The organism is Streptomyces sp. CS113 (assembly GCF_002188365.1).
GTDB lineage: Bacteria > Actinomycetota > Actinomycetes > Streptomycetales > Streptomycetaceae > Streptomyces > Streptomyces tendae.
Genome location: NZ_KZ195574.1, coordinates 458415 through 571974, shown reverse-complemented (window position 1 = coordinate 571974; position 113560 = coordinate 458415). Strand labels below are relative to the sequence as shown.

At 72.9% G+C, this 113560-nt stretch carries 105 protein-coding genes (2 of these 105 only partly in view); 51 read left to right on the top strand and 54 right to left on the bottom strand.

Annotation, left to right across the window (positions count from 1 at the left end; genetic code table 11):
- The 6 genes from B9W62_RS02250 to B9W62_RS02225 all read right to left on the bottom strand — a co-directional run.
- Positions 1-624, bottom strand: the 5' portion of a protein-coding gene (locus tag B9W62_RS02250; RefSeq protein ID WP_087804646.1) for a DMT family transporter. 240 nt of this gene lie to the left of the window's left edge; only the first 624 of its 864 coding nucleotides appear in the window; it begins with the start codon at positions 622-624; its stop codon lies beyond the left edge, outside the window.
- Positions 625-690: 66 nt separating this feature from the next.
- On the bottom strand, positions 691-1581 hold the full coding sequence (locus tag B9W62_RS02245) for a hypothetical protein (protein WP_087804644.1): 891 nt from the start codon (positions 1579-1581) through the stop codon (positions 691-693).
- A 154-nt stretch (positions 1582-1735) separates the two neighbouring features.
- The gene (locus B9W62_RS02240) at positions 1736-2074 is read right to left on the bottom strand and encodes an SCO0607 family lipoprotein (RefSeq protein WP_087804642.1); all 339 of its coding nucleotides are present in this window, start codon (positions 2072-2074) and stop codon (positions 1736-1738) included.
- Between the two features lie 92 nt (positions 2075-2166).
- A complete protein-coding gene (locus B9W62_RS02235) occupies positions 2167-3120 on the bottom strand; it encodes a hypothetical protein (RefSeq protein ID WP_087804640.1) in 954 nt (317 codons plus the stop codon).
- 78 nt (positions 3121-3198) lie between these two features.
- A complete protein-coding gene (locus B9W62_RS02230) occupies positions 3199-3777 on the bottom strand; it encodes a DUF488 domain-containing protein (RefSeq protein WP_373433658.1) in 579 nt (192 codons plus the stop codon).
- 92 nt (positions 3778-3869) lie between these two features.
- Positions 3870-4808 carry a GlxA family transcriptional regulator gene (locus tag B9W62_RS02225; protein WP_087804638.1) on the bottom strand — a complete coding sequence of 313 codons (939 nt, stop codon included), beginning with the start codon at positions 4806-4808 and terminating at the stop codon, positions 3870-3872.
- A 193-nt stretch (positions 4809-5001) separates the two neighbouring features.
- On the opposite strand from B9W62_RS02225, the gene B9W62_RS02220 reads away from it, so the two are divergent.
- Positions 5002-6177: a GDSL-type esterase/lipase family protein gene (locus B9W62_RS02220; protein ID WP_087804637.1), complete on the top strand. Its 1176-nt coding sequence runs from the start codon at positions 5002-5004 to the stop codon at positions 6175-6177.
- Positions 6178-6227: 50 nt separating this feature from the next.
- Here B9W62_RS02220 and B9W62_RS02215 read toward each other — a convergent pair whose 3' ends face one another.
- Both B9W62_RS02215 and B9W62_RS02210 read right to left on the bottom strand, forming a co-directional pair.
- Positions 6228-6929 (bottom strand): type 1 glutamine amidotransferase, encoded by a 702-nt coding sequence (locus B9W62_RS02215; protein ID WP_087804635.1) that lies wholly within the window; start codon positions 6927-6929, stop codon positions 6228-6230.
- Between the two features lie 44 nt (positions 6930-6973).
- The gene (locus tag B9W62_RS02210) at positions 6974-8095 is read right to left on the bottom strand and encodes a lipid II:glycine glycyltransferase FemX (RefSeq protein ID WP_087804633.1); all 1122 of its coding nucleotides are present in this window, start codon (positions 8093-8095) and stop codon (positions 6974-6976) included.
- Positions 8096-8348: 253 nt separating this feature from the next.
- Here B9W62_RS02210 and B9W62_RS02205 point away from each other — a divergent pair, with 253 nt between their 5' ends.
- On the top strand, positions 8349-9431 hold the full coding sequence (locus B9W62_RS02205) for a non-homologous end joining protein Ku (RefSeq protein WP_087804631.1): 1083 nt from the start codon (positions 8349-8351) through the stop codon (positions 9429-9431).
- A 14-nt stretch (positions 9432-9445) separates the two neighbouring features.
- Here B9W62_RS02205 and B9W62_RS02200 read toward each other — a convergent pair whose 3' ends face one another.
- The 3 genes from B9W62_RS02200 to B9W62_RS02190 all read right to left on the bottom strand — a co-directional run bounded on the left by B9W62_RS02200 (position 9446) and on the right by B9W62_RS02190 (position 11705).
- Positions 9446-10291 (bottom strand): RNA polymerase sigma factor SigF, encoded by an 846-nt coding sequence (locus B9W62_RS02200; RefSeq protein WP_087804629.1) that lies wholly within the window; start codon positions 10289-10291, stop codon positions 9446-9448.
- 128 nt (positions 10292-10419) lie between these two features.
- The gene (locus B9W62_RS02195; protein ID WP_087804627.1) at positions 10420-11355 is read right to left on the bottom strand and encodes a sensor histidine kinase; all 936 of its coding nucleotides are present in this window, start codon (positions 11353-11355) and stop codon (positions 10420-10422) included.
- Positions 11352-11705 carry an STAS domain-containing protein gene (locus B9W62_RS02190; protein WP_107424183.1) on the bottom strand — a complete coding sequence of 118 codons (354 nt, stop codon included), beginning with the start codon at positions 11703-11705 and terminating at the stop codon, positions 11352-11354. The genes B9W62_RS02195 and B9W62_RS02190 overlap by 4 nt, the downstream gene beginning before the upstream one ends.
- Before the next feature lie 171 nt (positions 11706-11876).
- Here B9W62_RS02190 and B9W62_RS02185 point away from each other — a divergent pair, with 171 nt between their 5' ends.
- The gene (locus tag B9W62_RS02185) at positions 11877-12233 is read left to right on the top strand and encodes a PRC-barrel domain-containing protein (protein WP_003978264.1); all 357 of its coding nucleotides are present in this window, start codon (positions 11877-11879) and stop codon (positions 12231-12233) included.
- Between the two features lie 63 nt (positions 12234-12296).
- Here B9W62_RS02185 and B9W62_RS02180 read toward each other — a convergent pair whose 3' ends face one another.
- Positions 12297-12860 carry a Dps family protein gene (locus B9W62_RS02180; RefSeq protein WP_087804625.1) on the bottom strand — a complete coding sequence of 188 codons (564 nt, stop codon included), beginning with the start codon at positions 12858-12860 and terminating at the stop codon, positions 12297-12299.
- A gap of 95 nt (positions 12861-12955) precedes the next feature.
- Positions 12956-13561, bottom strand: a complete 606-nt coding sequence (locus B9W62_RS02175) for a flavodoxin family protein (protein ID WP_179235307.1) — start codon at positions 13559-13561, stop codon at positions 12956-12958.
- Positions 13562-13605: 44 nt separating this feature from the next.
- Between B9W62_RS02175 and B9W62_RS02170 the strand changes: the two genes are divergently transcribed.
- Positions 13606-14346 (top strand): class I SAM-dependent methyltransferase, encoded by a 741-nt coding sequence (locus tag B9W62_RS02170; protein WP_087804623.1) that lies wholly within the window; start codon positions 13606-13608, stop codon positions 14344-14346.
- 277 nt (positions 14347-14623) lie between these two features.
- A complete protein-coding gene (locus tag B9W62_RS02165; RefSeq protein ID WP_087804621.1) occupies positions 14624-15346 on the top strand; it encodes an FAD binding domain-containing protein in 723 nt (240 codons plus the stop codon).
- Positions 15347-15373: 27 nt separating this feature from the next.
- Here the strand turns inward: B9W62_RS02165 and B9W62_RS02160 are convergent, their stop codons facing one another.
- The gene (locus B9W62_RS02160) at positions 15374-16219 is read right to left on the bottom strand and encodes a lysozyme (protein WP_087811695.1); all 846 of its coding nucleotides are present in this window, start codon (positions 16217-16219) and stop codon (positions 15374-15376) included.
- A 361-nt stretch (positions 16220-16580) separates the two neighbouring features.
- Between B9W62_RS02160 and B9W62_RS02155 the strand changes: the two genes are divergently transcribed.
- The 5 genes from B9W62_RS02155 to B9W62_RS02135 all read left to right on the top strand — a co-directional run bounded on the left by B9W62_RS02155 (position 16581) and on the right by B9W62_RS02135 (position 21111).
- A complete protein-coding gene (locus B9W62_RS02155; RefSeq protein ID WP_087804619.1) occupies positions 16581-18329 on the top strand; it encodes an ATP-binding protein in 1749 nt (582 codons plus the stop codon).
- A 149-nt stretch (positions 18330-18478) separates the two neighbouring features.
- Positions 18479-18898 (top strand): roadblock/LC7 domain-containing protein, encoded by a 420-nt coding sequence (locus B9W62_RS02150; protein WP_179235923.1) that lies wholly within the window; start codon positions 18479-18481, stop codon positions 18896-18898.
- Positions 18895-19251 (top strand): DUF742 domain-containing protein, encoded by a 357-nt coding sequence (locus B9W62_RS02145; RefSeq protein ID WP_179235306.1) that lies wholly within the window; start codon positions 18895-18897, stop codon positions 19249-19251. The genes B9W62_RS02150 and B9W62_RS02145 overlap by 4 nt, the downstream gene beginning before the upstream one ends.
- Positions 19232-19852: a GTP-binding protein gene (locus B9W62_RS02140; RefSeq protein WP_107424182.1), complete on the top strand. Its 621-nt coding sequence runs from the start codon at positions 19232-19234 to the stop codon at positions 19850-19852. The genes B9W62_RS02145 and B9W62_RS02140 overlap by 20 nt, the downstream gene beginning before the upstream one ends.
- Positions 19849-21111 carry a cytochrome P450 gene (locus tag B9W62_RS02135; RefSeq protein WP_087804615.1) on the top strand — a complete coding sequence of 421 codons (1263 nt, stop codon included), beginning with the start codon at positions 19849-19851 and terminating at the stop codon, positions 21109-21111. The genes B9W62_RS02140 and B9W62_RS02135 overlap by 4 nt, the downstream gene beginning before the upstream one ends.
- A gap of 17 nt (positions 21112-21128) precedes the next feature.
- Here B9W62_RS02135 and B9W62_RS02130 read toward each other — a convergent pair whose 3' ends face one another.
- Entirely contained in the window at positions 21129-22352 is a 1224-nt protein-coding gene (locus B9W62_RS02130) for a cytochrome P450 (RefSeq protein ID WP_087804613.1), read from the bottom strand.
- 89 nt (positions 22353-22441) lie between these two features.
- On the bottom strand, positions 22442-23227 hold the full coding sequence (locus tag B9W62_RS02125) for a FadR/GntR family transcriptional regulator (RefSeq protein WP_087804609.1): 786 nt from the start codon (positions 23225-23227) through the stop codon (positions 22442-22444).
- Between the two features lie 236 nt (positions 23228-23463).
- Between B9W62_RS02125 and B9W62_RS02120 the strand changes: the two genes are divergently transcribed.
- From B9W62_RS02120 to B9W62_RS02095, 6 genes are read left to right on the top strand one after another with little or no spacing between them, the layout of a single operon-like run.
- Complete coding sequence (locus tag B9W62_RS02120; RefSeq protein ID WP_087804606.1) at positions 23464-24831, top strand: MFS transporter; 1368 nt, start codon at positions 23464-23466, stop codon at positions 24829-24831.
- The gene (locus tag B9W62_RS02115) at positions 24828-26591 is read left to right on the top strand and encodes a dihydroxyacetone kinase family protein (RefSeq protein WP_087804603.1); all 1764 of its coding nucleotides are present in this window, start codon (positions 24828-24830) and stop codon (positions 26589-26591) included. The genes B9W62_RS02120 and B9W62_RS02115 overlap by 4 nt, the downstream gene beginning before the upstream one ends.
- A gap of 11 nt (positions 26592-26602) precedes the next feature.
- A complete protein-coding gene (locus B9W62_RS02110) occupies positions 26603-27115 on the top strand; it encodes a ribose-5-phosphate isomerase (protein ID WP_087804600.1) in 513 nt (170 codons plus the stop codon).
- On the top strand, positions 27115-27900 hold the full coding sequence (locus B9W62_RS02105; protein WP_087804597.1) for a triose-phosphate isomerase family protein: 786 nt from the start codon (positions 27115-27117) through the stop codon (positions 27898-27900). Before B9W62_RS02110 ends, B9W62_RS02105 begins: the two co-directional genes overlap by 1 nt.
- Complete coding sequence (locus tag B9W62_RS02100; protein WP_087804594.1) at positions 27900-28709, top strand: sugar phosphate isomerase/epimerase family protein; 810 nt, start codon at positions 27900-27902, stop codon at positions 28707-28709. Before B9W62_RS02105 ends, B9W62_RS02100 begins: the two co-directional genes overlap by 1 nt.
- Positions 28709-29584, top strand: coding sequence for a phosphogluconate dehydrogenase C-terminal domain-containing protein (locus tag B9W62_RS02095; protein WP_087804590.1), 876 nt, complete (start codon positions 28709-28711; stop codon positions 29582-29584). Before B9W62_RS02100 ends, B9W62_RS02095 begins: the two co-directional genes overlap by 1 nt.
- 71 nt (positions 29585-29655) lie before the next feature.
- Here the strand turns inward: B9W62_RS02095 and pepE are convergent, their stop codons facing one another.
- Positions 29656-30387 (bottom strand): dipeptidase PepE, encoded by a 732-nt coding sequence (pepE, locus tag B9W62_RS02090; protein ID WP_087804588.1) that lies wholly within the window; start codon positions 30385-30387, stop codon positions 29656-29658.
- A 38-nt stretch (positions 30388-30425) separates the two neighbouring features.
- Positions 30426-31259: an IclR family transcriptional regulator gene (locus tag B9W62_RS02085; RefSeq protein ID WP_087804585.1), complete on the bottom strand. Its 834-nt coding sequence runs from the start codon at positions 31257-31259 to the stop codon at positions 30426-30428.
- Positions 31260-31403: 144 nt separating this feature from the next.
- Here B9W62_RS02085 and B9W62_RS02080 point away from each other — a divergent pair, with 144 nt between their 5' ends.
- From B9W62_RS02080 to B9W62_RS02035, 10 genes are all read left to right on the top strand, one after another.
- A complete protein-coding gene (locus tag B9W62_RS02080; protein WP_087804582.1) occupies positions 31404-32357 on the top strand; it encodes a DUF1177 domain-containing protein in 954 nt (317 codons plus the stop codon).
- Positions 32358-32359: 2 nt separating this feature from the next.
- Positions 32360-33760 (top strand): cytosine permease, encoded by a 1401-nt coding sequence (locus B9W62_RS02075; protein WP_087804579.1) that lies wholly within the window; start codon positions 32360-32362, stop codon positions 33758-33760.
- Positions 33757-35085, top strand: a complete 1329-nt coding sequence (locus tag B9W62_RS02070) for a M20/M25/M40 family metallo-hydrolase (protein WP_087804576.1) — start codon at positions 33757-33759, stop codon at positions 35083-35085. The genes B9W62_RS02075 and B9W62_RS02070 overlap by 4 nt, the downstream gene beginning before the upstream one ends.
- Positions 35086-35190: 105 nt before the next feature.
- A complete protein-coding gene (gene rpmG / locus B9W62_RS02065; protein WP_087804573.1) occupies positions 35191-35355 on the top strand; it encodes a 50S ribosomal protein L33 in 165 nt (54 codons plus the stop codon).
- Between the two features lie 49 nt (positions 35356-35404).
- Positions 35405-35527 (top strand): type B 50S ribosomal protein L36, encoded by a 123-nt coding sequence (ykgO, locus tag B9W62_RS02060; protein ID WP_087804570.1) that lies wholly within the window; start codon positions 35405-35407, stop codon positions 35525-35527.
- A gap of 227 nt (positions 35528-35754) precedes the next feature.
- Positions 35755-36828 carry a polyprenyl synthetase family protein gene (locus B9W62_RS02055; RefSeq protein ID WP_087804567.1) on the top strand — a complete coding sequence of 358 codons (1074 nt, stop codon included), beginning with the start codon at positions 35755-35757 and terminating at the stop codon, positions 36826-36828.
- Positions 36829-36954: 126 nt separating this feature from the next.
- Positions 36955-37239: a polyprenyl synthetase gene (locus tag B9W62_RS02050; protein ID WP_087804564.1), complete on the top strand. Its 285-nt coding sequence runs from the start codon at positions 36955-36957 to the stop codon at positions 37237-37239.
- A complete protein-coding gene (locus B9W62_RS02045) occupies positions 37232-38290 on the top strand; it encodes a polyprenyl synthetase family protein (RefSeq protein ID WP_087804561.1) in 1059 nt (352 codons plus the stop codon). Before B9W62_RS02050 ends, B9W62_RS02045 begins: the two co-directional genes overlap by 8 nt.
- A 13-nt stretch (positions 38291-38303) precedes the next feature.
- On the top strand, positions 38304-39464 hold the full coding sequence (locus B9W62_RS02040; protein ID WP_087804559.1) for an oxygenase MpaB family protein: 1161 nt from the start codon (positions 38304-38306) through the stop codon (positions 39462-39464).
- Between the two features lie 109 nt (positions 39465-39573).
- Positions 39574-41007, top strand: a complete 1434-nt coding sequence (locus B9W62_RS02035) for a WGR domain-containing protein (protein ID WP_087804557.1) — start codon at positions 39574-39576, stop codon at positions 41005-41007.
- Between the two features lie 72 nt (positions 41008-41079).
- On the opposite strand, the gene B9W62_RS02030 is transcribed toward B9W62_RS02035, so the two are convergent.
- Entirely contained in the window at positions 41080-42189 is a 1110-nt protein-coding gene (locus tag B9W62_RS02030; protein ID WP_087804555.1) for a DUF475 domain-containing protein, read from the bottom strand.
- Positions 42190-42334: 145 nt separating this feature from the next.
- Here B9W62_RS02030 and B9W62_RS02025 point away from each other — a divergent pair, with 145 nt between their 5' ends.
- The 4 genes from B9W62_RS02025 to B9W62_RS02010 all read left to right on the top strand — a co-directional run bounded on the left by B9W62_RS02025 (position 42335) and on the right by B9W62_RS02010 (position 46467).
- Positions 42335-42790: a Fur family transcriptional regulator gene (locus tag B9W62_RS02025; RefSeq protein WP_087804553.1), complete on the top strand. Its 456-nt coding sequence runs from the start codon at positions 42335-42337 to the stop codon at positions 42788-42790.
- A 24-nt stretch (positions 42791-42814) separates the two neighbouring features.
- A complete protein-coding gene (gene katG, locus B9W62_RS02020) occupies positions 42815-45037 on the top strand; it encodes a catalase/peroxidase HPI (protein ID WP_087804551.1) in 2223 nt (740 codons plus the stop codon).
- A gap of 91 nt (positions 45038-45128) precedes the next feature.
- Positions 45129-46130: an aminoglycoside phosphotransferase family protein gene (locus B9W62_RS02015; protein WP_087804549.1), complete on the top strand. Its 1002-nt coding sequence runs from the start codon at positions 45129-45131 to the stop codon at positions 46128-46130.
- Between the two features lie 70 nt (positions 46131-46200).
- Positions 46201-46467 carry a hypothetical protein gene (locus B9W62_RS02010; RefSeq protein WP_087804548.1) on the top strand — a complete coding sequence of 89 codons (267 nt, stop codon included), beginning with the start codon at positions 46201-46203 and terminating at the stop codon, positions 46465-46467.
- Here B9W62_RS02010 and B9W62_RS02005 read toward each other — a convergent pair.
- The gene (locus tag B9W62_RS02005; RefSeq protein WP_087804547.1) at positions 46410-47438 is read right to left on the bottom strand and encodes a helix-turn-helix domain-containing protein; all 1029 of its coding nucleotides are present in this window, start codon (positions 47436-47438) and stop codon (positions 46410-46412) included. The genes B9W62_RS02010 and B9W62_RS02005 overlap by 58 nt on opposite strands.
- A 93-nt stretch (positions 47439-47531) precedes the next feature.
- Here B9W62_RS02005 and B9W62_RS02000 point away from each other — a divergent pair, with 93 nt between their 5' ends.
- The 3 genes from B9W62_RS02000 to B9W62_RS01990 all read left to right on the top strand — a co-directional run bounded on the left by B9W62_RS02000 (position 47532) and on the right by B9W62_RS01990 (position 52708).
- A complete protein-coding gene (locus tag B9W62_RS02000) occupies positions 47532-49121 on the top strand; it encodes an alpha/beta hydrolase (protein WP_087804546.1) in 1590 nt (529 codons plus the stop codon).
- A gap of 54 nt (positions 49122-49175) precedes the next feature.
- Positions 49176-50774, top strand: coding sequence for a sulfite oxidase (locus tag B9W62_RS01995; RefSeq protein WP_087804545.1), 1599 nt, complete (start codon positions 49176-49178; stop codon positions 50772-50774).
- Between the two features lie 227 nt (positions 50775-51001).
- Positions 51002-52708, top strand: a complete 1707-nt coding sequence (locus tag B9W62_RS01990) for a cellulase family glycosylhydrolase (RefSeq protein WP_087804544.1) — start codon at positions 51002-51004, stop codon at positions 52706-52708.
- 3 nt (positions 52709-52711) lie between these two features.
- Here B9W62_RS01990 and B9W62_RS01985 read toward each other — a convergent pair whose 3' ends face one another.
- A complete protein-coding gene (locus B9W62_RS01985) occupies positions 52712-52933 on the bottom strand; it encodes a hypothetical protein (RefSeq protein ID WP_087804543.1) in 222 nt (73 codons plus the stop codon).
- A 58-nt stretch (positions 52934-52991) separates the two neighbouring features.
- Here B9W62_RS01985 and B9W62_RS40475 point away from each other — a divergent pair, with 58 nt between their 5' ends.
- Genes B9W62_RS40475 through B9W62_RS01970 form a run of 3 tightly spaced genes read left to right on the top strand, consistent with a single transcriptional unit; the run spans position 52992 to position 55338 of the window.
- Positions 52992-53270, top strand: a complete 279-nt coding sequence (locus B9W62_RS40475; protein WP_218782025.1) for a hypothetical protein — start codon at positions 52992-52994, stop codon at positions 53268-53270.
- 53 nt (positions 53271-53323) lie between these two features.
- Positions 53324-54013, top strand: coding sequence for a response regulator transcription factor (locus B9W62_RS01975; protein WP_179235305.1), 690 nt, complete (start codon positions 53324-53326; stop codon positions 54011-54013).
- Entirely contained in the window at positions 54010-55338 is a 1329-nt protein-coding gene (locus B9W62_RS01970; protein ID WP_087804540.1) for a sensor histidine kinase, read from the top strand. The genes B9W62_RS01975 and B9W62_RS01970 overlap by 4 nt, the downstream gene beginning before the upstream one ends.
- Before the next feature lie 24 nt (positions 55339-55362).
- Here the strand turns inward: B9W62_RS01970 and B9W62_RS01965 are convergent, their stop codons facing one another.
- Positions 55363-56247, bottom strand: coding sequence for a CAP domain-containing protein (locus B9W62_RS01965; RefSeq protein ID WP_087804539.1), 885 nt, complete (start codon positions 56245-56247; stop codon positions 55363-55365).
- Positions 56248-56781: 534 nt separating this feature from the next.
- Here B9W62_RS01965 and B9W62_RS01960 point away from each other — a divergent pair.
- The 4 genes from B9W62_RS01960 (at position 56782) to B9W62_RS01945 (ending at position 62848) form a co-directional block, all read left to right on the top strand.
- Positions 56782-57060, top strand: coding sequence for an acyl carrier protein (locus B9W62_RS01960; RefSeq protein WP_087804538.1), 279 nt, complete (start codon positions 56782-56784; stop codon positions 57058-57060).
- The gene (locus B9W62_RS01955) at positions 57057-58346 is read left to right on the top strand and encodes a beta-ketoacyl-[acyl-carrier-protein] synthase family protein (protein ID WP_087804536.1); all 1290 of its coding nucleotides are present in this window, start codon (positions 57057-57059) and stop codon (positions 58344-58346) included. The genes B9W62_RS01960 and B9W62_RS01955 overlap by 4 nt, the downstream gene beginning before the upstream one ends.
- Positions 58343-59344, top strand: coding sequence for an ACP S-malonyltransferase (locus tag B9W62_RS01950; RefSeq protein WP_087804534.1), 1002 nt, complete (start codon positions 58343-58345; stop codon positions 59342-59344). Before B9W62_RS01955 ends, B9W62_RS01950 begins: the two co-directional genes overlap by 4 nt.
- 129 nt (positions 59345-59473) lie before the next feature.
- Positions 59474-62848: a pyruvate carboxylase gene (locus tag B9W62_RS01945; RefSeq protein ID WP_087804532.1), complete on the top strand. Its 3375-nt coding sequence runs from the start codon at positions 59474-59476 to the stop codon at positions 62846-62848.
- A gap of 59 nt (positions 62849-62907) precedes the next feature.
- On the opposite strand, the gene B9W62_RS01940 is transcribed toward B9W62_RS01945, so the two are convergent.
- Positions 62908-65454: a discoidin domain-containing protein gene (locus B9W62_RS01940; RefSeq protein ID WP_087804530.1), complete on the bottom strand. Its 2547-nt coding sequence runs from the start codon at positions 65452-65454 to the stop codon at positions 62908-62910.
- A 210-nt stretch (positions 65455-65664) separates the two neighbouring features.
- Between B9W62_RS01940 and B9W62_RS01935 the strand changes: the two genes are divergently transcribed.
- On the top strand, positions 65665-66069 hold the full coding sequence (locus B9W62_RS01935) for a hypothetical protein (protein ID WP_256976164.1): 405 nt from the start codon (positions 65665-65667) through the stop codon (positions 66067-66069).
- 30 nt (positions 66070-66099) lie between these two features.
- On the opposite strand, the gene B9W62_RS01930 is transcribed toward B9W62_RS01935, so the two are convergent.
- The 8 genes from B9W62_RS01930 to B9W62_RS01895 form a co-directional block, all read right to left on the bottom strand.
- Entirely contained in the window at positions 66100-67623 is a 1524-nt protein-coding gene (locus B9W62_RS01930) for a CYTH and CHAD domain-containing protein (protein WP_087804528.1), read from the bottom strand.
- Between the two features lie 28 nt (positions 67624-67651).
- On the bottom strand, positions 67652-68785 hold the full coding sequence (locus tag B9W62_RS01925) for a peptidoglycan DD-metalloendopeptidase family protein (protein WP_087804526.1): 1134 nt from the start codon (positions 68783-68785) through the stop codon (positions 67652-67654).
- A gap of 127 nt (positions 68786-68912) precedes the next feature.
- A complete protein-coding gene (locus tag B9W62_RS01920; protein ID WP_087804524.1) occupies positions 68913-71576 on the bottom strand; it encodes a SpoIIE family protein phosphatase in 2664 nt (887 codons plus the stop codon).
- Positions 71577-71850: 274 nt separating this feature from the next.
- Positions 71851-73176, bottom strand: coding sequence for an alpha-glucosidase/alpha-galactosidase (locus B9W62_RS01915; RefSeq protein ID WP_087804522.1), 1326 nt, complete (start codon positions 73174-73176; stop codon positions 71851-71853).
- Positions 73177-73221: 45 nt separating this feature from the next.
- Positions 73222-74121 (bottom strand): carbohydrate ABC transporter permease, encoded by a 900-nt coding sequence (locus B9W62_RS01910; RefSeq protein WP_087804520.1) that lies wholly within the window; start codon positions 74119-74121, stop codon positions 73222-73224.
- Positions 74118-75068: a carbohydrate ABC transporter permease gene (locus tag B9W62_RS01905; RefSeq protein WP_003978324.1), complete on the bottom strand. Its 951-nt coding sequence runs from the start codon at positions 75066-75068 to the stop codon at positions 74118-74120. The genes B9W62_RS01910 and B9W62_RS01905 overlap by 4 nt, the downstream gene beginning before the upstream one ends.
- A gap of 14 nt (positions 75069-75082) precedes the next feature.
- Positions 75083-76411, bottom strand: coding sequence for an ABC transporter substrate-binding protein (locus tag B9W62_RS01900; protein WP_087804518.1), 1329 nt, complete (start codon positions 76409-76411; stop codon positions 75083-75085).
- Positions 76412-76448: 37 nt separating this feature from the next.
- Complete coding sequence (locus tag B9W62_RS01895) at positions 76449-77276, bottom strand: endo alpha-1,4 polygalactosaminidase (protein WP_087804516.1); 828 nt, start codon at positions 77274-77276, stop codon at positions 76449-76451.
- A 371-nt stretch (positions 77277-77647) separates the two neighbouring features.
- On the opposite strand from B9W62_RS01895, the gene B9W62_RS01890 reads away from it, so the two are divergent.
- The gene (locus B9W62_RS01890; RefSeq protein ID WP_087804514.1) at positions 77648-77869 is read left to right on the top strand and encodes a hypothetical protein; all 222 of its coding nucleotides are present in this window, start codon (positions 77648-77650) and stop codon (positions 77867-77869) included.
- Positions 77870-77885: 16 nt separating this feature from the next.
- On the opposite strand, the gene B9W62_RS01885 is transcribed toward B9W62_RS01890, so the two are convergent.
- The 5 genes from B9W62_RS01885 to B9W62_RS01865 all read right to left on the bottom strand — a co-directional run bounded on the left by B9W62_RS01885 (position 77886) and on the right by B9W62_RS01865 (position 84264).
- Positions 77886-79307 carry a cellulose binding domain-containing protein gene (locus tag B9W62_RS01885; RefSeq protein WP_087804512.1) on the bottom strand — a complete coding sequence of 474 codons (1422 nt, stop codon included), beginning with the start codon at positions 79305-79307 and terminating at the stop codon, positions 77886-77888.
- Positions 79304-80923, bottom strand: coding sequence for a beta-N-acetylhexosaminidase (locus tag B9W62_RS01880; protein ID WP_087804510.1), 1620 nt, complete (start codon positions 80921-80923; stop codon positions 79304-79306). Before B9W62_RS01880 ends, B9W62_RS01885 begins: the two co-directional genes overlap by 4 nt.
- Positions 80924-81130: 207 nt before the next feature.
- Positions 81131-81988, bottom strand: coding sequence for a carbohydrate ABC transporter permease (locus B9W62_RS01875; protein ID WP_087804508.1), 858 nt, complete (start codon positions 81986-81988; stop codon positions 81131-81133).
- Positions 81985-82956: a carbohydrate ABC transporter permease gene (locus B9W62_RS01870; protein ID WP_179235304.1), complete on the bottom strand. Its 972-nt coding sequence runs from the start codon at positions 82954-82956 to the stop codon at positions 81985-81987. Before B9W62_RS01870 ends, B9W62_RS01875 begins: the two co-directional genes overlap by 4 nt.
- A gap of 39 nt (positions 82957-82995) precedes the next feature.
- Positions 82996-84264: an extracellular solute-binding protein gene (locus B9W62_RS01865; protein WP_087804506.1), complete on the bottom strand. Its 1269-nt coding sequence runs from the start codon at positions 84262-84264 to the stop codon at positions 82996-82998.
- A gap of 228 nt (positions 84265-84492) precedes the next feature.
- Here B9W62_RS01865 and B9W62_RS01860 point away from each other — a divergent pair, with 228 nt between their 5' ends.
- Complete coding sequence (locus B9W62_RS01860; protein WP_087804504.1) at positions 84493-85338, top strand: GntR family transcriptional regulator; 846 nt, start codon at positions 84493-84495, stop codon at positions 85336-85338.
- Between the two features lie 168 nt (positions 85339-85506).
- On the top strand, positions 85507-86931 hold the full coding sequence (locus tag B9W62_RS01855; RefSeq protein ID WP_087804502.1) for a Gfo/Idh/MocA family protein: 1425 nt from the start codon (positions 85507-85509) through the stop codon (positions 86929-86931).
- Between the two features lie 72 nt (positions 86932-87003).
- Here B9W62_RS01855 and B9W62_RS01850 read toward each other — a convergent pair whose 3' ends face one another.
- Positions 87004-87759 carry a hypothetical protein gene (locus tag B9W62_RS01850; protein WP_087804500.1) on the bottom strand — a complete coding sequence of 252 codons (756 nt, stop codon included), beginning with the start codon at positions 87757-87759 and terminating at the stop codon, positions 87004-87006.
- A gap of 330 nt (positions 87760-88089) precedes the next feature.
- Here B9W62_RS01850 and B9W62_RS01845 point away from each other — a divergent pair, with 330 nt between their 5' ends.
- Positions 88090-88293: a cold-shock protein gene (locus B9W62_RS01845; RefSeq protein ID WP_003978336.1), complete on the top strand. Its 204-nt coding sequence runs from the start codon at positions 88090-88092 to the stop codon at positions 88291-88293.
- A 91-nt stretch (positions 88294-88384) separates the two neighbouring features.
- Here B9W62_RS01845 and B9W62_RS01840 read toward each other — a convergent pair whose 3' ends face one another.
- From B9W62_RS01840 to B9W62_RS01805, 8 genes are all read right to left on the bottom strand, one after another.
- Positions 88385-89218 (bottom strand): alpha/beta fold hydrolase, encoded by an 834-nt coding sequence (locus B9W62_RS01840; RefSeq protein WP_087804498.1) that lies wholly within the window; start codon positions 89216-89218, stop codon positions 88385-88387.
- A gap of 37 nt (positions 89219-89255) precedes the next feature.
- Positions 89256-90071, bottom strand: coding sequence for an SAM-dependent methyltransferase (locus B9W62_RS01835; protein ID WP_087804497.1), 816 nt, complete (start codon positions 90069-90071; stop codon positions 89256-89258).
- Between the two features lie 128 nt (positions 90072-90199).
- On the bottom strand, positions 90200-90934 hold the full coding sequence (locus B9W62_RS01830; RefSeq protein ID WP_087804495.1) for an SDR family oxidoreductase: 735 nt from the start codon (positions 90932-90934) through the stop codon (positions 90200-90202).
- Between the two features lie 189 nt (positions 90935-91123).
- Positions 91124-91705: a TetR/AcrR family transcriptional regulator gene (locus B9W62_RS01825; RefSeq protein WP_087804493.1), complete on the bottom strand. Its 582-nt coding sequence runs from the start codon at positions 91703-91705 to the stop codon at positions 91124-91126.
- 136 nt (positions 91706-91841) lie between these two features.
- Positions 91842-93017, bottom strand: coding sequence for a YncE family protein (locus B9W62_RS01820; protein WP_087804491.1), 1176 nt, complete (start codon positions 93015-93017; stop codon positions 91842-91844).
- Entirely contained in the window at positions 93014-93667 is a 654-nt protein-coding gene (locus B9W62_RS01815) for an ankyrin repeat domain-containing protein (protein WP_087804489.1), read from the bottom strand. Before B9W62_RS01815 ends, B9W62_RS01820 begins: the two co-directional genes overlap by 4 nt.
- A gap of 180 nt (positions 93668-93847) precedes the next feature.
- Positions 93848-94501, bottom strand: a complete 654-nt coding sequence (locus B9W62_RS01810) for a maleylpyruvate isomerase N-terminal domain-containing protein (protein ID WP_087804487.1) — start codon at positions 94499-94501, stop codon at positions 93848-93850.
- 67 nt (positions 94502-94568) lie between these two features.
- Positions 94569-95660 carry an AI-2E family transporter gene (locus tag B9W62_RS01805; protein WP_087804485.1) on the bottom strand — a complete coding sequence of 364 codons (1092 nt, stop codon included), beginning with the start codon at positions 95658-95660 and terminating at the stop codon, positions 94569-94571.
- 63 nt (positions 95661-95723) lie between these two features.
- Between B9W62_RS01805 and B9W62_RS01800 the strand changes: the two genes are divergently transcribed.
- Positions 95724-96332, top strand: a complete 609-nt coding sequence (locus B9W62_RS01800) for a TetR/AcrR family transcriptional regulator (protein WP_087804483.1) — start codon at positions 95724-95726, stop codon at positions 96330-96332.
- Positions 96333-96386: 54 nt separating this feature from the next.
- On the opposite strand, the gene B9W62_RS01795 is transcribed toward B9W62_RS01800, so the two are convergent.
- The 3 genes from B9W62_RS01795 to B9W62_RS01780 form a co-directional block, all read right to left on the bottom strand.
- A complete protein-coding gene (locus B9W62_RS01795) occupies positions 96387-97151 on the bottom strand; it encodes an SDR family NAD(P)-dependent oxidoreductase (RefSeq protein WP_179235303.1) in 765 nt (254 codons plus the stop codon).
- Between the two features lie 494 nt (positions 97152-97645).
- Positions 97646-99169, bottom strand: a complete 1524-nt coding sequence (gene glpK, locus B9W62_RS01785; protein WP_087804481.1) for a glycerol kinase GlpK — start codon at positions 99167-99169, stop codon at positions 97646-97648.
- 105 nt (positions 99170-99274) lie between these two features.
- Complete coding sequence (locus tag B9W62_RS01780) at positions 99275-99892, bottom strand: TetR family transcriptional regulator (protein WP_179235302.1); 618 nt, start codon at positions 99890-99892, stop codon at positions 99275-99277.
- An 81-nt stretch (positions 99893-99973) separates the two neighbouring features.
- Between B9W62_RS01780 and B9W62_RS01775 the strand changes: the two genes are divergently transcribed.
- Positions 99974-100912 carry an oxidoreductase gene (locus B9W62_RS01775; protein ID WP_087804479.1) on the top strand — a complete coding sequence of 313 codons (939 nt, stop codon included), beginning with the start codon at positions 99974-99976 and terminating at the stop codon, positions 100910-100912.
- Positions 100913-100930: 18 nt separating this feature from the next.
- Here B9W62_RS01775 and nadE read toward each other — a convergent pair whose 3' ends face one another.
- From nadE to B9W62_RS01750, 5 genes are all read right to left on the bottom strand, one after another.
- Positions 100931-101761, bottom strand: coding sequence for an ammonia-dependent NAD(+) synthetase (nadE, locus tag B9W62_RS01770; RefSeq protein WP_087804477.1), 831 nt, complete (start codon positions 101759-101761; stop codon positions 100931-100933).
- A gap of 137 nt (positions 101762-101898) precedes the next feature.
- Complete coding sequence (locus tag B9W62_RS01765; RefSeq protein ID WP_087804475.1) at positions 101899-104907, bottom strand: 3-keto-alpha-glucoside-1,2-lyase-like domain-containing protein; 3009 nt, start codon at positions 104905-104907, stop codon at positions 101899-101901.
- Positions 104908-105136: 229 nt separating this feature from the next.
- The gene (locus B9W62_RS01760) at positions 105137-106456 is read right to left on the bottom strand and encodes a DEAD/DEAH box helicase (RefSeq protein ID WP_087804473.1); all 1320 of its coding nucleotides are present in this window, start codon (positions 106454-106456) and stop codon (positions 105137-105139) included.
- A gap of 141 nt (positions 106457-106597) precedes the next feature.
- Complete coding sequence (locus B9W62_RS01755; protein WP_087804472.1) at positions 106598-107557, bottom strand: alpha/beta hydrolase family protein; 960 nt, start codon at positions 107555-107557, stop codon at positions 106598-106600.
- 123 nt (positions 107558-107680) lie between these two features.
- Entirely contained in the window at positions 107681-108115 is a 435-nt protein-coding gene (locus B9W62_RS01750) for a PGPGW domain-containing protein (RefSeq protein ID WP_087804470.1), read from the bottom strand.
- A gap of 299 nt (positions 108116-108414) precedes the next feature.
- Between B9W62_RS01750 and B9W62_RS01745 the strand changes: the two genes are divergently transcribed.
- Positions 108415-110280, top strand: coding sequence for a CocE/NonD family hydrolase (locus B9W62_RS01745; protein ID WP_087804468.1), 1866 nt, complete (start codon positions 108415-108417; stop codon positions 110278-110280).
- A 38-nt stretch (positions 110281-110318) separates the two neighbouring features.
- Positions 110319-110558, top strand: coding sequence for a DUF5302 domain-containing protein (locus tag B9W62_RS01740; protein ID WP_087804466.1), 240 nt, complete (start codon positions 110319-110321; stop codon positions 110556-110558).
- 81 nt (positions 110559-110639) lie between these two features.
- Here the strand turns inward: B9W62_RS01740 and B9W62_RS01735 are convergent, their stop codons facing one another.
- A complete protein-coding gene (locus B9W62_RS01735) occupies positions 110640-111587 on the bottom strand; it encodes a methionyl-tRNA formyltransferase (protein WP_087804464.1) in 948 nt (315 codons plus the stop codon).
- A 174-nt stretch (positions 111588-111761) separates the two neighbouring features.
- On the opposite strand from B9W62_RS01735, the gene B9W62_RS01730 reads away from it, so the two are divergent.
- Entirely contained in the window at positions 111762-113117 is a 1356-nt protein-coding gene (locus B9W62_RS01730; protein ID WP_087804462.1) for a lysine N(6)-hydroxylase/L-ornithine N(5)-oxygenase family protein, read from the top strand.
- Positions 113118-113128: 11 nt separating this feature from the next.
- Positions 113129-113560: the 5' portion of a FecCD family ABC transporter permease gene (locus B9W62_RS01725; RefSeq protein WP_087804460.1), read on the top strand. 633 nt of this gene lie beyond the right edge of the window; 432 of the gene's 1065 nt are visible here — the first part of the coding sequence; the start codon lies at positions 113129-113131; the stop codon falls past the right edge of the window.

Here is a 113560-nt window from a genome sequence, read left to right as displayed (position 1 = left end):
CACCGCGAAGCCGTAGGTCTGCCAGGCGGTGAAGAAGCCGACCACACCGTCGGCGTCCAGGACGCGCATGGAGTCCTTCATCAGACCGGCGGTCAGCGCGTAGCACACCGCGGTGGCCGCGCCGAGGCAACCGGCACGGGCCTTGCCGACGGGCCGCTTCAGGCCCGCGGCGGCCAGCAGTACGGCCGCCCCCGCGCAGGCCGCCAGCGCCGGCACCCACCGGTCCAGCGGCACATCGGACTCGCCGCCGTCCGGAGCGGCCGAGGCCAGCGCGACTCCCAGCCCCACGACCACTCCGCCGACGGCGAGCCACAGGACCTCGGGCAGCCGGTTGCCGGTCAGCAGCGAGGCCAGCAGCAGGGCCAGCGGAAGCTCCAGCACGAACAGGGGCTGTACGAGTGACAGCGGCCCCGTCGCCAGGGCCACCGCCTGCCCCACCCCGGCCACCACCACGGCCAGCATCCCGCCGAGCCACACGGGGCGCCGCAACAGGTCGAGGACGAGTCCGGGGCGGAACCCCTGGGACTGCGGCACGCTCAGCGCGGCGCGCCGCTGCAACACGGTGGCCAGCGCGTTGCTGAACGCGGCGAGGAGTGCGAAGAGCACCGGCAGGACGAAACCCATCCACCGATACTCACCCCGATCTCCCCCGGCCGCGCGCCGCGTCACGTCCGGGGTGCCGGGCGTCGCTCAGCTGCCGCTCTGCGCGGCGGGAGCCTCGGCCGCGGGGCGCTGCTCACGCCCGGGCGCGGCGGCCTCGGTGGCGGTGTAGTAGACCGAGGTGCCCTGCTTGGTGCGCTGGGCCTGGTTCTTGGCGACGAGTCCCTCGAGCGTGGTGCGCACGACCGTGGTCTTGACGGTGCGTCCGGAGTGGGCCTCGCCCAGCGCCGTGGTGACCTCGGCGGCGGAGCGCGGTTCCCGCTGCCCGGCGAGGTGCTCGCGCACCAGCTCCACCAGGGTGGGCCGGCCGGCGTCGCGCGCCGCCGCCTTCTTCGCCGCGGGCTTCCCCGCGGCCTTGTCGGCGGCCTTGTCGGCGGTCTTGGCGGGTGTCTTGGTGGCGGTCTTGGCGGGCGCCTTGTCGGCGGTCTTGGCGGGCGTCTTGGTGGCCGTCTTGGCGGCGGTCTTGGCAGGTGTCTTGTCGGCGGTCTTGGCGGCCGTCTCGGTGGTCGTCGTGGCTGCCGATCCGGTGGCCTTCTTCGCCGTCGGCTTCGATGCCGCCCCGGCACCCGGCTTCGTGGCCGCGGCGCGCTTGGACGCGGTGGTGGCCTTCCTGCTCCGCGTCGACTTGCCCGCGGCCGCACCGCCGCGCGGCGCCGGAACCGTGGCCGCCCCGGACGTGGCGGCGGACTCCGGCGCGGACGGGGACGGGGACGGGGACGGCGGCGAGGCGATGCCGAGGGCCTGCTGCATGTTCACCAGCAGGGCGTGATCGTGCTGGAGCGCGGCCAGTTGCTGCTGGAGAGCCGTGATCTCCGTGCTGACACGTTCCTGCTCCTTGACGTTGCGCTCCAGGTCGTCGGTCACCTGGACGCTGTACTGCGACGCCAGTTCCGTGGCGGACTGCATCGTGCTCTCGGACATGGTGTTGACTCTCCTTGGTTCGCGGCCGTGAAGGCTGACGCGCAGCCCCGGTTGTTGCCCTGTTCGCTGCCGAGTCGGTATACCACGTATGGCCGCCCTCGTGGTATGTGCCGCCGCAACCCCGTGCGTGTGTTCGGGCCGCGGAGAGCGGTGGTCACCCGCCCTCGGGCACCTCCACGATCTTGCCGTGCTCGTCGACGGTGTGCGTCTGCCAGTAGGTGTCCCACTCGTCGCCGACATGTTCCGGGACCTTGCCCTCGGGGTAGCGGGTGTAACCCTTGGGCGGCTCCTCGCCGTTGGGCACACACGCGCTGCCCGTGTCGCCGATGGCCATGACGGGGTACTCGCCGCCGCCGCAGCTGGCCTCCTCCATGGAACAGCCGGTCAGGACCGCCGCGGCGGCCACACAGGCCAGGACGAGACCTCTGACGGACCGCCCGGCGCGGGCGGCGGACGCGGCCGACGGTCGGTGAGAAAGGTGGGTGGTACGCACGGTTGACTCCCTGGGGGGTGACTGGTGCGCCAAGCGTCCCCCGGTGGGGGGAAGCACCTCATGAGTACGAGTACTCAATCGGACGAGCCGTATTACCTGCCCCGGCCGGTCAAACGGTCCACCCGGCGCGCGCTCGCCCGGGCGTCCCGCTCGGCACCGGCGAGAGCGTCCGCTGCCGTGCGGCCCCGCTCCTCGGCCTCCCGCCGTTCCCGTTCGGCCCGGTCGAGGTCCTCGTGTGCCGCGCGCAGCCGCTCCTCGGCGGTGGCCACCGCCTCGCGGACCCGGCCCAGTTCGTCGTCGGACCGGCGCAGTGACTCCTGCGCGTCGGCCTGTTCGGCGCGTGCGTCCCGCAGATGCCGTGCGGCCCGCTCGGCCTCCTGCTCGGCCCGCTCCAGTTCCGCTTGCCGTGTGCGGCGCCGCTCGGCGAGTTCGTCCTTCGCCCGGGTGCCGGCGGCGGTGCCGCGGGACTTCGGCCGTGGCCGCGGCGCGGGTTCGGACCGGACGGGTTCCGCCGGAGCGGTACCCGAGGGAAAGGCCGAGGGCGGGGTCAGGGACACCTCCAGGCGTCCTTCGGCCCACCGGTCGGCCGCCTCGGGGTCCGCGAGGACGGCGCGCAGGGTCGACTCGACCTCCCGCTGCGCCGCCGGGGAGAGCCGCTGCCCGGCCTCGCCGGCGAGCTGGGCGGCCTGCCGGGACAGGGCGCTGACGATGCGCCGGCGCTGGGCCGAGAGCTCCTTGAGTCCGGCGGCGTCCAGGGTGCGGTGTGCCTCGCGCAGTGCCTGCCCCAGCTCCAGGAAGCGCCGGGTCTCCTCCGGCTGGGAGCGCGTCAGCAGATTGGCCGCCCACGCGGCGAGCGTGGGCCTGCGGGCGGCGTGGACGCGGCGGGCGTCCTCCTTGCGGCCGGCCGTCCGGGCGGCCGCGGCGCGTTCCTCACGGCGGGAGACGAAGGCGGACGGAGGCGTGGCGTAGAGCTCGTCCAGCACCTGCTCGACCGCTTCCGCTTCCTGGCCGTCCGTGTCCCGGCGACGCCCGCCCTTGCGCTGCATGGTCTCCGGCCTCCGTCCTTCGCCGTCCGTCTTCGTCCCGCCCGTCGCCCGCCGGCACCGCCCAATCGTCGGTGCGGCCTACTTCGTGGCCGCCTCCACGTCGTCGTAGACGAGCAGGCCGTCCGTCCGCAGCCGGGCACCCGGGGTGGGGGAGTGGGCCGTGAGACGGCCGTCGTGCATGAGATGGTCCGCGGGGATGCCACGGGCCACCACGGCGAAGTCGGCGATGAGGCGCCGGTGGCACCGCCACCACACCGCCTCGCTACACATGACCGCGGTGCGCTCCTGTGCCGCCCCGGCCAGCAACTCGTCCATGGCGGCGACGAACTCCGGCGACCGGGTGTGTCCCGCGTACGCCCGGAAGGAGGCGTTGCGCCAGACGACGTCGGGCGAGTCGGGCACCGGCCCCCGGAAACCGCCCAGACGCCGCTCCCACCGGTAGGCGAGGCCCTCCTCGGGCATCCACCGGGCCAGTCGGTCCCGCAGCAGGTCGGGGTCGCGGCGGCTGCCGGGGGCGGTCCTGACGTCGACCACGCAGGTGACACCGGCACCGCGCAGCAGTCCGGCCAGCTCCGCGCGACCCGCGGTGCCGTGTCCGAACGTGACCAGATGAGGCCGCGACATGTCGTCGCCGGTTCCCTCGCTGGCTGCGCCCATGCCTTCTGTCTACGGTCACCCGGGCGGCCCCGCGACCCGAACCGGGCCCACCCGGGGGACGGCGCCGGGGCACGGCGCCGGGGCGTCGGCCGTCAGCCGAAGGTGCGCCGGTAGGCGTGGGGGCTGACTCCGGTGGTGCGCTTGAAGCGGTCGCGGAAGGACGTCGGCGAGCCGAAGCCGACCTGGGCGGCGATGCGCTCCACGGAGTGCTCCGTCGTCTCCAGCAGGTGCTGCGCCTGCCGGACCCGGGCACGGTGCAGCCACTGCAACGGGGTGCTGCCGGTCTGCTCCCGGAAGCGGCGGATCAGCGTCCGCGTGCTCATCCCGGCGTGGGCGGCGATGTCGGCGAGGGACAGGTCGCGGGCCAGGTTCTCCCGCAGCCAGGTGAGCAGGGGTTCGAGGGCGGAACCGCGGGGCACGGGCGGACAGTCGTGCACGATGAACTGGGCCTGGCCGCCCTCGCGTTCCAGCGGCATCACCGACAGCCGGGCGGCGTGTGCGGCGACCGCCGAGCCGTAGTCGCGCCGGATCATGTGCAGGCACAGGTCCAGGCCCGCGGCGGCACCGGCCGAGGTGAGGATTTGGCCGTTGTCGACGTACAGGACGTCCGCGTCGACTTCGATGTCCGGATGGGCGCCGGCCAGGGCCTCCGCGGCGGCCCAGTGGGTGGTGGCACGCAGCCCGTCCAGCAGTCCGGTGGCGGCCAGCACGAAGGTGCCCGAGCAGATGGAGGCGATCCGTGTGCCGTTGCGGGCGGCCGCGCGCAGCGCGTCGTGGACGGCGGGGGAGAGCGGGTCGGCCGGGCTCGCCGTGCCCGGCACGATGACGGTGTCCGCGCCCCGCAGCCCGTCCAGTCCCCAGGGCGCCCGCAACGTGAACGCGCCGGCGTCGATCTCGGGGTGCTCGGCGCACACCCGGATCCGGTAGCCGGGACGGCCGTCGGGGAGCCGGGTACGGGTGAAGACCTCGATCGGCGTGGACAGGTCGAACGGGATCACCCGGTCCAGCGCGAGAACGGCGACGGTGTGCATGGCCGGAACGTACCTCCCCAGGTGCGGGTGACCGGCCGCTGTGGCGCTTTCCCGTTGAAACCCGTCACTCCTGCCACCGGACGCCGTGCGAGGTTTCCTGCCATGGTAAGCAATTTGCCTAATTGAATTAGGGAGCTGCATAATGCATGCAGGAAGAAGCCGCACAGGCAGCCGCACCACCGCCGGAGGCGACATGCACACCACGGACGACTGGATCACCACGCCCATCACCCGGGACCTGCTGCGGGGCGCCCTCGACCTGGAGCGCACCGAGCACGGCCTGCTGCCCCACCGGCTCCCCGCCACGGCCCGCGCGCAGAACACCGACGGACAGCTGGCCATGGCCGAGTCCCAGCCCTCCGGCGTACGCCTGGCGCTGCGCACTCGCGCCACCGCCCTCGAACTGGACACCCTGCCCACCAAGCGGGCCTACGTCGGTGCCCCGCCGCGCCCGGACGGCGTGTACGACCTGCTCGTCGACGGCCGTCCGGCGGGCCGGGGCACCGTCGCGGGCGGCAACACCCTCACCATCGACATGACCGCCGGCACGGCGGGCGTCGAGCCCGGTCCGGTCGGCACCCTCCGCTTCGCGGACCTGCCCGAGGGCGACAAGGACATCGAGATCTGGCTGCCGCACAACGAGACCACCGAACTCGTCGCCCTGCGCACCGACGCCCCCGTCGAGCCCGCCCCGGACCCCGGCCGCCGGGTCTGGCTGCACCACGGCAGCTCGATCAGCCACGGCTCCGACGCGGCGAGCCCCACCACCACCTGGCCCGCCCTCGCCGCCTCCCTGGGCGGCGTCGAACTGGTCAACCTGGGCCTGGGCGGCGGCGCCCTGCTCGACCCGTTCACCGCACGGGCCATGCGCGACACCCCCGCCGACCTGATCAGCGTCAAGATCGGCATCAACGTGGTCAACGCCGACCTCATGCGCCTGCGCGCCTTCGGCCCCGCCGTGCACGGCTTCCTGGACACCATCCGGGAGGGCCATCCCACCGCGCCGCTGCTGGTCGTCTCGCCCATCCTGTGCCCCGTGCACGAGGACACCCCGGGCCCGCTGGCCCCCGACTTCACGCAGGGCCGCGTGCGCTTCGTCGCCACCGGCGACCCGGCGGAACGCGCGAGCGGGAAGCTGACCCTGAACGTCGTCCGGGACGAGCTGTCGCGGATCGTCGCCCAGCGGGCCGCCGACGACGAGAACCTGCACTACCTCGACGGCCGCGAACTCTACGGACAGGCCGACGCGGCGGACCTCCCCCTGCCGGACGACATCCACCCGGACGCGGCCACCCACCGCCTCATCGGCGAACGCTTCGCCAAGCTGGCCTTCGCCGACCGGGGAGCCTTCGAGGGCCGGAACACATGAGCCGAAACACATGAGCCGGTCCTCGTGAGCCGGTCCTCGTGAGCCGGGGCTCAGGACCCGAGGACGACCGCCGCGAAACGCCCGGCCACCTCGCGCCAGACCGCCTCGGCCGCGGGCTCGTCGAGTTCCGCCCGGCGGGAGAGCTCCACCGGGTCGAGCCCCCGGGCCCGGAGCCGGTCGGCGTCCCACGACCTGACCCGGTCCGCCCCCGCTTCGGGGTGGAACTGCACGCCCCACGCCCGCTCACCGACCCGGAACGCCTGGTACGGGCACCGCTCGCTCGCCATGAGCCACACCGCGCCGGGCGGCAGGGCGGTCACGGCGTCCTGGTGGTGCTCGATCGCCGTCACCCGCTCCGGGAGCCCTTCGAGGAGCGGATCGTCACCGGCCTCGGGCCGCAGCGTCAACGGGGTGCTGCCGACCTCCGGTTCGCCGTGCCGGCCACGTACGGTGCCACCGGCGACCTGGGCGAGGAGCTGCCCGCCGAGGCAGATCCCGAAGACCGGGGCACCCCGCTCCACCGCCTCGGCGACCAGGGCCCGGGTGGGCGCGAGCCAGGGAGCGCGCACGTCGTCATCGGGCAGGAAGCCACCGCCGAGCACCAGCACGCCCTCGTGCGCCGGACGCCGGGGCAGAGCCGCACCGGCGTAGGCGTGCACCACGTCCAGCGACACCCCGCCCGCGACCAGCCGGTCGCCGAACCGGCCCGGGCCGCCACCTCGATGGTTCTGCACCACCAGGAGCCGTGCCATCTCCCACCCCCTCGCCGCACGCCCGTCAGCGGCGTGCCGTGTACTCAGCGGCGTGCCATGTACAGGGACACAGCCTTGTGCAGCACCCTGTTCAGTGCATAGTCCCACTCGCCCAGGTACTCGACGGCCTGTCCGCCCGCGCCGACCTTGAACCGGAGCAGTCCCAGCAGGTGGTTGTCCTCGTCCAGGGTGTCGGTGATGCCGCGGAAGTCGTAGACGGCCGCGCCCAGTTCCCGGGCGTCGCACATCATCCGCCACTGGAGGGCGTTGTTGGGCTGCACCTCGCGCCGGCGGCTGGTGGACGCGCCGTACGAGTACCAGACGTGGTCGCCGACCGTCAGCATCGTGGCCGCGGCGAGCACCTCCCCGTCGTGGTGGGCGAGGTACAGGCGCATGCGGTCCGGGTCCTCGGCCGTCAGCGCCTGCCACATACGCTGGAAGTAGGCCAGGGGCCGCGGCACGAACCGGTCCCGTCGCGCGGTCTCCACGTACAGCTCGTAGAAGGCGGGCAGATCCTCCGCGTCGCCCCGGACGACCTTGACGCCGGCTTTCTCGGCCTTCTTGATGTTGCGCCGCCACTGCTGGTTGAAGCCGTTCTGCACCTGCTCCAGCGACCGCCCGGCGAGCGGTACCTGGCACACGTGGCGCGGCTGGCCCGCGGCGAAGCCGTCCTCGCCGCCCGGCTCGGTGCGCCGCCAGCCCATCCGGCGCAGCCGCTCGGCGATGTCCTCGGCCCCGGGCTCGCGCACCGTCGCCTCGACGTCGCCCAGCCGCCGGACCCCCGGGTCGGCGATCGCCGCCTTGACCGCGTCGGCGCTCCAGCGCCGGGCCACCACCGGCGGCCCCATCCGCACCGTGAACGCGCCGCGTTCCCTCAGGTGCGCGAGCATCGGCTCCAGCCACCCCTCCAGACCGTCCGCCGCCCAGTCGACGACCGGCCCCTCGGGCAGATAGGCCAGGTAGCGCCTCATCCTCGGCAGCGGGCGCAGCAGCACCAGCCCGGTGCCCACCAGCTCACCGCCCTCGTCGAACCAGCCCAGGCTCTCCGCCCGCCAGTCCGGCTTCACGTCGCCCCAGGAGGGGACCTGAAGGTGACTCACGGAAGGCCGGGCCGTGACGAAGCGCAGATGCTCCTCGCGGGTGATCGGCTTCAGACGAAAGCTCATGGGACGTCCCTCTGTTCGGCTTCGTTCGACGGTGGCGCGGCCGTCGGCGGAGACGACCGGACCCGCGGGCGGAATTCTGCCGTCCCGCACACCTCACAGGGAACAACGGCCGCCGCCGATCCGCGCGCTGTCGCCCGGCCGCCCCCCGTGTGCTCCGTCCGGCGCGCGGGGCCGCGGGCCGGATGGCAGCGTGGCAGGACCGGCCGTGCGAGCGGGACGGACGGAGCGGGCGGAGTGGACGGAGCGGACGGTCATGGCGCGGGCGATCTGGACTGGCGTGATCACCTTCGGGCTGGTCTCGGTGCCCGTCGGCCTGTTCACGGCCACCGAGGACCACACGGTCCACTTCCACCAGCTGGAGCGCGGCACCTCCGACCGGATCCGCAACCGCCGGGTGAACGAGCGCACCGGCAAGGAGGTCGACGCCGACGACATCGTCAAGGGGTACGAGGTGAGCGAGGGCGAATACGTCGTCGTGGAGCCCGGGGAGCTCGACGAGATCGCGCCGGGACGCTCCCGCACCCTGGAGATCACCGACTTCGTGGACCTGGACCGGATCGAGCCGGTCTACTTCGGCCGCACCTACTACCTGGCCCCGCGCGGCAAGGAGTACCTCAAGGTCTACGAACTCCTGCGCACCGCCCTCGCCGAGACCGGCAAGGCGGGCGTCGCCACCTTCGTCATGCGCAACCGGCAGTACCTGACCGCGCTGCGTGCCGAGGACCGGGTTCTGCTGCTCCAGACGCTGCACTGGGCCGACGAGGTCCGCGACCCCGTCGAGGAGCTGCCGGAACTGCCGTCGGACCGGGTGGGCCGGGGCAAGGAGCTGGACATGGCGCTGCGTCTCGTCGACGCCCTCAGCGGCGACTGGGAGCCCGCCCGCTACCGCGACACCTACCAGGAGAAGGTGCGCGAGCTGGTCCGGGCCAAGGCCGAGGGCGAGGAGGTCGCCGTCGCCGAGGAGGCGCCCGGGGCCACCAACGTCGTCGACCTGATGGAGGTCCTGCGCGGCAGCCTGGAACAGGCCAAGGGCGCGCGCTCCACGGGCGTCGGGGGCACGGGCCGGGGCGGCACGGGCGAGGACTCGGGCGGCAAGAAGCCGTCCGCCCGGCGGAAGAAGGCCACCGGGCCGCGGCGCAAGGCCACCGGGTCCGCCCGCCGGACCGCCCCCACGCGGGGCGAGCTGCGGGAGCTGAGCAAGGCCGAGCTCTACCGGCGGGCCACCGAACAGGACATCGCCGGCCGCTCGAAGATGAGCCGCCAGCAACTGGTCGACGCCCTCGGCGCAGGCACGAGCGACAGCCGCGGTCGCCGGAAGAAGACGACCGCGGCCTGAGGCCGGACCACCGCTCAGGCGGTGCTGAGCATGCCCTCGCGCAGTCGGGCCAGCAGCCGCGAGATCAGCCGGGACACGTGCATCTGGGAGACACCGAGGCGCTCGCCGATGTCCTTCTGGGTGAGCTCCTCCACGAACCGCCAGTGGATGATCTGCCGGTCGCGTTCGTCCAGCTCGGCGATCATCGGGGCCAGGGCGTGGAAGTCGTCCACCAGCGCAAGGGCGGCGTCGTCGGCACCGATGAAGTCCGCGAGCGCCGACTCGCCGTCCTCACTGCCGTTGATGGCCGCGTCCAGGGAGGCGGAGTTGTAGCCGTTGGCCGCCAGCCGGGCCTCGACGACCTCGTCCTCCGGCAGGCTCATCAGCTCCGACAGCTCCTGGGTGGTGGGGTTGCGGCCCAGCCGGCTGCGCAGCTCCTCGGTGGCCCGGGCCAGCTGGACGCGGGCCTCCTGAAGACGCCGGGGCACGTGCACCGCCCACGAGGTGTCCCGGAAGAACCGCTTGATCTCCCCGACGATGTACGGCACGGCGAAGGAGGTGAACTCGACCTCGCGGGTCAGCTCGAACCGGTCGATGGCCTTGATCAGACCGATCATGCCGACCTGGACGATGTCCTCCATCTCCTCCGGGCCGCGGCTGCGGAACCGGCCGGCCGCGAAGCGGACCAGGGACATGTTCATCTCGATCAGGGTGTTGCGGGCGTACTGGTGCTCGGGAGTGCCCTCCTCCAGCACCGACAGCTGCTCGAAGAACAGCTTCGACAACTCCCGCGCGTCCTTGGGCGCCACCTTGGACGGGTCCGCGATCTCCGGCATCTCCGTCGTGGCGTGCTCGGTGGCCTGTGCGGTCGTCGTCGTCATGATGTGCCCTCCCGGTGGATCGGTCGTCGTTGTCACCTTGTCGGCCGACGACCGATCGCCTACCCCGGGTCAGGCCTCGCACACATGCCGAAGTGCCACGACATTGGCGAGAGGGTCCGCACCGTGTGTCACAAGCCCAGGTAGAAGCGGACGGCGGTGCCCTCGTCGGCCGTGTGGACCCGCACCAGATCGGCGACGTAGTGGACGAGCAGGAGACCGCGGCCGCCGAGCTGCCCGTGCTCCGGGGGCCGCTTGCCGGCGAGCGGATCCGTGAGCCGGCCCGCGTCGCGGACCTCGCACACCACCTGTCCCGCCTCGGACCAGACCGCGACCGTGCCGTTGCCGCCGCCGTGGACCACGCTGTTGGTGGTCAGCTCGGCCACCGCCAGTTCCGCGTCCTGGAGCCGCCGGCCGGTCAGCCCGAGCGACGCGGCCCGGTCGACCGCGAAGCGGCGCGCCTCGGGCAGCTCCGCGGGCCCGAAGGCCAGCACGTCGGCGTCGGGAGCGCGCCCGAGCGGCTCGTTGTAGCGGGCGACGACCGCGCGCCAGTCGTACCCCTCGCTGACCCGCTCACTGCCCGCCGTGATGACCGTCGGGTGGGTGACCAGGGCGTCGGCGAGCACGTCCGCGGCCAGCCGGACCTCGTCGTACGGGCACAGGATCGTCGCAGGGCGGCCCGCGAAGGCCGCGTTGATCAGCGCCTCGTGCTGGGCGCACGCCGGGTACTCCGCGGCGCTGCGCCCCGCCCAGACCGGCTCACCGATGATCCGCACCCGCACCCGGGACCGCTCGTGCGCGTCGGCGAACGCCCTCAGTACGCCCGGGATGATCCGCCCCGGGTTGCGCCCGGCCTCGGCCATGTCCAGGAAGGTGACGTCCCGGGCGTCCGTGCCGAGTCCGCCCCGGATCAGCTCCAGGTTGGGTCCGGGCACGGCCACCGCCACCGGTTCGCCCGCGGCCAGGCCCTCCCGTACGAACGCCACCGTCCGGTCGGTGTACTCGGCATCGGAGCGGTAGAACAGCGCCGGATGGGTGAAGGTCGCGTCGGTGGTCGCCGTACTCATCGTGGCGCCACCTCGATCCGGTGCAGGGACGGCCAGAACAGGTCCAGTACCCGGGGCAGCTGCGGCGGCGGCCGTTCCACCACGAACCGGCCGACGGGCAGGTTCATGGCCGTGACGGCCAGTGCCGTCACGCCGGCCACGTCGACGAACCGCACCCCCGACAGCTCCACGTAGGACACGTCGGTGTGCCGCCGGGACAGTTCGGTCAGGGCGTTCTCCCAGGAGAGCCGGGTGCTCACGTTGATCTCACCACTGGCCCGGATGCCGGGCCGGCCGGGCAGTGGGCCCACGTCCAGCAGGGCACCGCTCCGGATGCGGGGCGGGCCGCCCGTGGCGCCTGTGCCATCCACACTCGATCCCCTTCGGATTTCCGCCGGGCACCTGCCGGGCCCGGGCGCTTCTCCCGGCCAGGCAGCCTATCCCGGATCGGGCGTCCTACGCCGGTGAGGGGACAAACAGGCGACAGTCGGGCGAAGCGGGGAACAAGACAGTGAGCGCGTCCTCGGAAGGGAAGACTGGGCATGTTTGAAGCCGAAAACATTCGTGACTGGCGTGGCCTCGACGTCGTGGACTACGACGGCCGCAAGATCGGAACCCTGGAGTCCATCTACTTCGACACCCTCACCGACCGGCCCGCGTTCGCCACGGTCACGATCGGTCTGCCGACCCGTCGGCGGCTCGTCTTCGTGCCGGTGGACAAGGCCACCGTCGGACCGTCCTACCTGAAGGTGACCTACGACAAGTCGCTGGTCAAGGACGCGCCGGGGATCGACCCGGACGGTGAGCTGGCCGCCGAGGACGAGGGCGCGGTCTTCGCCCACTACCACCTGCCCCACGAGCCGGGCAGCCGCGGCGAACGGCGCCTCGGCCGGCGCTGAACCCGCGGGACGGTGTCCGGCCGCGCGGGCCGGACACCGCCCTCGTACGCCCGTACCGGCCGGCTACGCGACTTCCGCGCCGCGGGCCGCCGCCTCCGTCTCGGACGTCGCGCTCCCCGTGGCAAGGGTGCCGCCGGCGCTCTCCAGGTGCGCCCGCACGAACCACTGGAACTGCTCCAGGTCCCTCAGCTGGCCGATCAGCAGGTCCTCCGTGGCCGGGTCGATCTTGCCGGCCTCCTCGACCGCCGCGCGCATGCCCTCGACCACGCCGGTGTAGACCACGTCGAGCGCGCCGAGATGGGCGATGGCGTCCGCCCGGCCGATGGAGTAGTCGTCCCACTTGCGCTCGGCCACCAGCGCGCCGGGCGTGCCCTGGGCGACCCCGCCGAGCGCGGCGATGCGCTCCGCGACGTCGTCGGCCATCTCGCGCACCTGGTCGACCTGGGGGTCGATCATCTCGTGGACCGCGATGAAGTGCGGACCCACCACGTTCCAGTGCACGTGCTTGAGGGTCAGGTGCAGGTCGTTGAGGGCGTGCAGGCGCAGCCGCAGCACACCGATCAGCCGTCCGGCGGCCTCGCGCTCGATGCCGGGGACCGTGTACTTCGGGGTCAGGTCGTGCGTCATGGCGGACCTCAGCTCCTCATGCGTTTCGTACGTCGTTGCCTCGTGCACGAATGCCCCGTATCGGCTCCGGCAGACATGCGCGGGAGTCCTGTCGATCAGGACGGCGGGGCGGGCAGCGGCATCGCGTCGAGCGCACGCGCCGCGTGCACCAGGTTGGACGCCATGGCCCGGCCGGTGGAGACCGACCAGTCGTGGCCGCGCTCGTCGTCGAGGAAGTCCGGACCCGGCCCGGGACCGAGGTGCCAGTAGGTCCAGGCCTGGCCGGGGATGGTGTAGCCGATGTCCGCGAGCCCGCCGCTGATCTCGCTGATGACGTGGTGGGCGCCGTCCTCGTTCCCGGTGACCAGGACACCGGCGACCCGGTTGTAGGCGACCGGGCGGTCCTCGTCGTCGGTCTCGGAGAGCATGGCGTCCATGCGTTCCAGGACCCGCTGGGCGACGGAGGAGGGGCGGCCGAGCCAGGTCGGCGAAGCGACGACCAGGATCTGGGCGGCCAGCAGCTTCTCGTGCACGCCCGGCCAGTCGTCCCCGTCGCCCATGTCGGTCTCGACCCCCGGTTTCAGGTTCAGGTCGACGGCCCGCACGACGTCCACCTCCGCCCCGTGGCCCTTGAGCGCCGCGATGACCGTGGCGGCGAGCGCCTCGGTGTTCGACGGCTGGGGGGAGGGTTTGAGAGTGCAGTTGATCACGAGTGCGCGCATGCCTACCCGTGTTCCCCGGCAGGCCTGACGCTATCGTCGGCCGTATGGCTGACGAGTGCTTCCGGCATCCGCGGCTCGCCGCGCTCTACGACGTGCTCGACACCGACCGCGGCGACCTGGTCCCGTATCTGCGCATGGCCGACGAGTTCGGCGCGCGGAGCGTGCTGGACATCGGCTGCGGAACCGGGGTGTTCGCCCTGCTGCTGGCCGACCGCGGCCTCGAGGTCGTCGGCGTCGACCCCGCCGGGGCGAGTCTCGACGTCGCCCGCGCGAGGACGGGCGCCGACCGGGTGCGCTGGATCGAGGGCGACGCCACCTCGCTCCCCGCGCTGCGCGTGGACCTCGCGACCATGACGGCGAACGTCGCCCAGGCGATCACCGGCCGGCGCTCCTGGCAGGGGACGCTGCGCGGCGCCCACGAGGCACTGCGGCCCGGCGGGCACCTGGTGTTCGAGACCCGGGACCCGGCCCGGCGCGCCTGGCAGGAGTGGACCCGCGAGCACACGCACCGGGTCGTGGAGGTCCCCGGCACGGGCACCGTCGAGAGCTGGTGCCGGCTGCTGGACGTGAGCGGACCGCTGGTCACCTTCCGGTGGACCTACGTCTTCGGCGCGGACGGCGACGTGCTGACCTCCGACTCGACGCTGCGCTTCCGCGAGCGCGACGAGGTGGCGGCCGACCTGGTCGAACAGGGTTACCAGGTACGGGAGGTGCGCGGCGCACCCGACCGCGAGGGACGGGAGTTCGTCTTCGTCGCGCGGCGTCCGGAGGAGGACGGCCGCTGACGCCGCCCGCACCGCGGGATCTCCGGGAACCTGAGACCAACAAGGAAGGCGAACGACTGGGCGCCGAACTCGCCGCCGCGCTCCTCGGGCCGTGAGACGGCAGCCGATCCGCCGCGGGCCCACCGGCGCGCGGTGGGCGCATTCGGAAGACGAGTGAGCCCTGTACGCGCCCCCTTGGGGGTGCGGACAATCCCAGTGACATCCCAGTGACTGTGATGACCCGGCGGAAGACGCGGTGTCGTCCGACCGCCGACTCCCGGGAAGCAGGTCGATCGCCATGCTGTTGCGTCAGCCGAGGACCGTGACCGAAGCGCAGGAGTGCATGGCGCAGGGCGCGGTGCCCATCGGCGGGGCCACTCTCGTGTGGGCCACCTGGCAACGCGACGGCTTTCCGGAACTGGCCATGTCACTGCGCGAACTGCCGGAGGCGACCGCCGTCGAACCCGAGTCGCTGGGAGCGGCCGTGGTGCTGCACCGCATCGACGACCGGGTGCCGGAGGTACTGCGCCGGGCGGCGGGCTCGGTCGGCACCGGAGCCGTGCGCCGGACGGCCACGGTCGGCGGCAACCTCGTCGGCAGCAGCCTGCGCTGCCTGCTGCCCGCGGCCCTGGTGCTGGACGCCCGCGCCAAGGTGCTGGGCCCGGACCGCCCCTACGAGACCGATCTGGCCGAGGTGATGGCGAAGCGTCACCTGCTGCTCGGCCTGCGCTGGCGCACGCCGGTGGCCAGCGGCTACCGCAAGCAGCCCGCCGAAGCCGGCGGCCCGCCGCCCCTGGTGGTCGCCACCGCCGTGCACGCCGACGGTGAGGGCCGGCACCTGCTGCGCGTCGCCGTGCGCGACGGCTACGACGTGCTCAGCGAGACCGCCGGCTGCGACGCGGGCCCCGACGAGACCCTCGACGCCCTGGAGCGGACGGACATCGGCGGGCTGCCGGCCGGGGCCCGGGACGTGGTGCGCGAGCAGGTCGCCGACATCCTGGACCCCCTCGCCGGCCGCTGAACCGGCGAGAGGGCCCGGCGGTCCGCGTCAGCCCTTGGCCAGGGCCTTGACGCGGTCCAGCGACCCGTTGAACTTGTCGTGGTCCCCGACGGTCGGCCCGGACGAGGTGTACTGCCACATCGTGTGGAAGTCCCAGCCGGCCGGGAGCGTCCCCACGGACGAGGCGTACCGGGCGACCCACAGCGGGTTGTCCGCGCCGAAACCGCTGTAGTTCCCGGTGCACTGCGTCCACCAGTTGGTGGAGGTGTAGACGGCGGCGTGACGGCCGGTGCGCTGTTCGTACCGGTCCAGGAAGGCCCGGATCCAGCTCACCATCTGACTGTGCGTCCGTCCGTAGCAGGTCGCCCCGTACGGGTTGTACTCGATGTCGAGGACACCGGGCAGCGTCTTGCCGTCCTTGGACCAGGCACCGCCGTGGTCGACGAAGTAGTCGGCCTGGGCGGCACCCCCGGAGGTGTCCGGGGTCGCGAAGTGGTACGCGCCGCGGATCATGCCGACGTCGTACGAACCGCCGTACTGCTGGGCGAAGTACGGGTTCCGGTAGGAGGTCCCCTCGGTGGCCTTCACATAGGCCCACTTCACGCCGCTCTTCCAGAGGGTCGACCAGGCGACGTTGCCCTGGTGGCTGGAGACGTCCACCCCCTCGGTCTGGGCGACGCGGGTCTCGACGGGGCGGCCCTGGACCCCTTCGTGGGCCAGGACGCCCCGGCCCATGTAGGCCGAACCGCGCGCGGGCGTCGCGGTGCCGTCGGCCGGTGCGGAGGCCGAGGCCGGGACCGCGGCGAGGGTCAGGAGGAGTGACTGGGCGGCGAGGATGACGCCTGACGTGAGCAGGCGGGAGTGGCGAGCTGCCACGGCTATGGGTCTGCGCATGGCACCCATCCGAACCGGTGTCGGGCCCCACCGCATCCCACGCTCGCCCAGACGGTGTCGCCCGCCGTCTCCGGCCGAGGCGCCGGGGGCGCGCCCGGCCCGGCCCGTGACCCGCGGGCGCCGCATCCGTCACAGGCAGAACGCCTGTACCACACGGGTGAGTTCCTTTGGCGAGATGTCGGCGAAGTTCGCTCCTCGGTGGGGTCTGGCGCCGGTCCGGCCTGCGCGGTCGAACCGGTGACTAGCATGAGCCGCAAGCCCGCCGGAGTGATCACCACGTGCCGGTGGCACGGCTCCGGCCCGCGGCCGACCCAGGTCGACCGGCCCTTTCCCCGCTCTCAAGGACCCGAGGGACCGCGGAATGTCAGTGTCTGCACCCCCCACCCCGCCCCGGACGCAGAAACCTCACCGCTCCACCCCAGCCGTCCCCCTGCTCGTACTGCCGGCCGCCGCAGCGGCCGCCGGTGCCGCCTGGGCCGCCGCTCCCGACACCGCCCGGAGCTGGACCGCCACCCTCGCCGTGACGTCCTGGCTGTGCGTCGCCGTGTCCGTCGTCCTCGGCTCCCACCTGGTCGGCCGGGCCCGCCGGACCGCGGCGGTCCGGCGGACGGAGATCGGCTCCCTCAAGGCCCAGCTCGCGCAGGAGAACGCCGGCCTCGTCCACCTGGTCAACGTCGCGCTGCCGGGGATCGCGCAGCAGGTGCGCGACGGCACCGCCGCGGACGAGGCCGTCGCCAACACGGCGCCCGCCTCAGGGCCTCACCTGCGGCAGGTCGTGCAGAGCTTCGCCGTCCTGGTGGAGGACGCCGTACGGCACGCCGCGGACGCCGAGGCACGGCGGCAGCAGGCGGTGCAGGAGACCCGCCGGGGCACCGCCGAACTGGAACACCTGACGCACAGCACCCTGCCCGCCGCGGTGGAGAAACTGCGGGACGGCACCTCGGCGGAGATCGTCCTCGCCGAGCTGGAATGGCCGCGGGGAGCACCGGCACGGGCCTGCGCCGAACTGTTCGTCCGGGAACTGGCCCACAGCGAACGGCGCACCGCCGCCGCGCAGGCCGCCTCCGCCAAGTCGCTCAGCCGCGTCCAGGCCAAGGCCGTCAGCATGCTCGCCGACCTGAGGGACATGCAGGATCGTCACGGCGAGGAGGTCCTCGGTGATCTGCTGCGCCTGGACCACAGCACCTCGCAGCTCGGCCTCATCACCGACCGGCTGGCCCTCCTGATGGGCGGGCGCTCCAGCCGGGCCTGGAACAGACCCATCGTGATGGAGAGCATCCTGCGCGGCGCGGTCGGCCGGATCGCCGCCTACCAGCGGGTGCGGATGCACTGCTCCACCGGCGCCGCCATCTCCGGCTACGCCGCCGAGGGAGTCATGCACCTGCTGGCCGAACTCATGGACAACGCCGCCAACTTCTCGCCGCCCATCGACGAGGTGCACGTCTACGTGGAGGAACGTACCGCCGGAATCGTCATCACCATCGAGGACAGCGGACTGAAGATGGCCGACGCCGCCATGCGCCACGCCGAACAGGCGGTGTCGGGGCGGACGAACGACCTCGCCTCGTTGCAGGGCACCCGCCTCGGCCTCGCCGTGGTGGGGCGGCTGGCCGCCAAGTACGGCGTCGGCGTGAGCTACCGGCCCTCGTCGCGCGGCGGCACGGGCGTCGTCGTCCTGGTGCCGCCCCAACTGCTCGCCCAGCAGCGGGACCCGGGGCCCGCGCTCACCGGCCGTACCTTCGGGGGTGGCGGCAGCCCCACGGTCCCCGGTCCCGCACCGGCGGCGGAGGCGGCGTACCCCCGCCGCGTCCCGGACGTCCGGCCCCCGCAGCGGACCGGCCCGCCCGAACAGGCGGCGCCGCCCGGACCACTGCCCGCCACGCCGGGCGGCCTGCCCATGCGCTCCCCGGGCCGCACGATGGCCGAGGCGGATGCCGAGCGGGAACGCCGCGACCACCACCGGCAGCCCGCGGGCCCGGCCGCGTCCGCCTCCCGCGACGCCGGGGCCAGTTTCGGCGCCTTCCACCGCGGGCGCCGGTCCGGGGCGGCCGGCGGGGCACCGGAGGCCGAACCGCCCGCTTCGGGCATCGAACCGCCCGCCCCGGGCTAGGCGGCCGGCCCGCGTCCCCCACCCCGCACCGCGCCGCTCCGCACGGCCCCGCATCGGTGCCCCTCGCCCCCCATTGCCCGTGTCGCTCGTGAGATTGGAGGAACGGGCCGGTGACCGCAGTACCGGGAACCACCGTCCCCGCACCCATCATGCAGACCACCGACAACAGCCTCACCTGGCTCCTGCAGAACCTCCTGGACCGCACCCCCGGCACCCGCCACGCCCTCGTCCTCTCGCGCGACGGCCTCAAGCTCTGCTGGACCGAACACCTCACCCTGGACCGGGCCGACCAGCTCGCCGCGATCTGCTCCGGCATCCAGGCCCTCGCCCAGGGCGCCTCCGTCGAGTTCGGCAACGGAACCGGCGGCGTCCGGCACTCCATGACCGAGTTCCACGGGGGCCTGCTGTTCATCGTGGAGGCGGGCGAGGGCGCGCACCTCGCCGTGGTCGCGGTGGAGGACGCCGACCCCGGAGTGGTGGGCCACCAGATGACCGAGCTGGTCGAGCAGATCGGTGAGCATCTGAGGGCCGAGCCGCGCCACGCCGTCCCCGGTGGCAGCTCGTCGTGACCCGCAGGCCCGTGGACACCGGCGCACCCGACCGGCTCTACACGGTCACGGGCGGGCGCAGCCGCGCCGACGACTCGTTCGACCTCGTCACCCTGGTGGTCACCGAGTGCGGGCCGTCGGCCGGTATGCAGTCGGAGCACGTCCGCATCCTCGACCTGTGCCGGCACCCCACCGCCGTGGTCGAGATCGCCGCCGAGCTGACCCTGCCGATCACGGTCGTCCGCATCCTGCTCGGCGATCTGCTCGCCACCGGAAGCATCACCGCCCGCCACCCGCGCCTGGGGCAGACCGCCGCGTCGCACCCCGATACCGCCCTTCTCCAGGAGGTGCTCCATGGGCTCCGCAACCTCTGACCCGACGGCCTCCGGGCGCAAGCCCCTCACCGACGCCGCCGAGACCGGGCTGAAGATCGTCGTCGTGGGCGGCTTCGGGGTCGGCAAGACCACCCTGGTCCGCTCGGTGAGCGAGATCCGGCCGCTCAACACCGAAGAGGTCATGACCCAGGCCGGAGTCGGCGTCGACGAGACCGGCGGAGTCGTGTCGAAGACCACCACGACCGTGGCCTTCGACTTCGGCCGGATCAGCCTGAACGACCGCATGGTGCTGTACCTGTTCGGCGCCCCCGGTCAGGAACGCTTCTGGTTCCTCTGGGACCGGCTGTTCTCCGGCACCCTCGGCGCGGTCGTCCTGGTCGACACCCGCCGGATGGACGACTCCTGGTACGCGATAGACCGGCTGGAACACCACCGCACCCCCTTCGTGGTGGCCGTGAACCGCTTCGACGACGACACCGCCCGGCACTCCCTGGACGAGATCCGGCTGGCCCTCGCGCTGCCCGACCACGTGCCGCTGATCGACTGCGACGCGCGGGTGCGGACCTCGGGCAAGAACGTGCTGGTCACCCTCGTGGACCACCTCTACCAACTGGCCCTGGCCCAGGAGAGCGCATCGTGACCGACATCGACCCGGCACCCCACGCCGCCGCCGCACCGGGCTGCCCCGCACACCCGGACGCCGTACCGCTGGCCGGACTGGAGTACCAGCAGACCCCGTCGGAGCTGTACCGAGGGCTGCGGGGCGAGCACGGCGCCGTCGCACCCGTGCTCCTCGACGGCGGCATCCCCGCCTGGCTGGTCCTCGGCTATCCCGAGGTCAGCTATGTGACCAGTCACGACGAGCTGTTCGCCCGGGACTCGCGCCGCTGGAACCAGTGGGGCAGCATCCCGCCCGACTGGCCCCTGCTGCCCTACGTGGGGCACCAGCCGTCCGTCCTGTTCACCGAGGGCGAGGAGCACCGGCGGCGGGCCGGCGTCATCACCCAGGCGCTGGCCGGGATCGACCAGTTCGAGCTGGCCCGCGACTGCCGACAGCTCGCCGACCGGCTCATCGCCGCCTTCGCCGGCAGCGGCCGGGCCGAGCTGATGAGCGGCTACGCGCACCCCCTGCCGATGATCGCCGCCGTACGGATGTGCGGGATGCCGCACAGCGGCGCCGAGACCCGGCAGCTCGTCGAGGACCTGCGCGTCTCCCTGGACGCGGCCGAGGGCGACGACCCGGTCGCCGCGTACACGCGCGTGGGCGAGCGCATCCACCAACTGGTCCGCCACAAGCGCGAGCGGCCCGGACCCGACGTCACCTCCCGGATGCTGACCCACCCGGCGGGACTGACCGACGAGGAGATCGTCCAGGACCTGATCTCCGTCATCGCCGCCGCCCAGCAGCCCACCGCCAACTGGATCGGCAACACGCTGCGCCTGCTGCTCACCGACGAACGCTTCGCGCTGAACGTCTCCGGCGGCCGCCTCAGCGTGGGGGAGGCCCTGAACGAGGTGCTGTGGCTGGACACCCCCACGCAGAACTTCATCGGACGCTGGGCCGTCAACGACACCCAGCTGGGCGGCCGGCAGATCCGGGCCGGCGACTGCCTCGTACTCGGCCTCGCCGCGGCCAACACCGACCCCCAGCTCTGGCCCGAGGCACACGTCGGCGCCGAGAACTCCGCTCACCTGTCCTTCAGCAACGGCGAGCACCGGTGCCCGTACCCGGCGCCCCTGCTCGCCGACGTCATCGCCCGCACCGCGGTCGAGACCCTGCTGGAGCGGCTGCCCGACCTCGTACTCGCGGTCGAGCCCGAGGCGTTGACCTGGCGTCCGTCCATCTGGATGCGGGGCCTGACGACCCTGCCCGCGCTCTTCACACCCGTCGTGGCCTGACGACCGGCGTGCGGACCTCAGGCCACGGGAGTGAAGCGCACCGGCAGCGACTGCGGGCCCCGGGTGAACACGCCCCGCTCCACCACCTCGAAGCCTTCCTGGGTCCGCAGGTCGGGCAGCGCGTCCAGGAGCTGCCCGACCCCGGTCTCGACCTCGGCCTTCGCCAGCAGGGCGCCGACGCAGAAGTGCCGGCCGAGCGCGAAGGCGAGGTGGTCGGCGGCGGCCGAGAAGGCGGTCGTCGTGGTCAGGTCGTCGCGCATGATGTCGAAGCGGTCCGGATCGCGGTAGCGGCTCTCGTCCCGGTTGGCCGCTCCTATCAGGCAGGTGACGGTGGCACCGGCGGGTATCGTGCCGCCGCTGAGCGTGACGTCCGTCGCCGTCTGACGCATGATCATGTGGACCGGCGGGGTGTAGCGCAGCGTCTCGGCGAAGGCGCGGGGGATCAGGCTCCGGTCCTCGCGCACGGCCGCCAACTGCTCCGGATGGGCCAGCAGGTTGGCGAAGATCCCGGCGATCGCCTTGTCGGTGGTCTCGCCGCCCGCCGCGAGCAGCAGACTGCAGAACGCCTTGATGTCCTCGTCACTCATCCGCACCCCGTCCACCTCCGCGGCGCACAGCGTGGACAGCAGGTCGTCGCCCGGGTTCTCGCGGCGCTCCCGGATGACCGGGATCATGTACTCGGCGAACTCCGTCCGGGTGCGCGCGCCGGCCGCCGCGACCTCCTGGTCGCCGGAGAGGTTGCCGAGGAACGCGATGACCGACGTGTACCAGCCGTGGAACCGGTCGTGGTCGGCCTTGTCCAGGCCCAGCATGTCCGCGATGACGTTGACCGGGAACCGGGTCGCGTAGTCGGCGACCAGATCGGCGCGGCCGGTGTGCCGGAACGTGTCGATCAGCTCACGGGAGTTGCGCTCGATCACGGGCATGAACCGCTCCTGGAGGTCGGCCCCGCGGAAGGCCGGGGCGACCAGGGCGCGCCGGACCGCGTGCTCCCGGCCGCTCAGCTGGAGGATCGTCCGGCCGTGCACGGGCTCGATCTGCCAGTCGTAGTTCTCGGTGGTGAACTGACCGCCGCGGTCCTTGAAGACGCGTTCCACGTCCTCGTAGCGCGAGACGATCCAGCTCTGGGTGGCCTCGTGCCGGATGAGGGGCGCGCTGTCCCGCATCGTCCGGTAGGCCGGGTACGGGTTCTCCGCGAACTCGGGGGAGAGGATGTCGGGGACCTGCTGCGCGGTGGACATGAGGCTCCTCGGTCGTCAACGGCCTTGTCCCACCAGGCTATTGACGACGCGACTCCGGCGACAGACCGCGCGCCCGGCCGAATGCCCCCTCAGCCCTCGCCGTCTCCTGAGCCGTCCCCGGAGCCGTCCACCGAGGCGCGCAGCCGTGCGCTCGCCATCCGCATGTGCTCGGCCATCGCCCGGTCCGCGGCCTCCGGGTCGCGGCCCCGGATGGCCTGGAGCACCGCGTCGTGCTCGCACAGCGTGCCGCTGACCGTGCCCTCGATGTCGCTGACGCGCTCCATCCAGACCTGGAGCAGCGCCCGGATGCTGTGCAGGATGTCGCTGAGCACGGTGTTGCGGGCGATGCGGGCCGTCTCCAGGTGGAAGGCGATGTCGGCGTCGATGAACGCCGTGACGTCCCCGCCCGCGTCGCGCATGTGCTGGAGGTGCTCCTCCAGTCTGGCCACGTCCGCGTCGGTGGCACGCTCCGCGGCGAGCCGGGCCGAGACGCCCTCCATGTAGGTGCGGACCTCGACCAGGTCCTGGGTGCGCCGCTGACCCAGCATCAGGCCCCAGTTGATCGCCCGGGGCAGGAACTCCGAGGTGCCCTCGCGCACGTAGGACCCGGAGCCGGGGCGGATCTCGATGATGCCGAGCACGTCCAGCGCCGACAGGGCGCCGCGCACGCTGGACCGGGCGACGCCCAGGGCCTCGGCCAGCTGCCGCTCGGCGGGCAGCCGGGTGCCGGGCCGGATGTCGCCGGCCGAGAGGTGGTCGAGGAGCCGCTTGGCGACCTCGCTGACGGACGACTCGCGCACCACGGGGCGCAGCAGCCGTGCGAGGTCGGGCGCGCCGGCGGAGCTGTGCTGATCAGGCTGACTGGTCACGGTCACCAGTCAACCAGATGCCGTGTTCATCTCGCTGACCAGGCAGTTCATCGCCCTCTCGGCTGCGGTTTGTCAAGAGTTTAGCCGCCGGTCGATCTGTGGTGCTCACCACACTGGTAAATTGGTGACCAATTTGGATCGGAGGCTTAGCGTGAAAGCGAACCGGTCGGCCGCCCCCGTGGCGGCCCACCCGGAGTGACGCGACCCGGACGGAGCTGTCCGGGCGAGCCGAGGAGTCGCCCATGGGTGCCCAAGCGCCATCCACGGCAGTCGAGAGAACTGCCATCAAGAAGATCTCAGTCCGCCTCGTGCCGTTCGTGGCGCTGATGTTCTTCGTGAACTACCTGGACCGCACGGCCGTCTCGTTCGCCGAACCGAACGGCATGGGCCAGGACCTCGCCCTGACCGCCGCCCAGTTCGGCTTCGCGTCCGGGATCTTCTTCCTCGGCTACATCGTGCTCGAGGTCCCCAGCAACATGGCCCTGCACCGCTTCGGGGCCCGCCGCTGGCTGGCCAGGATCATGGTGACCTGGGGCATCGTCTCCCTGCTGTTCACCTGGGTCAGCAGCAGCGGCCAGCTCTACACACTGCGCTTTCTGCTCGGTGTCGCCGAGGCGGGCTTCTTCCCCGGCGCCATCCTCTTCCTGAGCCAGTGGGTGCCTTCCCGCCACCGCACCAAGATCCTCGGCCTGTTCTACCTCGCCCAGCCGCTGACCACCGTCTTCGGTGCCCCGCTGGCGGGCTGGCTGATCGGCCGGCACGGACTGTTCGGCCTGGAGGGCTGGCGGGTGATGTTCCTGTTCGTCTCGCTGCCCGCGATCGTCCTGGGCGTCATCGCCTGGTTCTACCTGATCGACAAGCCCGCCGACGCCAAGTGGCTCACCCCCGCCGAGCGCGACTGGCTGACCTCGGAACTCGCCGCCGAGAACGCGCGGAAGACCGGCCACGAGGGCAAGCACGCCAAGGGCGACCTCAAGAAGGCCTTCGGCAGCGGACGCGTGTGGACCCTCGCCGCCGTCTACTTCGGCTTCGTCTACGGCCTCTACGCGCTCGCGTTCTTCCTGCCGACCATCATCAACGGCTTCCAGGACCAGTACGACACCACGTTCAGCGTCATGGACAAGGCCTGGATCACCGCCATCCCGTACCTGCCCGCCGCCGTCGTCCTCTTCTTCTGGACCCGGCACGCCACCCGCCACGGCACCCGCACCTGGCACGTGGCAGGCCCGGCCGTCGTCGGCGGTGTGTCCATCCCCCTCGCCCTCTACATGGGCTCCCCGACCGCCACCGTCGCCGTGATCACCGTGACCGCCTGCGCCATCTTCGCCGCGCTGCCCGTCTTCTGGTCCGTGCCCTCGCGCTTCCTGACCGGAGCCGCCGCCGCGGCCGGCATCGCCCTGATCAACACCGCGGGCAACGTCGCCGGGTTCGCCTCCAGCTACATCACCGGCTGGCTCAAGGACTGGAGCGGCGCCTACTACGTGCCGCTCTACCTCGTCGGCTTCTTCATGCTGCTGTCCGCCGCGCTGATGATCCTGCTCGCCGCCCGCAGCCGCACCGAGGAACCGGCCCCCGCCGCCCACCCCCAGGCCGAGGAGGCCCTGCGATGACCCGCCTGTTCAACGACCCGGCCGCCTTCGCCGACGAGGCGCTGGAGGGCTTCACCGCCGCGCACCGGCGCTGGGTCCGGCCGGTCACCGGCGGCGTCGTCCGGGCCACCGCCACCCCGCCCGGCCAGGTCGCCGTGGTGATCGGCGGCGGCTCGGGGCACTACCCCGCGTTCTCCGGCCTGGTCGGCCGCGGTCTGGCCCACGGCGCCGCCGTCGGGAACGTCTTCGCCTCGCCCTCCGCCCGGCAGATCCACTCCGTGGCCACGGCCGCGCACGCGGGTGGGGGAGTCCTGCTGATGTACGGCAACTACGCCGGTGACGTCCTGCACTTCGGCCAGGCCGCCGAGCGACTCGCCGCCGACGGTGTCGAGACCCGGACGTTCGCCGTCGCCGACGACATCTCCAGCGCGGGGCCCCAGGAGTCCGCCAAGCGCCGCGGCATCGCCGGTGACCTGCCCGTCTTCAAGGCGGCCGCCGCCGCGGCCGAGCAGGGCCTGCCCCTTGAGGAGGTGCTGCGCGTCGCCGAACGGGCGGGCGCCCGCACCCGTTCCTTCGGGATCGCCTTCTCCGGCTGCACCCTGCCCGGCGCCGACCACCCCCTGTTCACCGTGCCCGAGGCCCGGATGGCCGTGGGCCTCGGCATCCACGGCGAGCCCGGCATCGGCGAGGAGGCCCTGCCCACCGCCGACGAGGCGGCCCGGCTGCTGGTCGACACCCTGCTCAAGGAACTCCCGGAGGACGTCGCGGGCCCGGCGGGACAGCGCGCCGCCGTGATCCTCAACGGCCTCGGCTCGGTCAAGTACGAGGAGCTGTTCGTCGTCTACCGCAAGGTCGCGGCCCTCCTCGGCGACGCCGGTGTGGAGATCGTCGACCCCGAGGTCGGCGAACTGGTCACCAGCTTCGACATGGCCGGCATCTCGCTGACCCTGACCTGGCTGGACGACCGGCTGGAGGAGCTGTGGCGGGCCCCGGCCGACACGCCCGCCTACCGCAAGGGCGCCCTCGACGCGGCGGAGCCGGACCTGGACCGGGCGCCCGTGGCCGCCGCCCAGGACACCGCCGTGTCCGACGCGGCCGCCTGCGGAGCCACCGCCGTACCCGCCGCCTCGGACGCCTCGCGCCGGGCCGCAGCCACCGTGCTGGCCGCGCTGGACGCGGTGGCCCGAGTCGTCGACGCCCACGCCGACGAACTCGGCCGCATCGACGCCGTGGCGGGCGACGGCGACCACGGCATCGGTATGCGGCGCGGCTCCACGGCCGCCCACCGGGCCGCCGCCGACGCCCACGGGCTCGGCGCGGGCGCCGGTACCGTCCTCACCCGCGCCGCCGACGCCTGGGCCGACAAGGCGGGCGGCACCTCCGGCGCCCTGTGGGGCACGATCCTGCGCTCGCTCGGCACGGCCCTCGGCGACCGGGACGCCCCCGACGCGGCCCGCGTCGCGGAAGGGGTCACTCAGGCCTCCGCCGCCGTACGCAGGCTGGGCGGGGCCGAGGTCGGCGACAAGACCATGGTCGACGTCCTGGTCCCGTTCGCCGACGCGCTGGCCGCCGCCACGGCCGAGGGCCTGCCCCTCGCCGAGGCCTGGGACCGCGCCGCCACCGTCGCCACCGCGGCCGCCGCCGGGACCGCCGCCCTGCTGCCCCGCCGGGGCCGGGCCCGCCCGCACGCCGAGAAGTCCCTCGGCACCCCCGACGCGGGCGCCCACTCACTCGCCCTGATCACCCGCGCCGTCCACGGCGCACTGCTCGACCACCACTGAGGAAAGCCGCCATGACCGACAAGCTCCGCATCGTCGTCGGCTCCGACGACGCCGGCCACCAGTACAAGGAAGCCCTCAAGCAGGACCTGCGCGGCAGCGCCCTGGTCGCCGAGGTCACCGACGTCGGCGTCGACGCCGACGGGCACACCGCCTACCCCAAGGTGGCCATCGCCGCCGCCGAGATGGTCGCCCGGGGCGAGGCCGACCGCGCCCTGCTGGTGTGCGGCACTGGCCTCGGCGTCGCCATCGCCGCCAACAAGGTCAGGGGCATCCGGGCCGTCACCGCCCACGACTCCTTCTCCGTCGAGCGGGCGATCCTCTCCAACAACGCCCAGGTGCTCACCTTCGGCCAGCGCGTCGTCGGCCTCGAACTCGCCCGCCGCCTCGCCGCCGAGTGGCTCACCTACCGCTTCGACGAGAGCTCGGCGTCGGCCGCCAAGGTCCAGCTGATGAGCGACTACGAGACCGCCGACGACGCGCGTGCGTCCGAGGAGAGCGCGGCCGACGACGGGGCGGCCGCCTGATGCCCGCCTCCGTACCGTCACCCGTGCTGCTGGGGGTGAGCCTCAAGATGTACTTCGGCCACCACCAGACGCTCAACTGGTCCCGCCGGATCGCCGCCCTCGCCGAACGGCACCCCGCCGTCACCTCCGGCGCCGCCCGCCTCTTCGTCCTCCCCGCCTTCCCGGCCCTGGTCCCCGCCACCGGCATCCTCGCCCCCTACGGCGTGGCGCTGGGCGCCCAGGACATCGCCACCGAGGACAGCGGCCCCTACACCGGCGAGATCGGCGGTCCCGTCCTCAAGGAGATCGGCTGCCGCTACGCCGAGGTCGGCCACGCCGAGCGCCGCCGCCTGTACGGCGAGGGCGACACCGTCGTCGCCGCCAAGACCGCCGCCGCCCTGCGCAACGGCCTCACCCCCGTCCTGTGCGTCGGCGAACGCGACGCGGCAGACCCGGCCGACGCGGCCTCCCGCACGGTCGCCGAGGCGGAACGGCTGCTCGGCGGCCTGGAGGGCGCGGTCGTCCTCGCCTACGAGCCGCAGTGGGCCATCGGCGCCCCCGAGCCCGCCTCCGCCGAGCACATCGCGGCCGTGTGCACCGCCCTGCGCGGCTGGCTCGACTCCCACCCCGGGCACGCCGGTTCCACCGTCATCTACGGCGGCAGCGCGGGCCCCGGCCTGCTGACCCGCCTGGCCGGCACCGCCGAGGGCCTGTTCCTCGGCCGCTTCGCCCACGACCCGGCGAACGTCGAGGCGATCCTCGACGAGATCCGCTCCCCGGCCCCGGCCCCGGCGGCGGTGGCGTGATGGCGTACGGCATCAGCACCTACGCCTACTTCTGGCGTCTCTCGTCCCGCGCCCCCGAGCCGATGGGGCTGCCGGACATGCTCCGCGACACGGCGGAGCTGGGCGGCGAGGTCTTCCAGATCTGCGACCACGCGCCGATCGAGTCCTACGACCGCGCGCGACTCGCCGACCTCCGCGCCACCGCCGACGACCTCGGCCTGACCCTGGAACTGGGCACCCGCGGCATCCAGCCTGAGCACCTGCTCAGCTACCTCGACCTGGCGGGCGAGCTGGGCGTGACCCTGGTCCGCTCCATGCTGAACACGGCCGACCACCGCCCGGACCCCACCGAGGCGGTGGCCCTCCTGAAGGAGGCCGTGCCCCGCTACGCCGCCGCGGGCGTCACGCTCGGCCTGGAGACCTACGAGCAGGTCGCCACCGACGACCTCGTGAGCGTCGTACGCGCCGTCGACGACCCGCACCTCGGCATCGTCCTCGACCCCGGCAACAGCGTCGCCCGGCTGGAACGCCCCGCCGACGTGGTGGCCGCCACCGCGCCGTACGTGGTCAACATCCACGTCAAGGACTTCGCCTTCACCCGCCGCGACGGCTGGGTCGGCTTCACCTTCGCCGGCTGCCCGCTCGGCGAGGGCCTCCTGGACTACGGCGCTATGACCGCCGCGGTGGCCGCCGCCCGGCCGGGGGATCGCGGCATCAACCAGATCGTGGAGCACTGGCTCCCGTGGCAGGACGAGGGCTACGACGCCACCGCCCGGCTCGAACACCAGTGGACGCGGCACAGCATCAACACCCTTCTGAGGAGCAAGTAATGGCCACCGAGATCCAGACCCGCGCCGACGTCACGACCGTCGCCGTCATCGGGGCCGCCGGCAAGATGGGCCAGCGTGTCTCCAACAACCTGGTCGACAGCGACTTCCGGGTGCTCTTCAGCGAGGCCTCGCCCAAGGGGCAGGAGCTGATCCGCGGTCTCGGCCGCGAACTGACCGGGTCCGCCGCCGCCGCGGCCGAGGCCGACGTCGTCATCCTCGCCGTGCCGGACGTGGTCCTCGGCACGGTCTCCGAGGAACTCGTGCCGCTCATGAAGCCGGGCACCGTCGTCCTCACCCTCGACCCGGCCGCCGCCTACGCCGGACTGCTCTTCGCCCGCGAGGACATCCACTACGCCTGCGCCCACCCGTGCCACCCCTCGGTGTTCCTCGAGCGCACCACCAAGGAGGAGTGGCAGGACACCTTCGGCGGCATCGCCGCCCCGCAGGAGGTCGTCGCCGCCTACGAGGGCGGGGACGCGGCCAAGCGGGAACTCGCCGACTCCGTCATCCGCGTCATGTACGCCCCGGTCGTCGACGTCCACTGGGTCACCGTCAAGCAGCTCGCCGTCCTGGAGCCGACCCTCGTGGAGACCATTGCCTGCATGGTCGGCGCCCTGCTGACCGAGGCCCTGCACGAGACCGTCCACACCGTCGGCGTCCCCGAGAAGGCGGCCCGCGCGATGCTGCTCGGCCACACCCAGGTCGCCCTCGCCAACACCCTGAAGGGCTCCAACCCCTTCTCGGACGCCTGCCTGATCGCCATGGACTACGGCCGCGAGTCCATCGTGCGCGAGGACTGGAAGAAGGTCTTCGACGACGAGGAGCTGGACAAGGTCATCACGCGCATGCTGAAGATCAAGGAGATCAAGCGCTGACCCCCTCCCGACACGGGGGCCAGAGGGCGACGCCGGAGACCCGCACGGGCCTCCGGCGTCGCCGCGTGCGTTCAGGAGCGGGTGCTGGTGTCGAACTCGCCCCGCACGTCCAGCAGTTCGGACAGGTCCGAGCCCACCGCCAGCTCCCGCGGCGACGCGCCCCGCCGGAACAACCGGGCGTCGCGCTCACCGCCGAGCACCGCCCGCTCGCCCTCGACCCGCAGCCAGGACCCCTCCCGCAGGCCCAGCACGGGCACGTCGTTCTCCTCCAGGAACTCCCGCAGCCGCTCCTCGCGGGTCTCGCCCTTGTGCGTCGAGCCGGGGTCGGGGTCGAGGTAGTGCGGGTTGATCTGGAACGGGACCAGACCCAGCGTCTCGAAGGACGGCGGCTCGACGATCGGCATGTCGTTGGTGGTGCGCAGCGAGGGCGCCGCCATGTTGGTCCCGGCGCTGGCCCCCATGTACGGCAGCCCGCCGCGCACGGCCTCGATCAGCGCCTCCCGCAGCCCCGTGCGGTACAGCGCGCGCAGCAGCCGGAAGGAGTTGCCGCCGCCCACGAACACGGCGTCCGCCTCGCCGAGCCGGGCGAGCGGGTCACCGCCCTCGTGCACGCCCCGTACCTCGATCCCGGCGCCGGCGAGCGCGTCCCGCACCCGCGCGGTGTAGGTGTCGTGGTCGGCCAGCGCGTACGGCACGAAGGCCAGCCGGGCCCCGGCGGGCAGGAAGCCGGTCACGGTGTCGAGGGCGTGTTCCAGGTAGCCGCGGCCGTGCTGGGTGGAGTTGGACAGGAGCAGCAGATTCACGGGTTCTTCCTCGTCGACGGGGGTGGATCGGTGGTGCGTCAGGTCGTACGGGGGGAGCGCGGACGCCGGTGGTGCTGGGGCGGGTGGGTGAGGCGCTGCTCCAGCAGCCGGGCGGCGCGGCGCAGCACCTCGAGCCGGTCCTCGGGCCCCTCGGGGAAACGCTCCTTGGCGGCGCCGAGGCTGAGGCTGCCGTAGGGCTCCGAGCCGAGGAACACCGGCATGGCGACCGTGCCGATGCCGGCGTCGTACTCGCCGACCGTCCATGCGTAGCCCTGCGCGCGGACGGTGCGGAACTCGCGCTCCAGCTGATCGGGGTCGGTGACCGTGCGCTCGGTGAAGCGCGCCATCGGGCGCCCGCGGAAGAGCCGGTGGCGCTGCTCGTCGGGCAGGAAGGCGTAGAACGACTTGCTGGTGGCGCCCGCGTGCGCCGGGTACAGCTCGCCGACCAGCGGGTAGTAGCGCAGCGGCCCCTCCTCGCCCTCGACGGCCGCGACACAGCGCATGTGGAAGCTGTCGGGCAGGCAGAAGAGCACCGTGTCACCGGTCGCCGCCCGCAGCTCCTGGAGCACCGGTTCCGCGAGCAGTTCCAGGGAGCCCGAGCGCTCCCACAGGCGGCCCAGGCGCAGGGCGGCCGGGCCGATCCGGTAGCGGCGGGTCGCGGGGTCGGAGACCAGGAAACCGCGGCCCGCGAGGGTGGACAGCAGCCGCTGGGCGACCGAGGTGTCCCAGCCGAACTCCGCGGCGATCTCGGTGACGCCCCAGTCCGGGCGGCTGCGCTCGAACGCCAGCAGTACCAGCAGGGCACGGTCGACGGTCTGCAACGCCCCGGCCGGCGTCCTGCGGTCCACGGGCTCGACGGGGCGGCCGGCCATGACGGCTCCTCTCGGTCACATCCCGCCGACGCATCTCACCATGCAGACCTGTATTGCAGATAGCGGGAAACAGTTGCGGACAACGCTAGTCCATCCCGAACCTGCTGTAAGCACCGCCCCCGGTGCGGATCAGGAGAACTGCCCATGTTGAAGTACGTCCTGGACCTCGTGGATCTGCTCGACGATCCCGACGTCGACGGGAAGCGCGTCGCCGCCCACCTCGACTCCGTGGCGGGCCCCGAGGGCTCCGGCGCCGAGGTCACCACCGTCACCGGCGAGCGCGGCTCGACGGACTTCGTGCTCGTACGGATACCGGGCCGGGCCGGCCGTACCCGGGGCGGTTCCGCGCGCACGCTCGGCGTGGTGGGACGCCTCGGCGGCGTCGGGGCGCGCCCGGAGGCCGTCGGCCTGGTCTCCGACGCGGACGGCGCGGTCGCGGCACTCGCCACCGCAGCCAAGCTGCTCGACATGCGGCGCCGGGGCGACGTGCTCGACGGCGACGTGATCGTCGCCACGCACATCTGCCCGAACGCCCCGACCGCACCGCACGACCCGGTGCCGTTCATGGACTCGCCCGTCGACATCGCGACCATGAACCGGCACGAGGTCACCGGCGAGATGGAAGCCGTGCTCTCCGTCGACACCACCAAGGGCAACCGGATCATCAACCACAAGGGGCTCGCCCTGTCGCCCACCGTCAAGGAGGGCTGGGTGCTCAAGGTGAGCGAGCGGCTCGGTGAGCTGCTCGCCGTGGTGACCGGTGAGCCCTTGGTCACGTACCCCGTGACCACCCAGGACATCACCCCGTACGGTAACGGTGTACACCACATCAATTCGATCCTCCAGCCCGCCACGGCGACGGCCGCACCGGTGGTCGGACTCGCGATCACCTCCGCGGCGGCGGTGCCCGGCTGCCAGACGGGCGCCAGCCACGAGACCGACATCGCGGCCGCCGCCCGGTTCGCCGTCGAGACCGCGAAGGCCTACGGCGGCGGACAGCTCGACTTCCACGACGACCAGGAGTTCGACGCCCTCGTGTCCCGCTACGGCTCGCTGACCCGGTTGCAGACCCTCGGCCGCGAACCCGGGGGGTCGTGATCATGACCATGCACAAGAACCCCGCCGGCGGAACCGCCGCCGCGGAAGCGGCCACGGGAGCCGTGGGCAGCGACGACTACGCCCTCTCCCGCGTCCCGCGCGACAAGCGCCTCGGCTTCTGGACCATGCTGTTGCAGTGGCTCGCCCAGTCGGGCTCCATCTCGCAGTTCACCCTCGGCGCCACCATCGGCGTCGGCATGACCTTCGGGGACGCCTTCCTCGCGTTCACCCTCGGCGCGGTGATCCTGGAAGTCGTCATCTTCGCGATCGGCCTGGCCGGTATGCGCGAGGGACTCGCCACCCCGCTGCTCACCCGCTGGGCGGGCTTCGGCCGCAACGGCTCCGCGCTGGTCAGCCTGGTCATCTCGGTCAGCCTCGTCGGCTGGTTCGGTGTACAGAACACGATCTTCGGCGACAGCGTGTCCGCGCTCGTCGGCGGTCCCTCCTGGCTGTGGTGCACGGCCGCCGGTGTCGCCATCACGGTGCTGGTCATCTTCGGCTTCAAGTACATGGCCGTCTTCGCGAAGATCGTCACCCCGCTGTTCTTCGCCATGGTCGCCTGGTCGGTCACCGACGCGCTGAGCGACCACTCGTTCTCCGAGCTGATCCACTCCCCGGCACCCGGCGAGACCATCCCGCTGGCCGTGGCCGCGACCGCCATCGCGGGCGGCTTCATGACCGGCGCGATCGTCTCCCCGGAGATGACCCGGTACAACCGCAAGGGCAGCCACGTCTTCTTGCAGAGCGCCTCGTCGATGATCCTCTCCGAGTACATCGTCGGCCTGACCGGCGTCCTGCTCGGCCACATGGTCGGCAGCGGCCAGGTCTCCCAGATCGTGCTCTCCACCTCCGGCGTCTTCGGTGTCCTCGTCGTCCTGATGTCCACCGCGAAGATCAACGACTGGAACCTGTACGGCTCCTCGCTCGGCGTCGTCAACTTCTTCCAGGTCGTCTTCGGCAAGCGCGTGCACCGGGGCGCGGTCACCATCGTCCTCGGCATCGCGGGCACCCTGCTCTCCGCCGTCGGCATCATGACCCACTTCACCGAGTTCCTGTCCGTGCTGGGCGTCGCCATCCCGCCGGTGGGCGGCATCATCGTCGCCGAGTACTGGGTGGTGCGCCGCATGCGGGCGCCCCTGGACGCCACCCGCGACGCGGAGACCCTGCCGGCCACCTCGCCGACCTGGGTGCCGATGTCGATGGTCATCTGGGCCGCCGCGTTCTGCGTCGGCAAGTTCTACGACGGCGGCATCCCCGCCCTGAACTCCCTGCTGACCGCCTTCGTCCTCTACTGCGTCCTCGGCCTCGCCGGCTGGATCAGGACGTACGGCACCACGGCCCTGGACGACACCACCGAGCCCACCCCGGCCGCCACCGGCACGGCCACCGTAGGAGCACCGTGAGCACCACCGCACCCGCAATCGTCCCGGCCTCCGAGGAGGCGCAGCGGGAAGTCGTCGACCTGTGCGCGGAGCTGATCCGCTTCGACACCTCCAACCCCACCAGCGACGAGCGGGCCTGCGCCGACTGGGTCGTGGCCCGCCTCGCCGAGGCCGGCATCGCCTCCGAGTTGGTGGAGAGCGCCCCGGGCCGCGCCAACGTCGTCGCCCGCATCCCCGGCGCTGACACCTCCCGCGGCGCCCTGCTGGTCCACGGCCACTTGGACGTCGTACCGGCGGACGCGGCCGAGTGGCGGGTGCCGCCGTTCTCCGGGGAGATCCGGGACGGCTATCTGTGGGGCCGCGGCGCCATCGACATGAAGGACACGGTGGCCGTGATGCTGGCCACCGCCCGGCACTTGGCCCGCACCGGCACCCGGCCCGCCCGCGAGATCGTCCTCGCCTTCCTCGCCGACGAGGAGGCGGGCGGCAAGTTCGGCGCCCACTGGCTGGTCGAGCACCGGCCCGAGCTGTTCGCGGGCGTCACCGAGGCGATCGGCGAGGGCGGCGGCTTCAGCTACGCGCTGGACGACACCCGGCGCCTCTACCCGATCGAGAACGCCCAGCGCGGCATGGCCTGGATGGAGCTGACGGCCGCCGGGCGCGCCGGGCACGGGTCCTCCCCGAACGACGAGAACGCGGTCACCGACCTCGCCGAGTCCCTTACCCGCATCGGGCGCCACACCTTCCCCGTCCGGCTGATCGAGCCGGTGCGCGCCCTGCTCGCCGAGGCGGCCCGCCTCCAGGGGGTCGACCTCGACCTCGACGCGGCGGACCTGGACGCCGAACTGGCCAAGCTCGGGCACGTGGCCGACTTCATGCAGGTCGTGCTGCGCAACTCGGCCAACCCGACCATGTTCACCGCGGGCTACCAGACCAACGTCATCCCGGGCCGGGCCACCGCCCGCGTCGACGGCCGCTTCCTGCCGGGCCACGAGCAGGAGCTGATCGACACGATCGACGCCCTGCTCCTGCCCTCGGTGTCCCGCGAGTGGGTCAACCACGACATCGCGATGGAGACCTCCTTCGACGGCCCCCTCGTCGACGCCATGTGCGCCGCCGTCCGCGCCGAGGACCCCGACGGCCACCCGGTGCCGTACTGCAACCCGGGCGGCACCGACGCCAAGGCCTTCACCAAGCTGGACATCCGCTGCTTCGGCTTCAAGGGGCTCAAGCTGCCCCACGACCTCGACTACGGGCGGCTCTTCCACGGCGTCGACGAGCGGGTGCCGCTGGAGGGCCTGCGCTTCGGCGTACGGGTGATGACCCGGCTGTGGCAGGACTGCTGACGCGCCCGGCCGGCGGGGAATGCCCCGGCGGCCGTCGGCGTTGTGATGCGTGACTGACATGCGCGGGACAGAACGGCAGCCCGCGCCGCGGTCGGAAGGAGCACCATGGCACGCAGCACCGCACGCCCGGTCGTCAAGCTGAAGTCGACCGCGGGCACCGGCGTCACCTACGTCACCCGCAAGAACCGCCTCAACGACCCCGACCGGCTCGTCCTGCGCAAGTACGACCCGGTGGCGGGGGAGCACGTGGCGTTCCGCGAGGAACGCTGAACGGCACGTCGATACGTGCCGAGGAGAGCCGAGAAGTGAGGAGGCAGTCGTGAAGGTCCGCAACTCCCTGCGCGCCCTCAAGGCCAAGCCCGGCGCCCAGGTGGTGCGCCGCCGTGGCGTGACCTACGTGATCAACAAGAAGGACCCGCGCTTCAAGGCCCGCCAGGGCTGAGCAGCCGCACACGTGACGGCCCGGCCCCCGCTGCCGACAGGGGGGCCGGGCCGAGGCGTCTCCGTGCGGGTACGCGGCCGGAGTCAGGCCGCCACGCCGACGTCGTAGCACCGGGCGGGGGGACCCGTCGATCGCGGAGGCGACCTCGACCCGCGGTGCTCGGTGCTTGCGGGCTCCTGACACACTGCTGGGCGCGTCACCCGCCCGGATATCAGGAGGACTTCGTCATGACCGAGCAGTCGCCGGACCGCGTCGCCCGGACCGAGCGTCGGTTCAACGCGCTCTTCGCGGAGTACTTCGACACGCTGGGCACGACCCTGGACGCCCCGTCCTTCAGCCGTTTCACCCCGGACTGCGTCGGGCTGCTGCGCGACCTGTCGCTGCGCGGCGGCAAGCGGATGCGGGTCGTGCTGCTGCACGAGGCCGCGCGGCTGGTGACCGCCGAGCCGGTCGACGGACTGGACGCGGCGGCGCTGAGCGTCGAACTCCTGCAAACCCACGGCCTGGTGCACGACGACCTCATCGACGACAGCGCCACGCGCCGGGGCGGCCCCACCACGTACTACGCCTACCGGGAACGCTTCCCCGAGCACCCGCGGGCGGCGCTCGGACTCACCGTGCTCGCGGGCGACCTCGCGCTGGCCCTCTCGCTGCGCGTGCTCCTGGAGGCCCGGCTCCCCGTCGAGACGCGCCAGGCCATGGTCGAGGTGCAGACCCGGGCCGCGGCCGACACGTTCGTGGGTCAGATCATCGACCTGGAACGGGACTTCACCACCGCCGCCCCGGACGACGACGTCCTGCACACCGTCGCCGACCACAAGTCGGCCCGGTACTCCGTGCTGGCCCCGCTGCGCCTCGGACTCCTGGCCGCCGGTGAACAACCCGCGGCCCACGAAGCCGAATTGAGCGCCTACGCGCGCCTGCTCGGCATCTGCGGACAGATGCGCGACGACTACCTGGACCTGTTCGGTGACGCGGAGGCGATGGGGAAGCCGACCGGCACCGACATCCGGGAGGGCCGGCACACCTACACCGTGGCCCGCCTGCTGTCCGCCGTGAGCGGCGCCGAGCGCGACTTCGTGGACAAGGCCCTGGGCGACCCCGGCTGCACGCCGGAGACCGTCGCCGAGATCCGCGCGATCGGCGAGCGCGCCGGTGTCGCCGACCGGATGCGCGCCGACATGCGGGAGTACGCCGAGCGTGCCCGGCTGGTGGCGGCGGGCTGGCGTCCCCGGTGGCGCGAGGACGCCGTCGCCTTCTTCGAGCGGCTGCCCCGCTGGAGCGTCGAGCGGACCGCCTGACACCTGTTCCCCACATCGCTCAAAGGGGTATTCGGGATCTTCCGCCCCCTGTGCCCGGTCATGCTCTGATCGGACGCGCCGTCGACCAGGCACGTCCGTGACCACGCGACCCCCTGGGGGAGAAGCATGACTGGTTCGACACGACGGCAACCGGACGGGGGCGACCGGGCCGTGCTCCTGGCCGCCGGGCTGGCCGAGCTGGCGGTGAGCACGATCGGCTCGGCGGTGGGCGGACTGCGCGGGCTCCTCGGCCGTTCGGACACCGCCGATCTGGTGCGGGAGGCGGAACAGGACCTCCAGGCGCGGGGCAGGCTGGCCCTGGACCGCTGCGCGCACGTACCGCCCGCCCACCTGGAAGTGCTCGCCCAGCACGTGAAGGCGCGCCGGGCGGCCGCCGACGGTGATGTCTGACCTCTGGGACCCGGCCGGCTTCAAGGACCGCGTCGACGGTGTCCTGCGGGACTTCCTGGCCGAGGAGGCCGGGCTGATGGTGGCGGTCGACGAGGCCCTCGCGCCCGTGGCCGAGCAGGTGCGCAGCTCGGCCGGGCACGGCAAACGGCTGCGGGCGGCCTTCTGCTACTGGGGCTGGCGGGCCGCCGGACAGCCGGAGAGCGACGCACTCCTACGGGCGGCGGCCTCCATGGAACTGGTGCACGCCGCCGCGGTCGTCCACGACGACCTCATCGACGACAGCGACCTGCGGCACGGCCTGCCCACCGCCCACGTCGCCCTGGAAGCCGTGCTGGGCCGGGACGGCCGGACCGGGGCGCGGCGGGCGGCGCGCTCCCTGGCCATGCTGGTGGGCGACCACCTGATGGTCCTCGCGGGCCGCATGTTCACCGACAGCGGCCTGCCGGCCGCCTACCTCGCCCGCGCCCGGGACCTGTGGGCCGCGCTCGCCCGTGAACTCGTCGCCGGCGAGTGCCTGGAGATCCTGCACACCGGCGGACCGCCCGACACCGGGACCTCCCTGAAGGTGGTCCGCTACAAGACCGCCAAGTACACCGTCGAGCACCCCCTGCTCATCGGCGGCCTGCTCGCCGGCGCCGCCCCCGCACTGCGCGACACCTACCGGGCCTACGGGCTGCCGCTCGGCGAGGCCTTCCAGTTGCGCGACGACCTGCTCGGACTCTTCGGCGACCAGGAACGCACCGGGAAGGCGGCCCTGGACGACCTGCGCAGCGGCCGGCCCACCGCGCTGCTGGCCGAGACCTGGAAGGCCGCCGACGCGTCCCAGCGGGAACGGCTGCGGCGCCTGCTGGGCCGCGACGACCTGGACGCGACCCACCTGCGCGACGTGCGCCGGCTCATGCTGGAGCTGAAGGCGCCCCAGCGGGTCGAAGAGATGATCGCGAGCCGCGTGGAGCGGGCCACCCGTGCCCTGGACGCCGCCGGGACACCACCGCACGCCCGCCGCGCGCTGCGCGAACTCGCCCTGCGGGCCACCGACCGCACGTACTGACGAGGAGACCGGGATGACCCCCACCGAGACGTCGATGGACGCCCTGCGCCACAGCGGTGACGAACTGGCCGACGCGGTCGTCGCCACCCTGTTCGAGCGCGGCGAGGTCGGCAAGTTCAACGCCCTGATGCGCCACGTCTCCACCACCGGCCAGCAACTCCCGGACGGCCTCCCCGGGGTCGCCCGCGAGTACCTCCGGGTGACCGGCACCCCGCCGGACTGGGTGGACTGGGACGAGATGGAGCGGGCCCGCCTGTTCTTCATCGACAACAACGTGCACATCTCGACCGCGCTGTCGTTCGCCTCCATGCCCGCCTGCTACGTCGTCCCGCACGTGGCCCGGCTGCTGTCGGCGACCCACGGCCTGAACTACCCCTCCAAACGGATGGCGGAGACCGGCCAGTTCACCGTCTACCTCATGCGGCCCGACGCGTTCGAGGCCGGCGGCCGCTTCCTCCCGGCCGCCCAGAAGGTACGCCTGCTGCACGCCGCCATCCGGCACCACCTGAAGCGGGAGGACCGCTGGGACACCGACACCCTCGGCGTACCGATCTGCCAGGAGGACATGATCGGCGGGCAGATGTTCTTCTCCCTGCTCGTCCTGGACAGCCTGCACCGTCTCGGCATCCACATGTCCGCCGAGGGCGCGGAGGCCTACTACTACGCCTGGCGCGTCGTCGGCGCCATCCTGGGCGTCGACCAGTCGGCCGTCCCCGCCACGCTCGACGAGGCCCGCGGCTTCCTCGACCTGTACATGCTCCGCCACATGGGCCCCTCCGAGGAGGGTGCCCACCTCACCCGGCAACTGATCGACCTGTACGAGGAAGTCGTCCCCGGCACCCTCTTCGACCCGGTCGTCTCCGCGCTGATCCGCCACCTCGTCGGCGACACCTGCGCCGACTGGCTTGAGGTGCCCCGCTCCGCCTGGGACACCGTGGTCAAGGCCGCCCCGCACCTGCTCGGCGTCCTGGAGACCATCGAGGACCGCTCACCCCTGGGCGCCTGGGCCCTGGACCGGCTCGGCCACCTCACCACGGCCCTCGAACTCTCCTCCCTCACCCGCGGACGCGTCATGCACTACGCCATCCCCGAGCAACTGAGGAAGGAGTACGGCGTCTCCGGCGCCGCCGCCCGCGCCAGCCGCTGGACCCCGCCGCCCGCGACCCTGTCCTGAGCCGCCAAACCCCCGTAGCCGCCGGGCCGGATTGTCAGTGGGACCTCATACGGTGTGGTCAGTGGAACCCGCGGAACACGCCGCGGGACCGACCGGGGAGAGGTCTGCCATGTCGAGGACGTACCTGGAGCTGTCGCAGGACGACGGGAGCGCGCACAAGTTCTACGAAGTCACCGTCCAGGGACAGGCCGTGACGGTGCGCTACGGCCGGATCGGCGCCGCCGGGCAGACCCAGACGTCCACCTTCCCCACCGCGCAGAAGGCCGAGGCCGCGGCCGCCAAGAAGATAGGCGAGAAGGTGCGCAAGGGCTACGAGCCCGCCGTGCAGGGACAGCGCGCGCCCCGCGCGGTCACCCGCCGGCAGGTGGCCTCCGCGCCGTCCACGGCCCGCGCGGTCGCACCGGTCCTGTGGCGGTTCCGCACCGGCTCCGCGGCGTTCGGCATCCACATCGACGAGGACAAGTGCTGGGTGGGCAACCAGGCGGGCGACGTCTTCACCCTCGCCCACGGCGGCGAGGTCCTCGCCCGCTACCAACTGCCCGACGGCGTCAAGTGCCTGGTCGCCGACGACTTCTGGATCTACGCCGGCTGCGACGACGGCCGGGTCTACGACCTGTCGTCCAAACTGCCCTTCGCCGCCTACGACATCGCGGCCGACGTGGACATCTTCTGGCTCGACATCCACGAGGGCGTGCTGAACGTGGCGGACCGCGCCGGACGGCTCACCGTGATCGACCACGAGGACGAGCACCAGTGGTCGCGCGGCGGTCGCGGTGAGCACGCCTGGATGGTGCGCGCCGACGACCGCGCCGTCTACCACGGACACACCCGCGGCGTCACCGCCCACTCCCCGGACGGCGGCGCCGAGTTGTGGCACACCCCCACCCAGGGAGCCGTGCTCTTCGGCTGGCAGGAGGACGACGCGGTCTACGCCGGCACCGCGCGGCACACGGTCCAGCGGCTGTCCAAGGCCACCGGTGCCATCGAGGCGACGTACCACTGCGACAGCCCCGTCTACTCGTGCGCCACCTCGGCCGGGGGCCGGTTCGTCTTCGCCGGCGACTCCGCGTCCTCGGTGTACTGCTTCGACCGTGACGGCACCCGGCTGTGGAAGCTGGGCACGGGCGGTGGCTCCGCCCTGTCCATGCAGTACCGCGACGAGCGGCTGTTCCTCGTCACCACCGACGGTTCCCTGGTGTGCGTGGACGCGAGCGAGGCGGCGGTCACGGCCGCGCAGCAGGGCTCGGTGCCCGTCGCCCGGGACGTGAAGCTCGCCGCCACCCTGCCGACGTACGCGCCCGCCACCGCCGCCACCGCGGTGACGACCGTGACCGCGGCGCCCGCGGGCTCCGTCGTCGTCGAATGCGTCCAGGAGAACGGCCGCACCCGGATCCACGTGGTGTCGGAAGGGTACGACCCCGCGTGGAACGTCCAGTTCCCGAGGGCGATCAGGGAACCCGGCGCGCGGTACGTGGTCGACGCGCTGCACGCCGCGTCGGGCGGCTTCTACCGGGTGCGCGGGGACATCAGGCGCCTGCGGTGACGGCGGTGGCGGGCGCGGCGTCGCGTGGCGCCGCTCCCGGATCCGCCGGCCGCCGGCGCACCGCGGGACCGCTCAGGAGGCGGCGCGCAGCGTCCGGTTGCGGCGCACGGAGGACCAGAAGGAGGCGCCGATCAGGACGACGCCGACGAGGCCGGTGATGATCTCGTTGATCTCGTACTGGATGGTGACCAGCAGGATCAGCGACAGGGCGCCGATCGCGTAGTGGGCGCCGTGCTCCAGGTAGACGTAGTCGTCGAGGGTGCCCTGGCGGACCAGGTAGACGGTCAGGGACCGCACGTACATGGCGCCGATGCCGAGGCCGAGGGCCATCAGGACGATGTCGTTGGTGATGGCGAAGGCGCCGATGACGCCGTCGAAGGAGAAGGACGCGTCCAGGACCTCCAGGTAGAGGAACATGAAGAACGCCGCCTTGCCCGCCAGCTTGACGGGCGATCCGGAGGACCTTCCCGCCTGCTCCGCGTCCTGCTCCGCCTCCCGCTCCCGCTCCCGCTCCTCCTCGTTCTCCAGGCGTTGCTCGAAGAAACCGGAGAGGCCGCCCACGACCATGTAGGTGATCAGACCGCCCACGCCCGCCAGCAGCACCGTCTCCGCCTTGTCGGCGTGCGTGCCGCCGTGCTGGTGGGCATGGGCGCCGAAGGTGGTGGCGGAGACGAGCAGCATGACCAGGGCGATGCAGACCGACAGCATGTCGACCCTGCCGAGCTTGACCAGCGGACGCTCCAGCCACCCCAGCCACTTGATCTCCCGGTCCTCGAACACGAAGTCGAGGAAGATCATCATCAGGAACATGCCGCCGAAGGCCGCGATCGACGGATGGGCGTCCGTCACCAGCTCCTGGTAGCGGTCCTTGTCGGTGAGCGCCAGGTGCACCGCGCTCCAGGGACTCAGCCGGGCACTGATCGCCACGATCACCACCGGGAAGACCAGCCGCATACCGAACACCGCGATCACGATGCCGACGGTGAGGAAGATCTTCTGCCAGAAGGCATTCATCTTCTTCAGGATCCCGGCGTTGATCACCGCGTTGTCGAAGGACAGCGAGACCTCCAGGACGGACAGGATCGCCACGATGCCGAGGGCGGTCCAGCCGTCGTAGAGCACACCCGCCGCCAGGCCGAGGGCCGTCACGGCGAAAGCCCAGCGGAACGTCTTCAACAGCACCGGCCACTCATTCCTGTCGTCCATTCCTGTCGTCGCGCCGTACGGGCGGGCATCCCGTGCCAGTGCCCGCCACGCACGTTGTTTACCACGCTGGAGTCGTTCGTTTCCTTGAGTCGTTCGTGTCCCAGGGAGTAGGTTCGCCGCCATGACGGCATCCCGGCACTCCCGGAATCCGGCCACCGCCGACGAACTGCGCCTGGCGGGACTGCGGGTGACCGCCGCCCGGGTCGCGCTGCTCGAGACCGTACGGGCGGGGGACCACCTCGACGCCGAGGCCCTCACCCGCGGGGTGCGCCGGCGTGTGGGGCACGTCTCCCTCCAAGCCGTGTACGACGCCCTGCACGCCCTGACCGCGGCAGGGCTCGTGCGCCGTATCGAACCGCCCGGCGGCGCGGCGCGGTTCGAGGGACGGGTCGGTGACAACCACCACCACGTCCTGTGCCGGTCCTGCGGCGCCCTCGCCGACGTCGACTGCGCCGTCGGCGACGCGCCGTGCCTGACCGCCTCCGACGACCGCGGCTTCGTGATAGACGAGGCCGAGGTCATCTACCGGGGCCTGTGCCCCGACTGCTCCACGCCCAGCAGTTCCCCAGCACCTTGATCCGCCCCGTCCGGAAGGATTCCCATGTCCGAGAACCACGACGCCATCGTGACCGACGCGAAGGCCGAGGAGACGGGCGGTTGCCCGGTCGCCCACGGACGCGCCGCGCACCCCACGCAGGGCGGCGGAAACCGTCAGTGGTGGCCGGAGCGGCTCAACCTGAAGATCCTCGCCAAGAACCCCGCCGTCGCCAACCCGCTGGGTGAGGAGTTCGACTACGCCGAGGCCTTCGAGGCCCTCGACCTGGCGGCCGTGAAACGGGACATCGCCGAGGTGCTGACCACCTCGCAGGACTGGTGGCCCGCCGACTTCGGCAACTACGGCCCGCTGATGATCCGGATGGCCTGGCACAGCGCGGGCACCTACCGGATCAGCGACGGCCGCGGCGGCGCGGGCGCCGGCCAGCAGCGCTTCGCCCCGCTCAACAGCTGGCCGGACAACGGCAACCTCGACAAGGCCCGCCGCCTGCTGTGGCCGGTCAAGAAGAAGTACGGCCAGAACCTCTCCTGGGCCGACCTGCTCGTCCTCACCGGCAACGTCGCGCTGGAGACGATGGGCTTCGAGACCTTCGGCTTCGCCGGCGGCCGCGCCGACGTCTGGGAGGCCGAGGAGGACGTCTACTGGGGCCCCGAGACCACCTGGCTCGACGACCGCCGCTACACCGGCGACCGCGAGCTGGAGAACCCGCTCGGCGCCGTCCAGATGGGCCTGATCTACGTCAACCCGGAAGGCCCCAACGGCAACCCGGACCCGATCGCCGCCGCCCGCGACATCCGCGAGACGTTCCGCCGCATGGCGATGAACGACGAGGAGACCGTCGCGCTCATCGCCGGCGGGCACACCTTCGGCAAGACCCACGGCGCCGGCCCGGCCGACGCCGTCGGCGACGACCCCGAGGCCGCCGCCATGGAGCAGCAGGGCCTCGGCTGGAAGAGTACCCACGGCACGGGCAAGGGCGGCGACGCCATCACCTCCGGCCTGGAGGTCACCTGGACCAGCACGCCCACCCAGTGGGGGAACGGCTTCTTCAAGAACCTCTTCGAGTACGAGTACGAGCTGGAGCAGAGCCCCGCCGGAGCCAACCAGTGGGTGGCCAAGGACGCCCCGGAGATCATCCCCGACGCGCACGACCCGGCGAAGAAGCACCGCCCCAGGATGCTCACCACCGACCTGTCGCTGCGCCTCGACCCGGTCTACGGGCCGATCTCCCGCCGGTTCTACGAGAACCCGGAGGAATTCGCCGACGCCTTCGCCCGCGCCTGGTTCAAGCTGACGCACCGCGACATGGGCCCGAAGTCCCTGTACCTCGGCCCGGAGGTCCCCGAGGAGACCCTGATCTGGCAGGACCCGCTGCCCGAGCCCGAGGGCGAGGCCGTCGACGCCGAGGACATCGCCACCCTCAAGACCAAGCTCCTCGAGTCCGGCCTTTCGGTGTCGCAGCTGGTGACCACCGCGTGGGCCTCGGCGTCCACCTTCCGCGGCAGCGACAAGCGCGGCGGCGCCAACGGCGCCCGCATCCGGCTTCAGCCGCAGCGCGGCTGGGAGGTCAACGAGCCGGACGAGCTGGCGCAGGTGCTGCGCGTCCTGGAGGGCGTCCAGCAGGAGTTCAACTCCGGTGCGGGCGCCAAGAAGGTCTCCCTGGCCGACCTGATCGTCCTCGGCGGCTCGGCCGCGGTCGAGAAGGCGGCCAAGGAAGCCGGCTTCCCGGTGCAGGTCCCCTTCGCCGCGGGCCGCGTGGACGCCACGGAGGAGCACACCGACGCCGAGTCGTTCGAGGCCCTCGAGCCGACCGCCGACGGCTTCCGCAACTACCTCGGCAAGGGCAACCGGCTGCCGGCCGAGTTCCTGCTCCTCGACCGTGCCAACCTGCTCACCCTGAGCGCGCCCGAGATGACCGTCCTGGTCGGCGGCCTGCGCGTGCTGGGCGCGGGCCACCAGCAGTCCCAGCTCGGCGTGTTCACCCGGACGCCCGGCTCGCTGACCAACGACTTCTTCGTCAACCTGCTCGACCTGGGCACGGAGTGGAAGTCGACGTCCGAGGACCAGACCACCTTCGAGGGCCGCGACGCCGCCACGGGCGAGGTCAAGTGGGCCGGCAGCCGCGCCGACCTGGTGTTCGGCTCCAACTCCGAGCTGCGGGCGCTCGCCGAGGTCTACGCGAGCGACGACGCCAAGGAGAAGTTCGTGCACGACTTCGTCGCCGCCTGGGTCAAGGTCATGAACCTCGACCGCTTCGACCTGGCCTGATCCACCCCGCCCCTCCCGGAGGCACGTTCCAGGGTCCCGGGAGGGGCGAAATCCGGTGGCCGGGCGCGGCGCACGGTGCTGGGATGGCGTCATGCTCAGCGACGCGCCGGTGACCGTGGACCGGGGGCGGTACCAGGACACCGTCACCCCCTGGGAGGAACCGGCCTGGCGCACCGAGGCCCTCGGCTGGACCGAGGCCCGGCTGACCGCCCGCGGCCTGCGGCCGACGGGACACTGGCGGGCGCGGCTGCGGCCCTGGTCCGTCCTGCTGCGGCTGAGCATCGAGGGTGGCGACGCCGTCTGGTTCAAGGCGAACCCGCCGGCCAGTGCCTTCGAGGGCGCCCTGACCGCGGCGCTGGCCCGCTGGGTCCCCGGGAACGTACTGGAGCCGCTGGCGGTGGACACCGGACGCGGCTGGTCGCTGCTGCCCGACGGGGGACCGCTCTTCCGGGACGTCCTGGCGCGGGAGGCGGTCACTCCCGGCGCCTGGGAGGGCCTCCTGCGCCAGTACGGGGCCATGCAGCACGCCCTGACCCCCCGCGCCGGCGAGATCGAACGCCTGGGTGTGCCCGCCGTGCCCACCGACGCGCTGCCCGGCGTCCTCGACCGGCTGGACGAGACGCCGCTGCCGTCCCGGGACCGGGCCGCGCTCCGGGAACTGCGCCCCCGCCTCCGGGACTGGTGCGCCGAACTCGCGGCCCTGGGCGTCCCCGACTCCCTCGACCACGCCGACCTGCACGACGGCCAGCTGTTCCGTCCCGCGCCCGGCCGGTTCACCTTCTTCGACTGGGGCGACGCGATCGTCGCCCACCCCTTCGCCAGCCTCGCCGTCCCCGCCCGCCGGGCGGCCGAGCACCACGGGACGCGCATCCTGCCGCGCCTGCGCGACGCCTACCTCGAACCCTGGACGGGCGCCGGCCGTACGCCCGCGCAGCTGCGGCGCGCGGTGCGCCTCGCCTGGCGGCTCAGCGCACTGAACCGCGCCGCCGCCTATGGCAGGCTCTTCCCCACGGCGTCCGGCGGCGCCGCAGCCGCGACGGCCGCGGCGGGCGCACGCTGCCTCCTCGAACTGCTGGACGAACCCCCCTTGTAGCAGCGGCCGGTTCCAGCGGCCGCTCCGCGCTGCCGGGCCATTGTCAGTGGCGGATGCGAGGCTTCCTCTCATGGATGAGGTGGAGTTCATGCGCGGCAGGGTCTACGGCGCCGATCACGACAACCCCGGGCCGCGCACCGGTCGCGTCTACGCCCACCTGGTGGGCGGCCCCCTGGACGGCCTGCTGCTGGACGTCACGGACCTCACGGAACAGGAGCGCGGCCGCGCGGTGGCACTGGCGACGGAGATAGGCCGCTACGGCCCCGGCGGCCGCTCCGCCTACGCCCCGAGGCCGGGGGACGCCCGCCGCTTCGACTGGCGGGGCGACGTGCCCTGACCGGGCACCGCCCCCGTCTGCGCGGTGAGCGCCGTCAGCAGCCAGTCGTGCGCGGTCCCGGGGGTCGGCTCCGGCCGCCCGCCCGGCGCGGTGTTCACCTCGGACACCAGCTCCCAGTAGCCGTCCAGCCGGGGATCGGCGGCGAGCTGCCCGGCCAGCCGGTACCGGAAGCCGGGGGTGTCCCGCACCCCGTACGCGCTCGTGTACGCGGCCACGAAGCCGTCCAGCGCCTCACCCGGATGCGGCCGGCGGCCCCAGCGCAGCTGCGCCCCGGCCAGCTCGTACGCCTCCGCGAGGCCCGCGTACAGCACGGCGGCGCCCCGCGCACCGGCGGCCCGGTGGGCCTCGGGCTGGGGCTGGGCCGTGCCCGGACACGGCGCGAGCGTAAGGGCGTTGAGACGGGCGAAGGCCAGGACCTGGGCCGGAGCGGGATCGTCGGGCGGCTGCGGGACCGCCACGTCCAGGAAGGCCCCGGCCGACCGGGCCGGCATCCGGGCCGGCAGCCAACCGCGCCAGAACCGCACCAGCGGCGCCGTGCTGGGCGGGACGGACACGGCACCGATCAACCGCAGCCGGTCGGCCTGCTCACCGGGCGGCGACTCCTGCACCAGCCGCAGCGCGGCCTCCCGCCAGCGCAAGGCCCGCAGCTCCGAGCCGACCTCACGCAGCCGGCCCGCCACGGCGGCCTCCAGGGCCCCGCCCGCCCCGCTCCCGCCGCCCGCCGCGTCGTCCGCGTGCCGCTCGTCGAGAATGCGCCGCACTTCCGGAACGCCCAGGCCCAGGGCGCGCAAGGAGCGGATCAGCCGCAGCCGGTCGAGTGCCTCGGGACCGTACCGACGGTGCCCTCCGGCGCTGCGGGACGCCTCCGGCAGCAGACCCCGGTCCGAGTAGAAGCGGACCGTCTTGACGGTGACACCCGCGTCCTCGGCCAGCTCGCCGATGCCGCACAGACCGTCGTTCGACGTGAACACTTGAACCTCCCTCAGGGGGAGTTCCTACCGTACCGGCGACGGCGGGCCGGTGATCGGGCCGGGCCGCGTCACGGACGGAGGAGAGAGCGGACCATGACCGCGTTCATCCTGGTGTCGGGCATGTTCACCGGCACACACATCTGGCAGGACACCGTCGCGCGCCTGACCGCGGTGGGCGCCGAGGTGCACACGGTCGCCCTCACCGGCCTCGACGGACCCCGCGCGGCCGGCGACGTGGCCGTGGACCTGGAGACCCACATCGCGGACGTGCTCGCGGTGGTCGACTCCGTGGGCACGGCCGAGGACCGGCGGATCGTGCTGGTCGGCCACGACTACGGCATCCACCCGGCGGTCGGTGCCGCCGACCGGCGTGCGGAGCGCATCGAGCGGATCGTCTACCTGGACTCGGGCCTGCCGAGGGACGGCGTCCCGGCCCTGGCCGCCGTACCCGACCAGTCCCTGCGCGAGCGGCTCGCGGGAGGCGCCGCAACCGCCGAAACCGCCGCAACCGGCGGGGCGGAAGAGGCCCAAGGGGTGCTGCCGCCCCCGGCGCTCGACGAGTGGGCGCGCTGGGGCAGCACCGCGGGAGTCCCCGACGCCGCACTGGACCGGCTCACCGCACTCGCCGCGCCCCAGCCCCTGGGCACCCTGCTCCAGCCGCTGCGGCTGACCGGCGCGGTCGACCCGGTGCCCACCACCGGCGTGCTGTGCACCGGCAACGGCACGAGCATCGAGCTGATCCAGATGCTGGTGCGCCTCGGCGACCCCGCGCTGCGCCCCCTGACCGACCCCCGGGTGACCTTCTTCGAACTGCCCACCGGCCACTGGCCGATGCTGTCCTGCCCCGCCGAGCTGACGGACGTGCTGCTGCGGGCCGCGGCGGGCGAGGGGCACCGGCTGGAGCCGGTCGACGACGTCGCGGGGCCGGGACACATGCAGCCGTTCCTGATGGACGTGCCCGACGTCCCGAGGGAGCGGCACGGAAACGTCGACCTCTACCTGCCCGACGCCGAGGAGCCGCGCCCCGCCGTGGTGTTCGTGCACGGCGGCCCGGTGCCCGCCGACGCCCGGCCGACTCCGCGGGACTGGCCCGGCCTGACGGGGTACGCACGGTGCGTGGCCGGGGACGGAGCCGTGGGTGTCCTCCTCGACCACCGCCTGCACGACCTCGGCGACTACGAGCGGGCCGCCGCGGACGTGGCGGCCGCCGTGGAGCTGGCGCGGGCCGATCCGCGGGTGGACGGGGACCGGATCGCGCTGTGGTTCTTCTCCGGCGGTGGCCTGATCGCCGCCGACTGGCTGGACGCGCCCCCGGCGTGGCTGCGCTGCCTGGCGGCCACCTACCCCGTCCTCGCGCCCCTGCCGAACTGGGGGATGTCCGAGACCCGCCTGCGACCGGCGCGGGCCGTGGCGAACGCGGGCGACCTGCCCCTCGTACTCACCCGGGTGGGGCGGGAGATGCCGGAGATCGCCGCCACGGTGGAGGAGTTCCTGGCCGCGGCCAAGGACCGCGGGGCGGACGTGGAGGTGATCGACGTGCCGAACGGCCATCACGGCTTCGAGACCATCGACGTGACCGACGAGTCGCGCGCGGCGGTGCGTCACGCCATACGCACGGTGCTCGGTCACGCCTTCGGGCCGGGGACCGGGACTCGGCCGGGGGCCGGGGCCGGGACACGGTGACGGCGGGCGCGGTGCGCCACCAATCCGTTGGCCGCCCGGTGCCGGATTACCGTCGTGAGCGACCACGACAAGACCCCACGCACATCGTCGGCCAGGACCTGGACCCGCCTCGCGCTGGGAGGCCTGAGCGGTCTCCTGGCGGGGGGCGCCGCCCTCGCCGTCGCCGAGGCGGCGGCGGCCGCGGTGCGCCCGCAGGCCGGTCCGGTCGTCGCGGTCGGCGCGGCCGCCATCGACCGTACGCCGACCGCCGTGAAGGACTGGGCGATCCGTACCTTCGGCGCCAACGACAAGCTGGTGCTCCAGCTCGGCATCCTCGCTGTGCTGACCCTGTTCGCCCTGGTCCTCGGCGCGTTCGCGGTCCGCCACCGGCGCACCGGTGCCGCGGGAGTCCTGGTCTTCGGAGTCGTCGGCGCCGCGGCGGCCCTCGGCAGGCCCGACTCCACCGGCGTCACGGACGCCCTCCCCTCCGTCCTGGGGGCGATCGCCGGCGCGGCCCTCCTGTACGTCCTCGTCGGCCTCCTCCCGGCGCCGCGCCGGGAGGTGCCGGAGGAGCGGGGCGAGGGATGGGACCGGCGCCGTTTCGTGCTCGCGGCGACGGCCGCCGCCGCGGCCTCCGCCGGGACCGGCGTCCTGGGCCGGTCCCTGAGCGGCGCGGGCGGCCGGGAAGCCGCCGCCTCCCGGCGGCGGATCACCCTTCCGGCGCCCGGCTCACCGGCCCCGGCGATGCCCCGGCGGGCACAGGTCGGGGTGGAGGGGGTCAGCTCCTTCGTCACCCCCAACAGCGACTTCTACCGGGTCGACACCGCCCTGGTGGTCCCCAAGGTGGACGCCACGACCTGGCGGCTGCGCCTCCACGGCGAGGGGGTGGCCCGGGAGAAGACGCTGACCTTCGACGACCTCCTGCGCCGGCGGCTGATCGAGCGGGACGTCACCCTCACCTGCGTGTCCAACGAGGTCGGCGGCCCGTACGTCGGCAACGCGCGCTGGATCGGCGTCCGACTCGCCGACCTGCTGGAGGAGTGCGGGGTCCGGCGCCCGTCGGAGGGCGGCCCGGCGGACCAGCTCGTGGCCCGGTCCGTGGACGGCATGACCATCGGCAGCCCCGTCGAGGACGTCATGGACGGCCGCGACGCGATGCTCGCCCTCGGCATGAACGGCGAGCCCCTGCCCTTCGAGCACGGATTCCCCGTCCGCATGCTGGTGCCCGGCCTCTACGGCTACGTCTCGGCCTGCAAGTGGATCGAGGAGATCGAGCTGACCACGTTCGACGCGTACGACGCGTACTGGGTCAAGCGCGACTGGGCCCGCGAGGCACCGATCAAGACCCAGTCCCGGATCGACACGCCGAAGCCGTTCGCCCGGCCGGAGGCGGGCACGGTGATGGTCGCCGGAGTGGCCTGGGCCCAGCACCGGGGCATCGACAGGGTCGAGATCCGCGTCGACGACGGCCCCTGGCAGGAGGTCACCCTGGCCGCCGAGGACTCGCGCGACACCTGGCGGCAGTGGTCGTACGCCTGGCGGGCCACCAAGGGCGGGCACACCCTCACCGTGCGGGCCACCGACCGGACCGGCGAAGTGCAGACGGAGAGGCGTACCCGCACCGTGCCCGACGGCGCGAGCGGTTGGCACTCGGTCGTGGTGACGGTGGAGTGACGACCGGGACGGCGCCGCACCGCGCTGCCCCGCCCCGGCCCGCTTCGGCCCGCCTCGGCCCGGGGCGGGGCAAGCGTTTTCTGTTCGCAGTCTTGACGTGTACGCGGCGTAATGAGTTTCATGGAGGCGCAGTGTGGGAGCGCTCCCATGCGGCGCGCGATGCGCCCCTCCCATGCCTCCTCACCGCCCCTCGCCCCGTGTCCGCACTACGCAATCCTGGAGTCGCCGTGCGCACAGCAAGACGTGGAACCCCCGCACCGAAGCCCCTCGCGGCCCGTCTGGTGGCCGGCCTCGCCGCGCTGATCGGGCTGCTCGTCGTCGGCGCCCTCTGTCCGGGCGCCGCCGTGGCCCAGTCGCCCGCGGCCCGGGCCCCCGCGCAAGGGCAGGCGGCCGGCGCCCGGGCGGCCGGTCTGCACATCAGCGAGGGCCGCCTGGTGGAGGGCAACGGCAACGACTTCGTCATGCGCGGGGTCAACCACGCCCACACCTGGTATCCGGGTGAGACGCAGTCGCTGGCGGACGTCAAGGCGCTGGGCGCCAACAGCGTCCGGGTCGTCCTGTCGGACGGGCACCGCTGGAGCGAGAACGGCCCCGAGGACGTCGCCGCCGTCATCGAGCGGTGCAAGGCCAACCGGCTGATCTGCGTGCTGGAGGTGCACGACACCACCGGCTACGGCGAGGACGCCGCGGCCGGCACCCTCGACCACGCCGCCGACTACTGGATCGGCCTCAAGGACGTCCTGGCCGGCCAGGAGGACTACGTCGTCGTCAACATCGGCAACGAGCCCTGGGGCAACACCGATCCCGCCGGGTGGACCGAGCCCACCGTCGCGGCCGTCGAGAAGCTGCGCACCGCCGGACTCCAGCACACGATCATGGTGGACGCCCCCAACTGGGGCCAGGACTGGCAGGGTGTCATGCGCGCCCAGGCGCAGTCCGTCTACGACGCCGACCCCACCGGCAACCTGATCTTCTCCATCCACATGTACAGCGTCTACGACACCGCCCAGGAGATCACGGACTACCTGAACGCGTTCGCCGACGCGAAACTGCCCCTCCTCATCGGCGAGTTCGGCGGGCCCGCCGACCAGTACGGCGACCCGGACGAGGACACCATGATGGCCACCGCCGAGCAGCTCCGCCTCGGCTACCTCGCGTGGTCGTGGAGCGGCAACACCGACCCCGTCCTCGACCTGGCCCTCGACTTCGACCCGAGCAGGCTCAGCGACTGGGGCGAGCGCATCTTCCACGGCGCCGACGGCATCGCCGGGACCTCGAAGGAGGCCACCGTCTACGGCGGCGGCGCCCCGGACACCCAGGCCCCGACGGCTCCCGGCCCCCCGACCGCCACCGCCGTCACCGCCACCGCCGTCACCCTCGGCTGGACCGCCGCCACCGACGACACCGCGGTCACCGGCTACGACGTCGTCCGCCTCGGCGACGGCACCGAGACCACGGTCGCCTCCTCGGCCACGACCACCGCCACCGTGACCGGCCTCACCCCGGGCACCGCGTACACCTTCGCCGTCCGCGCCCGCGACGCGGCGGGCAACCGCTCCACCGCCTCTCCCGCCGTGGAGGTCACCACCGACGAGGGCGGCGGCACCCCGGGCGGCGCCTGCGCCGTCGGCTACCGCGTGGTGGGCGAGTGGCCGGGCGGCTTCCAGGGCGAGATCGCCGTCCGCAACACCGGGAGCACCGCCGTGGGTCCGTGGACGCTGGCCTTCGCCTTCGCCGACGGCCAGACCGTCACCCACATGTGGGGCGGCACCGCCACCCAGAACGCGGGCGCGGTAAGCGTCGCCCCGGCCTCCTACACCGCCACCATCCCGGCCGGCGGCACGGTCACCCTGGGCTTCACCGCCCAGAAGGACGGCAACAACACCGCCCCGGCCGCGTTCCGCCTGAACGGGGCCGTCTGCGCCACCGCCTGACCCTCACCACGACACCTCACGGACGTCGGCCCGGCTCTGCGGCTGCGTCGTCGCGGTGATCTCCGAACGGTGGCGGCTCGCCGAGAACGTCACCTTCAGCGTCTGCGGCGCGCTCTGCTCCGTATTCACCGTGAAGCCCTGGTTCGGCACCGCCGAGATCAGGCACACCCCGCCGCCGCCGAACCGCACGGTCGCCTTGCCACCCTCGGACGGCACCGTGTACACGCCCGCCCCGCCCTCCTCGCAGCCCGGGTCGCCCCCGCCCGCGGGAGGCCGCGGGGCCGTGGTGCGAGGGCTCGGCGTCGGCGTGGGGGTCGGGGCCGGCTCGGGCGCCCGGTCGCTGGTGCGCGACGGCGTCGGGCTGGGCGCGCGGCTGGTGGGCGACGGGCTGGGGGTGGCCGTCACGGTCTTGGAGACGGTCGGCCGGGGCGGGGCCGGGAGCTCCTCGGGCGCCGTCTGCGCGACCGGCGCGGTCGGCCGGGTCGACCCCACCACGAAGTGGATGGTGATGATGACAGCCGTCACACTGGCCGCCGTGCAGGACAGCCAGATGATCAGGTAGCGCAGAAGGCGGGACACGACACCATAGTGACGGACCGGCTAACGTGCCTGCCCATGGCCTCCGTACTTGTCGTCGAGGACGACCCTGTGATCCGGGCCGCGCTGATCGAGGTCCTCGCCGGACACGGCTACGCGGTGAAGACCGCACACCAGGGGTTCGAGGCGCTGCGCGACATCACCCAGAGCCCGCCGGACATCGTCGTGCTCGACCTCGGGCTGCCCGACCTCGACGGACTCGACGTACTGCGGATGATCCGGGGCATATCCCGCGTCCCGGTGCTGGTCGCCACCGCCCGGGACGAGGAGAGCGAGATCATCCGGCTGCTCAACGCCGGGGCTGACGACTACCTGGTCAAGCCCTTCTCCGGCGGTCAGCTCGCGGCCCGGCTCGCCGCCGTGCTGCGCCGCTCCGCACCCGCCGACCTCCGGGCCGCGCGGCTGCCGGTCCTCCAGGTCGCCGACCTCCGCATCGACCCCACCGCGCGCACCGCTCATCTCGCCGGCCGCGAACTTCCCCTCACCCGCCGCGAGTTCGACCTGCTCGCCTATCTGGCCGCCCATGCCGACCAGGTCGTCTCGCGGCAGCGGATCCTCGCCGAGGTGTGGCAGCAGCCGTACGTGGAGGACCAGACGGTGGACGTCCACCTGTCCGCACTGCGCCGCAAGATGGGGGAGAAGGCGCGCAAGCCCCGTTATCTCCACACCGTGCGCGGCATCGGCATCAAGCTGGTCAGCGCGCCATGAGACGTGCCCTCGCCGGGATCGCCCTGGCCGTCACCTCCATGGTGGCGCTGTCGTTCCTCATCCCGCTCGCCCTCCTCGTGCGCGAACAGGCCCGCGACCGGGTCACCACCGCCGCCGAGCAGCGCGCCGCGGCCCTCTCGCCGGTGCTCGCCCTCACCACCCGGCGCGCGGACGTCCAGCAGGCCGTCGCGGAGCTCGGCTCCGCAGACCAGCTGGCCGTACGGCTGCCCGACGGCGGTTTCGTCGGCACCCCGCACGCGCCCGAGGAGGCGCTCGACCGGGCCGTACGGGGGCGCGAGACGCTCGCCGTGGACACCTCGGACGGCTGGGCGTACCTCCAGCCCGTCGTCCTGCGGGGCGAGCGGGTCGCGGTCGTCGAGGCCTACGTGCCCGCCGCCGACCTCACCCGGGGCGTGACGGCCTCCTGGGGCGTGATGGCCCTGCTGGCGCTGGGCCTGGTGGGCGGCTCGGTGCTGGTCGCCGACCGGCTCGGCGCCCGCGTGGTCCGCTCCTCCCGGGGCCTCAAGCGCGCTTCCCTCGCGCTCGGCTCCGGCGACCTCGGCGTACGGGTGGAGCCGGACGGGCCGCCCGAGCTGCAAGAGGCCGGAGTGGCGTTCAACACGATGGCCGACCGGGTCGTCGATCTGCTCGCCGTCGAACGCGAACTGGTCGCAGACCTCTCGCACCGGCTGCGCACCCCGCTGACCGCCCTCTACCTGGAGGCCGACCGGATGGGCGCGACACCGAGCGCCCGGCGGGTCACGGAAGCGGCCGGCCAGCTGGAGCGCGAACTGGACTCGATCATCGCGGCGGCGCGCACCCCGCTGGCGGCGGCACAGCTCGCCGGGGCCGGCGCGGGGACCGCGAAACCGTGCGACGTCGCGGAGGTGGTCACCATGCGGCTGGACTTCTGGTCGGTCCTCGCCGCCCAGCAGGAGCGGCCGTTCGAGCGCTCCCTCACCCCGCGTCCGACCCCCGTGGCCTTCCCCGAGGACGACCTCGCCGCCGTCGTCGACGCCCTGATCGGCAACGTCTTCCGGCACACCCCGCAGGGCACCCGCTTCGTCGTGCGCGTGGAGCGCCGGGACCGGCACGTGCACCTCACGGTCGACGACGCCGGACCGGGCGTCGCGGACCCCGAGGCGGCACTCACCCGGGGCGTCAGCGTCGGCGGTTCCACGGGGCTGGGCCTGGACATCGTGGCCCGGGCGGCCCGCACGGCCGACGGCGAACTGACGATCACCCGCGCGCCGCTCGGGGGCGCACGGGTGACGGTGTCGTTCGCGCTGGCGGACACGCGCGCGGGCGGCGGCGCCGGACGGTGACGTGCGGGCAGATGGCGAAAGGTGTCAGCGGCCGGTGCCGAAGTCCTGGGTCCACCAGGGGCCGCCGTCGCCGAAGTGGACGCCGACGCCCAGCTCCTTGTAGGAGCAGTTGAGTATGTTCGCCCGGTGGCCGGGGCTGTTCATCCAGGAGTCCATCACCGAGGCGGCGTCCGCCTGGCCCCGGGCTATGTTCTCCCCGAGGGTCGACCACTGGTAACCGGCGGCCTCGACCCGGCTCGCCATGGTGGAGCCGTCCGGACCCGTGTGGGACATCACGCCGCTGTTCGCCATGACGTCGCTGTAGTCGTCCGCGGCCCGGGTCAGCTTGTCGTTGGCGGTGACCGGCGAGCAGCCCGCCGCGGTCCGCTCCTCGTTCACCAGCGCGAGGACCTGGGCCTCCGCGCCGCCCGTCGTGCCGGAGCCGGAGCCCGAGCCCGAGCCGGAACCGGAGCCTGATCCGCTGCCCGGCCCCGAGCCGCTGCCCCCGCCGGACCCGGTGCTCCCGGACCCGTCGGCGCCGCTCTTCGTGGTGGCCCTGACGGGAGCCTTCGAGGTCGGTGCGGGGGCTTTGGTGGTGCCGGCCGTCGGGCTCGCCGTCTTCTTCGGCTTCTTCTTCGGCTCGGCGCTCGGGCTCGGCGAGGCGCTCGCCGGGGCGCTCGGGCTCGCCGACGCGGACGCGAGCGGTGCGGCACCGCCCGCCGCGTCCTCGGCGTTCGGCGCCTGGTCGGCGGCGTTCGCGGTGACCCGGTCGGAAGCCCCGCCGTCGTCGCCGTCGGTGACGGCGAGGGTGATCCCGACGCCCGCCGTCAAAGTGACGGCGCCGAGTGCCAGCGCGGTACCGCGGCTCCTGAGCCCGCCGCGGGGGCGGGCGTGGGAGCGGGACGGGCGAGCGGCTCGGCGGGAACCCATACGCAGGACACCTCGGCTTGTCGGTCGGCTGGCGGAGCCCCGTACCCGGTGGACGCGATCGCGCCCACCGGGACTGTGGGGGGTGCTCGAGAGCCTAGGACCCGACCGGCGTGGAAACGCCCGTTCGAAGGTCATCTTCAGAAAGCCTTAAAAGAGCCGCCAAAGTCCGTTGAGGAAGCGCGGCACCACCGGCACCACGCACCACCGGCACCACCGGCACCACCGGCACTACCGGGCCACCGGTGCCACCGCACCCGTGCCCGCCCGCCCCCTTACGCACGCGCGGCCCGCCACCCTCGGTCCGTCCCGGGGCGCTTCAGGGTGAAGGGCGGACACGGGTGCTCACAGGAGCCCGTCCCGTGCCCCCGATGCTCCGCCGTCCCCCCGTACCCGGCGCTTGCCGTGCCGCACGGACGGACAGTCTGTCGGCGTGAACCGGCAGGTCGCCGGACACCGCCGGCGCGCCCGAGGGGACCGGGTCCTCCCGCCCACCGCCTCCGGGCGCGCCGTGCACGGACCGAGGAGGGACCGGACATGCCGTCCACCGCCGACGAACGACAGCTGCTCGACGAAGTGCGCGACCTGCTGGCCGCCACGGTCGAGGACCTCACCGTGGAGGAGATCCGGCCCGACTCCTCGCTCCAGGACGACCTGGGGGTCGACTCGCTGGCCCGGCTGGAGCTGGTCGCGGCGATCGAGGACCGCTGGCAGATCGAGGTGCCCCAGGAGCAGGCGGACCGGCTCACGACGGTGCGGGAGATCGCCGCCCACCTCGCCGAAGCCGTCGCCGCCCCCGCGGGCGGCACCGCGTGAGCCCACGGCACGCGGCCGCCCCGGGCCGCGCGGAGGAACGGTCCGCCGTCGTCACGGGGCTGGGCCTGACCACGGCGCTGGGCGGCGACGTCCCCACCACCTGGCGGTCCCTGCTGGACGGCGGGTGCGGCGTCGAACGCGTCGACTTCGCGGAGCCGGAGGGGCCCGCGCAGGTCTATTTGGCGGCCCGGGCGGCGGTCGACCCCGCGACGGTCCTGTCGTCCGCCAAGGCGGCGCACTGCGACCGCACGGCGCAGTTCGCCCTCGTCGCCGCCCGCGAGGCCGTTCACGACGCAGGGTTCCCCGACGTGTCGGCGCTCGCCGCGGGCGGCTCGCGGGTGGCCGTGGTCGTCGGGGTGGGGCTGGGCAGCCTCACCAGCGTCCTGGAGCAGAACCGCCGCCTCCAGACGCAGGGCGCGGCGCGGGTGAGCCCGCGGACCATCCCGGTCATGCTGCCCAACCACCCGGCCGCCGAGGTCGGGCTGATGGTGGGAGCGAAGGCCGGTGTGCACGCCCCCGTCAGTGCCTGCGCCTCCGGTGCCGAGGCACTCGCCCAGGCCCTGGGCCTGATCCGGGACGGCCGCGCGGACATCGTGGTCGCGGGCGGCGCCGAGGCCGCGCTGCACCCGCTGGCCCTGGCCGGGTTCGCGCGACTGAAGGCCCTCTCCCGGCGCCACGACGACCCCAAGGGTGCCTCCCGGCCCTTCGACGCGGACCGGGACGGTTTCGTGATGGGGGAGGGCGCCGGGATGCTCGTCGTCGAGAGCGCCGCACATGCCGCCGCCCGCGGCGCCCGCGTCCACGGCCGGCTGACCGGGGCGGGCATCACCAACGACAGCCACCACGTGGCCCAGCCCGCGCCCGGCGGTACGGGCTGTGCGGCGGCCGTCGACGAGGCGCTGCGCGACGCGGGGCTCGTGCCGGAGCAGGTCCAGCACATCAACGCCCACGCCACCTCGACACCGCTCGGCGACCTCGGTGAGGCGCAGGCGCTGCACAGCGTCTTCGCCAAGGGAGTGGACGACGTGGCGGTCAGCGCCACCAAGGGCTCCTTCGGGCACACCCTCGGCGCCGCCGGAGCCATCGAGGCCGTCCTCACCGTCCTCGCCCTGCGGGACAGGACGGCACCGCCCGCGTGCAGCCTGGAACGGGTCGACCCAGAGATCGGCCTGAACGTCGTCGGCCGCGACCCGGCGGCACTGCCCGCCGGGCCCCTCGCCGCCGTCACCACGAGCATGGGCTTCGGCGGGCACAACGTCGCGCTCGCCTTCGCCGACGCCTCATGAGCAACGACCGTACGGCCCCCACCGGCGGCACACCACGCACCGTGCTGATGTGCCCCGGCCAGGGGGCCTACCTCCCCGGCGCCCTGCGCCACCTCGGCGAGCTCCCGTCCGTCCAGCGGGTGCTGCGGACGGTGGACGCCCACAGCACCGCGCTCGGCGGCACCCGGACCCCCGTCGGGCACCTCCTCACCGACGCCGAGGCGCCCGACCCCGACCGCCTCGTGCGCACCGACCCCCTCGCCTTCGACCTGGCCACCTACGCCGCCGTGGTCGCCTCCGCCACCGTCCTGCTCGACCTCGCGGCGACCCCCGTCCACGCCGTGCTCGGCCACAGCGTGGGCGACCTCGCGGCGCTCACCGTGGCCGGAGTCGTCACCCTCGAACAGGGCGTACGGCTGCTCCACGTCCGCGACCGGCTGCTGCGTGACGCGGCGCTCCCGGCGGCGGGCCTGCTGGCCATCGACCTGAGTGCCGAACGGGCGGCCGACCTGCTGCGCGCCGGGGACCTGCCCGAGGTGCGGATCGCCGCCCGCAACGCCCCCTCTCAGACGGTCCTGGCCGGGCCCGCCGACCAGTTGGCCGCCCTCGGGCACACCACTCGGGCGCTCGGCCGTCGTGCCACCGCGCTGACCAGCCGTACCGCCTACCACCATCCCGTGCTCACGGAGGTCCACCGGGCCTTTAGCCGCCTCCTGCGCGCGCAGCCCGTCGCCCCGCCCACGCTTCCCGTGTACACGGCCACCGGGCCGGGCCCCGCCCGCACCCCGGCCCAGCTGCGCACGGTGGCGGCCGCCCACCTCCGCGAGCCGCTCGCCTTCCACCGGACCCTGCGCGCGCTGCGCCTGGCGGGTTTCACCACCTACCTCGACAGCGGCCCCCGGGCGCTGCTGAGCACCCTGGCCAGGGCCGGTCTGCCCGGCTGCACCACCGCCGCCCCCTCCCGCACCCCGGTCGGCGTCGACCGCATCCGCCACCGCCTGGCCGCCGCCATGCGCTGACGCGGGCCCTTGACCCGACGGCCGCGGCGCAGGTTCATGACAGAGCCGGGAGTGGCCCGGCTCACATGGCGTACCGAGGGCGGCGCCGACACCATGGTCTCGTCACCCGGCAGGCTGAAGGGATCAAGAATGTTCCGCAAGGTGCTGGTCGCCAACCGCGGTGAGATCGCGATCCGTGCGTTCCGTGCGGGCTACGAGCTCGGCGCGCGCACCGTCGCCGTCTTCCCGCACGAGGACCGCAACTCGCTGCACCGGCTCAAGGCCGACGAGGCCTACGAGATCGGGGAGCCGGGGCATCCGGTGCGCGCGTACCTCTCCGTGGACGAGATCGTCCGCGCGGCCCGCCGTGCGGGCGCCGACGCCGTCTACCCGGGCTACGGGTTCCTGTCCGAGAATCCCGAACTCGCCCGCGCCTGCGAAGAGGCCGGGATCACCTTCGTCGGACCCAGCACCCAGATCCTCGAACTGACCGGAAACAAGGCCCGCGCGGTGGCCGCCGCCCGCGAGGCCGGCGTACCGGTGCTCGGCTCCTCCGCGCCCTCCACCGACGTCGACGAACTCGTACGGGCCGCCGACGACGTCGGCTTCCCCGTGTTCGTCAAGGCGGTCGCGGGCGGCGGCGGGCGCGGCATGCGCCGGGTCGAGGAACCCGCCCAGCTGCGCGAGGCCATCGAGGCCGCCTCCCGCGAGGCCGCCTCCGCCTTCGGCGACCCCACCGTCTTCCTGGAGAAGGCGGTCGTCGAACCCCGCCACATCGAGGTGCAGATCCTCGCCGACGGCGAGGGCGAGGTCATCCACCTCTTCGAGCGGGACTGCTCGGTGCAGCGCCGCCACCAGAAGGTGATCGAGCTGGCGCCCGCCCCCAACCTCGACCCGGTCCTGCGGGAGCGGATCTGCGCCGACGCCGTGAACTTCGCCCGGCAGATCGGCTACCGCAACGCGGGCACCGTGGAGTTCCTCGTCGACCGGGACGGCAACCACGTCTTCATCGAGATGAACCCGCGCATCCAGGTCGAGCACACGGTCACCGAGGAGGTCACCGACGTCGACCTCGTCCAGTCCCAGCTGCGCATCGCCGCCGGTGAGACGCTCGCCGACCTCGGCCTCGCCCAGGAGAACATCACCTTGCGCGGCGCCGCCCTCCAGTGCCGCATCACCACCGAGGACCCGGCCAACGGCTTCCGCCCCGACACCGGGCAGATCAGCGCCTACCGCTCGCCCGGCGGCTCCGGCATCCGGCTCGACGGCGGCACCACCCACGCCGGTACGGAGATCAGCGCCCACTTCGACTCGATGCTGGTCAAGCTCTCCTGCCGGGGGCGGGACTTCACCACCGCCGTGAACCGGGCCCGGCGCGCGGTCGCCGAGTTCCGCATCCGCGGCGTCGCCACCAACATCCCCTTCCTCCAGGCGGTCCTGGACGACCCCGACTTCCAGGCCGGCCGGGTCACCACCTCGTTCATCGAGCAGCGCCCGCACCTGCTCACCGCCCGCCACTCCGCCGACCGCGGCACCAAGCTGCTGACCTACCTCGCCGACGTCACGGTGAACAAGCCGCACGGCGAGCGCCCCGAGCTGATCGACCCGCTGACCAAGCTGCCGGCCGTACCCGCCGGTGAACCCCCGTCCGGCTCCCGCCAGTCGCTCGCCGAGCTGGGACCCGAGGGCTTCGCCCGCCGACTGCGCGCGTCGTCCACCATCGGCGTCACCGACACCACCTTCCGCGACGCCCACCAGTCGCTGCTCGCCACCCGGGTGCGCACCAAGGACATGCTCGCCGTGGCACCCGTCGTCGCCCGCACCCTGCCCCAGCTGCTGTCCCTGGAGTGCTGGGGCGGCGCCACCTACGACGTCGCCCTGCGCTTCCTCGCCGAGGACCCGTGGGAGCGGCTGGCCGCCCTGCGCGAGGCGGTGCCCAACATCTGCCTCCAGATGCTGCTGCGCGGCCGCAACACCGTGGGCTACACCCCGTACCCGACCGAGGTGACCGACGCCTTCGTGCAGGAGGCCGCCGCCACCGGCATCGACATCTTCCGCATCTTCGACGCCCTCAACGACGTCGAGCAGATGCGGCCCGCCATCGAGGCCGTACGGCAGACCGGCACCGCCGTCGCCGAGGTCGCGCTCTGCTACACCGCCGACCTGTCCGACCCCGCCGAGCGGCTCTACACCCTCGACTACTACCTGCGGCTCGCCGAGCAGATCGTGAACGCCGGCGCGCACGTGCTGGCCGTCAAGGACATGGCAGGGCTGCTGCGGGCCCCGGCCGCCGCGACGCTGGTCTCCGCGCTGCGCCGGGAGTTCGACCTGCCGGTGCACCTGCACACCCACGACACCACCGGCGGCCAGCTCGCCACCTACCTGGCCGCGATCCAGGCGGGCGCCGACGCCGTCGACGGCGCGGTGGCGTCCATGGCCGGGACCACCTCGCAGCCGTCCCTGTCGGCGATCGTGGCCGCCACCGACCACACCGAGCGGCCCACCGGCCTCGACCTCCAGGCCGTCGGCGACCTGGAGCCGTACTGGGAGAGCGTCCGCAAGGTCTACGCCCCCTTCGAGGCGGGCCTGGCCTCCCCGACGGGGCGCGTCTACCACCACGAGATCCCCGGCGGCCAGCTCTCCAACCTGCGCACCCAGGCCGTCGCGCTCGGCCTCGGCGACCGCTTCGAGGACATCGAGGCCATGTACGCCGCCGCCGACCGGATGCTGGGCCGCCTGGTGAAGGTCACCCCGTCCTCCAAGGTGGTCGGGGACCTCGCCCTGCACCTGGTGGGCGCCGGTGTCTCCCCGGCGGACTTCGAGGCCGAACCGGACCGGTTCGACATCCCGGACTCCGTGGTCGGCTTCCTGCGCGGCGAGCTGGGCACCCCGCCCGGCGGCTGGCCCGAGCCGTTCCGCAGCAAGGCGCTGCGGGGCCGCGCCGAGGCCAAGCCGCCCGCCGAGCTGTCCGAGGACGACCGCGACGGCCTGGACAAGGACCGCCGGGCCACGCTCAACCGGCTGCTGTTCCCGGGGCCGGCCCGCGAGTTCGACACGCACCGCGCCTCGTACGGCGACACCAGCGTCCTCGACAGCAAGGACTTCTTCTACGGGCTGCGCCCGGGCAAGGAGTACACGGTCGACCTCGACCCCGGCGTCCGGCTGCTCATCGAGTTGCAGGCGGTGGGCGACGCCGACGAGCGCGGCATGCGCACCGTGATGTCCTCACTGAACGGGCAGCTGCGCCCGATCCAGGTCCGGGACCGCTCGGCGGCCTCCGACGTCCCGGTGACGGAGAAGGCCGACCGGGCCGATCCGGGCCATGTCGCGGCGCCGTTCGCCGGCGTGGTGACCCTCGCCGTCGCCGAGGGCGACGCGGTGGAGGCCGGAGCCACCGTCGCCACCATCGAGGCGATGAAGATGGAGGCGTCCATCACCGCGCCGAAGTCCGGCACGGTGACCAGGCTCGCCATCAACCGCATCCAGCAGGTGGAGGGCGGCGACCTCTTGGTGCAACTCGCCTGAGAGGGCGGCTCCTTCGCCCGGGTGACGCGCCCCGCACCGTCGCGGGGCGCGTCGTGCGCTCAGGGGAACTGGACGACCTTGGACGGCACGGTGTCCGTCCCCGACGTGGCCGCGCCGGTGTCGTTGACGACATGGCGGTACTGGCCCATGCCGCCCAGTGAGATCACCTGGAGGTTGCGCATCCTGACGCCCGGCTTGACCGGCACCTGGAACCCGTGGTGCTGGACGATCGTCGGGTCGGACGTGTAGTTGCAGTAGCTGCCGAGCGCCACCGCGTCGTGCTCGTTCACCGAGTCGGCGACCTTGTAGGCCGCGTAGCCGACGATGCCGTCGTGGGTGATGGCGGCCTCGTTCGGGGCGTCGTAGGCCTTCTCGTTCTGGAAGAAGATGGTCCGGCCGCGCTCCCCGCTCCAGTAGACGTCGTACTTGTTGAAGTGCTCGACGAACAGTCCGGTCGCGAGGACGTCGTCGCCGTTGACCCGCAGACCGTAGTCGGCGCGGTTGGTCTCCCAGCCGACGCCCTCGCCGTGGTCGGCCCGCCAGATCCAGGTGTGGTCGATGAGCACGTCGTCACTCTCGACCACGACGGAGTCGGTGGCCTTGCCGGGGCCCGCGCCGCCGACGCGGATGAACACGTCCTGCATGGTGGTGGGGTTGGCGGAGTGGTCGGCGTTCCCGCCCGGCGTGCCGATCCGCAGCAGCGTGTCGGAGTTCACCGGTCCGGCGTCGATGAGGAAGCCCGCGAGCCGCACGCCGTCGACGTCCGCCACGTGCATGGCGTCGACTCCGCCGTCCGGAATGATCGTGGCCAGACCGAGGCCGAGCACCACGGTGTTGGCACGGTCGACCTCGATGGTCTGGTCGATGTGGTAGACACCGGGCGTGAACAGCAGGTTGAGGCCCTGGTCGAGCGCGGCGTTGATGGTCGCCGCGGTCGCGCCGGGCTTCACGACGTAGAACTGGCTCAGCGGCAGCGAGGTGCCACCGGCGTTGGCCGGCCAGGAGACGCCGCGCGCGTTGGTCCGCTTGGCGGGCACCCGCACCTTGTACTCGTTGCCGTCCAGGTACAGGAAGGGCTTCTCGCGGGAGATCGGCGTGGTGTCCAGCGTGGTGTACGGGCCGGTCTCGAAGTTGCTCCCCGGCGCGCCCTCGACGCCCGTGAACGTCATGTTCCAGACGCCGTTGGTCCAGCCGCCGACCGAGCTGTCCCGGGTGTACCACTGCTGCTGCGAGTAGGGGCCGACGGTGCCGTCGATCTTCGAGTCGGCGATGTAGCCGCCGGAGGCCCAGCCGTAGCCGTTGGGGGCGAGGTTGAGGCCGCCCTTGACGTGGATGCGGCGGAACGGCGCGGCCTGGGCGACGGCCCAGCGGTCGGTGCCGTTGGACGGCGTGATGGCGAGGTTCTCGGCCGAACGCCAGAAGTTCTGCGTGGCGTTGCCGTTGAACCAGCCCGCGTCCACGGTGATGTCACCGTTGATCTGCGTGTCGTCCGGGTTGAGGCCGAGACCGGAGATGGAGGTGTAGAAGCCCAGTTGGGCGTTGATCCCGTTGTAGGTGCCCGGCTTCATCAGGAACTGGTAGCGCCCGCTGCCGAACTGGTTCGACTCCTGCTGGGCGAAGACCTGGTCGAACTTCTGCTGGAGGTTCGGCGTGGAGGGGTCCACGACGATGACGTTCGGCCCCAGGTCGCCGCCGCCCTCGACGGGCGGAGTGCCGGTGGTGCCGGTGTGCACGGCGACCTCCCACAGCGAGTAGCCGTAGCCGGTGGCGCGGGCCGTGCCGTGGACGCGCACGTAGCGGCCCGAACCGCTGACGTCGTAGGAGGCCTTGCCGCCGGTGGCGCCCGTGACGCTCTTCAGCGTCTGCCAGTTCTGCCCGTCCGAGGACGCCTCGATCCGGAAGTCCTTGGCGTAGGCGGCCTCCCAGTTCAGGTCCACCTTGCACAGGTCCTGTACGGCGCCGAGGTCGACCCGCACCCACTGCGGGTCGGAGGCCTGGCTGGACCAGCGGGTGCCGGCGTCGCCGTCGAAGGCCGCGGCTGCCGGTGTCCCGGCGTTCTCGACGGAGGAGGCCGAAGCGGGCCTGCCCTGCGCGGCGTTGGCGGTGCCGCAGGAACCGTCCGGCGTGGTGCCGCCGGTGGTGCCGAAGACCTGGAACTCCCACAGGGAGTAGCCCCAGGGGGTGGCCCGGTGGACGCCCTGCATACGGACGTAGCGGCCCTGGCCCGAGACGTCGAGCGTGTCGGTGCCGCCGTCGCCGCCGGTGACCGTCTTCGCGTCGGTCCAGGTGCTCCCGTCCTGGGAGAGCTGGATCTTGTAGTCCTTGCCGTAGGCCGCCTCCCAGTCGAGCACGACCCGGGTGACGGAGGCGGTGGCGCCGAGGTCGACCTGGAGCCACTGGTCGTCGCTCGCGGCGGACGACCACCGGGTGTTCGTGTCGCCGTCGACCGCGTTGCCGGACGGCGTTCCGGCGTTCTCGGCCGACGACGACGTGGCCGTCCGGCCCTGGGAGAGGGGAGTGTCGGCCGCGGTGGCCGTCATCGGGGTGGGAAGGGTGACGAGCGCCGCCGTGGCGACGAGCGCGACACCCAAGGATCTGAGTCTCATGCGGGCGCTTTCTGAGGATGCGGACAGGACCGGCCAACCGCTGGGCGCAGCGGCTTAGTTCAAGGTGTGATTTAAGTGGTGAGCCAGGGATACGGCAAGACTCCGGGCAGGACTTGTCAGTGCCGTGCTGAAGAATGCGGCGCATCGAGATCAACACCGGCCGGACCGGGTAGGCGTTCTCGAGTCACTGACCTGGAAAGGCCACAACCGATGCCCCTCACCGCCGTCCGTCCGCAGACCGCCGACTTCCGTGCGACCGGGCGCCGGACCCGGCCCGGTGCCGCCGAGGCCGAGGTCCTGCGCATCGTCACCGACGCGCGCACGCCCGTCTTCGTCACGGTGCGCCCCGACGGGCGGCGCAGGTACAGCTACTGGCGCCCGCTGGACTCCGCCACCGGCCGGGGCGGCTGCTACGTCGCGCTGCCGACCGCGGAGTGCGACACGCTGCACTCCGCGGGCCGGATATCGCTCGGCGAGCCGCTCGCCGACCCGCACCGGGTCATCTACCGCGTCAGCGCCGCCCGCACCCCGGCACCGCGCACCCCGGCACCGCGCACCCCGGCACCGCGCACCCCGGCGCCGCGCGCGCTGCCGGAGCGGGCGCGCGCGGCATGAGAGCGGAACGCCCCGGAGGCGCGTCGCTCCTCAGTGCTCGAGCGGGGCACGCAGTCCCGGATCCGACACCGCCCGCCACGCCTCGGGCAGTTCCCGCCGCCGGGCCTCCGCCCCGGCCCCTTCCCGCCCGTGCAGCAGTCCCCACGTGAACGCGGACTCGCCCGCACCGTGGGCGGTCACCGCCATCCGCCGCAGGGCGTCCTGGGCCACCACGGCGTCCTGGTGCTCGCCCAGCAGCTTCTGCACCGCCTTGGCACGCTTGCCGAGCCGGGCCACCGGCTTGCCCAGCGCCGGACGCGCGACCTCGGCCGCATAGCGGAGCTTCTTGGCCGCCTTGCGCGCCTCGTGCAGGTCCTTCTCCCGTGACCGGCCGGCCGGCTGTGCGAGCGCCCGGTCCATGCGCCCGGCGAGACGCCCGTACTCCTTGAGCACCGCCCGGGCCATCGTGCGGGCGGGCTTCCCCGCTGCCTTGGCGCGCAGCGGTGGTCGCCGGAGCAGGGCGTCCAGCGCGTCCAGGAGCCGCAGGTAGCGGTCCGTGGCCAGCGCCTCCCGCGTCCGGGAGCGCACCCCGCCGCCCCGGGACACCTCCCAGGCGCGCAGCCGGGCGGCGACGGGACCGAGCACGAGTTCGTCCGGCAGCTCCGCCAGCGCGGCGCCGATCCTCTCGCTCAGCACCTCCTGGTCGCGCGCCGCCCCCAACTCACCTGCCAGCCAGCGCAGTTCCGCGCGCAGTGGATCGGTGACCCGACGGTCGAGCACCGACCGGTAGGAGCGCAGGCAACCGCGCAGCCGCCGGCACGTGACGCGCATCCGGTGCACGGCGTCGGGCAGGTCGCGGCGCACCGCCGGGTCCAGCGCGACCAGTCGGCCGACCTGCTCGTTCACGTAGGCGAGCACGTACGAGCCCGGTGAACCGGCCACCACTTCCGGGGACCGGGCCCGTTCCACCACCGACCCGGTGTCGCGCAGCGCCCGGGCCAGCTTCGAGGGGCTGTCGGCGCGGACGATCCCCTTCTTGCGGAGCCGCTTCTCCACGACGTCCAGCAGCCCGGCGGGGGCGCCCTCGGCGAGTTCGACCTCCAGCTCGGCCCACTCGGCCCGGCCGGTGCCCGCGGCCGGTTCCGCCCGCACCTCGTCCAGGCTCACTTCGGCGAGCACCCGGCCCTCCGCGTCGCGCAGCTGCCGCACGGTCCGGGTGGAGCGGATGCGTACGACGGGACGCAGCGGGGCCCCTCGGGAGCGTGACAGGGTCAGCTCGCGCAGCGGCTCGGGCAGGTCGTCCGCCAGGGGAGCCCGGACCTCCTCCCGGGTGTCCCCGGCGAGCGGCAGCTTCAGGTGCCAGCCCGCGTCCGGACCGCCGGTTCGGCGGCGCAGCGTCACCGAGGACCCGGCGAGCCGCAGGTCCTCGGTGTCGTGGTAGACGGCGTCGAGTTCCTCGGGCCCCGCGGTGGTGACCGAGGCGACGGGCCCGACGCCGGTGAGGTCCGGCAGCCCGGCCACGCCGCCGGGGGGCGCTTCGTACTTCCGTTCTGTCTCGTGCTTCGACTGGGTCATGTTGAGTGTTTCGACCCGATCCGCCGGATCAAACCCCGTTCGGTATCACCCAGGGGCGCGGATCCGTGTAGTACCCGTCCAGGATCACCTCGAAGTGCAGGTGCGGCCCGGTGGACAGGCCGGTGGAGCCCACTCGTCCGACCGGCGCCCCCGCCTCCACGGACTGGCCCACCGCCACTCCCAGCGCGGAGAGGTGGCTGTAGGTGGTCTCCACCCGCTTGCCCTGGATGGTCCCGTGGTCGATCACGATGCGGTTGCCGTAGGCGGTGGTGAGCGCGGCGAACACGACGCGGCCCTGCCGTGCCGCCACCACCTGGGCGCCCTGCGGCGCGGCGAAGTCCACGCCGGTGTGCAGCTTGGTCACCCCGGTCAGCGGATGCTCCCGCGACCCGAAGGGCGAGGTGATGGTGAGCGGGCTCACCGGTGCGGTCAGCAGCGCCCCGGCGGGCCCGCCCGCGCCGCCGGAGTCCTCCCGGTCGAGTGCCTCGTAACGCGGCACGAGGGCCTGGACCTCGTCGAGGTACGTCTTCGTCTCCGCCGGAACGCGACCCGCCTCGGTGACGGCGTCCGGTCCGGCGGCGTACGCGGCGAGGGTCAGCTCCACGAGGTCGCCGTTGACCCTGCCCTCGGTACGCAGCTCGGTGACCTTCTTCGCCAGCGAACAGTCCCGGCGGCCCAGCGCCATGATGGCGTCCGCCGGATCGCGGGGCGAGGCGTGCCCGTTGCCGTCGTCGTCCTTGCCCCAGGTCCGCCACTCGCTGTCGGTGAAGGCGGCGATGCCCTTCTGGCCCGAGAGCGCGTCCGAGTCGTCGCTCCAGCCCGAGAGCTGGTCGATCTGCGCCGCGAGCACGGACGGCTCGAGGACCGTGCAGGCCGAGGCCGCCTTGCGCAGCCACGGGACGTACGACGGGTCGACGTCGGCCCCGGTGGACGGCTTGGCGTCGGAGTCGTCGGGCCACGGGTCGGGCAGCCCGCCCAGCGCCAGGAAGGCGGCCACACCGGTGACGGTCACCAGGGCGGGCAGCACCAGCAGGGTGAAGGGCCCCGGCCCGCGGCGTTTGCGCCCGGGGGCGGACTCCGGCGGTTCGGGCCGGTCCGGTTCCGGTGGCGGGCCGTCCGTGTCGTCGGCCGTCGGCGCCACGGTCAGCCGCTCGTCGTTCATCTGGCCGCTCGCCGGGACGTGATGCTCACGAGGGGACGCTATCGGCGCGCCTGCGCCGGCGTCAGGAGCCGCCGAGGCAGAAGGAGGTGCCCGAACGGGCAGCACGTACGGGCGCGGAGCCCGGGTGTCACCCCGCGGGCGGCCCGTGCCGCTCGGACGAGGGCGGCGTGGGGCGGACGGCGAGGACCGCGATGTCGTCCGGGCTGTCCGCCCCCAGGCCGATCAACAGCTCGTCGCAGAACGTGTCGAGAGGCTCTCGGGCCAGGTCGGCGGCGTGCCGGCGCAGCCGGTCCAGGGCGTCGTCCAGGGGCTCGTCGCGGCGCTCGATGAGGCCGTCGGTGTACAGCAGGAGCGTCGAGTGGGCGGGCAGCGCGTCGCGCGCCGTGTCCCGGGTCGCGTCGGGGGCCATGCCGAGCAGCAGGCCGCCCCCGCCGTCGAGGTAGCGGGTCCGGCCGTCCCGGGTGGTGAGCAGCGGCGGCAGATGGCCGGCGGAGGAGTGCGTCAGCTCCCAGGGGCCCTCGGCGGGCCCCTTGACCAGGCCGTAGACACAGGTCCCGGTCGCCTCCCGGTGGAGACTGTGGTTCGCCAGGTCCAGCCGGCGCAGCACCTCCGCGGGCGGCTCCTCGCGGTCCACGGCGATGCCGCGGAGCATGCTGCGCAACTGGCTCATCGCGATGGCCGCGTCGAGGTCGTGTCCCGTGACGTCGCCGATGACCAGCGCGGTGTTCCCGCCGGGCAGGACGAAGCTGTCGTACCAGTCCCCGCCGACCTGCGCGGTGGTCGAGGAGGCGGCGTAGCGGGCGGCCATCCGCAGCCCCTCGACCTCCGGCAGCACCGGCAGCAGCGAACGCTGGAGCCGTTCGGCGATGGAGCGGGTGTCCTGGTACAGACGGGCGTTGTCCACCCCCAGCGCGAGACCGTGCACCAGGTCGTCGACCAGCGTGAGGTCCTCCTCCGTGAACGGCCGCCCGCCGGACGCGCGGGCCAGGGTCAGCGCGCCGAAGATCTCGCGGCGGGCCCGCAGCGGAGCGACGACGGCGCTGCCCGCCCCCAGCTCCCGGAACAAATCGGCATACGCCCGGTCCAGCGTGCTCCCGGCCCGGCCCGGACGCGGGGCCTCGGTCAGCAGGAGCGGCCCGGCGCCGCGCAGCACCCGGGCCAGCGGGCCCCGCGACTGTTCGGAGACCTCCGAGAGCGTCCCCTCGTACGCCCCGGGGACCAGGGCCCGGGGATCCCGGTGCACGACACAGACCCGGTCCACCCCGGCGTCCGCGGTGAACAGGTCCACCACGCACCAGTCGGCCAGCCGTCGCGTCAGCAGCCGGCCGGCGCGCTGGAGTCCCTCGTTGAGGTCCAGCGTGTTGTTGAGCTGGGCCGCCAGGTCGGCCAGCAGGGTGAGCCGGTCCAGGGCCGTCATGCCGCCCCCGGCACCGGGCGCCCCGGCCCCGGCCTCCGGCACGGCCCGCGACCGGTCCCCGTCGGGCTCCCCGACCGCCGCCTCCCGGATCCTGCCGGGGGTCCGCGGACCGTCCAGGAACGTGGTCGCCCGCGGTACGAGCTGGGCGACGAAGACGGTGCGGCCGTCGGCGGTCTCCTGCGTCTGGATGTACAGCCGTACGGGCACCAGGCTGCCGTCCCGGCGCAGGGCCGGAAGCGGCACGGAGCGTCCCACGATGCGGGTCCGTCCGGTGAGCAGCATCGAGGAGAACGCGGCCGTGTGCCGCTCGCGCAGATGCTCGGGGACCAGGGTGGTGAGGCGACGTCCCACGAGGTCGTCCGGGTCCCAGCCCAGCAGGTCCGCCGCGGCCCCGTTGGCCGCCACGATCCGGTTGCCCTCGTCGGCGGCGACGGTCGGCATCCGGCTGGCCCGCACCTGGCCCACGTCCCACGGGACGAGTTCGGCGGAGCTGACCTCCGGCTCCCGGGGGACCACGGTCCACGCGGTGGGCCGGGCCCCGGTCAGCTGCCCGGCGATCTCGTCGAACAGCCAGTCCTGGAAGGCACGGCCGCGGGGCAGGGCCGGCAGCGTGAGCAGCCGCTCCTCCCGCGCCCGCGCCTCGGCCAGGTCCAGCACGCGGCGCAGGGCCCGCACCGCCGGCAGGGCGTCGGCCGGCAGCGGCACGAGCAGGGTGTGCAGACCCGGCTCGGGGACCGGATCCCCCAGCACGGCCGTCACACCGGCGCTGATCACGTTGTTCAGGTCGGTGGCCGCCACGAGGTCCTCGGACGGCACCCCGAGGCGGTCTCCCGCGAACGCGGCGAGGGTCAGCTCGCGCAGCACCGCGTGCCGGTGCTGCCGGCAGGCCGACTCCAGGGCGGTCGGCACGTCGACGAGCGTCACCGGCCGTTCGGCCGGCCGCCGCGGCACCGCGGTCTCCCACCCGGCCGAGGGCGGCGGCGGACCGTCGTGCCACAGCTCGAACCACACCGTCTTGCCCGCGTCGCCGCCATCGGCCCCGAACCGGGAGGCCAACTGCTCCACCAGCGCCAGTCCCTGCCCCGTGCCCGCGTACGGCGAGCAGCGCTGCGGGACGAGTCCACGGCCCGGCCGCCGGTCCCCGACGCGTACCCGCACCCGGCCGTCCAGGCGTGCCACGCTCACCTCGACGTCGGTGCGCGCGTGCAGCACCGCGTTGGTGACCAGCTCGCTGACCAGGAGCTGGGCCGTCCCCACCAGGTCCGCCGGGACACCGTCCAGCGCGGCGCCCACGAACCGACGGGCCGCCGCCGCACTCACCGGCCCGTCGGGAAAGCGCCGTGACACCGCCGGTGGCGGATCGGGGTAACCCATGACCTCAGTGTGGGCCCCGCACGGCCCGCCCCGCAGCGCGCGCCGTTGCGGCGCGCCCCGCGCCCGGCGACGCTCCTGTCCGCCGGTCGGGTGAAGCCATCCGGTGCCCGCCCGGGGAACGGGCCGCCCGTGGCGGCCGGGTGGCGAAGGCTCGTGCCGGCCCGGCGAGCGCCGGGTCTGGCAGACGACCGCTTACTCCGATAGCTTGCAAGGTGCGGCCCCGCGTTCTCCCCCGTACGCGGGGCCGCACCAGTTCCGCCGCGAGGCGGTCGGCTCACAGGGCGAGTACGCCCCGCAGCCCCGGTTGCAGCAGGTCCCCGTGCGCACGGACCATGTCGTCGCACAGCTGCCAGATCTCCTCGACCCTGAGGGTCGCCGCCGTCGCCGGGTCGGCCATCGCCGCGTGCCGGATGTGCCGCGGGTCGTCCTCCGTCGCCGCCCGCACCACCAGGTCGGTGGTGCTGAGATAGGCCCGGTTGAGAGCCGCCAGCTGCGGGGGCAGCGCACCGATGCGGGTGGGCTGGAGGCCCGCGGCATCGACCAGGCACGGCACCTCGACGGTGCCCCGGGCCGGCAGGTTCTCGATCAGACCGTGGTTCGGCACGTTGCCGTAGACCGTGCGGGGCGTGCCGGTCACCATGCTGTGGATGATCTGCGGCGCGTACTCCATGGTGCCCTCGACCGTGAGCGGCGCCCCGCACGCCAGCGCGTCGCGGGTCCGCTCGTACTCGGCCACGTTCTCGTCGACGATGCCCAGGTAGGCGCCGACGGGCAGCCGCAGCCGGTCGATCTCGCTGTCGTGGTGCAGGTACCAGGGGACGTACTCGGAGGAGTGCTCGCTGGTCTCCGTCGGGTAGTGGCCGAGGCGCCGGTACATGTCCATGCGGACCCGGCGCCGCAGCTGCGGGTCCTCGGCGATCAGGGCGTCCAGGCGCGGATGGAGATCCTCGCCCCCGTGCTCCAGACGCAGTATCCACGCCTGGTGGTTGACGCCCGCGGCCCGGTAGGTGACCTCCTCGTAGGGGACCTTCAGCAGCTCGCACAGGCCCTGGACCGTCCAGTACACGGAGTGGCACAGCCCCACCACCCGGGTCAGGCCGGTCGCCTCGGCGAGGTACTGGACGTTCATCGCCATCGGGTTGGTGTAGTTGAGCAGCCAGGCGTCCGGGCAGACCTCGGCGATGTCCTGCCCGAGCGCCTTGAGCAGCGGGAAGGTGCGCAGGGCGCGGAAGATGCCGCCGACGCCGAGGGTGTCGCCGATGGTCTGGCGCAGTCCGTAGCGGGCCGGGACCTCGAAGTCGGTGCGGGTCGCCTCGCCCATGCCGACCTGGACGATGTTGATGACGAAGTCGGCGCCGGCCAGGGCCTCGCGGCGGTCGGCGTGCGCCGTGACGCGGGGCCGGGCACCGCGCTCGGCGGCGATGTACTCGGCGGCGGCCCGCGCGGTGGCCAGGCGTTCCGGGTCGATGTCGTGCAGGGCGATGTGCGCGGACTTCAGCTCGTCGAAGGCGAAGAGGTCGGCGAGCAGACCCTGGGTGAAGACGACGCTGCCGGCTCCGACGAAGGTGATCTTGGGTGCGGTCGGGTGGGCGGTGCTCATGCGGGTTCTTTCCGTTGCGGGTGGCGGCGGACGCGGGGCGGGTGGTCAGCCCTTGAGTCCGCTGGAGGTGATCGACTGGATGAAGGTCTTCTGCGCGCCGAGGAAGGCGAGCAGGACCGGCAGCACGGTGATGACGTTGCCCGCCATCACGGCCGCCCACTGCGTGTGGTGCTGGCCCTGGAAGGTGGTCAGGCCCAGTTGCAGCGTGTACTGCGTGTCGTGGTTGATGGCGATCAGCGGCCAGGTCAGGTCGTTCCACGTGGTCAGGAAGGTGAGCACGGCGACCGTGGCCAGCGCCGGCCGCGACAGCGGCAGCACGATCCGCCACAGCACCCGCAGCCGGGAGCAGCCGTCGATCCAGGCGGCCTCCTCCAGCTCCCTGGGCAGCGAGAGGAAGAACTGCCGCAGCAGGAACACCGCGAACGGCGTGACCAGCGACGGCACGATCAGCGCGCCCAGGGTGTCGATGAGGCCGAGCTTCTTCATCACCAGGAACGTCGGGATCATCGTCAGCTGGAACGGCACCGCCATGGTGGCCAGCATCAGCCCCATCAGCACCCGGGAGCCCGCGAACCGCATCCGGGCGAAGGCGTACCCGGCGAGCGAGCCGAAGACGAGGTTGGCGGCGACCGTGACGGCGGAGACGATCAGCGAGTTGACGAACCAGCGGGGGAACATCGCGTTGCCCAGCACGTAGCGGTAGCCGCCGAGGTCGATGCCGGACGGCCACAGGGCCGGCGGGAACCGGTTGATCTCGGCGTTGCTCATCACGGAGCTGAGCACCAGCCAGACCAGCGGCACGGCGAAGACGAGGGCGAGCGGCGCCAGGAGCAGGTGCCAGGGACTGAACGGGAGCCGCGGGCGGCGCCGTTCGCCGGCGGCGGGGGCCCGCGCGAGGTCGTGGGCGGTGGCGGCGGTGTCGGGCCGGGCGGAGGTCGCCGTCATGAGCGTGCCCCTTCGAGACGGTGGCGTCCCCGACGCCGGACGATGCGGACGGCCCCGGCGACCAGGCCGAGGGCGACGGCCAGGACGTAGGCGGCCGACGCCCCGTATCCGGCGGTGGCGTTCTTGAAGGCCTGCTCCCAGATGAAGTAGACGATCACCGTGGTCGAGCCGAGCGGACCGCCCTTGGTGGTGACGTACACGAGGTCGAACACCTGGAGGGACTGGATGGCCTGCCACAGCACCAGGAAGACGGTGACCGGGGTGAGCGTGGGCATCGTGACGTGGCGCAGCAGGTGCCGGCGTCCGGCGCCGTCGAGGCGGGCCGCCTCGATCAGGGACTGCGGCACGTCCTGGAGGGCGGCGAGGTAGACCACCACACAGAACCCGGTGCCGCTCCACAGGGTGATCGCCACCAGCACCAGGAGCGCCTGGGAGGGATCGGACAGGAAGCCCTGCGAGGAGACGCCGAGGCGGTGCAGCACCGAGTTCGCGGCGCCGAACTCCGGGTCCAAAATGAACGAGAACAGCACGCCCTGCGCGGTCGCCGACAGCACGAACGGCACGAAGATCAGGGTGCGGTAGAGGCCGACGAAGCGGATGCGCCGGTTCAGGACCATGGCCAGGGCCAGGCCGAACAGCAGACTCAGCGGCACGTACAGGACCGTGTAGAGCAGGGTGTTGCGGACCGCCTGGCTGAAGTTCGGGTCCTGGGCGAGGGCGCGGTAGTTGTCCAGGCCGACCCAGCGGCTGGGCGTCACCAGGTCGCTGGCCTGGAAGGACAGCAGCAGCGACCAGACGACCGGGACGATGCTCAGACCGAGGACGATCAGGACCGCCGGGGAGACGAACGCCCAGGCGGTGCCGGTCTCGCGGCGGCGCTTGCGGCGCAGTGGCCGTGGGTCCGGCGGCGGGCCCTCGACGGTGATGGGGCGGGGGAGGCGCGGCATGGCGGTGTGGCTCCTCAACGCGGGATGAGCAGGGCGGCGTTGGCTTCGTCGGCGCAGGCACGCAGCGCCTTCTTCGGACTGCTGCGCCCCAGGAGCACGGCGACGACCGCCTGCCCCAGCGCCTGCGAGACCTCCGGGTACGCCGGGTGGACGGGGCGCACCCGCGCCGTCTCCAACGCCGTGGTGAACACGTTCAGGCCCTCGGTGCGGGCGACCTTGTCCTGCCAGGCGGGCAGGGCCTCGGTGCGGCGGCTGAGCGGGAGGCTGCCGGCCTCGATGTCCCAGCGCACGTCCTGCTCGGGCCGGGCCAGCCAGGTCAGGAAGGTCCGGGCGGCCTTCGACCGGGCCTCGCCGTTGTCGAACACGGTCCAGGTGTCGGGCCCCGAGATGGTGACCGGGCGTCCGCTGAAGCAGGGCAGGGGAGCGACGTGGTAGTCGATCCCGGCGGTCTCGATGTCGGGCAGCTGCCACGGCCCGGTGACCACCATGCCCATGCGGCCGGACTGGAACACCTGGTACATCTGCTCGCTGCCGGGCTTGGGATCGACGTACACGCTCTTGTCGCGGGCCAGGTCGGCCACCACCTGAAGCGCCCGGGCGCCGGTGTCGGCGAAGCCGATGCCCTTGCCGCCGTCGTCGACGACGTCGCCGCCCAGGTCCCAGATCAGCGGCCACAGCCGCCACACGGTGTCCTCGTCGCCCGTGCCCGGCCAGCCGGTGCCGAACCGGCCCCGGCCCGACTCGGTGAGCGTGCGGGCCGAGGAGACGAAGTCCTCCCAGGTCCAGCCGGCCTTCGGCAGCGGCAGACCGGCCTCGCGGAACAGCTTCCTGTTGCAGACCACGGCGAGCGAGTCGAGCACCGCGGGGGCGGCCCTGACCCTGCCGTTGAGCGTGACGGCGTCCCTGGAGGCAGCCCAGTAGTTCTTCCACGGCACGGGTCCCGACCCGACCATGTCGGTGAGGTCCACGACCTGCGGGCTGCGGGCCACCCGGGCCAGGTCCGACCCGAAGATGTAGGCGATGTCGGGGTAGGAACCGGCGGCGAGGGCGGCCGTCACCTTCTGAAGCATGACGTCGGACAGCACACCGCCGCCCAGCTTCACCCTGATCTTCGGGTGGGCCCGCTCGAAGTCGGCGACGAGCCCTTCCAGGACCTTCTTCGCGGTGTCCGCCTGGCCGTGCCACATCTCGACCGTGACCGTGCCGTCGGCCGCGACACCGTCGTCGGTTCCGGCCCCGCAGCCGGTCACCGAGGTGCCCGCGGCCGCCGCGAGCGCGGCACCCCCGCCGGCCCGCAGCACACCCCTGCGCGAGGGGCGCGCGGCACGTCGGACCGCATCCATCTGTACCTCCAAGGACTTCACTGGCCGTCGGGCGGTGTCAGCAGGTCTCACGGACGTAGCCGCTGCTGCCCTTCGGCGACACGTCCAGGTCGCGCCGGACGATGCTCAGCTCGTCGCCGAAACCCGCGCACGCCTTCGACAGGCCCTTGGCGGTGTACTCGATGACGATCACCCGGTCGCCGAACTCGGCCGTGTAGTCGCCGCACTCGTCCCACTCGCCGCACTCCTCGGCGACCGCGAAGTCCAGCCCGTTCGCCTCGCGGTTCGGGGCCAGCTCGACGGTGTTCTTCTGCCCGATGGCCAGCCCGTCGGCGTGCGCGCGCTCCGCCAGCAGCTTGATCAGGCCCTGCGCGTCGGCGGCGTCCAGCAGGTCGCCCGCGCGGGTGTAGCTGTCGTAGTTGTCCGGTTCGACGGCCTGGAAGCCCTTGTCCGCGCAGCCGTCGATCCAGGTGCCGACCTTCTCCGCGATGCGCTCGCGCTTGCCGGCGGTGCGGATGTCGAGGAAGGCCTCGCCCCAGTCGGTGTCGTAGACGATGTCGCCGTTGGCGTCCCGCAGCAGCAGGTCGTCGTCCCAGTCCTGCTCGGCGCCCGGCTGGGCCTGGAAGGCGTTGACGTAGCAGATGTTGTACAGGCCCGGTGCGGGGGCGGCGGTGTGGTCGCGGCTGACCACCTCGACACCGGCCGGCGGTGTGTAGGCGCCGCCGATCTGGTAGTCGAAGCCCGCGTGGGCGGGCGGCGGGGTGTAGGTCGCCGCCTCGGCCTGGGCGCTGCCCGGGACGAGGGCGGCGGCGGTGACGAGGACGGCGGTGGCACCGATGCCGGCCAGCACCGGCTTCCTGGGGGTGTGCACCTGCGTACGGCTCATGGTTCGAGCTCCGGAGGGTGGTGGGCACGTCCCCGCCTCGGAGGCGCGTGGCCGTCCTGGCGACTCAGTCCGGGCTCCTGGCGCGAAGCCAGCTACCGGCTGGGCGTACCTCTGCCGCCGATCACACGACATCGGCGTTGATCGGGAGTAAATCGACCGGATCAGGGCCTGTCAAGAGTTCGAAACGAGAGAGCTGGTGCACGAAGATGATCGAAAACAGCTCGTACGGTGCAGAATCAATCATGGTGCGTCGCGTGCCGGGAGCCGGGGAACGATGGATGCGGGCGGCGCGGGAGCCGTGATCACGGCGTCCCCGCCGGGCTGGTAGCGTCGCGTGGTCGCGGCGGGCGGCGCGAGAGAGGTGTCGGTGCGTGGGAGAGCGGCAGGACCGTGACTGGGTGGCGATGACGCCGGGCGACTTCGACCGGGACGCCCCCCTGGTCCTCAACGTGGGCACCGGCCCCGCCACCGTCCCGGCCGAGCCCGACGAGTACGGCACCGCCCCCCTGTTCGGTGAGACGGCGCCCGCACCCGGCGCCCGGCCGCGCGGTCGGCGGGGACGGCCCGCGCCCGGTCAGGAGCGGCTGTTCTGACCGTCCCCGCCGGGGGTCACGAGGCGGGCACCTCGTCCACGAACCCGGTACCGGCGGCGCGGTACCCGGCGATCTTCGCGGCCACCTCGGCCGGAGTGAGCACCTGGTCCTTGACGTGCAGCACGTAGTCGACCTGCTGGTCGTAGGCGCGCGGTGTCGTCGAGGTCTGGCCGTTCAGGTCGATCAGCCACTGGTTGAAGTTGATCGACATCGGCCGCTCCGGCAGGTACTGCGCGCCGTGCGTGCCGAACAACTGCCCGTCCACGTAGTAGGTGATGGCGCCGTCGTCGATCGTCACCACCAGGTCGTGCCAGCCGGCGTAGCTGCTGCGCTGCTCGGAGTGCTGGTTGACGGCCTGCCAGGGATCGGGGTTGTAGGTCTCCCAGGAGGTCGTGTAGAGGATGTTGGACGGTTCGCCCCACCCGCCGTTCGGCAGGTACTCGAAGTCGTACTCGGCGTAGTCGTCGGCCATCGGCGCCTTGAGGTCGTTGATGGTGAAGAAGGTCTGCACCAGGTGGTCCCCGTCGGGTCCCGACTTCGGCGCGTCGGAGAACCGCACGCGCGCGGCGTAGGTCCCGTTGCGGAACTTCATGGACTTGGTCAGCACCTCGGTCTGCGTGGTGGACGCGCCGGTGCCGGCCGTGGAGGTCTCCAGGTTCATCACCGAGTTGCCGCCCGCGGAGGCGAAGGTGACCTTCGAGGGGTCCCAGGTGGCGCCGGGCACGCCGGGCCCGCCGGAGTTGGAGCGCACGCTCCAGCCGTGCGCGGAGAGCGCGGGGTCGGTGTGCGAGCCGTAGTCGAAGTCGTCGAACAGGGTCTGGCCGCCACCGGGCGGGTCGGTGGGGTCCGTCGGGTCGGTGGGGTCGTTGCCGTCGGGGGCCGTTCCCCAGACGGTGGCACCGGCCAGCTGTGCGGTGACCTTGTCCCAGTCGCCGTACGAGGTCCGGGCTCCGTCGAACGAGTAGTCGTCGCTCTGCCGCAGCATCTGCCAGTTGCTCTGGTAGAAGCGCAGTTGCAGGTCACCGGTGTCCGCACCGGGCGCCAGGGTGCCGGCCGCCGAGGTGAAGCCGACCTCCAGGTAGCGGTCGGCCGTCGCGGTCGGGTTGCTCAGGGTGCCGAACGTGCCGGTGACGGCGGAGCAGCCGCGCACCGCCCAGGAGCAGGCGAAACGGTACGAGGTGTTCGGGGAGTCCGCCTTGAAGTAGTAGCGGATCTTCACCTGGCTCAGCTGCACGGTGGACGAGCCGGTGTTGCGGACCTTGAGCCAGGGTTCCGTCTGGTCCGCCGTGGCCCCGCTCGCGCTGGTGCGGTACTGGACGGTGAGTCCGTCGGCGGCGGGGGCGGCCTGGGCCGGGAGCGCGGTCAGGGCACCGCCGCCCAGGACGACGGCCACGGCGAGCGCCAGGCGGGCGCGGCCTGCGGTGGGTCGGTTTCTCATGCGGGATCCTTTCGGCACGGCTCCCGCCGGAGCGGGAGCGTCGGTGGGTGGTGCGGGGTGTGGGGGATCGTCACGGGGAGCCCGGCCGGCGGGTCGGCGTGCGGGACGTCCAGGGCATCGAGGCGGGCGCGGTGTCCGGCCAGCCGGGCCGTGAAGTCCCGCCAGGGCGACGTGCCGTCCCAGACCCGCTCGGCGAGGGCGCACAGCCGCGGGAAGGTGAGGTACTCGATGTGCTCGGGGGTGCGCACGAACTCCGTCCACAACTGCCCCTGGGCGCCCAGCACCCGGGACGCCGCCTCCCGCGTCGGCGGCGCGAGGTCCATGGCGTGGACGGCGCGCAGGTCGACGACGCCGCCGGGCTGCGCGGGCGGCTCCCCGGCACTCGTGCTGCGCGCGTAGTCGAAGTAGGCCGCGCGGTGGTCGGCGTGCACGACCTGGTGGCCGCGCAGCGCCGCCGCCCGGGCGTGCGCCGGTTCGCGCCAGCTCATCACCGTGCAGTCCAGCGGGAGGGCGACGCCGCTCTCGGCCCAGACCACCGGCCGGCGTCCGGCGCGCACCAGGTGCTCGGACAGCCGCGCGATGAACCAGGGGTGCAGCGCACGGGGCCCCGCCAGGCCCTCCCGGGCGGCACGGGCCCGCGCCGCCGGACTCCGCTCCCACTCCGTGGTGGGGACTTCGTCCCCGCCGAGGTGCACGTACGGCGAGGGGAAGACGTCCATCACCTCGTCCAGGACGGTGCGGAAGAAGTCCAGGACGTGGTCGCCGGTGCCCAGGACGTTCTCGCACACCCCCCAGTGCGTCCACACGTTCAGCCGGCGGGCGGGGTCGGTGCCCAGCTCGGGGTAGGCGGCCAGCGCGGCGCGGACGTGCCCCGGCACGCCGGTCTCCGGCAGGACGCTCACCCCGCGCTCCGCCGCGTACGCGACCAGCTCCCGCAGCTCGGCGCGGGTGTAGGCGCCGCCGTGCGGCACGCCGTCGAACCGGTCGCTGCCCGCGGGGCCCACCATCGACTCCGCGCGCCGGCCGCCGACCTCGGTGAGCCGGGGGTGGGCCGCCACGGGCATCCGCCAGCCCTGGTCGTCGGTGAGGTGGAGGTGGAAGACGTTCAGCTTGTGCAGCGCCAGCAGGTCGACGTAGCGCCGCAGATAGGACACCGGCTGGAAGTGCCGGGCCACGTCGAGCATGGAGCCGCGCCAGGCGTGGCGGGGCACGTCGGTGATCTCCACCGCCGGCAGCTCCCACGGCACCCCCCGCACCGGCCGCCCGGACAGGGCCTCGTAGGGCAGGAGTTGCCGCACCGTCTGCACTCCGCACAGCAGCCCGGCCGGGCGGGCGGCCCGCAGCAGCACACCGTGCGGACTCACGGTCAGTCCGTACCCCTCCTCGCCGAGGCCGGTCAGCGCCGGGTCGAGGGCGAGTACGAACGTTCCGTCGGTCGCGGAGTCCAGGCGCAGCCCGGTGGCCGGGGCGAGGAGGGTGCGCAGCAGGGCCGCGGCCGGACCGGCCCCCGGGGTGACCCGCAGCCGGGTCGTGCCGTCGAGACGGAAGCGGCCGGAGCGGGTGGAGAGGCGGCGGGGACGGGGAACGAGGGCCAGTTCGGGGCGGGGCAGATCCACGGGGCGACTCCGGTGGTCGTTCGGTGCGTGACCGTGAGGGAGGGAGGCAGGGAGGCAGGGAGGCAGGGAGGCAGGGAGGCAGGGAGGCAGGGAGGCAGGGAGATAGGGAGGCAGGGAGGGAGGACGGAGCGGGAGAGGAAGGAGGGCGGCGGGGGGGAGGGGGAGGAAGGAGGGTGAGGAGGGAGGGACGCCGGAACGCCGGTCCGGTCAGCCCTTGACGCCTCCCGACGCCAGCCCGGCCGTCACATGCCGTTGCAGGGCGAGGAAGATGATCAGCGCGGGCAGCGCGAAGAGTGTGGAGGCCGCCATCGTGGCCCCCCAGTCGGTGCCGAAGGTCGACTGGAACGAGGAGAGCCACACCGGCAGCGTGCGGCTGTCCTGCTGCTTGATGATGAGGAAGTTGGCGTAGGTGAACTCGTTCCAGGCGGTGATGAAGCCGAACAGCGAGGTGGCCATGAGACCGGGCGCGAGCAGCGGGAACGCCACCTTGCGGAACGCCCCGGCCCGGGTGCAGCCGTCGACCTGCGCCGCCTCCTCCAGCTCCGGCGGGATGCCCGCGATGAAGCCGCGCAGCACGACCACCGTGAACGGCAGCGTGATCATGAAGTAGATCAGGGTCAGCGTCGGCAGCCGGTCGAGCATCCCGGTGTCGCGGGAGATGATGTAGATCGGGATGATCAGTGACTCCCAGGGCGCCATCTGCGCGATGAACACCGCCAGCATGAACTGGCGCCGCCCGCGCCAGCGCATGCGGGCCACGGCGTAGGCGGCGCCCAGGGCGACCAGCAGGGCGAGCAGGACGGCGCTCAGGGTGACCAGGAGGCTGTTGCGCCAGAACAGCGCGAAGCCGTCGGCCTCGACCGCCACCCGGAAGTGCTCGAACGTCCACCTGCTCGGCACCAGCCGGGGATCGTAGCTCTGGATGTCGGTGGACGGTTTGAACGCGGTCGTGACCATCCAGTACACGGGGAACAGGCAGACCACCACGGTGAGTGCGGCGGCGGCGTTCAGCGGGAGGCGGCGCAGCGCGCGGCGCACCGGGGGACGGGGACGCGGGGTGCTCACGGCTGCTCGCCCTCCTGACGGAACAGTTGGCGGAAGTAGAGGATCAGGACGCCGCTCATCAGCAGGACCGTGAGCATCGAGGCGGCGGATCCCAGGTCGTAGCGCTGTCCCGCCAGCGCGGTCTGCACGGCGTAGACCGGCAGGATGGTGGTGGCCTCGCCGGGCCCGCCGCGGGTCATCACCCAGATCTGCACGAACGCCTTGAAGGTCCAGATCACCTCGAGCGAGAGGACCAGCATGAAGATCGGCCGGATCAGCGGGAACGTGACCGACCGGAAGACGCGGGCGGCCCCCGCGCCGTCCATGCGGGCCGACTCGTACAGCTCCGCCGGCACCGTGACCAGCGCCGAGTAGAGCGTGATCGCGGCGAACGGCACGGACTGCCAGACGATCAGCACCACCACGATGCCGAACGCGGCCCCGCCGTGCGCGAACCAGGGGTAGCCCTCGTACGACTCGAATCCGAGCCCGGTGAGGGTCTCGTTGACGATGCCGAACTCGGAGTGGAACAGCCACTGGAACACGGTGGTGGCCGCGACCACCGGGACCGCCCAGACCAGGACCAGGGAGCTGAGCACCAGGGTCCTGGCCACCCGGCCCAGCCGCTCGGTCATCAGCGCCACCAAGGTGGACAGCACCATGATCGCGACGACGCTGACCGTCATGAACACGAAGGTGCGGCGCACTACCTCCCAGAACCGCGGGTCGCCCAGGAGCGTCCGGTAGTTGCGCAGACCGACGAAGTCGGCGTCCCCCAGGATCAGCTGACGCAGCCGGAAGTCCTGGAAGGAGATGAGCACCGCCCGGGCCAGCGGATAGAGCAGCAGGTACAGCATGCCCAGCACCGCGGGCGCGATCAGCAGGTACGGCCAGAGGGTGCCCCGGCCGCGCCCGCCGGAGCGCCCGGCGGTCGCGGGCGGGCGGCGGCCGGCATCGCGCGGCACGCTCCGCTCACGGACGGTCGACACGTCGCCTCCTGATCGTCGGGGTCTGCGGGCCGGCGGCGGTCAGGAGTCGCCGCCCAGCGTCTCGGTGATGGTCCGGGAGGCGTCGGCCGCCGCGGACCGGGCGTCCTCGCCGGTGAGGACGGCGGTCATGTACTCCTTGATCGGGTTCTTGGCCTCGACCGCGGCCCACTGGGGGGTGTTGGGCGTGGCGTGTCCGTTCGCGGCGCCGGCCGCCATGGCCGCGGTGCCCGGGTCGTCGGCGACGGCGCCCGCCAGGGTGGTCTTGTTCGGCACGTAGCTCATGGCGACGGCGAGCTTCTTCTGCCAGGCGTCCCCGGTCAGTTCGCGGATGAGCGCGAACGCCTCCTCCTGGTGGGCGGCGACGGCCGGGACGACCAGGTCGGAACCGCCGGTGAAGACGGCGCCCGGACGGTCGGCGGTCTTGCCGGGGATCGGGAAGAAGCCGAGCTTGCCCTTGAGTTCCGGGTTCTTCTCCTCGATCACCTTGGCCCCGCCCGGCACCGCGATGATCTGGGCGACCTGCCCCTTCGCCATCACCTCGGCCTGCGGCGGCTGGGACTCGTCCGAGTCCTTGGGACCCTTGCCGAGGGCCTGGAGGCGCCGGTAGAAGTCCATGGCGCGCAGCGCACCGGGGCTGTCGAGGCCGCCCTTCCACTCACCGCCGGACTTCGCGGCCAGGTCGGCGCCCTCGTCCCAGACGAAGCCGGACAGCACGTACCAGTTCTGCCCCGGCAGGTAGATGCCCTGGGTCCCGCCCGTGTTCAGCTTGCGGGAGGCGGCGATCCACTGGTCCCGCGTCTTGATCCGCGCGGGATCGATCCCGGCCTTCTCGAACAGGTCGGTGCGGTGGATGACGACCCGGTTGGCGGCGTAGTAGGGAATGCCGTACTGCTTGCCCTCGTACGACCCGGGCTCGGCGAGCCCCTCCAGCCAGTCGGCGCCGCCGAGTTCGCCGACCCGGTCCGAGAAGTCGGTGAGGCCGCCGCTCTGGGCGTACTGGGCGACCTGGGTGTTGCCGACCTCGATGACGTCGGGGGCGTCGTTGCTGGCCAGGGCCGCGGTCACCTTCTCGCCTATGCCCTCCCACTCCTGGATCTGGATCCGCAGGTCGATGTCGGAGTGGGTCTTCTCGAAGCCCGTCTCGAACTCCTTCTGGAACCCGGCCGACACGCTGTCGCGCATGAGCCACACGTCGAGGGCGGTCCTGCCGTCCCCGGCGCCGTCGGAGGAGCCGCCGGACGACGAACAGGCGGCCAGCCCGGCGCCGAGCACCAGCGTGGAGAGCAGGGCGAGCGAACGGTACTTCACGGTTCACCTCTGGAAGAGCTGGAAGGGACGACACACACCCGCACTTGACCAGTAAGGGGCGCTGGGCTTACCAGTCGGCGTTGGTCGAAGGTGGCATGGACCAATGAGGGCGTCAACCCCTCACGTATGTACGGGTTTTCGGCCGACCGAACGCGGGGAGTGGCTGGTTCGCGCCCGAGGTGGACAGGTAAGCTCGGCTGACCAGCAGACCAGTTACGGGAGTACTGCATGGAGATCGACGCCGCCGCCTCCGGTGCGGTGCTCAAACGGGAGCGCGTCCGCGACGCCGTCCTGGAACTCATCGAGGACCGGCGCCCGGGGGACGCGATTCCCTCGGAGCGCACCCTGTGTGCCGAACTCGGCGTGTCCCGGCCCACGTTGCGTGCCGCGATCGACGAACTGGTGGTCGCCGGACTGCTGGTGCGCGAGCACGGCCGGGGCATGTTCGTCGCCGCCGAGAAGATCACCCAGGAACTGGTCTCCGACCGCCGGGCCTTCAGCCTCCCGCAGGCCGCCGGCGCCTGGACCAGCAGACTCCTGGAGGTCCGCACGCTGCCCGCGGGCGCCCGGGTCGGCCGCAGGCTGCGCATCTCGCCGGCGGCGCGGATCCACTACGTGGCACGCCTGCGGCTGGTCGACGGCTCGCCCATGGCCATCGAGTACCTGCACGTGCCGGCCGACCTGGTCCCGGACCTGACCAGTGAGGAGCTGGAGCAGGGCGACCTGTACGAGCACCTGGTCGAGCGGCACGACGTACGGGTCAGCGAAGCCGTGCAGTCCATCGAACCCACCGTGGTCACCCGCGCCGAGGCCGACCTGCTCGACGTGCCCGAACTCTCCCCGGCGCTGCTCTTCGAGCGCCTGACCACCGACACCCGCGGCCGGCCCGTCGAATACGTGCACTCCCTCTACCGCGGCGACCGCTACCGGATCGTCTCCCGGCTCACCCTGGGCCCGCGCGACCAGGCACCGCCTTCCGACGAAGGGCACCATCCGGGCATCCCGCCGGGGGACTTCACCACCAAGGACCCCGTCACGCTCTCGACACGCGGGGTGGTGCAGGACGGGATGTAGCGGCACCTCAGGTACCCGGAACTGCGCGGAACTGCTCGGAACGGCTTTGTATCGAGCACGTATTGACATGTCACGGCTGACGTCGCAGAGTCATGCCCCGACAGTGCTCGACAACGCCCGACCGTGCCCCGACCGTGCTGCCCGAAGCCCACGAGGAGTGTTGCCGTCATGTCCCAACCCCCTTCCCTCTCGCGCCGTCTGCTCCTCGGCTCGGCCGCCGCCTCCGGCGCCCTCGCGGCCGGGATCGGGGCCGCGGCCCCGTCCGCGTCGGCCGCGGACGGGCAGGCGCCCCGCCGCCGGCCCGGCCAGAAGTCGATGATCGGCGTGCCCTTCGCCGCCCACAGAACCGTCCGCGTCGGGGTCATCGGCCTCGGCAACCGGGGAAGCGGCATGATCACCGGCTGGGCGGCCGTGCCCGGCTGCACCGTGACCGCCGTCTGCGACATCCGCGCCGACCGGGCCAGGCGCGCCGCCGACCGCCTGGAGAGCAAGGGCCATCCGCGCCCCGCCGAGTACGGCGGCTCCGCCGACTCCTACGCCCAGATGCTCCGCCGCGACGACATCGACCTGGTGTACGTCGCCACACCCTGGGAGTTCCACCACGAGCACGGCCGGGCCGCGCTCCTCAGCGGCAGGCACGCCGTCGTCGAACTCCCCGTCGCGACGGAACTGCGCCAGCTGTGGGACCTCGTCGACACCTCCGAGCGCACCCGCAGGCACCTGCTCCTGTCCGAGAACTGCAACTACGGCCGCAACGAACTGGCCATGCTGAAGGCGGCGCACGACGGCCTGTTCGGCGACCTCACCAACGGCCACGGCGGCTATCTGCACGACCTGCGCGAACTCCTCTTCTCGGACACCTACTACACCGACTCCTGGCGGCGGCTGTGGCACACCCGCAGCACCGCCTCCTTCTACCCGATGCACGGTCTCGCCCCGATCGCGGCGGCCATGGACGTCAACCGCGGCGACCGCATGACCACCCTGCGCGCCACCGCGACGGCCCCGAAGGGACTGGCCGACTACCGGGCCCGCTTCGTCCCGCGCGACCACCCGTCCTGGAAGGAGACCTACATCAACGGTGACCTGGTCACCTGCATGATCGAGACGGCACAGGGCAGGACCATCCGGGCCGAGCACGACGTGAGTTCGCCCCGGCCCTACAGCCGGATCAACACCCTCGCCGGCAGCCGCGGCATCGTCGAGGACTACGCCGGACCCGCCCCGACCGGCGCCCGCATCTACGTCGAGCCGGACCACAGCGGCCACAGCTGGCGGGACTTCGAGACCTACCGCAAGGAGTACGACCACTGGCTGTGGCAGAAGGTCGGCGACGACGCCGCGAACAACGGCGGCCACGGCGGCATGGACTACGTATTGCAGTGGCGCACCGTCCAGCTGATGCGCGCGGGGCTGGTGCCGGACATCGACGTCTACGACTCGGCCGCCTGGTGCTCGCCCGTTCCGCTCAGCGTCGCGTCGCTGGCCCGGGGCGGCCGCCCCGTCGAGATGCCCGACTTCACCCGGGGCGCCTGGCGCGAGCGCAGGCCCGGCCTCGACTCGGCGCCCACCGACATGCCGCCGGTCGGCTGAGCACGGCACCCGGACCGGCCCGCCGTACGGCGCCGTCCCCGGCCCGCCGTACGGCGCCGTCCCAGGGGCGTCCTACCGCGCCAGCACCTCCCGCGGGCCCATGACGACCACCGGCTCCTTGTCCGGGTCCAGGGCGGTCAGCAGCGCCCGCATGTGCTCCTCGCTCAGGGACACGCACGCGTTGGTCGGCCCGTCGTGGTCCACATGGATCCAGACCCCGCCCCCCTTGTCCTCGCCCAGGGGGCGGGTCTTGTCCAGCGGGGTGGTGCCGGGCACCCGGTTGTAGTCGATGGCGACCACGTAGTCGAACGACCCCTCCAGGGGCTCGCCCAGGTACCCGGTGCCCGACACGGAGAACTCCGGGTCCTCGTCGTAGGGGAGCAGGGTGCCCGGATCGGGCAGCCGACCGCCGGCGTCACTGAGGCCGAAGACGCCGATGGGCGTGTGCAGGTCGCCCGCCTCGTGGTCGTCGGTCCAGCCGCGCAGGCCGTTGTGCGCGGGCCAGGGACCGGCGACGGCGCGCCAGCCCTCGGCCGGGTACTGCTCGTAGAGCACCACCTGTGCCTCCGAGGAACTCCCGGTCTCGCCGGTGACCACCAGGGCCTGCCGGGTGCCGTCCGGGAGGCGCTCCCGCATGACCGGCCCCACCCCGGGCAGCGGGCGGGGGAAGGAGCGCGGGGGAGCGGGCCGCGGGGCCGCGGAGCTGCTCCCGGGCGCGTGCGCGTCCTGTGCAGAGGTGCCCGCGTGCTCCCGGGCGCAGCCGGTGGCCAGCACGCCGGTGCACAGGACAGCGCCGATCACCAGGGCCAGCGCTTTGCTGACGGTCATATCGATCTCCGACTCCGTGTGTGGACTCTTCATAGCTAGACCACTTCAGGAACCGGGTTGTGCGGCCGCCTCGCGGTCTCCCCCGGATGGCGCAGCGGGGACCCGCTCAGCGGTGGCCGAGGGCTCGGAGCGACAACATGGTTCCTGCTCACACCCCTTACTCACTGGTGGGGCTCGGACATGCCGTGTAGCGTCAGCAGCAGATGTCGTGGTTCGCCCAGACCGCCCGCCCAGGAGTGCGGGCGGTTTGCTGTGCAATGCCGGAGGACCAGGACGACCACCTCCGGGTTCGCGCGGTGCGGATCCGATAACGGCTGAAAGGCAAAAGGCATGGCCAGCGGAACTGTCAAGTGGTTCAACTCTGAAAAGGGCTTCGGCTTCATCGCGCAGGACGGCGGCGGCCCCGACGTCTTCGCGCACTACTCCAACATCAACGCTCAGGGCTACCGCGAGCTGCAGGAAGGCCAGGCCGTGACCTTCGACATCACCCAGGGCCAGAAGGGCCCGCAGGCGGAGAACATCACCCCCGCCTGATCGGGAGATCGCCGAGCAGGGCGGGGCCGCGGGGAACAGTCGTTTCCCGGGGCCCCGCCCTGTGGCATGTCGTACCGCGGGACGAACGCCGTCAGGGGACGCGGCGGAAGAAGTCGAGCAGGGCGGCCGTCAGCTCGGCGGGGGCGTCCTCCTGCACCAGATGGCCCGCACCGGTGATCGGCTCCCACCGGGCTCTGGGGACGAGAGCGGCCAGCTCGCGTCCCTTGGCCACGGGGATCCAGGTGTCGTCCTCGCCCCAGCAGACCAGCACCGGGACGTCGATCCCGGCATACCGGTCCTGCATCTCGTCCGTGTACCGCTGGTCCGCCTGGGCGATCTGCCGGTAGAAGGCCGGCCGCCCCGTTTCGCCCAGCCAGGGTTCGACCAGCCGGTCCAGGACCGCCGGGTGCGGCCCGGGGCCGCCGGTGGAACCGACGTACTCGCGCACCAGCGCCCGGTGCAGTGCTTCGGGCAGCTGCTCGAAGACCTCGGCGTGGTCGCGGACCAGCCGGAAGAACGGCGACCCCCAGGGTGCCAGCGCGACCGGGTCGACCAGGGCGAGCGCCCCGTACCGGGCACCGTGCAGCAGATGCGCCCGCAGGGCGACGGCACCGCCGAAGTCGTGGGCCGCCACCAGGGGCTCCGCCAGCCCCCAGTGGTCCAGCAGCTCGGCGAAGACCCGGCCCTGCGCGGCCAGGGACACGTCCTGCCCGGCGCGCTTCTCCGACATCCCGTAGCCGGGCATGTCCCACACGAAGACCTGATGGTGGCGCCCCAGCGAGCGGGCCACCGCGCGCCAGACGTACGAGGAGAAGGGCGTGCCGTGCAGCAGGACCAGCGGGCGCCCGTCCGGGGCGCCCAGCCGGTTCCAGCGGACGGTGCCCGCCTCACTGCGGTACGACTCGGGCAACGGCCATGCGGACATGGTGCGGCTTCCTCTCGGTCCGGCGCGGGTCAGGACCTCACGGCTTGCGGGCGAGTCCGCCGTGTTCGCCGATGAGCTTCGGGTTGTCGGCGCCCTCCTCGGGACGCCACTGCGTCACCGGGACCACGCCGGGCTCCACCAGTTCCAGACCGTCGAAGAACGACGTGATCTGGTCGACGGTGCGCAGGATGTACGGCGCGGCACCACTCTCGTTGTAGGCGTCCTGGGCCCGGTCGAACTCCGGGTCGACGCCGCGCGAGCCGTCGTTGATCGACAGGTAGCTGCCGGACGGCAGAGCGGCCGTCAGCCGGGCGACGACGGAACGCGCCCGGTCGTAGTCGGGGATGTGGCCCAGGATGTTGCTGAGGATCAGGGCGACGGGCTTTCCGAAGTCCAGCGTCTCGGCGGCCGCCGCGAGGACGGTGTCCGGGTCGAGGACGTCGGAGTCGATGTAGGCGGTCGCGCCCTCGGGGGTGGAGTACAGCAGCGCGCGGGCATGGGCGAGGACCATCGGGTCGTTGTCGACGTAGACGATCCGGGTCTCGGGCGCGATCCGCTGGGCCACCTCGTGGGTGTTGTCGGCGGTCGGCAGACCGGTGCCGATGTCCAGGAACTGCCGGATGCCCGCCTCGGCGACCAGGTGGGTGATGTTGCGGCGCAGGAACGCGCGGCTGCTGCGGGCGACGGTGACGATGCCGGGGAAGACGGCGGTGTACGCGTCCCCGGCCTGCTCGTCGACCGGGTAGTTGTCCTTCCCGCCCAGCCAGTAGTTCCAGATCCGGGCCGAGTGCGGCACAGACGTGTCGATCTTCTGCTGCGCGGCGTGGCCGGGAGTCGTCGAGGGGTCGCTCATGGGTGCGGTCCGTCTTTCAGCCGAGGCGTGGGTGCTTGACCACAACCTACGTCGCAACGGCCGCTTTCTGTACACCGGTTGCCCGACCGGCCCGGCGGGCCGGCCGGGCGCCGCGATCCGCCGGGCGCCTACTGCGCGCTGGCGGCCGGACGCACCACGATCTCGTTCACGTCCACCTCGGCGGGCCGGGACACGGCGAAGGCGATGGCGTCGGCGATCGCGGAGGCCGGAACCGCCACCGAGCGGTAGGTCTTCATGTCCTCGCGCGCACGCGGGTCGGAGATGGAGTCGGCCAGCTCGGACTCGGTGACGCCCGGGGAGACCACACTGACCCGGATGTCACCGGCCGACTCCTGCCGCAGCCCCTCGGAGAGGGCGCGCACGGCGAACTTGGTGGCGCAGTAGACGGCGGCGGTCGGCACCACCTCGTACGCGCCGACCGACGCGATGTTCACGACGTGCCCGCCGCCCTGCCGCCGCATGACCGGCAGGGCGGCCGCGATGCCGTGCAGCACCCCGCGGACGTTCACGTCGAGCATCCGGTCCCACTCGTCCACCTTGAGTTCCGAGAGCGGCGAGAGCGGCATCACTCCGGCGTTGTTCACCATCACGTCCACCCGTCCCCAGCGCTCGACGGCGGCCGACACGAAGTCCCGCACGTCGGCGGCGTCGGTGACGTCGAGCCGCCGGAAGCCGGCGGTGCCCCCGTCGGCGGTGATCCGGGCGGCCAGCTTCTCCAGGCGCTCGGTGCGGCGCGCGCCCAGGAACACACGGTGGCCGTCGGCGGCCAGGCGCAGGGCCGTCGCCTCGCCGATCCCGCTGCTCGCCCCGGTCACCAGGACGGCCTTGGTGGTCCGCGTCATGTCGATGTCCTTCCCGTGGAGGGTCCCGCAACTGTCTGCGTCACCGAGTCTGTGCGGGACGGCGGGAGCGGACCAGGACGGTGTCAGCCCGGGTGCGGCACACCCAGGCACCGGAGTGCGTACGGGCGGAGCGTCCCTCGCCGGGTACGCCTCACCCGAGGCGGCAGACGGTCGCGTCCGAGCGCGGGGCTAACCGGCGCCCGCCGCACCCCGTGCGGACAGCGTGCGGAGCACGTCGAAGCACTCGCAGAGCAGTGGCCGCAGCGGTCGCTCCTGCCCCCCTTCCATCCAGCGCCCGAAGGCGACCTTGAGCACGGCGACCGCGGTCTCGGCGGTCAGGCCCGCCGTCAGTTCGTCCGCGCCGCGCTCACGCAGCGCGTCGGCGAGGGCGGTGGAGAGCGACGCGAGCTTGATCAGTTCCCGCTCCCGCAGCTCGGCGTTGGCGTCGATGACGCCCTGCCGGGTGCGGACCAGATCGCCGCGCTCCTCGAAGACGCCCGCGGCGGCGTCGAGTGCGGCGGCCACCGCGTCCATCGGCGTCGCCGTCGGGGGCGCCGCCGCGACGGCGTCCACGCACAGCTCGGCCAGCCTGCCGGAGCCGGCGAAGAGGACCTCTCTCTTGTCGGCGAAGTGCCGGAAGAACGTCCGCTCCGTCAGCCCCGCCCGACTGGCGATCTCGGCCACCGGGGTCTGTTCGTAGCCGCGCTCCACGTACAGCTCCAGCGCCGCCTGCTCCAGGCGGCCCCGCGCGTTCGGCTCCCATCGACCCATGCCGGGAGTCTACGCGAGGGCAGCCACTGTCATGAGCGTCGTGCCGGGGTGCCGCACCGCCGGCGCACCTGCCGGGCCGCGCGGGACGCCAGGGGCCGCTCCCGGGTCCGGGCACGGGCCCTTCGGCCCCGGTGGCTCAGGCGCCGCCCGGCTCCTCGTCGCCGAGGACCGCGACGGCCAGCGGCCGCTCGCCCACCGGAAGCCGGGTCACCCGGCCGGAACCGAGGTCGACGACGCTGAGGCCGTTCCAGTAGCCGTCGCGGGTGAAACCGCCCGAGACGTAGGCGGTGCCGCCGTCGGCGGAGAGCGTCACGGTCTCGTGCGGGCCCTCCAGGGGGATGACCCGTTCGTCGCCGTCGGGCCCGCGGACGGTCAGGGACGGGCCGTCGTCCTCGGACGGGTCGATCGGTCCGGTGCCCACCACGTAGAGCGTGCCGTCGGCGCCCGCCGTGGCGCCGTGCTGGTGGGTGTCGGCGGTCATGTCCTCGATCCGGACCCGCCCGGTGCCGGGATCGACCACCGCGAGGCGCTCGCCCTCGAAGGGCAGCAGCAGGGCGCCGTCACGGGGGCGTACGGCGGTGTAGTGCGGCTTGAGCCAGGAGCCGAGACCGCCCTCGGTGCCGTACGGGGCGACCTCGACGCGGCGCGCCGTCCCGTCGCCGGTGTCGACGACGCTCACGTCGAACGAGTCGTGGTTGGTCGCGTAGACTTGCCGGCCGTCGCGCGAGACGTCGACGTCGAAGGGACGGCGGCCGACCGGGACCACCCGCGTCACCTCCCGCCGTTGCGTGTCGACGACCTCCAGCGTGCCCGTGCCGCCGGGGACGTTGACCCCGACGTAGACACGGCTGCCGTCGGGGGACAGGGCGATGCCCATGCCGCCGCCCCGGTATTCGCCGGTCGTCACGGGGCCGGTGTCCGTGCGGTAGGGAATCAGGGCGGTGCGCTCGCGGGTGCGGGTGTCCACGGCGGCCACGCCCTCCGCGGTCGCCACCCACGCCGTGCCGTCCTCGCCCAGGGCGATCCCGTACGGCGCCGTCCCGACCCGGACCGAACCCAGGTCGGCCGCCCCGCCCCGCGCGGCGGGGTCGACGAAGGTGACGGTGTCGGAGCCGAAGTCCGTGACCAGCAGGGCGCCTTGGGGTGCGGGCGCCGAGGTGCCGCCGGAGTCGGGTGTGCGCCGGGCCGTGGTGCCGGGCGGGGCGGACCCGGGGGGAGCGGCCCCGTCGCCGCCGCCCAAGGCGCATCCGGCCAGCGTCGCGGTGACGGCGGCCAGTGCGGCGAGGCGGACCGCGAGGGAACGCCGGTTCACCGGCGGCCACCCTTGGCGCGAGGACCGTCGCCGCCTTGCGACTCGGCCCGCCGCAGCTGGTCCGCGATGGCCTCGAAGCCCCTGCGCTCGGCGTGGGCACGGGCCGTGACACCGTCGCCGTCCGGCAGCGAGGGATCGGCGCCCGCGGCGAGGAGCGCCGCCACGACGTCCTGGTGCGCGCGGTCGCCGTTGCCGAGGACGACGGCTTCGAGGAGCGCCGTCCAGCCGAGCCGGTTGACGTGGTCCACGTCGATGTCCGTCTCGGCGAGCACGGCCCGTACGTAGGCCACGTGGCCGCGTTCGCTCGCCGGGATGACCGAGACGCCGCCGAAGCGGTTGGTCCGCGTGACGTCCGGACCGCCGGGCAGCAGCGCCCGCATCATCGGGACGCTGCCCGTGACCCCGGTGACCAGCCACGCGCTGTCGTCCCGCGTGTCCTGCGCGTTGACGTCCGCGCCGGCCGCGACCAGGACCTCGGCGACCTCGACCCGGTCGGCCAGGGCCGCCAGGAGCAGTGGCGTGCGGCCCTGCTCGTCGCGCAGTTCCCGGTCGGCGCCGGCCCGCAGCGCGGCCCGGACGGCGTCGGCGTCGCCGCGGCGGACGGCCTGCGACAGGGCGAGGTCGGCGGGGGTGGGTGGCTCGGCGGTCATGGCGGGACAGCTCCACGGGGTCGGGGACGTGTTCCTCCAGCCTGGACCCGCGGGGCACCGGCCGGCGTCGACGCACCGGCTCCTCCCCGCCCGCCGGACGGACGACACCCCCGTCGTCCGATCGGACGACCCGCCGGCCGGCTTCCGGACCCCCGCGGCGGCCGGGCCCGGACCTGCCGGTCAGCCGACCGGAAAGGGCAGCCGCGCGGCCAACTCGCCCAGCGCGGCCTCCTCCGCCGCGGTCGGCGTCCGCCGTCCGGTGCCGATCAGCAGCGCGTCCCGGTCGGTGAACGTGGTGGGGAACGCCGTACCGACGACCCCTTCCAGCAGCTCCCGCGAGCCCTCGAGCCCCGCCGCGGGCGGCGGCGCCGCCTTGGGGAGGTGTGCGATCAGGTCGAGGTGGTGCAGGGACCACTCCAGTACGTACGCGGAGAGGTAGTCGCCCGCCGTGAGCACCTGACCCTGGGTGCCGACCCGGCCCGCGGGGTCCGCGAGCGCGGCGGCGCGCCCGGCGGCGGAACCGACGTCGTCCAGGTGGAACTTGAGCAGCCCCGGCTGCTCGTAGGCGGCGGCCAGGCGGACGATGAGCGCGTCGAGCGGGTCGTCCCCGGTCGGGGGCTCGACGACCTGCCAGTAGGTCACCGCGTCCCGGGTCGGCTCCTCGGCGGTCGGGGTGGCCAGGGTGATCAGGACGTCCTGCGCGTCGACGACCAGGTGGCACACCAGGTCCCGGACGAGCCAGCCGGCGCACCCGGACGGCCGGGCGAAGTCCTCGTCGGAGAGGTCGGCGACCGCGGCGAGCAGGGCCGACCAGGAGCGGGAGAAGAGATCCACGCCGGCCAGCCAACACCACCGCCCGCCCGGCCGCGACCCGATTCGTGCGGGAGACGCGTCCGCAGGCTCAGCCGTCGGCGGCCGCCGCCTCCTCGGGCGGGTCGGTCAACTGCTCGCGCACATAGGTCCAGACCACCGCGATCAGCGCCGTGAGGGGTACGGCGAGCAGGCTGCCCACGATCCCGGACAGGCTGCCGCCCAGCGTCACCGCCAGGAGGATCACCGCCGCGTGCAGACCGAGGCCCCGGCTCTGGAGGATGGGCTGGAAGACGTTGCCCTCCAGCTGCTGCACCACCACGATGATCGCGAGCACGAGGAGCGCGTCCGTCAGACCGTTCGACACCAGGGCGATCAGCACGGCCACGAAGCCCGCGAACAGCGCGCCCACGATGGGCACGAACGCCGACACGAAGGTCAGCACCGCCAGCGGCAGCACCAGCGGTACGTCCAGGATCCACAGGCCGAGGCCGATGAACACGGCGTCGAGCAGCCCCACCAGCGCCTGCGACCGGACGAAGGAGCCCAGGGTCTCCCAGCCGCGCAGCGCGACGACCGGGACGTCGGTGGCCAGCCGGCCGGGCAACTGGCGGGCCAGCCAGGGCAGGAACCGCGGCCCGTCCTTGAGGAAGAAGAACATCAGGAACACGCCCAGGACGGCGGTGATCAGGCCGTTGACCACCGCGCCCACGCCCGTCGCCACCGCGGTGGTGATGCTGCCGACGCTGTCCTGGATGCGTGCCACCGCTGAATCCATCGCACCGGTGATCTCGTCGTCACCGATGTTCAGCGGCGGCCCCGCGGCCCACTCGCGCAGCCGCTGGATGCCCTCGACCACGCCGTCGGTCAACTCGTCCGTCTGGGAGGACATCGGCACGGCGATCAGTGCCACGATGCCCAGGACGACCAGCAGGAACGCCACCGTCACCACCGTGGCGGCCAGTGCCGGACGCCACCCGTGCCGCCGGAGGAAGCGGGCGGGGGGCCACGTCAACGTGGTCAGGAGCAGGCCGACGAGCAGCGGCCACACCACCGACCACATACGGCCGAGGACCCACAGGGTCACTGCGAGCATGACAAGTATCAGCAGCAGCTCGCCCGAGACGCGCGCGCTGGTGCGCAGCGCGGCCCGGGTTTTCGCCGCGCTCAATCCGGCAGACATGGGATCACCCTACGGGGCCCCGTACGATGGACCCGTCGGTCCACTATTTCCGAGGTGTGCGGCGTGCGCGGTGAGTTGACGGCCAAGGGCAGGGCGACACGGCGCCGCATCGTCGAGGGTGCCGCGGCGGTGCTGCGGGAGCGGGGCGTCGCCTCGACGACCCTGGACGACATCATGGCGCGGACCGCCACCAGCAAGAGCCAGCTGTTCCACTACTTCCCCGCGGGCAAGGACGAACTGCTCGTCGAAGTGGCCCGGTTCGAGGCGGACCAGGTGCTGGAGGACCAGCAGCCCCAGCTCGGCCGCCTCGACTCGTGGCAGGCCTGGCAGGAATGGCGGGACGTCGTGATCGACCGCTACGAGACGCAGGGCGACCAGTGCCCGCTCGGGTCGCTGTTCCTGCAAATCGGCCGCACCACCCCGGGCACCCGCGCGATCGTGGTCGAGCTGCTGCGCCAGTGGCAGGAGAGCCTCGCGGCGGGCATCAGGTCGCTCCAGGCGTCCGGCGCTCTCCCCGCCGATCTCGATGTGGACACCAGGGCGGCCGCCTTGCTGACGGCCATTCAGGGCGGCGTGTCCATCCTGCTCTCGACGGGGCGGTCGGCCCATCTGCGGGCCGCCCTCGACCAGGGGATCGCGGATCTCCGGCAGGCGGGCGCCACCGCGCGGTGACGCGGCGCGGGCCCGGTCGGGCCGGGCCCGTCCAGGTCCGGGCGGTGCCGCGTGTCAGGCGGCGATGACGGCCGCCGCGGTGCGCCCGCCGTCGACGTCGAGCACGGTGCCGTGCACGAACGAGGACTCGTCGCCGGCCAGGTAGACGGCCGCGCCGGCGATCGCCTCGGGCGTGCCCATCCGTCCCGCCGGCGTGCCCTTCATCATGACCTCGGCGGGATGGACCTCGCCGGGCGGGGGCGTCTGCACCACACCCGGCGAGATGGCGTTCACCCGTACGCCGCGCGCCCCGAACTCCGCAGCCCACGCCCGCGTCAGGGTCTCCACGGCGCCCTTGGTGGAGCTGTAGAGGGAGCCGACCGGGATGCCCAGGCGCGCGATCCAGGAGCCCAGGTTGATGATCGCCCCGCCCCCGGCCTCCGCCATGGCGGGTGCCAGGGCCGCGGTGAGGAAGAACGGGGCCTTGACGTTCACGGCGTAGACCCGGTCGAAGGTCTCCTCGTCGGTGTCGGTCGTGGTGCCGGGCGGATAGATCCCGGCGTTGTTGACCAGCACGTCCACGCGTCCGCCCAGCACGCGGGTCGCCTCGCCGGCCAGTGCCCGTGAGGCGGCCGCGCTGCCGTCCAGGTCGGCGTGGACGAAGTCGGCCCGGCCGCCGGCGGCGCGGATGCCCTCGACGACCTCCTTGCCCCGTTCGGCGCTGCGCCCGGAGACGACCACGTGGGCCCCCTCGGCCGCGAAGGCCTCCGCGATGGCCCGCCCGATGTTGCTGGTCGCCCCGGTCACCAGTGCGGTCCTGTCCGCAAGCCGCATCGACATGTCCTGCTCCTTGCCTGCCGTCTCAGCCGTGTGCTTCTCCGTCGCCCCCGTCCGGTCGGCGGCCGGGCGCGGCTGCCACTGTGCGGCGAATAAAATGGACTGGCAAGTCCAGAAAACGGAGCCCGGTCGGCCCGTACGGTGCCGGTTGCGGTAGGCGCCCGGAGGCCGGTTCGATGCGTCAGTGCGTGAGGTGGTCCAGCGGTCCCTGGCCGACGGCGCCTTTGCACCGTGCCGCGAGGGCCGAGCGGGAGACATCATCGAGCAGCCCTGCTGTAACCCTCCGGGGCGCCGCGACCTCCGTGCTGCCGGCCGCGTCCCCGTTGGTGGAGGGCGTCACGGGGCGCTGCTTCGAGGACAACCGGGAAGCGCGGACGGCCGCCGCCGGGGACGCGGAACGGGCCGGCGGCGTAGCTCCGCACGCGCTCGACCCGCATGCCGCGGACCGTCCGTGGGAGTACGCCGCCGGAACCGTCGGCCGGTGATCCGCCCCGGCGTCAGCTCTCCGGGACCTTGACCCAGTCGAGCGTGCGTTCCACCGCCATCTTCCAGCCCGCGTACCCCTGCGCACGCCGCTCCTCGGACCACTGGGGCTCCCAGCGCCTGGACTCGCTCCAGTGGGTGCGCAGTTCGTCGGTGTCCCGCCAGAAGCCGGTCGCCAGTCCCGCCGCGTAGGCCGCGCCGAGGGCGGTGGTCTCGGCGACGACCGGGCGGCTGACGGGGACGCCGAGGATGTCCGCCTGGATCTGCATGCACAGGTCGTTGGCGGTCACACCGCCGTCGACCCTGAGCACGTCCAGGTGGACCGAGGAGTCCTGCTCCATGGCCTCGACGACGTCGCGGCTCTGGTAGCAGATGGCCTCCAGCGTCGCCCTGGCCAGGTGTGCGTTGTCGTTGTACCGGGCGAGACCGACGATGGCGCCCCGCGCGTCGGAGCGCCAGTACGGGGCGAACAGGCCGGAGAAGGCGGGGACGAAGTACATCCCGCCGTTGTCCTCGACCGTGCGGGCGAGTTCCTCGCTCTCGGCAGCGGTCTTGATGATCTTCATCTGGTCGCGCAGCCACTGCACCGCCGACCCGGTCACCGCGATGGAGCCCTCCAGCGCGTAGACCGGCGGGTTGTCGCCGAACTGGTAGGCCACGGTGGTGAGCAGACCGTGCTGGGAGCGGACCAGTTCCGTGCCGGTGTTGAGGACCAGGAAGTTGCCGGTGCCGTAGGTGTTCTTGGCCTCGCCGGGCGAGAAGCAGACCTGTCCGACGGTCGCCGCGTGCTGGTCGCCCAGTACCCCCGTGATGGGCACGGCGGCGCGCAGCGGCCGGGAGGTGCGGGTCGTGCCGTACGCCTCGGGGTGCGAGGACGGGTTGATGGTGGGCAGCATGCCGCGCGGGATGCCGAAGAAGCCCAGCAGTTCGTCGTCCCAGTCGAGCGTCTCCAGGTTCATCAGCATGGTGCGGCTAGCGTTGGTCACGTCGGTGGCGTGGATGCCGCCGTCGGGGCCGCCGGTCAGGTTCCACAGGACCCAGGAGTCGGTGTTGCCGAACACCGCGTGTCCTTGCTCCGCGGCCTCGCGGACGCCGTCGACGTTCTCCAGGATCCACTGGATCTTCCCGCCGGAGAAGTACGTCGCGGGCGGCAGCCCGGCCTTGCGGCGGATGACGTCGCCCCGGCCCGACCGCTCCAGGTTCGCGGCGATGGCGTCGGTGCGGGTGTCCTGCCACACGATGGCGTTGTAGTAGGGGCGGCCCGTGCGCGGGTCCCAGACCACCGTGGTCTCCCGCTGGTTGGTGATGCCGATGGCCGCCAGGTCCGTCCCCGACAGGCCGCCGTTGCGCAGCGCGTTCTGCATCACCGAGTTGGTGCGCTCCCAGATCTCCACCGGGTCGTGTTCGACCCACCCGGAGCGCGGCAGGATCTGCTCGTGCTCCAGCTGGTGCTTCGCGACCTCGTTGCCGCCGTGGTCGAAGATCATGAACCGGGTGCTGGTGGTTCCCTGGTCCACCGCGCCGATGAAGTCCGCCATGGAAGCTCACATTCCGCCGGCGTGACCGGCCGTCGACTGTCCGAGCACCCCCTCGGTCAGATTAAGTCGACTCCCGGCCGGCCGCACATAAAGGACATGTGCCTCTCAGGTCTCGCGAGGGGTGCCGTCAAGCGCCGGGGCGATGACGGCGAACGCCCGTTCGGTCAGCTCCCCGGGGTCCGCCGTGCCGTCGCTGTCGCTCCAGCGGTGCAGCACCGTGTTGAACGCGGTCAGCGCCATCCCGGCGGCCAGCTCGGGGTAGAGGTCGCGGTCGGGGGCGAGGTCGGGGCGGCGGGCCAGCTCCGCCGCCAGGTCCTCCCGCCACCGCCCCTGACGCTCCAGGAAACGTGCGTGCAGGGCGGGGGTGCGCAGGATCAGCTGGACCACCCGCAGTGCTCTGTCGGAGTGATCCGCGCAGGTCGCGAGGGGGCCGGAGAGGGCGCTCCGCAGGGCCAGGGACGGTCGCTCCCCGGTGGGGCGGGCCGCCAGGTCCCGGTGGATGTCGGCTCCCATGTCCGTCAGGAACTGGACGACCACGTCCTCCTTGGAGGCGAAGTAGCGGAAGAACGTCCTCTTGGACACTCCGGCGGCGGACGCGATCTCGTCGATGGTGACCGCGTCGAACCCCTTGGCGGCCAGCAACTGCAAGGCCGCCTCGGTCAGTTCGTCCGACACGAGCTGACGTTTGCGCTGGGCGAGGCTGACTTCGGGGCGAGTGCTCACCCCGCCATCGTAACTCCATGCCTCCCATGGCACCAAGTAACAACGTTGACACTTAGTGCCATCTTCGGCATGGTGAGGCGCATGACACAGCAGCGACGTTGGACCGCCGAGCGGATCGGGGACCAGAGCTCCCGGGTGTTCGTCGTCACCGGAGCCAACAGCGGCCTGGGCCTGGCGACCGTCCGGGCGCTCGCCGCGCGGGGCGGACACGTGATCCTCGCCGTGCGCGACGAGGAGAAGGGCCGACGGGCCGTGGAACTGCTCCTGGCCGGGCAGCCGGACGCCCGCCTGGAGGTGCGCCGGCTCGACCTGGCCGACCTCGACTCGGTGCGGGCCTTCGCCCGGGAGGTGCGTGCCGCACATCGGCGCATCGACGTGCTCGTCAACAACGCGGGCATCATGGCGCCGCCCCGGAGGCTGAGCCCCCAGGGGCACGAGTCGCAGTTCGCCTGCAACCACCTGGGCCACTTCGCGCTCACCGGGCTGCTGCTCGACCGGCTGTCGGCGGGCAAGGACCCCCGGGTGGTGACGGTGACGTCGACCAACCACCGGCAGGGACGCCTCTTCCTCGACGACCTCACCGGTGAGCGCGGCTACTCACCCATGGCGTTCTACAACCAGTCGAAGTTCGCGAACGCCGTCTTCGGACAGGAACTCCACCGGCGGCTCAGCGAAGCCGGGAGCCCGGTGCGCAGCGTGCTCGCGCACCCCGGCTACAGCGCCACCCGCCTCCAGACGAGCGCACCGGTCGGCATGGTGCGGATGCTGTTCGGCCGCGTCCTGCGGCCGCTAGCCCAGTCCGCCGAACGGGGAGCCCTGCCGCAGCTGTACGCGGCGACCGACCCCGGCGTGCGCGGCGGCGAGTTCTTCGGCCCGGACGGCCCGGGGGAGCTGCGGGGCGGACCGAAGCGGGTCCGGCCGGCACCGGCGGCGGCCGATGCCGCCACCGGCCGCCGCCTGTGGGAGGTGTCGGAGCTGCTGACCGGCGTGGGGTTCGCGCCGGGGCCGGCGACCGACTGAGACCGTGAACGGAGCGGGTCAGGGAGCGATCGGCAGGCGCCGCTTGTGGTCGGTCTGCCGGTAGCGGGTGACGATCGTCTCGAAGACCGGCTCCGTCACCGGCTTGCCCTCCAGGAAGTCGTCGATCTCCTCGTAGGTGACTCCGAGCGCGTCCTCGTCGGCCTTGCCGGGGTCGAGGGTCTCCAGGTCGGCCGTCGGGACCTTGCGGACCAGCTCGGCGGGCGCGCCCAGCGCGTCCGCGACGGCGCGCACCCGGCGCTTGGTGAGGCCCGCGAGCGGTACGAGGTCGGCGGCGCCGTCGCCGAACTTGGTGAAGAAGCCGGAGACCGCCTCGGCCGCGTGGTCGGTGCCGACCACCAGGCCGCCGTGCGCCCCCGCTACCGCGTACTGCGCGATCATGCGCTGCCGGGCCTTGATGTTGCCGTGCACGAAGTCCTGGTGATGGGCGTCGCGGAAGGCCACGTCGGCGGCGAGCAGGGCGTCGAGCGCCGCGTCGCTCGCGGGCTTGATGTCCACGGTCAGTACCTGGTCGGCCCGGATGAAGGAGAGGGCGAGCTGGGCGTCGTGCTCGTCGGCCTGGACGCCGTGCGGCAGCCGCATGGCGTAGAAACGGGCCTCGTGCCCCGCGGCGCGGGCCCGCTCCACGGCGAGCTGGCACAGCCTGCCGGCGGTGGTCGAGTCGACGCCGCCGCTGATCCCGAGCACCAGGGCACGCAGACCGGTGGCGGTCAGCCGCTCGGCGAGGAAGGCCACCCGGCGCTCGATCTCCCGCTCGGCGTCGAAGGTCTCCGCGACCTCCAGTTCCCGGGCGATCTCCTTTTGCAGGGCGATGGACGCCGGCTCGCTCAATTCCGCTCCTTGTTCGACGGGCAGGGTGTTCCTCGATTCACCCTACCCAGAGGCGGCCGGAGCACCGGTCCGCCCACCGGATCCGTGGAGCGGGAGGTGCGGGGCGGCCGTCAGGGACCGCCCCGCACGCCTGGGGGTCAGTCCAGCGGTTCGACCCGGATGTCGCGGAACCGGACCTTGTTCCCGTGGTCCTGGAGCCGGATCGCCCCGGCGGCCGGGGTTTCGGCCCGGCCCGCCGCGGTGGGTCCGTCGAGCGCGACGTCGTCGTGGACCGTCTTGCCGTTCCACACCACCGTCACCCGCGCGTCGGCGGTCTTGGCGCCGTTCTCGTCGAAGCGGGCGGCACGGAAGACGATGTCGTACGTCTGCCAGGTCTCCGGGGCCGTCGCCGCGTTGGTGTCGGGTGCCTTCTTCAGATAGATCGCCCCGGCCTCGTTGGTGTCCGGGGTGGTGTCGCCGTAGGAGTCGAGGATCTGCAACTCGTAGCGGTCCTGGAGGTAGATGCCGCTGTTGCCGCGGTCCTGGCCGGTCACGTCGTCCGGCAGCAGCGGGACGCGGAACTCCACGTGCAGCTTGAAGTCCTGGTAGGCGTCCTTGGTGCGGATGTCGCCGCAGCACACCTCCATCGACCGCTCCTCGGCCAGCGGCCAGGCCACCTTCCTCCCGTCCGTGTGCTGCCACTGCTCCTGCGAGGCGGCGGTCCCGTCGAACAGGGCGACCCGGGCGCCGTGCGGGCGCACGGTGATCAGGTCCAGGTTGACGTGGCCGGTGTCGCCGGGGTCGTAGCGGTAGGAGACCGTGTTGTGGCCGGCCCGCAGCCGCACGCTCTCGGTGCGGGTGGACCAGGTGTCCCAGTCCCCGGTGGACGGGAGCTGGGTCTGGCGGACCTTCTTCCCGCCCGCGTACAGGGAGAGCGACTTGGTGCCCTCGAAGGGGTTCGGGCCGTTGGAGTAGCGCAGGCCCACGTCGTAGGTGCCGGTCTTCGGGACGGTCACGTCGAACGTCGTGGTGACGTCGCCCTCGGTGGCGTAGCGGTCGACGAAGCCGCTGCCGGAGTAGCCGGCGTGGTCGGTGTTGATGCCCGCCTTCCCCGTCAGCCGCGCCTCCTCGGCCTCGTACAGGGTGGCCGCCGGCGGCTGCTTTCCGGGCATCTCGTTGAGGGTGTACCAGGCCTCGGTGCTCCAGAGCGTCTCACCGGAGGCCGAGGCGAACGGGCGCGGGGAGCGCACGTGGACGACGCGGTCCGGCTTCAGGCCGTCCAGCCGCAGCCGCACGGTGCGGCCGTCGTCCGAGAGCGTCGCGGACCGCACGGCCAGCTTCTCCTCGGCGATCTTCGGGCCGCCGTAGTCGCCGGTCGGCGTGTAGCGCCACTGCTCGGCCTCGTAGCGGGAGGCCAGCTCCGCGGCCGTCTCCTCGGACACCGGCTGGGTGTACGTCAGGTCGAAGCCGCCGGGCACGGCCCGCATCTTCTGGACGTCGAAGGTGTTGCCGCCGTTGGGCGTCAGCTTCTGCAGGCCGAACTTCAGCTTGCCCTCCTGCCCCCAGTTGCCGTCGGCGCCCAGGCCGCCGGTGTAGATCGCGCCGTCGGGGCCCATGGAGACCCGGTTGACGCCCGCCTCCAGGCCCTGCGTGTAGCGGAAGACGGCGCCCTGGTACTGGCCCTTCACCTTCTCCAGGTAGGCGCGCTGGAGGCCGCCGTAGGTGACGTCACCGATCAGCAGCTGGCCCGCGAACCTGCCCTTGGTGAGGTACAGCGGGGTGGAGGGCGAGTTGCCGATCTCGTTCTGCGGCAGCCACAGCACCGGCTGGGTGACGGGGGAGTCCTCGAACGGCCCGGCGGGTTCGGTGTAGTGGTTGAAGAAGCGGTCCTGCTTGATCTGGACGAGCTTCGAGGCGGGCAGCCAGCCGCCCTGGTTGTCGGTGGTGAACAGACTGCCGCCCGGTCCCCAGCCGATGCCGTTGGGCGTGCGCAGCCCGCCCGCGATCGGGCTGATCTTCCCGGTCTTCTTGCTGATCTTGTACGTCGTCCCGCGGTTGGGTGCGGGCTGCGGGTTGGTGGTCGCGCCGCCGAGGTCGATGGCGACGGAGAGGTTCACGTAGAAGTAGCCGTCCCGGTAGAGCAGGCCGAACGCGAACTCGTGGAAGTTGCCGCCGTAGGGCCAGGTGGCGACCGTGCGGTACTCGTCGGTCACGTCGTCGCCGTCGCTGTCGACCAGGCGGGTCAGCTCGTGCTTCTGCGAGACGTAGAGCGAGCCGTCCACGTACTTGATGCCCATCGGCTCGCGCAGCCCGCTCGCCACCTTCTCGACGGTGACCTTGTCGCGGCTGGTGTCACCGGTGACGTTGTCCAGGAGGTACACCTCTCCGGCAACGTTGTCGGTGCCGCCCCAGGTGCTGAGCGCCAGGCGGCCGTCGGGCAGCCAGTCCATGCCGGTGACCTGCGGTTCGAACCCTTCGGGGCGCAGGTCGGTGAGGTCGAGGTCGGGGCGTACGGAGGTGAGCGGCAGACCGTCGCCGGGGGTGTCGCGCCCGGCCTCGCACTCCTTGCGGCCCGGCGCCGTCACCCGGACGACCCCGGCGTCGGTGCTCAGTGCCTCGGTGGGTACGACGCTGAACTCGCTCTCGCCCGGCGGCATCCAGGACAGCTGCAACTGCTGGCCGCCGCCGCGGTCGAAGTGGTCGATGCGCAGCGGGTGCGCTCCCGCGGTGAGTTCGACCGTGCCGTCCTTGGGCTCCGCGCCGTGCAGTCCGTCGTGGTCGATCACCGTGGCGTCGTCGAGGGTCAGCCGGGAGCCGTCGTCGCTGACGAGCCGGAACACGTAGGTGCCGTCACGCGGCGCCACCAGGTAACCGGACGCCTGGGAGACGAAGTTGTCGGCGATACCGCCGAAGTCGGCGGTGCTGGACCAGTCGACCGTCGGCATCAGCTTGTCGTGGTTGGGGGTCTGGCCCGGCTTGAGGGTGCACAACTCGTTCAGCGGTGTCTGGACGTCGAACACGCGCAGGGTGACGCCCGGTTCCTGCGGCGGGATGTCGGCGGGCGCCGCCGAGGACGCCGGGGCGGCCCAGGCGCCGCCGAGCGCGACGGCGGACGTCAGCAGAAGGATGAGGTGTCTTCGGGCACGCGAGAACAGCCGTGGGTGCATAGGTCCTCCGGGGGATGGGGACCGGACCGTGCCGGATATCGCTCCGGTCTTGTGCGGTAGGACGGACGTTCCGCCGCCAAGGTAGGAGACTTCCGCTCGGCATGTCCATACTTTGTCATCAGTGTGTGCAAAGTTCTGGACGTCAAGTCCCCCGCCGGGGCGGCACGTTCGCCTCCGTCTCAGGGGGCACGTTCGCTTCCGCCTCCAGGCGGCACGTTGGCCCGCGGGGTCAGCGGCCCCTGCGCACCCGGGCCGCCGCGCGTGCCTCCGCGGCCCTGCGCGCCTCGACGGCCTTGCGGGACTCCTTCGCGGCACCGGCCGGACGGGTGCCCATGCCGCGGAACCGGGCGTTGCCGCCCTCCTTGCCCTGCCCGGCGGGCGGGCGCTGCGCGCCGGTGAGGTCGGTCAGCTTCTGCTCGCCCGAGCGCACCGGGGTCACCGTCGGCCGGATCCCGGCCTCCGACGTCATCCGGTTCACCTCGCGCCGCTGGTCGGGGGTGACGAGGGTGACCACGCTCCCCGCCCGTCCGGCCCGCGCCGTGCGCCCGCCGCGGTGCAGGTAGTCCTTGGCGTCGGCCGGGGGATCGACGTTGACGACGAGGTCGAGCGCCTCGACGTGGATGCCCCGCGCCGCGACGTTGGTGGCCACCAGCACGGTGACCTCGCCCGCCACGAACCGGGCGAGCGTGTGCGTGCGCTGCGGCTGGGACTTCCCGCTGTGCAGGGCGGCGGCGGACACACCGGCGGCCCGCAGGTCCCGGGTGAACCGGTCGACCCCGGCCTTGGTGTCCAGGAACATCAGCACCCGGCCGTCGCGGGCGGCGATCTCGGTGGCGGTCGCGTACTTGTCGGCGGGGTGGACGACCAGTACGTGGTGCTCCATCGTGCTCACCGAGGCCGACGCCGGGTCGACGGACACGAGAACGGGGTCGTGCAGGTGGTCCCGCACCAGCTGGTCCACGTCGCCGTCGAGGGTGGCCGAGAACAGGAGCCGCTGCCCGTCGGAGGGCACCTGCTCCAGGAGCCCGGAGACCTGCGGAAGGAACCCCAGGTCGCACATCTGGTCCGCCTCGTCCAGCACCGTGATCCGCACCTGGTTCAGCCGGCAGTCCCGGCGGGAGACCAGGTCGGCCAGGCGGCCCGGCGTGGCGACGACCACCTCGGCGCCGTCGCGCAGCGCCTGGGTCTGCCGGTTGATCGACAGCCCGCCGACGACCGTGGTCAGGCGCACGCCCAGCGCCCGGGCGTACGGCGCCAGCGCGTCGCTCACCTGCTGGGCCAGCTCCCGGGTCGACACCAGGACGAGGGCCAGCGGCCGCTTCGGCTCCGCGCGCCGGCCGGCGGTCCTGGCGAGCAGGGCGAGCCCGAAGGCCAGCGTCTTGCCGGAACCGGTCCGGGCCCGGCCGAGGACGTCGCGCCCGGCCAGCGCCTCCGGCAGGGTCGCCGCCTGGATCGGGAACGGCTGCGTCACCCCGAGGGCGGTCATCGTCTCGACGAGGACCGGCGGCAGTCCGAGGCCGTCGAAGGACGCGGTCGGCTTCGCGTTCATGGGGGACCTTTCTGATCAGGCGCCCGGAACGCGACCGGGTCCGTACCCCTCGGTACGGACCCGGGCGCCTCGAAGCGTGGGCCCATTTTACCAGCGGGGCCGCGCACTACCCCGCTCCCGCACGGCCCGACGGCGCTCGGCCTACTTGGACTCGACCCGCCCGAGCGGATCCGGCCCGGCCGCCAGGGCGTCCCGCGCCGCCTGCCAGGCGGTGTCCCCCGGGTACAGCGCGGAGCGCAGATAGGCCCAGGTGAGCCGCTGCACGGCGGCCACCCGGCCGGGGTCCTCGTCGGTGGTCTCCGCGACGTCGTACCCGGCCACACCGCCGAGCCCGTGCTCCGCGCCGAACAGGGTCAGCAGGGACTTGGGGCCGGGGGAGAGGGAGTACGGATCGGCGTGCCACCCGGGCCCGGACACCGTCAGGTGCGCGGAGTCGTCCCGGTCGCCGGCGACGACCAGCGCGGGCGTGGTCATCCGGGAGAAGTCCGTGGTCAGGAAGAAGGGCATGTTCTTCGCTGCGGACTCACTGAGGGCGTCGCCGCCCCGGCCCGGCGCGGCCAGCAGCACGCCCGCCCTGATCCGGGGCTCGGCCAGGTCCGCCTCGGTGCCGTCGTCCGGGTCGGTGAGCCGGGCGCCGAGCAGCAGGCTCGCGGTGTGGCCGCCCATCGAGTGCCCGGCGACCGCGACCCGGCTCCGGTCCAGACGGCCGGAGAGCTGCGGGACCGCCTCCTCGAGGACGTCGAGCCCGTCGAGGACGCGCGTCATGTCCTCGGCGCGCGAGCGCCAGAACAGGGGCGCCCCGGGGGTCGCGGGATCCAGGGCGAGCGACCGGGAGCTGAGATGGGTCGGCTGGATCACGACGAAGCCGTGTGCCGCCCAGTGGTCGGCGAGCGGGGCGTAGCCGTTCAGGGACGAGAGGTGGTTCGAGTAGCCCTGTCCGTGCGAGAGCAGGACGACCGGCAGGCCGGTCCCGGTCACGGGTGCGGAGACCCGCACCTGGAGGTCCACGGGCCGCCCCGGCGCCGGTATCACGACCGGGGCGACGGAGAGGGCGGGAGCGGGCGGGGGGAGGAAGTCGGTGGCGTGGGTCGGTGCGCTCATGGTGCGTGTGTCCGTTCGTTGAATCGACAACGGAGACGGCGAGGCCGTGGGGAAGGGACGCGTCGGCGCGACAAGAAGCGGGACGCTGTCCCGGTTAAATATACGGAACGCTGTCCCGTTTGGTCAACGCGTGCTGCCCGGAGCCGGCGGCGACCCGCGCCGCGCCGCCCGCACCCGGCGATGGCTCCACCCGAGCAGGGCGAACAGCACGAAGCCCGAGACGATCAGACTCGCCCCGGTGGCCCATCCGGAGTACGGCAGTTCGGGCACGAGGCCCCAGGCCACGCCGGCGGCGAGGAGGAACAGCCCCACGAGCACGGAGCCGGCGATGCGCCACCCGGAGGACACGCTCTCCTCGGCGGCACGCATCGCGCGGTCGCGGACCGGGGCGACGAACCGGTCCAGCGCCGGAACGGCGCGCGCCAGCAGGACCACCCCGGCGAAGACGAGCAGCAGGCCGGGCCCGGGCAGCACCAGCAGCGCGACGCCGATCAGCAGCAGGAGGGCGCCGAGGGTGCCCAGGGCGGTGCGCCGGATCGATTCGACTCCCCGCGCCATGGCGCCCCACTCTCCTGCGGTCGGCAAGGACTTCGGTTCCGTCGGCGTCCCCCAGCCTAGGCAGGGATCGGGGCACGGGCGATTCCGGAGCGGACGGGGGCGCGGGGCCGTGCGCCCGGCCGGTGAGGACGCCGGTGCCGTCGTCCGGCGGGCCCGGCCGGAGACGGGTGCCCGGTCGCGTCCGTCAACGACCGATGTGGCAGGGGAAGTTGCGGTTCGGCCCCATCGACGTGCCGCGGCTTCGCTGCTAGACCTGCACCACCCGTACCACCTGCACCCGCCCTTCCAAGGAGGAGCATGTGAGACCACGTCGCGCGGTCGTCCGGACCGCATCGGCACTCGTCGCCGCCCTCGCCCTGACCGCCGGCCTGGGCGGCCCCGCCGTAGCGGCGCACGAGGCGGAGGCCGGGCCGTCCGCCACCGGGTCCGCCCCCGTCACGCACGAGGAGAACGACCGGGTCCCGGAGGGTTCGGTCTGGACCCAGCACTACTTCCCGTCCGCCGACCGCTCGGGCACCCGGCTCCACGCCGACGTCCTGCTGCCCGAGGGGCTGAAGCGGAAGGAGAAGGTGCCGGTCATCCTGTCGATCGGCCCGTACTTCGCCCACGCGGGCCAGACCGGTCCCGAGGGCTGGTCGCACACCGGTCCCTCCGCCCGCTTCCAGGACTTCATCGAGGGCACCGACCTGTTCGACCAGGGGTATGCCTTCGTCATGGTGGACCTGCGGGGCTTCGGCGGCTCCACCGGCTGTCTGGACTGGGGCGGGCCCGGGGAACAGGCCGACGTGAAGGCCGCGATCGACTGGGCCGCGAAGCAGCCCTGGTCCACCGGCGCGGTCGGCATGTACGGCAAGTCCTACGACGCCGTCACGGGCCTCATCGGCAACAACCTGGACCAGCGCGCGCTCAAGGCCGTCGTCGCCCAGGAACCCGTGTGGGACATGTACCAGTACATCTACTCCAACGGCGTGCCGCGCCCGAACGTGACGGGCACCGCCGGCGCCTACAACTCCATCGCCTCGATGCCCCCGATGGCGGACGACGACCCGCGCTACCGGGCCGCCGCCCGCTACGAGGAGAGCCACCCGGAGTGCCTGACGGAGAACTCGGCCGGCTACCGGATATCCGACCAGCGGGACGCGCACTGGACCTCCCGCGACCTGGCCAGGATGGCGAAGGGCAGCGACACCCCGCTGTTCGTCACGCAGGGCTTCGTCGAGAACAACACCAAGCCCGAGGAGATGGAGGAGTACCTCGACAACCACCGGGGCCCCGAGCGCGGCTGGCTCGGCCAGTGGGACCACGTGCGCGGCGGCGACCGCGTCGAGGACGGACGCCTGGCCATGGGCCGCGAGGGCTGGTACGACGAGACCCTCGCCTTCTACGACCAGTACCTGAAGGGGACCGGGCCGACGGTGCGTTACCCGGCCTACGCCCTCGAGGACTCCACCGGTGCCTGGCGGGCCCAGCGCACCTGGCCCGTCACCGAGCGGTCGGTGACCCTTCCGCTCGGCGGCGGCTCCTACGTGGACGACGGCGGCGCCTCCGCCCGCGCGGCCCTGACCGCGTCCGGCAGCCCGGCGCCGAAGGCCCCGCCGCAGCCGACCGGCAAGTGGGACATGGAGAACGCGCCCGCGACCGAGCAGCGGGCCCCGGCCGGGCTGGCCGCGGAACTGGCGAAGCGCCAGCGCGCCGGTGAGGTCGCCTCCAGCTTCTTCGTGTGGTCGAAGCCGCTGCGGAAGGACACGCGCGTCACCGGCACCCCGCAGGTGTCCCTGACCGCCCGGGGCGAGGGCAACGTCATGCTCAAGCTGTACGACGTCGCCCCGGACGGCACCGCCGTCATGTTCGACGAGCAGGTCTCCCTGGTGAAGTCCGGCCGGATGAGCGTCGACCTGAAGGCGACCGACTGGACGCTGGCCGCCGGTCACGTCCTGGCCGTGGAGATCGGCTCCATCCAGACCGGCTCCTGGCGCGACACACCCTCGGGCGAGACCATCGAGGTCCGGGGAGCCAGGCTCCGGCTGGCCCTGGACGACCCGGCCGACGACGTCGCCACCCAGGGCGACCGGTCACCGTACCTGGACACGTACCTGCGTCAGTACACGGTGAGCCTGCCGGCGGGCCCGGGCACATTCTCGGTGGTTCCGGGCGGCCGGTCGTGACAAGCTGTGCTCTTGTTGTCCGAGCCCAGGAGGTCGTCATGACTGAAGAGTCTTCATCGCAAGCAGGTTCGGAACCGGCGGAGGACGAGCGCACCGCCCTGACACCCGACGCCGACGGTCGGTACGACCTGAAGGACAAGTTCCGCCAGGCGCTGGAGCGCAAGCGCGGCAAACAGGCGGAGGCCGCGGCCCTCGCCGCGGGCGGCGACGTGGCGAAGATCCGGGGCACCCACGGCCCCGCCGCCAGCCAGCGCTCGTTCCGGCGCAAGAGCGGCTGAGACGGCGCACACCCGTCCCGGGCGGGGTCCGGCCGTGGCAGCACGGCCGGACCCCGCCCGTCGTCGTCGGCCGGCGGGTGTTCAGGGACGGGACGTCAGATAGCCGCCCATGGAGGTGAAGTACTCCGTCGCGGCCAGCTCCCGCCCGTCCTCGGTGCGTACGCGTGTGACGGCGAGGCCGTGGTTGCGGCCCCGGCGCGCGTCCGCCCCGGCGACGATCACCACGCCCTCGCCCTCGCGGTAGAAGATCCGGCCGGGTGTGCCGCCGTAGCGGCCCTCGGAGACCACCGCGGCGAGGATCTCCAGCCGCTTGCCCCGGTGGAAGGCGAAGGCGCTGGGGTACGGCTCGGACTGGGCCCGCACCAGACGCTCCAGGTCCTCGGCCGGCCAGTTCCAGTCGATGCGGATGTCCTCGGCGGAGCGCTTGTGGAAGAAGCTCGCCTGCGACCTGTCCTGCTTGGTGAACTCCGTCTGCCCGGCCGCGATGAGTCCGAGGGCGCCGACGGTGACCGGGGCGATGAGGTCGACGGTCTTGTGGAACAGGTCGGTCGCGGTGTCCGCCGGCCCGACCGGCACCGCCTCCTGCCGGACGATGTCACCGGCGTCCAGCTCGTCGTTCATCATGTGCGCGGTGACGCCCACTTCGGTCTCGCCGTTGATCAGCGCCCAGATCAGCGGGGAGAACCCGGCGTACTTCGGCAGCAGCGAGTCGTGCACGTTGAGCGTGCCGTGCCGCGGGAGGCCGAAGATGCGCGGCGGGATCCAGGTCCGCCAGTTGTTGGCCACGATGATGTCCGGATCGGCGTCCTTGAGGCGCTCGAACAGCTCGTCGTCGTCCGGGCGGTTGCGGATCAGCACCGGGACGCCGTGCTCCTCGGCGAGGTCGGCGACGGAGTCGCTCCAGATCTTCTCGTACGCGTGCTCGCTCCTGGGGTGCGTCACCACCAGCACCACGTCGTGCTCGGAGTCCAGCAGGGCTCGCAGGGTGCGGTGCCCCCAGGTCTGGTAACCGAACATGACGACCCGCATGGGGTTCCTCCTCTGAGCAGGGGCTGACCGGGCAGTTAAGCAAGCCTTACCTTAGTGGGCAACATCCATGCGTGACAGTCAAGTTGGCTCAAACAATCTCCCCGTGTGCCCTATCGACAGCCGTATCTCGTTAGCTTAGGCTCACCTAAGTTTCCGGCGCACGATGGGAGTGACATGTCACCGGTTCTTCCTGCTGACTCCACGCTGGTCCACGACCTCATCGGGATCGGCTTCGGACCGTCCAATGTCGCCATGGCGATCGCGATCCGCGAACACAACGCACGGGCCGGGGGGCAGGAGGCGCTCGACGCCCGCTTCTTCGAGCAGCAGCCCCGCTTCGGCTGGCACCGCGGCATGCTGATCGACGACGCGACCATGCAGGTGTCCTTCCTCAAGGACCTGGTGACCCTGCGCAATCCGGCCAGCGAGTACAGCTTCCTGTGCTACTTGCAGAGCAAGGGGCGGCTGATCGACTTCATCAACCACAAGAACCTCTTTCCGCTGCGGGTCGAGTTCCACGACTACTTCGAGTGGGCCGCGGCCAAGGTCGACGACATGGTCTCCTACGGCCACGAGGTCGTCGGCGTCGCACCCGTCGTGCGGGACGGCGTCGTGGACCACCTGGAGGTGACGGTCCGCTCGGGGGAGGGGCTCGAGGTCCACCGGGCGCGCAACCTCGTCGTCGGCACCGGGCTGCGCCCCCTCGTGCCGGAGGGCGTGGAGCGCGGCGACCGCGTCTGGCACAGCTCCGAACTGCTGACCAGGGTCGACGCGTTGGAGGGCACCTCGCCCTCCCGGTTCGTCGTCGTCGGCGCCGGGCAGAGCGCCGCCGAGAACGTCGCCTACCTGCACCGCCGCTTCCCCACGGCCGAGGTCTGCGCGGTCTTCGCCCGCTACGGCTACAGCCCCGCCGACGACAGCGCGTTCGCCAACCGGATCTTCGACCCGGCGGCGGTCGACGACTACTTCACCGCCCCCGACGGCGTCAAACAGCGGCTGATGGACTACCACGGCAACACCAACTACTCCGTGGTGGACATCGACCTGATCGACGACCTGTACCGGCAGGCGTACCGGGAGAAGGTCCTCGGCACCGAGCGGCTGCGCTTCCTCAACGTCTCCCGGCTCACCGACGTCAAGGAGACGCCCGACCGGGTGCGGGCCACCGTGACGTCCCTGGTCAGCGGCGAGGAGAGCTTCCTGGACGCCGATGTCGTGGTCTTCGCCACCGGCTACGGCCCGGCCGACCCGCTGGGCCTGCTCGGCGAGGTCGCGGACCGCTGCCTGCGCGACGAGGAGGGCCGGGTTCGGGTCGAACGCGACTACCGCATCGCCACCGACCCCGCCCTGCGCTGCGGCATCTATCTACAGGGCGGCACGGAGCACACGCACGGCATCACGTCGTCGCTGCTGTCCAACACCGCGGTCCGGGTCGGCGAGATCCTCGAATCGCTCCTCGACCGTGGTCTCAAGTCCGGTTCCGACGAGGCCCGTACGGTCGCCGACGGGACCGGCACCGGCGCGCGTTAGGGTACGTCGCCATGACCACGACTGCGGCCCAGCGCCCCGTGTCCGCGCCCAGGGGCCCCACCGAGGCCCGGCGGCGACGTGTCGCCGGTCTGGGTGTGCTGGCGGTGCTCCTCGTGGTCGCGGCGGCGGCCTCGCTGGCCGTCGGTGCGCGTGCGCTCAGCCCCGCCGAGGTCTGGCACGGGCTGTTCGCGGCGCCCGAGTCCGACCAGCGGCTCACCGAGATCCGGCTGATCGTGCAGACCGTGCGGGTCCCGCGCACGGTGCTCGCCGTCGTGGCCGGCGTCGCGCTCGGCGTCGGAGGGGCACTGATCCAGGGGTACACCCGCAACCCCATCGCCGACACCGGCCTGCTGGGGGTGAACTCCGGTGCCTCGTTCGCCGTGGTGGCGGGGATCGCCGCCTTCGGGTTCACCAGCCCCTTCCAGTACGTCTGGTTCGGCTTC

Bases quoted from the DNA above. Each gene is read 5' to 3' on its own strand.
- B9W62_RS02245 (WP_087804644.1), bottom strand. From the start codon at position 1,581: ATGTCCGAGAGCACGATGCAGTCCGCCACGGAACTGGCGTCGCAGTAC.
- B9W62_RS02235 (WP_087804640.1), bottom strand. From the start codon at position 3,120: ATGCAGCGCAAGGGCGGGCGTCGCCGGGACACGGACGGCCAGGAAGCG.
- B9W62_RS02230 (WP_373433658.1), bottom strand. From the start codon at position 3,777: ATGGGCGCAGCCAGCGAGGGAACCGGCGACGACATGTCGCGGCCTCAT.
- B9W62_RS02225 (WP_087804638.1), bottom strand. From the start codon at position 4,808: ATGCACACCGTCGCCGTTCTCGCGCTGGACCGGGTGATCCCGTTCGAC.
- B9W62_RS02220 (WP_087804637.1), top strand. From the start codon at position 5,002: ATGCACACCACGGACGACTGGATCACCACGCCCATCACCCGGGACCTG.
- B9W62_RS02215 (WP_087804635.1), bottom strand. From the start codon at position 6,929: ATGGCACGGCTCCTGGTGGTGCAGAACCATCGAGGTGGCGGCCCGGGC.
- B9W62_RS02210 (WP_087804633.1), bottom strand. From the start codon at position 8,095: ATGAGCTTTCGTCTGAAGCCGATCACCCGCGAGGAGCATCTGCGCTTC.
- B9W62_RS02205 (WP_087804631.1), top strand. From the start codon at position 8,349: ATGGCGCGGGCGATCTGGACTGGCGTGATCACCTTCGGGCTGGTCTCG.
- B9W62_RS02200 (WP_087804629.1), bottom strand. From the start codon at position 10,291: ATGACGACGACGACCGCACAGGCCACCGAGCACGCCACGACGGAGATG.
- B9W62_RS02195 (WP_087804627.1), bottom strand. From the start codon at position 11,355: ATGAGTACGGCGACCACCGACGCGACCTTCACCCATCCGGCGCTGTTC.
- B9W62_RS02185 (WP_003978264.1), top strand. From the start codon at position 11,877: ATGTTTGAAGCCGAAAACATTCGTGACTGGCGTGGCCTCGACGTCGTG.
- B9W62_RS02180 (WP_087804625.1), bottom strand. From the start codon at position 12,860: ATGACGCACGACCTGACCCCGAAGTACACGGTCCCCGGCATCGAGCGC.
- B9W62_RS02175 (WP_179235307.1), bottom strand. From the start codon at position 13,561: ATGCGCGCACTCGTGATCAACTGCACTCTCAAACCCTCCCCCCAGCCG.
- B9W62_RS02170 (WP_087804623.1), top strand. From the start codon at position 13,606: ATGGCTGACGAGTGCTTCCGGCATCCGCGGCTCGCCGCGCTCTACGAC.
- B9W62_RS02165 (WP_087804621.1), top strand. From the start codon at position 14,624: ATGCTGTTGCGTCAGCCGAGGACCGTGACCGAAGCGCAGGAGTGCATG.
- B9W62_RS02160 (WP_087811695.1), bottom strand. From the start codon at position 16,219: ATGCGCAGACCCATAGCCGTGGCAGCTCGCCACTCCCGCCTGCTCACG.
- B9W62_RS02155 (WP_087804619.1), top strand. From the start codon at position 16,581: ATGTCAGTGTCTGCACCCCCCACCCCGCCCCGGACGCAGAAACCTCAC.
- B9W62_RS02150 (WP_179235923.1), top strand. From the start codon at position 18,479: ATGCAGACCACCGACAACAGCCTCACCTGGCTCCTGCAGAACCTCCTG.
- B9W62_RS02140 (WP_107424182.1), top strand. From the start codon at position 19,232: ATGGGCTCCGCAACCTCTGACCCGACGGCCTCCGGGCGCAAGCCCCTC.
- B9W62_RS02130 (WP_087804613.1), bottom strand. From the start codon at position 22,352: ATGTCCACCGCGCAGCAGGTCCCCGACATCCTCTCCCCCGAGTTCGCG.
- B9W62_RS02120 (WP_087804606.1), top strand. From the start codon at position 23,464: ATGGGTGCCCAAGCGCCATCCACGGCAGTCGAGAGAACTGCCATCAAG.
- B9W62_RS02115 (WP_087804603.1), top strand. From the start codon at position 24,828: ATGACCCGCCTGTTCAACGACCCGGCCGCCTTCGCCGACGAGGCGCTG.
- B9W62_RS02110 (WP_087804600.1), top strand. From the start codon at position 26,603: ATGACCGACAAGCTCCGCATCGTCGTCGGCTCCGACGACGCCGGCCAC.
- B9W62_RS02105 (WP_087804597.1), top strand. From the start codon at position 27,115: ATGCCCGCCTCCGTACCGTCACCCGTGCTGCTGGGGGTGAGCCTCAAG.
- B9W62_RS02100 (WP_087804594.1), top strand. From the start codon at position 27,900: ATGGCGTACGGCATCAGCACCTACGCCTACTTCTGGCGTCTCTCGTCC.
- B9W62_RS02095 (WP_087804590.1), top strand. From the start codon at position 28,709: ATGGCCACCGAGATCCAGACCCGCGCCGACGTCACGACCGTCGCCGTC.
- B9W62_RS02085 (WP_087804585.1), bottom strand. From the start codon at position 31,259: ATGGCCGGCCGCCCCGTCGAGCCCGTGGACCGCAGGACGCCGGCCGGG.
- B9W62_RS02080 (WP_087804582.1), top strand. From the start codon at position 31,404: ATGTTGAAGTACGTCCTGGACCTCGTGGATCTGCTCGACGATCCCGAC.
- B9W62_RS02075 (WP_087804579.1), top strand. From the start codon at position 32,360: ATGACCATGCACAAGAACCCCGCCGGCGGAACCGCCGCCGCGGAAGCG.
- rpmG (WP_087804573.1), top strand. From the start codon at position 35,191: ATGGCACGCAGCACCGCACGCCCGGTCGTCAAGCTGAAGTCGACCGCG.
- B9W62_RS02055 (WP_087804567.1), top strand. From the start codon at position 35,755: ATGACCGAGCAGTCGCCGGACCGCGTCGCCCGGACCGAGCGTCGGTTC.
- B9W62_RS02050 (WP_087804564.1), top strand. From the start codon at position 36,955: ATGACTGGTTCGACACGACGGCAACCGGACGGGGGCGACCGGGCCGTG.
- B9W62_RS02045 (WP_087804561.1), top strand. From the start codon at position 37,232: ATGTCTGACCTCTGGGACCCGGCCGGCTTCAAGGACCGCGTCGACGGT.
- B9W62_RS02040 (WP_087804559.1), top strand. From the start codon at position 38,304: ATGACCCCCACCGAGACGTCGATGGACGCCCTGCGCCACAGCGGTGAC.
- B9W62_RS02035 (WP_087804557.1), top strand. From the start codon at position 39,574: ATGTCGAGGACGTACCTGGAGCTGTCGCAGGACGACGGGAGCGCGCAC.
- B9W62_RS02025 (WP_087804553.1), top strand. From the start codon at position 42,335: ATGACGGCATCCCGGCACTCCCGGAATCCGGCCACCGCCGACGAACTG.
- katG (WP_087804551.1), top strand. From the start codon at position 42,815: ATGTCCGAGAACCACGACGCCATCGTGACCGACGCGAAGGCCGAGGAG.
- B9W62_RS02015 (WP_087804549.1), top strand. From the start codon at position 45,129: ATGCTCAGCGACGCGCCGGTGACCGTGGACCGGGGGCGGTACCAGGAC.
- B9W62_RS02010 (WP_087804548.1), top strand. From the start codon at position 46,201: ATGGATGAGGTGGAGTTCATGCGCGGCAGGGTCTACGGCGCCGATCAC.
- B9W62_RS02000 (WP_087804546.1), top strand. From the start codon at position 47,532: ATGACCGCGTTCATCCTGGTGTCGGGCATGTTCACCGGCACACACATC.
- B9W62_RS01975 (WP_179235305.1), top strand. From the start codon at position 53,324: ATGGCCTCCGTACTTGTCGTCGAGGACGACCCTGTGATCCGGGCCGCG.
- B9W62_RS01970 (WP_087804540.1), top strand. From the start codon at position 54,010: ATGAGACGTGCCCTCGCCGGGATCGCCCTGGCCGTCACCTCCATGGTG.
- B9W62_RS01965 (WP_087804539.1), bottom strand. From the start codon at position 56,247: ATGGGTTCCCGCCGAGCCGCTCGCCCGTCCCGCTCCCACGCCCGCCCC.
- B9W62_RS01960 (WP_087804538.1), top strand. From the start codon at position 56,782: ATGCCGTCCACCGCCGACGAACGACAGCTGCTCGACGAAGTGCGCGAC.
- B9W62_RS01950 (WP_087804534.1), top strand. From the start codon at position 58,343: ATGAGCAACGACCGTACGGCCCCCACCGGCGGCACACCACGCACCGTG.
- B9W62_RS01945 (WP_087804532.1), top strand. From the start codon at position 59,474: ATGTTCCGCAAGGTGCTGGTCGCCAACCGCGGTGAGATCGCGATCCGT.
- B9W62_RS01940 (WP_087804530.1), bottom strand. From the start codon at position 65,454: ATGAGACTCAGATCCTTGGGTGTCGCGCTCGTCGCCACGGCGGCGCTC.
- B9W62_RS01935 (WP_256976164.1), top strand. From the start codon at position 65,665: ATGCCCCTCACCGCCGTCCGTCCGCAGACCGCCGACTTCCGTGCGACC.
- B9W62_RS01930 (WP_087804528.1), bottom strand. From the start codon at position 67,623: ATGACCCAGTCGAAGCACGAGACAGAACGGAAGTACGAAGCGCCCCCC.
- B9W62_RS01925 (WP_087804526.1), bottom strand. From the start codon at position 68,785: ATGAACGACGAGCGGCTGACCGTGGCGCCGACGGCCGACGACACGGAC.
- B9W62_RS01920 (WP_087804524.1), bottom strand. From the start codon at position 71,576: ATGGGTTACCCCGATCCGCCACCGGCGGTGTCACGGCGCTTTCCCGAC.
- B9W62_RS01915 (WP_087804522.1), bottom strand. From the start codon at position 73,176: ATGAGCACCGCCCACCCGACCGCACCCAAGATCACCTTCGTCGGAGCC.
- B9W62_RS01910 (WP_087804520.1), bottom strand. From the start codon at position 74,121: ATGACGGCGACCTCCGCCCGGCCCGACACCGCCGCCACCGCCCACGAC.
- B9W62_RS01905 (WP_003978324.1), bottom strand. From the start codon at position 75,068: ATGCCGCGCCTCCCCCGCCCCATCACCGTCGAGGGCCCGCCGCCGGAC.
- B9W62_RS01900 (WP_087804518.1), bottom strand. From the start codon at position 76,411: ATGGATGCGGTCCGACGTGCCGCGCGCCCCTCGCGCAGGGGTGTGCTG.
- B9W62_RS01895 (WP_087804516.1), bottom strand. From the start codon at position 77,276: ATGAGCCGTACGCAGGTGCACACCCCCAGGAAGCCGGTGCTGGCCGGC.
- B9W62_RS01885 (WP_087804512.1), bottom strand. From the start codon at position 79,307: ATGAGAAACCGACCCACCGCAGGCCGCGCCCGCCTGGCGCTCGCCGTG.
- B9W62_RS01860 (WP_087804504.1), top strand. From the start codon at position 84,493: ATGGAGATCGACGCCGCCGCCTCCGGTGCGGTGCTCAAACGGGAGCGC.
- B9W62_RS01855 (WP_087804502.1), top strand. From the start codon at position 85,507: ATGTCCCAACCCCCTTCCCTCTCGCGCCGTCTGCTCCTCGGCTCGGCC.
- B9W62_RS01850 (WP_087804500.1), bottom strand. From the start codon at position 87,759: ATGACCGTCAGCAAAGCGCTGGCCCTGGTGATCGGCGCTGTCCTGTGC.
- B9W62_RS01845 (WP_003978336.1), top strand. From the start codon at position 88,090: ATGGCCAGCGGAACTGTCAAGTGGTTCAACTCTGAAAAGGGCTTCGGC.
- B9W62_RS01840 (WP_087804498.1), bottom strand. From the start codon at position 89,218: ATGTCCGCATGGCCGTTGCCCGAGTCGTACCGCAGTGAGGCGGGCACC.
- B9W62_RS01835 (WP_087804497.1), bottom strand. From the start codon at position 90,071: ATGAGCGACCCCTCGACGACTCCCGGCCACGCCGCGCAGCAGAAGATC.
- B9W62_RS01830 (WP_087804495.1), bottom strand. From the start codon at position 90,934: ATGACGCGGACCACCAAGGCCGTCCTGGTGACCGGGGCGAGCAGCGGG.
- B9W62_RS01825 (WP_087804493.1), bottom strand. From the start codon at position 91,705: ATGGGTCGATGGGAGCCGAACGCGCGGGGCCGCCTGGAGCAGGCGGCG.
- B9W62_RS01815 (WP_087804489.1), bottom strand. From the start codon at position 93,667: ATGACCGCCGAGCCACCCACCCCCGCCGACCTCGCCCTGTCGCAGGCC.
- B9W62_RS01805 (WP_087804485.1), bottom strand. From the start codon at position 95,660: ATGTCTGCCGGATTGAGCGCGGCGAAAACCCGGGCCGCGCTGCGCACC.
- B9W62_RS01795 (WP_179235303.1), bottom strand. From the start codon at position 97,151: ATGTCGATGCGGCTTGCGGACAGGACCGCACTGGTGACCGGGGCGACC.
- glpK (WP_087804481.1), bottom strand. From the start codon at position 99,169: ATGGCGGACTTCATCGGCGCGGTGGACCAGGGAACCACCAGCACCCGG.
- B9W62_RS01775 (WP_087804479.1), top strand. From the start codon at position 99,974: ATGACACAGCAGCGACGTTGGACCGCCGAGCGGATCGGGGACCAGAGC.
- B9W62_RS01765 (WP_087804475.1), bottom strand. From the start codon at position 104,907: ATGCACCCACGGCTGTTCTCGCGTGCCCGAAGACACCTCATCCTTCTG.
- B9W62_RS01760 (WP_087804473.1), bottom strand. From the start codon at position 106,456: ATGAACGCGAAGCCGACCGCGTCCTTCGACGGCCTCGGACTGCCGCCG.
- B9W62_RS01755 (WP_087804472.1), bottom strand. From the start codon at position 107,557: ATGAGCGCACCGACCCACGCCACCGACTTCCTCCCCCCGCCCGCTCCC.
- B9W62_RS01750 (WP_087804470.1), bottom strand. From the start codon at position 108,115: ATGGCGCGGGGAGTCGAATCGATCCGGCGCACCGCCCTGGGCACCCTC.
- B9W62_RS01740 (WP_087804466.1), top strand. From the start codon at position 110,319: ATGACTGAAGAGTCTTCATCGCAAGCAGGTTCGGAACCGGCGGAGGAC.
- B9W62_RS01735 (WP_087804464.1), bottom strand. From the start codon at position 111,587: ATGCGGGTCGTCATGTTCGGTTACCAGACCTGGGGGCACCGCACCCTG.
- B9W62_RS01730 (WP_087804462.1), top strand. From the start codon at position 111,762: ATGTCACCGGTTCTTCCTGCTGACTCCACGCTGGTCCACGACCTCATC.